128 protein-coding genes and 5 tRNA genes (1 of these 133 running past the window's edge) are annotated in these 108387 nt (G+C 70.1%); 85 read left to right on the top strand and 48 right to left on the bottom strand.

Translation table 11 applies throughout. The features are described from left to right. On the top strand, window positions 1-813 hold the 3' portion of the coding sequence (locus ACFWGP_RS05905; protein WP_376930361.1) for an alpha/beta fold hydrolase. 93 nt of this gene lie to the left of the window's left edge; only the last 813 of its 906 coding nucleotides appear in the window; the start codon falls outside the window, past its left edge; it ends in the stop codon at window positions 811-813. 3 nt (window positions 814-816) lie between these two features. Here ACFWGP_RS05905 and ACFWGP_RS05900 read toward each other — a convergent pair whose 3' ends face one another. After that, window positions 817-1242, bottom strand: a complete 426-nt coding sequence (locus ACFWGP_RS05900) for a VOC family protein (protein ID WP_231431845.1) — start codon at window positions 1240-1242, stop codon at window positions 817-819. A gap of 51 nt (window positions 1243-1293) precedes the next feature. Next, window positions 1294-1872: a CGNR zinc finger domain-containing protein gene (locus ACFWGP_RS05895; protein ID WP_376930360.1), complete on the bottom strand. Its 579-nt coding sequence runs from the start codon at window positions 1870-1872 to the stop codon at window positions 1294-1296. A gap of 66 nt (window positions 1873-1938) precedes the next feature. Here ACFWGP_RS05895 and ACFWGP_RS05890 point away from each other — a divergent pair, with 66 nt between their 5' ends. After that, window positions 1939-3219 carry an MFS transporter gene (locus tag ACFWGP_RS05890; RefSeq protein ID WP_376930359.1) on the top strand — a complete coding sequence of 427 codons (1281 nt, stop codon included), beginning with the start codon at window positions 1939-1941 and terminating at the stop codon, window positions 3217-3219. Between the two features lie 69 nt (window positions 3220-3288). Here ACFWGP_RS05890 and ACFWGP_RS05885 read toward each other — a convergent pair whose 3' ends face one another. Then, a complete protein-coding gene (locus ACFWGP_RS05885; protein WP_275506420.1) occupies window positions 3289-4074 on the bottom strand; it encodes an MBL fold metallo-hydrolase in 786 nt (261 codons plus the stop codon). Window positions 4075-4147: 73 nt separating this feature from the next. Between ACFWGP_RS05885 and ACFWGP_RS05880 the strand changes: the two genes are divergently transcribed. From ACFWGP_RS05880 to ACFWGP_RS05870, 3 genes are all read left to right on the top strand, one after another. Then, the gene (locus tag ACFWGP_RS05880; RefSeq protein WP_376930358.1) at window positions 4148-5158 is read left to right on the top strand and encodes a GlxA family transcriptional regulator; all 1011 of its coding nucleotides are present in this window, start codon (window positions 4148-4150) and stop codon (window positions 5156-5158) included. A 130-nt stretch (window positions 5159-5288) separates the two neighbouring features. Then, on the top strand, window positions 5289-5894 hold the full coding sequence (locus ACFWGP_RS05875; RefSeq protein WP_376930357.1) for a dihydrofolate reductase family protein: 606 nt from the start codon (window positions 5289-5291) through the stop codon (window positions 5892-5894). A 25-nt stretch (window positions 5895-5919) separates the two neighbouring features. Next, window positions 5920-6243 carry a TfoX/Sxy family protein gene (locus tag ACFWGP_RS05870; RefSeq protein ID WP_231431851.1) on the top strand — a complete coding sequence of 108 codons (324 nt, stop codon included), beginning with the start codon at window positions 5920-5922 and terminating at the stop codon, window positions 6241-6243. Window positions 6244-6249: 6 nt separating this feature from the next. On the opposite strand, the gene ACFWGP_RS05865 is transcribed toward ACFWGP_RS05870, so the two are convergent. Together ACFWGP_RS05865 and ACFWGP_RS05860 are read right to left on the bottom strand one after the other, a co-directional pair. After that, window positions 6250-8091: an SLC13 family permease gene (locus ACFWGP_RS05865; RefSeq protein WP_376930356.1), complete on the bottom strand. Its 1842-nt coding sequence runs from the start codon at window positions 8089-8091 to the stop codon at window positions 6250-6252. A 31-nt stretch (window positions 8092-8122) separates the two neighbouring features. Next, window positions 8123-9652 carry an ATP-dependent DNA ligase gene (locus ACFWGP_RS05860; protein WP_376930355.1) on the bottom strand — a complete coding sequence of 510 codons (1530 nt, stop codon included), beginning with the start codon at window positions 9650-9652 and terminating at the stop codon, window positions 8123-8125. Window positions 9653-9796: 144 nt separating this feature from the next. On the opposite strand from ACFWGP_RS05860, the gene ACFWGP_RS05855 reads away from it, so the two are divergent. After that, window positions 9797-10693, top strand: a complete 897-nt coding sequence (locus ACFWGP_RS05855) for a 3-methyladenine DNA glycosylase (RefSeq protein ID WP_231431854.1) — start codon at window positions 9797-9799, stop codon at window positions 10691-10693. A gap of 281 nt (window positions 10694-10974) precedes the next feature. Here the strand turns inward: ACFWGP_RS05855 and ACFWGP_RS05850 are convergent, their stop codons facing one another. Both ACFWGP_RS05850 and ACFWGP_RS05845 read right to left on the bottom strand, forming a co-directional pair. Then, entirely contained in the window at window positions 10975-11901 is a 927-nt protein-coding gene (locus ACFWGP_RS05850) for an aldo/keto reductase family oxidoreductase (RefSeq protein ID WP_376930354.1), read from the bottom strand. Between the two features lie 9 nt (window positions 11902-11910). After that, the gene (locus ACFWGP_RS05845; protein WP_376930353.1) at window positions 11911-12651 is read right to left on the bottom strand and encodes an SDR family oxidoreductase; all 741 of its coding nucleotides are present in this window, start codon (window positions 12649-12651) and stop codon (window positions 11911-11913) included. Between the two features lie 132 nt (window positions 12652-12783). On the opposite strand from ACFWGP_RS05845, the gene sigJ reads away from it, so the two are divergent. Together sigJ and ACFWGP_RS05835 are read left to right on the top strand one after the other, a co-directional pair. Further along, window positions 12784-13710, top strand: a complete 927-nt coding sequence (sigJ, locus tag ACFWGP_RS05840) for an RNA polymerase sigma factor SigJ (RefSeq protein ID WP_376930352.1) — start codon at window positions 12784-12786, stop codon at window positions 13708-13710. Window positions 13711-13734: 24 nt separating this feature from the next. Next, a complete protein-coding gene (locus ACFWGP_RS05835) occupies window positions 13735-14025 on the top strand; it encodes a DUF1905 domain-containing protein (protein ID WP_376930351.1) in 291 nt (96 codons plus the stop codon). A gap of 16 nt (window positions 14026-14041) precedes the next feature. On the opposite strand, the gene ACFWGP_RS05830 is transcribed toward ACFWGP_RS05835, so the two are convergent. Next, window positions 14042-14665, bottom strand: a complete 624-nt coding sequence (locus tag ACFWGP_RS05830) for a glyoxalase (RefSeq protein ID WP_376930350.1) — start codon at window positions 14663-14665, stop codon at window positions 14042-14044. 195 nt (window positions 14666-14860) lie between these two features. Between ACFWGP_RS05830 and ACFWGP_RS05825 the strand changes: the two genes are divergently transcribed. Continuing rightward, on the top strand, window positions 14861-16786 hold the full coding sequence (locus ACFWGP_RS05825; protein ID WP_376930349.1) for a glycoside hydrolase family 5 protein: 1926 nt from the start codon (window positions 14861-14863) through the stop codon (window positions 16784-16786). A 64-nt stretch (window positions 16787-16850) separates the two neighbouring features. Here the strand turns inward: ACFWGP_RS05825 and ACFWGP_RS05820 are convergent, their stop codons facing one another. Next, window positions 16851-17969: a metallophosphoesterase family protein gene (locus ACFWGP_RS05820; protein ID WP_376930348.1), complete on the bottom strand. Its 1119-nt coding sequence runs from the start codon at window positions 17967-17969 to the stop codon at window positions 16851-16853. Beyond that, window positions 17966-20056: a DUF5054 domain-containing protein gene (locus ACFWGP_RS05815; RefSeq protein WP_376930347.1), complete on the bottom strand. Its 2091-nt coding sequence runs from the start codon at window positions 20054-20056 to the stop codon at window positions 17966-17968. Before ACFWGP_RS05815 ends, ACFWGP_RS05820 begins: the two co-directional genes overlap by 4 nt. Window positions 20057-20211: 155 nt before the next feature. Between ACFWGP_RS05815 and ACFWGP_RS05810 the strand changes: the two genes are divergently transcribed. The 4 genes from ACFWGP_RS05810 (at window position 20212) to ACFWGP_RS05795 (ending at window position 25383) form a co-directional block, all read left to right on the top strand. Beyond that, a complete protein-coding gene (locus ACFWGP_RS05810) occupies window positions 20212-21186 on the top strand; it encodes a carbohydrate ABC transporter permease (protein ID WP_376930346.1) in 975 nt (324 codons plus the stop codon). Then, the gene (locus tag ACFWGP_RS05805) at window positions 21186-22127 is read left to right on the top strand and encodes a carbohydrate ABC transporter permease (protein WP_374201146.1); all 942 of its coding nucleotides are present in this window, start codon (window positions 21186-21188) and stop codon (window positions 22125-22127) included. The genes ACFWGP_RS05810 and ACFWGP_RS05805 overlap by 1 nt, the downstream gene beginning before the upstream one ends. 85 nt (window positions 22128-22212) lie before the next feature. Beyond that, window positions 22213-23532, top strand: coding sequence for an ABC transporter substrate-binding protein (locus ACFWGP_RS05800; RefSeq protein ID WP_376930345.1), 1320 nt, complete (start codon window positions 22213-22215; stop codon window positions 23530-23532). Window positions 23533-23637: 105 nt separating this feature from the next. After that, window positions 23638-25383: a beta-galactosidase family protein gene (locus ACFWGP_RS05795; RefSeq protein ID WP_376930344.1), complete on the top strand. Its 1746-nt coding sequence runs from the start codon at window positions 23638-23640 to the stop codon at window positions 25381-25383. A 41-nt stretch (window positions 25384-25424) separates the two neighbouring features. On the opposite strand, the gene ACFWGP_RS05790 is transcribed toward ACFWGP_RS05795, so the two are convergent. Then, entirely contained in the window at window positions 25425-26456 is a 1032-nt protein-coding gene (locus ACFWGP_RS05790; RefSeq protein WP_231431866.1) for a LacI family DNA-binding transcriptional regulator, read from the bottom strand. Between the two features lie 47 nt (window positions 26457-26503). Between ACFWGP_RS05790 and ACFWGP_RS05785 the strand changes: the two genes are divergently transcribed. Together ACFWGP_RS05785 and ACFWGP_RS05780 are read left to right on the top strand one after the other, a co-directional pair. After that, window positions 26504-28768 carry an alpha-galactosidase gene (locus tag ACFWGP_RS05785; protein ID WP_376930343.1) on the top strand — a complete coding sequence of 755 codons (2265 nt, stop codon included), beginning with the start codon at window positions 26504-26506 and terminating at the stop codon, window positions 28766-28768. Continuing rightward, the gene (locus ACFWGP_RS05780) at window positions 28765-29613 is read left to right on the top strand and encodes a DMT family transporter (protein ID WP_231431868.1); all 849 of its coding nucleotides are present in this window, start codon (window positions 28765-28767) and stop codon (window positions 29611-29613) included. Before ACFWGP_RS05785 ends, ACFWGP_RS05780 begins: the two co-directional genes overlap by 4 nt. Before the next feature lie 40 nt (window positions 29614-29653). On the opposite strand, the gene ACFWGP_RS05775 is transcribed toward ACFWGP_RS05780, so the two are convergent. From ACFWGP_RS05775 to speB, 4 genes are read right to left on the bottom strand one after another with little or no spacing between them, the layout of a single operon-like run. Further along, the gene (locus tag ACFWGP_RS05775) at window positions 29654-30292 is read right to left on the bottom strand and encodes a cyclase family protein (RefSeq protein WP_376930342.1); all 639 of its coding nucleotides are present in this window, start codon (window positions 30290-30292) and stop codon (window positions 29654-29656) included. Then, on the bottom strand, window positions 30285-31688 hold the full coding sequence (locus ACFWGP_RS05770) for a cytosine permease (protein ID WP_231431870.1): 1404 nt from the start codon (window positions 31686-31688) through the stop codon (window positions 30285-30287). Before ACFWGP_RS05770 ends, ACFWGP_RS05775 begins: the two co-directional genes overlap by 8 nt. Window positions 31689-31726: 38 nt before the next feature. Next, window positions 31727-32149: a YybH family protein gene (locus ACFWGP_RS05765; protein WP_376930341.1), complete on the bottom strand. Its 423-nt coding sequence runs from the start codon at window positions 32147-32149 to the stop codon at window positions 31727-31729. Between the two features lie 40 nt (window positions 32150-32189). Further along, entirely contained in the window at window positions 32190-33185 is a 996-nt protein-coding gene (speB, locus tag ACFWGP_RS05760; RefSeq protein WP_231431872.1) for an agmatinase, read from the bottom strand. 100 nt (window positions 33186-33285) lie between these two features. On the opposite strand from speB, the gene ACFWGP_RS05755 reads away from it, so the two are divergent. Continuing rightward, complete coding sequence (locus ACFWGP_RS05755) at window positions 33286-33870, top strand: helix-turn-helix domain-containing protein (RefSeq protein ID WP_376930340.1); 585 nt, start codon at window positions 33286-33288, stop codon at window positions 33868-33870. Here ACFWGP_RS05755 and ACFWGP_RS05750 read toward each other — a convergent pair whose 3' ends face one another. The 3 genes from ACFWGP_RS05750 to ACFWGP_RS05740 all read right to left on the bottom strand — a co-directional run bounded on the left by ACFWGP_RS05750 (window position 33871) and on the right by ACFWGP_RS05740 (window position 39049). Then, window positions 33871-36123 carry a hypothetical protein gene (locus ACFWGP_RS05750; RefSeq protein WP_376930339.1) on the bottom strand — a complete coding sequence of 751 codons (2253 nt, stop codon included), beginning with the start codon at window positions 36121-36123 and terminating at the stop codon, window positions 33871-33873. Window positions 36124-36308: 185 nt separating this feature from the next. Then, window positions 36309-37520 carry a serine hydrolase gene (locus tag ACFWGP_RS05745; RefSeq protein WP_275506407.1) on the bottom strand — a complete coding sequence of 404 codons (1212 nt, stop codon included), beginning with the start codon at window positions 37518-37520 and terminating at the stop codon, window positions 36309-36311. An 8-nt stretch (window positions 37521-37528) separates the two neighbouring features. Beyond that, on the bottom strand, window positions 37529-39049 hold the full coding sequence (locus ACFWGP_RS05740) for a purine-cytosine permease family protein (protein WP_376930338.1): 1521 nt from the start codon (window positions 39047-39049) through the stop codon (window positions 37529-37531). 115 nt (window positions 39050-39164) lie between these two features. On the opposite strand from ACFWGP_RS05740, the gene ACFWGP_RS05735 reads away from it, so the two are divergent. Further along, window positions 39165-39803, top strand: coding sequence for a TetR/AcrR family transcriptional regulator (locus tag ACFWGP_RS05735; protein WP_231431877.1), 639 nt, complete (start codon window positions 39165-39167; stop codon window positions 39801-39803). Between the two features lie 28 nt (window positions 39804-39831). Here the strand turns inward: ACFWGP_RS05735 and ACFWGP_RS05730 are convergent, their stop codons facing one another. Together ACFWGP_RS05730 and ACFWGP_RS05725 are read right to left on the bottom strand one after the other, a co-directional pair. Then, window positions 39832-40212, bottom strand: a complete 381-nt coding sequence (locus tag ACFWGP_RS05730; protein ID WP_275506404.1) for a PLDc N-terminal domain-containing protein — start codon at window positions 40210-40212, stop codon at window positions 39832-39834. A 67-nt stretch (window positions 40213-40279) separates the two neighbouring features. Then, window positions 40280-40870, bottom strand: coding sequence for a helix-turn-helix domain-containing protein (locus ACFWGP_RS05725; protein WP_275506403.1), 591 nt, complete (start codon window positions 40868-40870; stop codon window positions 40280-40282). Between the two features lie 65 nt (window positions 40871-40935). Between ACFWGP_RS05725 and ACFWGP_RS05720 the strand changes: the two genes are divergently transcribed. Continuing rightward, a complete protein-coding gene (locus ACFWGP_RS05720) occupies window positions 40936-41919 on the top strand; it encodes an NAD(P)/FAD-dependent oxidoreductase (RefSeq protein ID WP_376930337.1) in 984 nt (327 codons plus the stop codon). Window positions 41920-41995: 76 nt separating this feature from the next. Next, the gene (locus ACFWGP_RS05715; RefSeq protein WP_376930336.1) at window positions 41996-42700 is read left to right on the top strand and encodes an endonuclease/exonuclease/phosphatase family protein; all 705 of its coding nucleotides are present in this window, start codon (window positions 41996-41998) and stop codon (window positions 42698-42700) included. Window positions 42701-42751: 51 nt separating this feature from the next. Here ACFWGP_RS05715 and ACFWGP_RS05710 read toward each other — a convergent pair whose 3' ends face one another. Then, window positions 42752-43345, bottom strand: a complete 594-nt coding sequence (locus tag ACFWGP_RS05710) for a hypothetical protein (RefSeq protein ID WP_376930335.1) — start codon at window positions 43343-43345, stop codon at window positions 42752-42754. Window positions 43346-43510: 165 nt separating this feature from the next. Here ACFWGP_RS05710 and ACFWGP_RS05705 point away from each other — a divergent pair, with 165 nt between their 5' ends. Both ACFWGP_RS05705 and ACFWGP_RS05700 read left to right on the top strand, forming a co-directional pair. Next, complete coding sequence (locus ACFWGP_RS05705; RefSeq protein ID WP_376930334.1) at window positions 43511-43918, top strand: hypothetical protein; 408 nt, start codon at window positions 43511-43513, stop codon at window positions 43916-43918. Between the two features lie 56 nt (window positions 43919-43974). Then, window positions 43975-45171 carry an FAD-dependent oxidoreductase gene (locus tag ACFWGP_RS05700; protein ID WP_231431884.1) on the top strand — a complete coding sequence of 399 codons (1197 nt, stop codon included), beginning with the start codon at window positions 43975-43977 and terminating at the stop codon, window positions 45169-45171. A 29-nt stretch (window positions 45172-45200) separates the two neighbouring features. On the opposite strand, the gene ACFWGP_RS05695 is transcribed toward ACFWGP_RS05700, so the two are convergent. After that, a complete protein-coding gene (locus ACFWGP_RS05695; protein ID WP_275506398.1) occupies window positions 45201-46649 on the bottom strand; it encodes an APC family permease in 1449 nt (482 codons plus the stop codon). A gap of 85 nt (window positions 46650-46734) precedes the next feature. Further along, the gene (locus ACFWGP_RS05690; protein ID WP_376930333.1) at window positions 46735-48129 is read right to left on the bottom strand and encodes an amidase; all 1395 of its coding nucleotides are present in this window, start codon (window positions 48127-48129) and stop codon (window positions 46735-46737) included. 120 nt (window positions 48130-48249) lie between these two features. Here ACFWGP_RS05690 and ACFWGP_RS05685 point away from each other — a divergent pair, with 120 nt between their 5' ends. Both ACFWGP_RS05685 and ACFWGP_RS05680 read left to right on the top strand, forming a co-directional pair. After that, window positions 48250-48915: a TetR/AcrR family transcriptional regulator gene (locus tag ACFWGP_RS05685; RefSeq protein ID WP_376930332.1), complete on the top strand. Its 666-nt coding sequence runs from the start codon at window positions 48250-48252 to the stop codon at window positions 48913-48915. Window positions 48916-49177: 262 nt separating this feature from the next. Continuing rightward, the gene (locus ACFWGP_RS05680; RefSeq protein ID WP_231431887.1) at window positions 49178-50806 is read left to right on the top strand and encodes an ABC-F family ATP-binding cassette domain-containing protein; all 1629 of its coding nucleotides are present in this window, start codon (window positions 49178-49180) and stop codon (window positions 50804-50806) included. Here ACFWGP_RS05680 and ACFWGP_RS05675 read toward each other — a convergent pair. Continuing rightward, window positions 50718-51506 (bottom strand): sulfurtransferase, encoded by a 789-nt coding sequence (locus ACFWGP_RS05675; RefSeq protein ID WP_376930331.1) that lies wholly within the window; start codon window positions 51504-51506, stop codon window positions 50718-50720. The two genes, ACFWGP_RS05680 and ACFWGP_RS05675, sit on opposite strands and share 89 nt — an antisense overlap. Window positions 51507-51649: 143 nt before the next feature. Here ACFWGP_RS05675 and zapE point away from each other — a divergent pair, with 143 nt between their 5' ends. The 4 genes from zapE (at window position 51650) to ACFWGP_RS05655 (ending at window position 55210) form a co-directional block, all read left to right on the top strand. Further along, window positions 51650-52705, top strand: a complete 1056-nt coding sequence (gene zapE / locus ACFWGP_RS05670) for a cell division protein ZapE (RefSeq protein ID WP_231430859.1) — start codon at window positions 51650-51652, stop codon at window positions 52703-52705. Between the two features lie 178 nt (window positions 52706-52883). Further along, a complete protein-coding gene (locus ACFWGP_RS05665; RefSeq protein WP_231430860.1) occupies window positions 52884-54146 on the top strand; it encodes an ammonium transporter in 1263 nt (420 codons plus the stop codon). Between the two features lie 52 nt (window positions 54147-54198). Next, window positions 54199-54762 carry a type II toxin-antitoxin system PemK/MazF family toxin gene (locus tag ACFWGP_RS05660; RefSeq protein ID WP_376930330.1) on the top strand — a complete coding sequence of 188 codons (564 nt, stop codon included), beginning with the start codon at window positions 54199-54201 and terminating at the stop codon, window positions 54760-54762. A 124-nt stretch (window positions 54763-54886) separates the two neighbouring features. After that, window positions 54887-55210, top strand: a complete 324-nt coding sequence (locus ACFWGP_RS05655) for a hypothetical protein (protein ID WP_376930329.1) — start codon at window positions 54887-54889, stop codon at window positions 55208-55210. 257 nt (window positions 55211-55467) lie between these two features. Here the strand turns inward: ACFWGP_RS05655 and ACFWGP_RS05650 are convergent, their stop codons facing one another. Next, the gene (locus ACFWGP_RS05650) at window positions 55468-56664 is read right to left on the bottom strand and encodes a tyrosine-type recombinase/integrase (protein ID WP_376930328.1); all 1197 of its coding nucleotides are present in this window, start codon (window positions 56662-56664) and stop codon (window positions 55468-55470) included. Window positions 56665-56668: 4 nt separating this feature from the next. Beyond that, a complete protein-coding gene (locus tag ACFWGP_RS05645; RefSeq protein WP_376930327.1) occupies window positions 56669-57142 on the bottom strand; it encodes a hypothetical protein in 474 nt (157 codons plus the stop codon). A gap of 659 nt (window positions 57143-57801) precedes the next feature. Here ACFWGP_RS05645 and ACFWGP_RS05640 point away from each other — a divergent pair. The 28 genes from ACFWGP_RS05640 (at window position 57802) to ACFWGP_RS05505 (ending at window position 71054) form a co-directional block, all read left to right on the top strand. Continuing rightward, entirely contained in the window at window positions 57802-58038 is a 237-nt protein-coding gene (locus ACFWGP_RS05640; RefSeq protein ID WP_376930326.1) for a hypothetical protein, read from the top strand. Continuing rightward, the gene (locus tag ACFWGP_RS05635; protein WP_376930325.1) at window positions 58035-58247 is read left to right on the top strand and encodes a hypothetical protein; all 213 of its coding nucleotides are present in this window, start codon (window positions 58035-58037) and stop codon (window positions 58245-58247) included. The genes ACFWGP_RS05640 and ACFWGP_RS05635 overlap by 4 nt, the downstream gene beginning before the upstream one ends. Window positions 58248-58605: 358 nt before the next feature. Continuing rightward, entirely contained in the window at window positions 58606-59211 is a 606-nt protein-coding gene (locus tag ACFWGP_RS05630; protein ID WP_376930324.1) for a hypothetical protein, read from the top strand. After that, a complete protein-coding gene (locus tag ACFWGP_RS05625; protein WP_376930323.1) occupies window positions 59204-59542 on the top strand; it encodes a hypothetical protein in 339 nt (112 codons plus the stop codon). Before ACFWGP_RS05630 ends, ACFWGP_RS05625 begins: the two co-directional genes overlap by 8 nt. Further along, complete coding sequence (locus tag ACFWGP_RS05620; protein ID WP_376930322.1) at window positions 59539-59835, top strand: hypothetical protein; 297 nt, start codon at window positions 59539-59541, stop codon at window positions 59833-59835. The genes ACFWGP_RS05625 and ACFWGP_RS05620 overlap by 4 nt, the downstream gene beginning before the upstream one ends. A gap of 2 nt (window positions 59836-59837) precedes the next feature. Further along, window positions 59838-60815, top strand: coding sequence for a YqaJ viral recombinase family protein (locus ACFWGP_RS05615; RefSeq protein ID WP_376930321.1), 978 nt, complete (start codon window positions 59838-59840; stop codon window positions 60813-60815). After that, the gene (locus ACFWGP_RS05610) at window positions 60805-61590 is read left to right on the top strand and encodes a hypothetical protein (protein ID WP_376930320.1); all 786 of its coding nucleotides are present in this window, start codon (window positions 60805-60807) and stop codon (window positions 61588-61590) included. The genes ACFWGP_RS05615 and ACFWGP_RS05610 overlap by 11 nt, the downstream gene beginning before the upstream one ends. Next, the gene (locus tag ACFWGP_RS05605; protein WP_376930319.1) at window positions 61587-61835 is read left to right on the top strand and encodes a hypothetical protein; all 249 of its coding nucleotides are present in this window, start codon (window positions 61587-61589) and stop codon (window positions 61833-61835) included. Before ACFWGP_RS05610 ends, ACFWGP_RS05605 begins: the two co-directional genes overlap by 4 nt. Continuing rightward, complete coding sequence (locus tag ACFWGP_RS05600; protein ID WP_376930318.1) at window positions 61832-62188, top strand: HNH endonuclease; 357 nt, start codon at window positions 61832-61834, stop codon at window positions 62186-62188. Before ACFWGP_RS05605 ends, ACFWGP_RS05600 begins: the two co-directional genes overlap by 4 nt. Window positions 62189-62190: 2 nt before the next feature. Further along, entirely contained in the window at window positions 62191-62592 is a 402-nt protein-coding gene (locus ACFWGP_RS05595; protein ID WP_376930317.1) for a hypothetical protein, read from the top strand. Continuing rightward, on the top strand, window positions 62589-62921 hold the full coding sequence (locus ACFWGP_RS05590; RefSeq protein WP_376930316.1) for a hypothetical protein: 333 nt from the start codon (window positions 62589-62591) through the stop codon (window positions 62919-62921). Before ACFWGP_RS05595 ends, ACFWGP_RS05590 begins: the two co-directional genes overlap by 4 nt. Further along, complete coding sequence (locus tag ACFWGP_RS05585) at window positions 62914-63588, top strand: hypothetical protein (protein ID WP_376930315.1); 675 nt, start codon at window positions 62914-62916, stop codon at window positions 63586-63588. Before ACFWGP_RS05590 ends, ACFWGP_RS05585 begins: the two co-directional genes overlap by 8 nt. Continuing rightward, window positions 63581-63955: a hypothetical protein gene (locus ACFWGP_RS05580; protein ID WP_376930314.1), complete on the top strand. Its 375-nt coding sequence runs from the start codon at window positions 63581-63583 to the stop codon at window positions 63953-63955. Before ACFWGP_RS05585 ends, ACFWGP_RS05580 begins: the two co-directional genes overlap by 8 nt. Next, on the top strand, window positions 63952-64242 hold the full coding sequence (locus ACFWGP_RS05575) for a hypothetical protein (protein ID WP_376930313.1): 291 nt from the start codon (window positions 63952-63954) through the stop codon (window positions 64240-64242). Before ACFWGP_RS05580 ends, ACFWGP_RS05575 begins: the two co-directional genes overlap by 4 nt. A 156-nt stretch (window positions 64243-64398) precedes the next feature. Further along, a complete protein-coding gene (locus tag ACFWGP_RS05570; RefSeq protein WP_376930312.1) occupies window positions 64399-64749 on the top strand; it encodes a hypothetical protein in 351 nt (116 codons plus the stop codon). Window positions 64750-64801: 52 nt separating this feature from the next. Next, a complete protein-coding gene (locus tag ACFWGP_RS05565; RefSeq protein WP_376930311.1) occupies window positions 64802-65203 on the top strand; it encodes a hypothetical protein in 402 nt (133 codons plus the stop codon). After that, the gene (locus ACFWGP_RS05560) at window positions 65203-65670 is read left to right on the top strand and encodes a single-stranded DNA-binding protein (protein ID WP_376930310.1); all 468 of its coding nucleotides are present in this window, start codon (window positions 65203-65205) and stop codon (window positions 65668-65670) included. The genes ACFWGP_RS05565 and ACFWGP_RS05560 overlap by 1 nt, the downstream gene beginning before the upstream one ends. 11 nt (window positions 65671-65681) lie before the next feature. Further along, entirely contained in the window at window positions 65682-66224 is a 543-nt protein-coding gene (locus ACFWGP_RS05555; RefSeq protein WP_376930309.1) for a hypothetical protein, read from the top strand. Window positions 66225-66228: 4 nt separating this feature from the next. After that, window positions 66229-66519, top strand: coding sequence for a hypothetical protein (locus ACFWGP_RS05550; RefSeq protein ID WP_376930308.1), 291 nt, complete (start codon window positions 66229-66231; stop codon window positions 66517-66519). Beyond that, complete coding sequence (locus ACFWGP_RS05545; RefSeq protein WP_376930307.1) at window positions 66516-67055, top strand: hypothetical protein; 540 nt, start codon at window positions 66516-66518, stop codon at window positions 67053-67055. The genes ACFWGP_RS05550 and ACFWGP_RS05545 overlap by 4 nt, the downstream gene beginning before the upstream one ends. A gap of 107 nt (window positions 67056-67162) precedes the next feature. After that, complete coding sequence (locus ACFWGP_RS05540; protein WP_376930306.1) at window positions 67163-67420, top strand: hypothetical protein; 258 nt, start codon at window positions 67163-67165, stop codon at window positions 67418-67420. A 124-nt stretch (window positions 67421-67544) separates the two neighbouring features. Further along, window positions 67545-68444, top strand: a complete 900-nt coding sequence (locus tag ACFWGP_RS05535; protein WP_376930305.1) for a hypothetical protein — start codon at window positions 67545-67547, stop codon at window positions 68442-68444. 2 nt (window positions 68445-68446) lie between these two features. After that, window positions 68447-68908, top strand: coding sequence for a hypothetical protein (locus ACFWGP_RS05530; RefSeq protein ID WP_376930304.1), 462 nt, complete (start codon window positions 68447-68449; stop codon window positions 68906-68908). After that, window positions 68905-69219, top strand: a complete 315-nt coding sequence (locus ACFWGP_RS05525; RefSeq protein ID WP_376930303.1) for a hypothetical protein — start codon at window positions 68905-68907, stop codon at window positions 69217-69219. Before ACFWGP_RS05530 ends, ACFWGP_RS05525 begins: the two co-directional genes overlap by 4 nt. After that, complete coding sequence (locus ACFWGP_RS05520; protein WP_376930302.1) at window positions 69212-69439, top strand: hypothetical protein; 228 nt, start codon at window positions 69212-69214, stop codon at window positions 69437-69439. Before ACFWGP_RS05525 ends, ACFWGP_RS05520 begins: the two co-directional genes overlap by 8 nt. Then, a complete protein-coding gene (locus tag ACFWGP_RS05515) occupies window positions 69432-70133 on the top strand; it encodes a hypothetical protein (protein ID WP_376930301.1) in 702 nt (233 codons plus the stop codon). Before ACFWGP_RS05520 ends, ACFWGP_RS05515 begins: the two co-directional genes overlap by 8 nt. 471 nt (window positions 70134-70604) lie before the next feature. Continuing rightward, window positions 70605-70676: transfer RNA gene (locus ACFWGP_RS05510), tRNA-Gln, on the top strand. A 66-nt stretch (window positions 70677-70742) separates the two neighbouring features. Continuing rightward, window positions 70743-71054: an HNH endonuclease gene (locus ACFWGP_RS05505; protein WP_376930300.1), complete on the top strand. Its 312-nt coding sequence runs from the start codon at window positions 70743-70745 to the stop codon at window positions 71052-71054. Here ACFWGP_RS05505 and ACFWGP_RS05500 read toward each other — a convergent pair. From ACFWGP_RS05500 to ACFWGP_RS05425, 16 genes are all read right to left on the bottom strand, one after another. Continuing rightward, window positions 71041-71667, bottom strand: a complete 627-nt coding sequence (locus tag ACFWGP_RS05500; RefSeq protein WP_376930299.1) for a hypothetical protein — start codon at window positions 71665-71667, stop codon at window positions 71041-71043. The genes ACFWGP_RS05505 and ACFWGP_RS05500 overlap by 14 nt on opposite strands. Beyond that, the gene (locus ACFWGP_RS05495; RefSeq protein WP_376930298.1) at window positions 71664-71846 is read right to left on the bottom strand and encodes a hypothetical protein; all 183 of its coding nucleotides are present in this window, start codon (window positions 71844-71846) and stop codon (window positions 71664-71666) included. The genes ACFWGP_RS05500 and ACFWGP_RS05495 overlap by 4 nt, the downstream gene beginning before the upstream one ends. 99 nt (window positions 71847-71945) lie before the next feature. Continuing rightward, window positions 71946-72152, bottom strand: a complete 207-nt coding sequence (locus tag ACFWGP_RS05490; protein ID WP_376930297.1) for a hypothetical protein — start codon at window positions 72150-72152, stop codon at window positions 71946-71948. Continuing rightward, complete coding sequence (locus ACFWGP_RS05485) at window positions 72149-72412, bottom strand: hypothetical protein (RefSeq protein ID WP_376930296.1); 264 nt, start codon at window positions 72410-72412, stop codon at window positions 72149-72151. The genes ACFWGP_RS05490 and ACFWGP_RS05485 overlap by 4 nt, the downstream gene beginning before the upstream one ends. After that, entirely contained in the window at window positions 72409-72777 is a 369-nt protein-coding gene (locus ACFWGP_RS05480; RefSeq protein WP_376930295.1) for a hypothetical protein, read from the bottom strand. Before ACFWGP_RS05480 ends, ACFWGP_RS05485 begins: the two co-directional genes overlap by 4 nt. Next, window positions 72774-73160 (bottom strand): hypothetical protein, encoded by a 387-nt coding sequence (locus tag ACFWGP_RS05475; RefSeq protein ID WP_376930294.1) that lies wholly within the window; start codon window positions 73158-73160, stop codon window positions 72774-72776. Before ACFWGP_RS05475 ends, ACFWGP_RS05480 begins: the two co-directional genes overlap by 4 nt. 85 nt (window positions 73161-73245) lie before the next feature. Continuing rightward, complete coding sequence (locus ACFWGP_RS05470; protein ID WP_376930293.1) at window positions 73246-73536, bottom strand: hypothetical protein; 291 nt, start codon at window positions 73534-73536, stop codon at window positions 73246-73248. Between the two features lie 2 nt (window positions 73537-73538). Beyond that, window positions 73539-74105 (bottom strand): hypothetical protein, encoded by a 567-nt coding sequence (locus ACFWGP_RS05465; RefSeq protein WP_376930292.1) that lies wholly within the window; start codon window positions 74103-74105, stop codon window positions 73539-73541. 133 nt (window positions 74106-74238) lie between these two features. Beyond that, window positions 74239-74433: a hypothetical protein gene (locus ACFWGP_RS05460; RefSeq protein WP_376930291.1), complete on the bottom strand. Its 195-nt coding sequence runs from the start codon at window positions 74431-74433 to the stop codon at window positions 74239-74241. 3 nt (window positions 74434-74436) lie between these two features. Continuing rightward, window positions 74437-74778, bottom strand: coding sequence for a hypothetical protein (locus ACFWGP_RS05455; RefSeq protein WP_376930290.1), 342 nt, complete (start codon window positions 74776-74778; stop codon window positions 74437-74439). A 95-nt stretch (window positions 74779-74873) separates the two neighbouring features. Next, window positions 74874-75341, bottom strand: coding sequence for a hypothetical protein (locus ACFWGP_RS05450; protein WP_376930289.1), 468 nt, complete (start codon window positions 75339-75341; stop codon window positions 74874-74876). 16 nt (window positions 75342-75357) lie between these two features. Further along, complete coding sequence (locus tag ACFWGP_RS05445; protein ID WP_376930288.1) at window positions 75358-75564, bottom strand: hypothetical protein; 207 nt, start codon at window positions 75562-75564, stop codon at window positions 75358-75360. 94 nt (window positions 75565-75658) lie between these two features. Beyond that, entirely contained in the window at window positions 75659-76231 is a 573-nt protein-coding gene (locus tag ACFWGP_RS05440) for a hypothetical protein (protein ID WP_376930287.1), read from the bottom strand. Then, window positions 76228-76410 carry a hypothetical protein gene (locus ACFWGP_RS05435; RefSeq protein ID WP_376930286.1) on the bottom strand — a complete coding sequence of 61 codons (183 nt, stop codon included), beginning with the start codon at window positions 76408-76410 and terminating at the stop codon, window positions 76228-76230. Before ACFWGP_RS05435 ends, ACFWGP_RS05440 begins: the two co-directional genes overlap by 4 nt. Window positions 76411-76522: 112 nt before the next feature. After that, window positions 76523-76861 (bottom strand): hypothetical protein, encoded by a 339-nt coding sequence (locus ACFWGP_RS05430; RefSeq protein WP_376930285.1) that lies wholly within the window; start codon window positions 76859-76861, stop codon window positions 76523-76525. Beyond that, window positions 76858-77349 (bottom strand): hypothetical protein, encoded by a 492-nt coding sequence (locus ACFWGP_RS05425; protein WP_376930284.1) that lies wholly within the window; start codon window positions 77347-77349, stop codon window positions 76858-76860. Before ACFWGP_RS05425 ends, ACFWGP_RS05430 begins: the two co-directional genes overlap by 4 nt. Window positions 77350-78332: 983 nt before the next feature. Between ACFWGP_RS05425 and ACFWGP_RS05420 the strand changes: the two genes are divergently transcribed. The 24 genes from ACFWGP_RS05420 to ACFWGP_RS05305 all read left to right on the top strand — a co-directional run bounded on the left by ACFWGP_RS05420 (window position 78333) and on the right by ACFWGP_RS05305 (window position 98199). After that, window positions 78333-78689, top strand: coding sequence for a terminase (locus tag ACFWGP_RS05420; RefSeq protein ID WP_376930283.1), 357 nt, complete (start codon window positions 78333-78335; stop codon window positions 78687-78689). Between the two features lie 26 nt (window positions 78690-78715). After that, window positions 78716-78883 carry a hypothetical protein gene (locus ACFWGP_RS05415; protein WP_376930282.1) on the top strand — a complete coding sequence of 56 codons (168 nt, stop codon included), beginning with the start codon at window positions 78716-78718 and terminating at the stop codon, window positions 78881-78883. Window positions 78884-78892: 9 nt separating this feature from the next. After that, on the top strand, window positions 78893-80632 hold the full coding sequence (locus tag ACFWGP_RS05410; protein ID WP_376930281.1) for a hypothetical protein: 1740 nt from the start codon (window positions 78893-78895) through the stop codon (window positions 80630-80632). Further along, on the top strand, window positions 80629-81909 hold the full coding sequence (locus ACFWGP_RS05405) for a phage portal protein (protein WP_376930280.1): 1281 nt from the start codon (window positions 80629-80631) through the stop codon (window positions 81907-81909). The genes ACFWGP_RS05410 and ACFWGP_RS05405 overlap by 4 nt, the downstream gene beginning before the upstream one ends. Further along, entirely contained in the window at window positions 81906-82823 is a 918-nt protein-coding gene (locus ACFWGP_RS05400; protein ID WP_376930279.1) for a hypothetical protein, read from the top strand. The genes ACFWGP_RS05405 and ACFWGP_RS05400 overlap by 4 nt, the downstream gene beginning before the upstream one ends. Further along, window positions 82823-83068, top strand: a complete 246-nt coding sequence (locus ACFWGP_RS05395) for a hypothetical protein (RefSeq protein WP_376930278.1) — start codon at window positions 82823-82825, stop codon at window positions 83066-83068. The genes ACFWGP_RS05400 and ACFWGP_RS05395 overlap by 1 nt, the downstream gene beginning before the upstream one ends. A 163-nt stretch (window positions 83069-83231) precedes the next feature. After that, complete coding sequence (locus ACFWGP_RS05390) at window positions 83232-83687, top strand: hypothetical protein (protein ID WP_376930277.1); 456 nt, start codon at window positions 83232-83234, stop codon at window positions 83685-83687. 46 nt (window positions 83688-83733) lie between these two features. Then, entirely contained in the window at window positions 83734-84684 is a 951-nt protein-coding gene (locus tag ACFWGP_RS05385; protein WP_376930276.1) for a phage major capsid protein, read from the top strand. Window positions 84685-84686: 2 nt separating this feature from the next. After that, window positions 84687-85079 carry a hypothetical protein gene (locus ACFWGP_RS05380; protein ID WP_376930275.1) on the top strand — a complete coding sequence of 131 codons (393 nt, stop codon included), beginning with the start codon at window positions 84687-84689 and terminating at the stop codon, window positions 85077-85079. 9 nt (window positions 85080-85088) lie between these two features. Next, the gene (locus ACFWGP_RS05375) at window positions 85089-85550 is read left to right on the top strand and encodes a Gp19/Gp15/Gp42 family protein (RefSeq protein WP_376930274.1); all 462 of its coding nucleotides are present in this window, start codon (window positions 85089-85091) and stop codon (window positions 85548-85550) included. Continuing rightward, window positions 85547-85894: a hypothetical protein gene (locus tag ACFWGP_RS05370; protein ID WP_376930273.1), complete on the top strand. Its 348-nt coding sequence runs from the start codon at window positions 85547-85549 to the stop codon at window positions 85892-85894. Before ACFWGP_RS05375 ends, ACFWGP_RS05370 begins: the two co-directional genes overlap by 4 nt. Continuing rightward, window positions 85887-86243 (top strand): DUF5403 family protein, encoded by a 357-nt coding sequence (locus ACFWGP_RS05365; RefSeq protein ID WP_376930272.1) that lies wholly within the window; start codon window positions 85887-85889, stop codon window positions 86241-86243. The genes ACFWGP_RS05370 and ACFWGP_RS05365 overlap by 8 nt, the downstream gene beginning before the upstream one ends. Beyond that, window positions 86234-86674, top strand: coding sequence for a hypothetical protein (locus tag ACFWGP_RS05360; RefSeq protein WP_376930271.1), 441 nt, complete (start codon window positions 86234-86236; stop codon window positions 86672-86674). Before ACFWGP_RS05365 ends, ACFWGP_RS05360 begins: the two co-directional genes overlap by 10 nt. 10 nt (window positions 86675-86684) lie before the next feature. Next, a complete protein-coding gene (locus tag ACFWGP_RS05355) occupies window positions 86685-87287 on the top strand; it encodes a hypothetical protein (protein ID WP_376930270.1) in 603 nt (200 codons plus the stop codon). A gap of 91 nt (window positions 87288-87378) precedes the next feature. Continuing rightward, on the top strand, window positions 87379-87798 hold the full coding sequence (locus ACFWGP_RS05350) for a hypothetical protein (protein ID WP_376930269.1): 420 nt from the start codon (window positions 87379-87381) through the stop codon (window positions 87796-87798). Then, entirely contained in the window at window positions 87708-88181 is a 474-nt protein-coding gene (locus tag ACFWGP_RS05345) for a hypothetical protein (RefSeq protein WP_376930268.1), read from the top strand. The genes ACFWGP_RS05350 and ACFWGP_RS05345 overlap by 91 nt, the downstream gene beginning before the upstream one ends. A 12-nt stretch (window positions 88182-88193) precedes the next feature. Further along, entirely contained in the window at window positions 88194-90953 is a 2760-nt protein-coding gene (locus ACFWGP_RS05340) for a hypothetical protein (RefSeq protein WP_376930267.1), read from the top strand. Window positions 90954-91079: 126 nt separating this feature from the next. After that, window positions 91080-91754: a hypothetical protein gene (locus ACFWGP_RS05335; RefSeq protein WP_376930266.1), complete on the top strand. Its 675-nt coding sequence runs from the start codon at window positions 91080-91082 to the stop codon at window positions 91752-91754. A gap of 9 nt (window positions 91755-91763) precedes the next feature. Further along, a complete protein-coding gene (locus ACFWGP_RS05330) occupies window positions 91764-94301 on the top strand; it encodes a hypothetical protein (RefSeq protein WP_376930265.1) in 2538 nt (845 codons plus the stop codon). Window positions 94302-94321: 20 nt separating this feature from the next. Next, window positions 94322-96454 (top strand): DUF859 family phage minor structural protein, encoded by a 2133-nt coding sequence (locus ACFWGP_RS05325; RefSeq protein WP_376930264.1) that lies wholly within the window; start codon window positions 94322-94324, stop codon window positions 96452-96454. Between the two features lie 7 nt (window positions 96455-96461). Next, complete coding sequence (locus tag ACFWGP_RS05320) at window positions 96462-96656, top strand: hypothetical protein (RefSeq protein WP_376930263.1); 195 nt, start codon at window positions 96462-96464, stop codon at window positions 96654-96656. A 68-nt stretch (window positions 96657-96724) separates the two neighbouring features. Next, window positions 96725-97498 carry a hypothetical protein gene (locus ACFWGP_RS05315; RefSeq protein ID WP_376930262.1) on the top strand — a complete coding sequence of 258 codons (774 nt, stop codon included), beginning with the start codon at window positions 96725-96727 and terminating at the stop codon, window positions 97496-97498. Next, the gene (locus ACFWGP_RS05310) at window positions 97495-97920 is read left to right on the top strand and encodes a hypothetical protein (RefSeq protein WP_376930261.1); all 426 of its coding nucleotides are present in this window, start codon (window positions 97495-97497) and stop codon (window positions 97918-97920) included. Before ACFWGP_RS05315 ends, ACFWGP_RS05310 begins: the two co-directional genes overlap by 4 nt. 15 nt (window positions 97921-97935) lie before the next feature. Further along, window positions 97936-98199: a hypothetical protein gene (locus tag ACFWGP_RS05305; RefSeq protein ID WP_376930260.1), complete on the top strand. Its 264-nt coding sequence runs from the start codon at window positions 97936-97938 to the stop codon at window positions 98197-98199. 128 nt (window positions 98200-98327) lie between these two features. Here the strand turns inward: ACFWGP_RS05305 and ACFWGP_RS05300 are convergent, their stop codons facing one another. The 3 genes from ACFWGP_RS05300 to ACFWGP_RS05290 all read right to left on the bottom strand — a co-directional run bounded on the left by ACFWGP_RS05300 (window position 98328) and on the right by ACFWGP_RS05290 (window position 99192). Next, on the bottom strand, window positions 98328-98627 hold the full coding sequence (locus ACFWGP_RS05300; RefSeq protein WP_376930259.1) for a DUF2510 domain-containing protein: 300 nt from the start codon (window positions 98625-98627) through the stop codon (window positions 98328-98330). Window positions 98628-98663: 36 nt separating this feature from the next. Next, the gene (locus ACFWGP_RS05295) at window positions 98664-98939 is read right to left on the bottom strand and encodes a hypothetical protein (RefSeq protein WP_376930258.1); all 276 of its coding nucleotides are present in this window, start codon (window positions 98937-98939) and stop codon (window positions 98664-98666) included. Window positions 98940-99116: 177 nt separating this feature from the next. Further along, window positions 99117-99192, bottom strand: a tRNA-Val gene (locus ACFWGP_RS05290). Window positions 99193-99429: 237 nt separating this feature from the next. Between ACFWGP_RS05290 and ACFWGP_RS05285 the strand changes: the two genes are divergently transcribed. The 3 genes from ACFWGP_RS05285 to ACFWGP_RS05275 all read left to right on the top strand — a co-directional run bounded on the left by ACFWGP_RS05285 (window position 99430) and on the right by ACFWGP_RS05275 (window position 99732). Beyond that, window positions 99430-99502, top strand: a tRNA-Gly gene (locus ACFWGP_RS05285). A gap of 56 nt (window positions 99503-99558) precedes the next feature. Next, a tRNA-Cys gene (locus ACFWGP_RS05280) sits at window positions 99559-99632 on the top strand. A gap of 25 nt (window positions 99633-99657) precedes the next feature. Next, a tRNA-Val gene (locus ACFWGP_RS05275) sits at window positions 99658-99732 on the top strand. Between the two features lie 203 nt (window positions 99733-99935). Here ACFWGP_RS05275 and ACFWGP_RS05270 read toward each other — a convergent pair. Then, on the bottom strand, window positions 99936-102083 hold the full coding sequence (locus ACFWGP_RS05270; RefSeq protein WP_376930257.1) for a glycosyl hydrolase family 28-related protein: 2148 nt from the start codon (window positions 102081-102083) through the stop codon (window positions 99936-99938). Window positions 102084-102417: 334 nt separating this feature from the next. Here ACFWGP_RS05270 and thrS point away from each other — a divergent pair, with 334 nt between their 5' ends. Both thrS and ACFWGP_RS05260 read left to right on the top strand, forming a co-directional pair. Next, on the top strand, window positions 102418-104352 hold the full coding sequence (gene thrS / locus ACFWGP_RS05265) for a threonine--tRNA ligase (protein ID WP_275506966.1): 1935 nt from the start codon (window positions 102418-102420) through the stop codon (window positions 104350-104352). Next, window positions 104349-104921 carry an HIT domain-containing protein gene (locus ACFWGP_RS05260; RefSeq protein ID WP_231430864.1) on the top strand — a complete coding sequence of 191 codons (573 nt, stop codon included), beginning with the start codon at window positions 104349-104351 and terminating at the stop codon, window positions 104919-104921. Before thrS ends, ACFWGP_RS05260 begins: the two co-directional genes overlap by 4 nt. 95 nt (window positions 104922-105016) lie before the next feature. Here the strand turns inward: ACFWGP_RS05260 and pdxY are convergent, their stop codons facing one another. Both pdxY and ACFWGP_RS05250 read right to left on the bottom strand, forming a co-directional pair. After that, on the bottom strand, window positions 105017-105868 hold the full coding sequence (gene pdxY / locus ACFWGP_RS05255; RefSeq protein ID WP_231430865.1) for a pyridoxal kinase PdxY: 852 nt from the start codon (window positions 105866-105868) through the stop codon (window positions 105017-105019). A gap of 7 nt (window positions 105869-105875) precedes the next feature. Continuing rightward, window positions 105876-107237 (bottom strand): aminotransferase class I/II-fold pyridoxal phosphate-dependent enzyme, encoded by a 1362-nt coding sequence (locus tag ACFWGP_RS05250; protein WP_376930256.1) that lies wholly within the window; start codon window positions 107235-107237, stop codon window positions 105876-105878. Between the two features lie 111 nt (window positions 107238-107348). Between ACFWGP_RS05250 and pdxS the strand changes: the two genes are divergently transcribed. Then, window positions 107349-108239, top strand: coding sequence for a pyridoxal 5'-phosphate synthase lyase subunit PdxS (pdxS, locus tag ACFWGP_RS05245; RefSeq protein WP_275506905.1), 891 nt, complete (start codon window positions 107349-107351; stop codon window positions 108237-108239). Window positions 108240-108387 lie beyond the last annotated feature (148 nt).

Below are 108387 nucleotides of genomic sequence, written 5' to 3'. Positions count from 1 at the left end.
GAGACGCCCGGCCTGCGCAGCCATGTCGCCGCGATCGGCGAGGGCGAGCCGGTCGTGCTGCTGCACGGATTCCCGCAGCACTGGTGGCAGTGGCGCGAGATCGCACCGCGGCTCGCCGAGCACGGGTACCGGGCGATCTGCCCCGACCTCCGCGGCGCGGGTTGGACGGCGGCCGACGACCCGCGCATCCGGCGCGAGACGCGACTGCACGACCTCGTCGCCCTGCTCGACGTGCTCGAGCTCGACCGGGTGCGGCTCGTCTGCCACGACATGGGTGCGATCACGGGAGCGCAGTTCGCCTATGCCCACCCCGAGCGCGTCGCCTCGATGGTGATGCTCTCGGTGCCGCCGACGTTCATGTCGTTCAGCCCGAAGCTGATGAGCGGGCTCGATCACCTGCCGCCGCTCAGCCTGCACCGACGCGGCCGCTCGCTCGCCTGGCTCTTCACCGACGAGTACGCGGCGCAGGGCTTCGCGCCCGAGACGGTGGAGTCGTACCTCTCACCGACGCGCCGACCCGAGATCGACGGCGCGATCGGCAGGCTGTACCGCGGCATGATCCTGCCCGAGGCGGGCCGGATCTTCCGCGGGGCCTACAAGAAGCAGCGCCTGCATGCCCCGACGCTGATCGTGTTCGGCCGCCACGACGAGCCGTTCACCGAAGACCTCGTGCGGCGGATCTCGGGCGATCCGGCCCGGTTCGCCGACCGCCTCGAGTTCGCCTTCGTCGACGGCGCCGCGCACTTCATCACCGACGACGCCCCCGACGATGTCTCGGCGCTCGCACTCGACTGGTTCGAGCGCGCGGGGTGAGCACTACATGGCCGTCGTGCCGTCGCTCATCACCGGCGTGATGAGCCCGAACAGGTTGCCGTCGGGGTCGTGGAGGTAGGCGCCGCGGCCGACGCCCTCCATGTCCTCGGGCGGCAGCGCCTCGGTCCCGCCGAGTTCGATGCCTCGCGCGAAGAGGGCATCGACGTCATCGACGCCGACCACGATGTTGCAGCCGTTGACCGCGGCACCGGGTTCGGGCGCAGGACCCTGTCGCTGCGTGAGCCCGCCGTTGATGCCGTTGCCCGGCTTGCCCTCGACGTTGCCGATGGCGCCCTCACCGGTGTCGATCACCCAGTAGGGCGTGTCGCCGAACTGCGTGAAGCTCCACCCGAGCAGCTGGGAGTAGAAGTCGACGAGCCGCTGCGGCTCGCTCGCGTGGATCTCGAAGTGCACGACCAGGTTGGCCATCGTCCGTCCCTCCTCGAGCGGCCGGCGGTCGCGGCCGTCACGCGGCACAGGCTACGCCGGGCCCGCGACATCCTCCACCGGGTCGATCGCGGTGCGACGGCGATGGTAGTGCCGGTAGGCCTTGTCGCGATTGCCGCACATCTCCATCGAGCACCAGCGGCGCGCGTGGTTGCGGCTCGTGTCGACGAACAGCCAACCGCAGCTCGGGCACTCCTTCACGCGCGCGAGCCGGTCGCCCGTGAGCTCGTCGACCGCCGACTCGGCGAAGCGGGCGACGAGGGCCTCGACGCCCCAGCGCTTGGGCCAGTCGCGCGAGACGGATGCTCCGTCAACGACGAATCCGTGGGCCTCGAGGCCGCGGGCGTGGGCGGTCGCGATGACGCGCACCGCCGCGGGATCGCCGGTCTCGCCCGCGGCGATCGCGGCGAACACCTCCGTGATCGCGGTGCGGAGCCGGGCGAGCCGCCGATGGCCCTGCTCGTCGATCGTCGCCTCGAGCGGCAGCCCGAGCGAGTCGGCCCACGCTGCGGCGACCGCGGGGTCGGCGAGCCAGTCGGTCTTCTGGTCGCGGCCGGTCACCGAGTTCACGAGCTCGAGCGCGAGGGAGTTCGCGACGTGTTCGAATTCCACTGACCCATTCTCTCACCTGTTCGATGGGATTGACAGGTTACACACTCCAAGCGTAGCCTCACCGCTATGCAGCGTTTTACTGGTGAGGCGACCGACGAGGCGACGAAGCCCGGGCCGTTCGGCTGGCTGTGGGCCGGCGCGGGCGCCGCCAACCTCGGCGACGGGGTCATGCTCACCGCCCTGCCCCTCATCGCGCTCACCGCCGGCGCGTCGCCGGGTGAGATCGCGCTCGTCGCGACGATCGCGACGATCGCGTGGCCGCTCTTCGGGCTGCACGCGGGGTGGATCGTCGACCGGGTCCCGGCACCGCGCCTGCTTGCGACCGTCAACGCGATCCGCGTGATCGCCTTCGCGGGGCTCGCCGTCGTCGTCGTGCTCGACGGGCCCGTCGTCGCGGCCGTGCTCGGTGCCGCGTTCGTCTACGGTGTCGCCGAGACCCTCGTCGACACGTCGCTCGTCGCCGCCGTGCCGGCGACCGTGCCCGGCAGCGCCCTGACGAGCGCGAACGCCCGCCTCGAGGCGACCGTGAACGTCGCGAACCAGCTCGTCGGCCCACCGCTCGCGGGATGGCTCGTCGGCATCTCGTCGGCGCTGTCCGCCGCGACGGGCAGCGGCCTGTACGCGCTCGCGGGCCTCGCCGCCGTCGGGCTCGCCGCGGGATGGCGTCGGTCGCGGTCCGGTGTCGCGACGACGGCGGGAAGCGGCGCACCTTCCGCCCGGGCCGGCCGGGTGCGCGACGGCATCCTCTTCCTGTGGCGGCATCCGCTGCAGCGCTCGCTGACGCTGCTCACCGCGGCGATGAACCTCGTGTGGGGCATGTGGCTCGCGCTCTTCGTCGTGCACGCCGTCGCACCAGGGCCGCTCGGCCTCTCCCCCGCCGCGTACGGCTGGCTGCTCACGGCGATGGCCGCGGGCGGCATCGGCGCGTCGCTCGTGACGAGCGCGCTGCAACGCACGTTCGGCAGTGGCGTGCTGCTCTTCGTCGACTGCCTCGGCACGATCGCCCTCGTCGCCCCGTCGGCGTTCGGCGCGCCGTTGTGGGCCGTCGCCGCCGGCGTCGTCGTCGCAGGGGCGGGCTCGAGCATCTGGCGCATCGTCGTCTCGGTCATCCGGCAGCGGACGACGCCCGCCGGGCTCATCGGCCGGGTGTACGCCGCGTCGCGCGTCATCAGCTGGGGCGCGCTGCCCCTCGGCTCGGCGATCGCCGGCCTCGGCGCGGCCTCGTTCGGCGTCGAGTCGGTCTTCACGGCCGCGACCGTCGTCGCGGTCGTGGCCGCGGCCGGCTACGTCGTCGTCTGGCGACGTCGTCTGGCCGGGGCGCCCGGGCCGGTGGGCGAGCAGCACTGAGCGCCGGTCGTGCGCGGTGCGGGTGCCCGCCGTCGCGGCACGGCGGGCACCCGGTCGGGGGCGGGCCGATCAGCCGACGGAGACGCTCCCGCCCCGGACGGGCACGCGGAGGCGATCGGCGAGCCCCGCTCGTGCGAACGCACGCGCGAGCTCGTCGACGCCCTCGGTGAAGTGACCCCAGCCCTCGGCGTGCACGGGCACGATCAGCGCATCGCCGAGCGCGATCGCCGCCGCGATCGCCGTGCCCGAGTTGAGCGTGATGTCGACGTCGCCGAACGCGCCGACGTTCGCCCCGCCCGCGAACAGGATCGCGACCTCGATCGGCCCGACCCGCTCGGCGACCTCGCGCACCACGTCGACCGAGGCGTTGTCGCCCGAGACGTACACGACCGGCTCGCCCGGAGCCCGCAGCACGAACCCGGTCACGACGCCCGTCACGGCCTCGGCGCCCTCCGGGCCGTGCAGCGCCGGAACACCGGTCACCTCGACGTCGCCGACCTGCACGGTCTGCCAGTTCTCGAGCCCCGTCACGCCTGGGATGCGCTCGGCCGCGCCGGGCGTCGAGAACACCTTCGGCACCCGGGCGAGCAGGTCGCGCCCGGCGTGGTCGAGGTTGTCGGCGTGCTCGTCGTGCGAGAGCAGCACGACATCGATGCGGCCGAGCTCGTCGGGCGAGAGCGCCGGACCGGTGAGCTTGTGCAGGTCGACGCGGCCCGGGTACACGCCCGGCTCGTCGAAGGTGGGGTCGGTGAGGAAGGTCAGGCCCGCGTACTCGAACGCGAGCGTCGGGCCGCCGACCAGACGGACGGACAGGGCGGTGGCGGCGGTGGTCGTGGACGTGGAGGTTTCGGTCATGTTCCGATGCTCGCGGCTCGAACACTGTCGAGCCAGTGGCCCGCAGGCGATGCTGCGATAAGATCGGGCCAACATGGATGCCTCGCCCCTGCCCCGCGTGGTCGTGCTCGCGTTCGACGGAATGAGCCCGTTCCACCTCTCGGTGCCCACGCTCGTGCTCGGGGCGGCGGGCCTCGACGGCGCCGAAGCGCTCTACCGGGTGACGGTCTGCGCCGAGCGGCCCGGTTCGCTCACGACCGGAGCCGGCTTCTCGATCGCGGTCGACGCGGGGCTCGAGGCGTTCGACGACGCGGATACGATCGTGATCCCGAGCTGGTCCGTCGATCGCGAGCCGTCCGGGCGGCTGCTCGAGTGGATCCGCACGGCCCACGCTCGCGGCGTGCGCATCGTCGGACTCTGCCTCGGCGCGTTCGTCGTCGCCGCCTCCGGCATCGCCGACGGCCGTGAGGTCACGACGCACTGGGCGCTCGCCGACCGCCTCGCCGACGAGCATCCCGGCGTCGTCGTCCGCCGCGACATCCTCTGGTCGGACCTCGGCGACGTCGTCACCTCCGCGGGGGTCGCCGCCGCGCTCGACTGCTGCCTGCACCTCGTTCGCGCCGACCACGGCAGCGCCGCGGCCACCCGGTACGCCCGGTCGCTCGTGCTCGCACCGCATCGCAGCGGCTCACAGGCGCAGTACATCCCGGTGCCGATCGCCGATCCCGCGGGCGACGATCCCATCGAGGTGGCGATGGCGTGGGCCAGGGCGCGCGTGGCCGACCCGATCGACCTCGACTCGTGGGCCAGGGCGGTGCACCTCTCCCGGCGCACCTTCACCAGGCGGTTCCGCGATCGAACGGCGACGAGTCCGCAGCAGTGGCTGCTCGAGCAGCGCGTCGACCATGCGAGGTCGATGCTCGAGAGCGACGACGTCCCGGTCGAGCTCGTCGCCGCGAGATCGGGCTTCGGCAGCGCCGTCACGCTGCGTCACCACTTCCAGCGCCGGCTCGGCGTGAGCCCCGCGGCGCATCGCGCGCTCTTCCGAGGGCGGACGACAGCTTCTCGGCCGACGTCGGCGGCGGCATCCCCGGCGGAACTGTAGGAACTCCCGCCCGGGGGTTCCATCCCGGGCCGAAGGCGCGAATGATGGGGAGCGGTGCGGAGCACGCCCGCGAACCGCACCGACGACGAGCCGAGGCGCCCGTACCGCCCGGCATGCGAAGGAGCGAATCATGGGCATCATCGCCGCCGACCTGTTCGTCACGCTCGACGGGGTGTACCAGGCCCCGGGCGGCCCCGACGAAGACGAGGAGCACGGGTTTCCGTACGGCGGATGGCAGGCGCCGTACCTCGACGACGAGAACGGTGCCGACATCATGGCCGGCATCGACCGGCTCGACGCGCTGCTGCTCGGCCGCAAGACCTACGACATCTTCGCGGCGTACTGGCCGCACCAGACGGGTCCGATCGCCGAGAAGTTCGACTCGGTGCCGAAGTTCGTCGTCTCGCGCACGCTCCGCGACGCGGAGTGGGAGGGCACGACCGTGCTCGGCGACGCCGCACGCGACCTGCCCGCCGTGAAGGAGCGGTTCACGGAGATCCACACGATCGGCAGCGGCGACCTGCTGCAGACCCTCCTCGACGAGGACCTCGTCGACCGGTTGAACCTGTTCGTCTACCCGGTCGCGTTCGGCACCGGCAAGCGGGTCTTCCGCGACGGGGTGAAGCCGGCGGCGTTCACCCTCGCCGAGCCCGCGCGCACGTACCGCAGCGGCGCGATCAGCCTCGCGTACGACCGGGCCGGAGTCCCGATGACGGGGATCAGGGTCGACGGGTGAACGTCTGAGCGGGAGGACCGACGACGTGGCGACGCGCGACGAGGGCTTCGCACTCCTCGAAGAGCTCGCGCCGGCATTGCTCGCCGAGCCCGACGTGGGCTTCGGCCGCATGTTCGGCTCGGAGGGCCTGTCGGTGCGCGGCAAGTTCTTCGCGTTCGTGTCGTCGCAGGGCGACCTCGTCGTGAAGCTCGATGCCGACCGCATCGAGGAGTCCGGCCTCGACAACATGGTGATGCGCGGGCGACCGATGCGGGAGTGGGCGGTCGTGCCCGTCGGCGAGGGCGTCGATCGGTGGCGCGAGGTCGCGCGTGAGGCGTACGAGTTCGTCGACTCGATCACGCCGCGCTGAGACGGCTCAACCGTTCGGGTACAGCGGCAGCAGCCAGGGAACCATGGTGATCGCCACGATCATCACGACGAGGGCGAACGGCGAGCCGATCCGCATGAAGTCCGCGAACCGATAGCGGCCCGGTCCGAGCACGAGCGTGTTCACGGGCGACGACACGGGCGTCATGAACGCGGCCGAGGCTGCCAGCATGACGACCATCGCGAACGGGTACGGCGAGGCCCCGAGCTTCTCGGCGGTGGCGATCGCCACGGGCCCCATGAGCACCGCCGTGGCGGTGTTCGACACGAACAGCCCGATCACCGCGGTCGTGGCGAACAGGCCCGCGAGCAGCACGACGGGACTCCCCTCGCCGAGGAGGCCGGTCAGGGCGTCGACCGCGAGGTCGATGCCGCCCGTGCGTTCGAGGGCGAGCGCGAAGGGCAGCATGCCCACGATCAGCAACAGCGTCGGCCAGTGGATCGACCGGTAGGCGCTCGGCATGTCGATGCAGCCGAACGCGCCCATCATGAGGCACGCGATGAGCGCGGCGATCACGTTCGGCACGATGCCCGTGACCATGAGCACGACCATGACGACGACGCTGAGCAGCGCGTACGGCGCGCGGTTCGCCGCGGGCGACTGCTCGCGCACCTCGGCGGGAAGCTCGAGTGCGACGAAGTCCGTGCTGCGGGCGGTGAGCCGCTTGACGTCGTCCCAGGCCCCGACGACGAGCAGGGTGTCGCCCAGTCGTACGCGTTCGGCGGCGAGCGAGCCCGGCAACGCCTCGGTGCCGCGACGCAGGCCGATCACGTCGATCCGGTACAGCTCGCGGGTGCGCAGTTCGCCGACGGTCCGGCCCAGCGCGGCCGAATTCGGCGGCGGCATCACCTCGCCGAGGCCCACCTCGCGGGATCGCTCGGCGAGGAACCCCTCGTCGACCGGGAGGACGCGCAGGTGCAGGCGGCGCAGGTCCTCGGCGAGGTCGTCGCGAGGTGCGAAGACGTCGACGAGCAGCACGTCGCCCCTGACGACCGGTGACGACAGTCCGGTCGCCGTGACGCGGAGCGTGCGCTGCAGCCACCGACGGCGCTCCACGGCGATGACGCGCATGCCGTGCCGGTGCAGGTCGATCTCGGTGGGACTCCGCCCGATGAGCGGCGACCCGCGCCCGACCTGCACTCGCCGATCGCGGTCGGCGAGCCGGTAGTCGCGCATGAGGTGACCGTACGTGCGGTCGTCCGCTGCCGAGTCGTCGGCCGTGTCGGCGCCGAGGAACCGGCGGGCGATCAGCAGGTAGCCGATGCCGAGCGCGAGCACCACGAGCCCGAACGGGGTGACCGAGAAGAACCCGAACCCCGCTTCGCCCGCACGCACGAGCTCGGCGTCGATCACGAGGTTCGGCGCGGTGGCGATGAGGGTCAGCATGCCGCTGATGAGCGCGGCGAAGCTCAGCGGCATCATGAGCTGGCGCGGCGAGATGCGCAGTCGCGTGGCGATGCTCAGCACGACCGGGATGAAGATCGCCACGACCCCGGTCGAGCTCATGAAGGCGCCCAGCAGCGCGACGCTCAGCATGAGCAGCACGATGAGCCGGGTACTGCTCGTTCCGGCCCTCGCCGAGAGCCAGTCGCCCAGCCGGTAGGTGAGCCCGGTGCGCGAGAGCCCTTCGCCGATCACGAAGAGCGCGGCGATGAGCACGACGTTGGGGTCGGAGAACCCAGACAGCGTCTCAGGGACCGTCAGCACCCCGGTGAGCGGAAGGGCGACGAGGAGACCCACCGCGACGACGTCCATGCGCGGACGGTTGATCGCGAACATCACGATCGACGCGACGAGCAGGGTGAGCACAACCAGCAGTTGCCAGTTCACGCTGCCACAGTATCGGCCGGGCGACCGGCCGTCACCCGCGCAGCAGCCCCCGCAGGGTCTGGATCGTGTCGGCGTCGGCCGGCCGCTTGTCGTCGCGATAGCCCTTGACGCGCGCGAAGCGCAGGGCGATGCCGCCGGGGTAGCGGCTCGACCGCTGCACGCCGTCGATCGCGATCTCGACGACGGTGACCGGCTCGACCCAGACCGTGTGCGGGGTGCGCCGCACCTCGATCTCTTGGAAGCGCTCGGTCTGCCAACGCAGCAGCTCGTCGGTGAGGCCCTTGAACGTCTTGCCGACCATGACGTAGCCGCCGGGCTCGCCGAACTCGCCATCGGGATCGAGTGCGCCGAGGTGCAGGTTGGAGAGCCAGCCCGTGCGGCGCCCCGAACCCCACTCGCACGCGAGCACGACGAGGTCGTACGTGTGCACCGGCTTGACCTTGACCCAGCTCGACCCGCGCCGCCCGGCGGCATACGTCGAGCCGATCGCCTTGACGACGACCCCCTCCTGCCCCGCTGCGAGTGCCTCGGCCGAGACCCGCTCGGCCGTCTCGGCGTCGGCGGTCACCTCTCCGGGGATGCGGTGCGCGGGCGCGATGCGCTCGAGCTCGGCGAGCCGCGTCGCGAGCGGCTCGTCGAGCAGGTCGCGTCCGTCGACATGCAGCACGTCGAAGAACCAGGGATGCAGCACCGTCTCGCGGGCGCGCTCGGCGCCGAACCGCGACATCGTCTCTTGGAAGGGGCGCGGCGCCCCCTCTTCGTCGAGCGAGAGCGTCTCGCCGTCGAGGATCACGTCGCGCACGGGCAGCGAACGCACCACCTCGACGACCTCGGGCAGCCGGTGCGTGACGTCGGCGAGATTGCGCGTGAAGACCCGCACGTCGTCGCCCTCGCGATGCACCTGGATGCGCGCGCCGTCGAGCTTGTACTCGACGGATGCCTCACCCGTGAGCTCGATCGCGGCGGTCGGCGTCGATGCGGTCGCGGCGAGCATCGGCAGCACGGGCCGACCCACGACGAGCCCGACCGCCTCGAGCTGTTCGACCGTACCGGTGAGCGCGAGCCGCGCGGTCTCGCCGAGGTCGCCCGAGAGCATGGCCGCACGGCGCACGACGTCGCCCGGCCGGTCGGCCGCGCGTGCGATCGCATCGGTGAGCACGCCCTCGAGCGCCCCCGTGCGCATCTCGCCGAGCAGCACGCCGCCGAGGAAGTGCTGCTCGCGGTCGGTCGCGCGCCCGAGCAGGTCGGCCAGTTCGCGAGCACGGTCGCCCGACGAGCCGGCACCGCCCGCCGCGGCGAGCCGGTCGAGCGTCTCGTCGAGCTCGTCGACCGTGAGCGACGGCTCGACTGCCGCCTGCGTGGCATCGACCGCGGCGGCGAGCCCGCGCCAGCCGACGCCGACCCGACCCTGTCGCGGCTTGCCGACGAGGAAGCCCACGGCGGGCGCGATCTCGTCGGGTTCGAGTCGGCGCAGCAGTTCGGCGAGCGCGTCGACCTTCGCGAGGCGCGACCGGGTCGACGCGACGGCGTCGGCGGTGGTGACGAGCTCTTGGAGCAGCACGCGCCCAGTTTCGCACCCGCCGCCGACATGCGATCCGTGGTCGAGTGGGCGCGCAGGGGCGTATCGAGACCACGAGCCCTCGCCGACGGTGGCCTCGATACGCGCTTCGCGCTCCTCGACCGGCCGGGAACGTACCCTTGGAGCATGACCACCGTGCTCGCCGCCGACGACTGGCGTGCCCGCGCCGGGGCGCACGCCGAGCGGGCCGACGCCCTCACGGCCGGTCATCGCGCCCGCGCGGCGGCGCGCGAGAAGCACCCCATCGAGGACTTCCTCTTCACGTACTACTCGTACTCGCCGAGCCTGCTGCGCCGCTGGCATCCCGGCCCCGGCCTCGAGCTCGACGGCGCCGCCGGCACGCCTCGCGCCGAGTGGCGCTGGTACGGCGCCGGCCGCTCCCCCGGATCGCTCGTCGTCGACCGTGACGCGATGCAGGCGGAGAAGGGACCGATGCTCGCGACCGTCGAGCGCATGCTGCGGCTCACGGCGTCACGCCAGGGCGCGTTCGGATGCTTCGGGCTGCACGAGTGGGCGATGGTGTACCGCCAGCGCGAGCACCGCCACCCCGTGCCGCTGCGGCTCGGCCAGGCCGCGACCGACGAGGTCGTCGAAGCGCACGAGCTGCGCTGCACCCACATCGACGCCTACCGGTTCTTCACGGCCGACGCGGTGCCGCGCAACCGCTTCGAGCCGACCCGCGAGACGCAGCCGAGGCTCGAACAGCCCGGCTGCCTGCACGCCAACATGGACGTCTACAAGTGGGCCGTGAAGCTCGGTCCGCTCGTGCCCGGCGAGCTGCTGCTCGACGCGTTCGAGCTGGCCAGGGACATCCGCTATCTCGACATGCAGGCGTCGCCCTACGACATGGAGCCGTGGGGCGGCGAGCCCGTGCGCATCGAGACGCCCGACGGCAAGGCCGAGTACGTGCGTCGGCAGCGCGGGTTCGCCGAGCGGGCGAACGGGCTCCGGCGCAGCATCCTCGATGCCGCGTTCGCAAGGTCGACGCCGGCGACGGCCGGCACGTCGACGAGATCGCGCTGAATCGCGCTGAATCGGGCTGAATCTGGCTGGGCGGGAGATCCACTTCCGTGGAGGCGTCCACAAGTCCACATATCCACACCCGAGGCGTCCATGAATCCACAAATCCACACCCGAGGCGTCCACACATCCACGAATCCACACAGCCGCCGGCGCGATTCCCCGCCGGATCCGCTGAGCGCGGCGAGCGGTGCGCCGTCGCGACGATGCGCGCGAGCGCGACGGCCCACCAGATCGCGAGGCGTCGGTACGGACGGCCTCGGTGGCGACCGGCCTGAGGGCGCTCAGGGCACCTGGTAGCCGGCGGCGCGGAAGAGCTCGTACCACTCAGGGCGCGTGAGCGGCACGGCCGAGCCCGCCGCCGCGTCGGCGACGCGCGACGGGTTGGTCGTGCCGAGCACGACCTGCATGTTCGCGGGGTGCCGGGTGATCCACGCGGTCGCGATCGCGATCGGCGCCACGTCGTACTTCTCGGCGAGCCGGTCGATGGCCGAGTTGAGCTCGGGGTAGTCGGCCGACCCGAGGAACACGCCGCTGAAGAACCCCGCCTGCAGTGGAGACCACGCCTGGATCGTGATGCCGTTCATCCGGCAGTAGTCGACGATGCCGCCGTCGAGCATCGTCGACTGCCAGAACCCCTGCATGTTCGCCGAGATGCCCTGCGCGATGATCGGCGCGTGCGTGATCGACAGCTGCAGCTGGTTGGCGACGATCGGCTGCCGCACCGAGCGGCGCAGCAGTTCGAGCTGGCTCGGCGTGTGGTTCGAGACCCCGAAGGCGCGCACCTTCCCTGACGCCTCGAGCTCGTCGAACGCCCGGGCGACCTCGTGGGGCTCGACCAGGGCGTCGGGGCGGTGCAGCAGCAGGATGTCGAGGTAGTCGGTCTGCAGCGCCTCGAGCGACCCCTCGACCGACTCGATGATGTGCTCGTACGAGAAGTCGAAGTACGGGCCGTCCTTCACGATGCCGCACTTCGTCTGCAGGGTGACCTGCTCGCGCTCGGCGGGCGTCAGCTGCATCGCCTCGGCGAAGCGGCGCTCGCAGGCGTGCAGCGTCTCGCCGTAGATGTCGGCATGATCGAAGAAGTCGATGCCCGCGTCGCGGGCCGTGCCGATGAGGGTGCGCACCTCGTCGTCGCCGAGCTGCTCGATGCGCATGAGTCCGAGCACGACGTTGGGCGCCGCGATGCCGGCGAGATCGATGGTCTTCACCGGTGCAGGCTATCGGTCGGCCACCCACTCGTCGAACGTCCGGGTCGCACGCACGGCGCCCGGACCGGGCAACGTGACGCCGGATCGCATCGCGGCGAACTGCTTGCCGGGCAGTGACACTGCCAGCACCGGTCCCCTCAGGCCCTGGGCTCTGGCGAGCTTGCGGATCATCTCCTCGAGCCGCTCCTCGCGCGGGCCGGCGAGGTCGGCGACGTGCCCGGCGGGGCCGGCCTCAGCGAGCGCGACGAGTCGCTCGCCGACCTCGCGCGCCGCGACCGGCGCGGTGCGCACCTTCGGCGCGAGGTGGACGCCCGCGAACGACATGCCCTCGAGCATCTGCCCGGCGAACTCGTGGAACTGCATCGCGCGCTGGATGGTCCAGGGCACGTCGCCCTGCTCGACGACGCGCTCCTGGGCGAGCTTCGCCGCGTAGTACCCGTACGGCGCACGGTCGATGCCAACGATCGAGAGCAGCACGTGGTGGGGCACGCCGGCCGCGGCCTCTGCGGCGAGCAGGTTCCGCGACCCCGTCGTGAAGAACGCCTCGGCCTTCTTCGCGTCGAGCGTCGTCACGTTGCTCGTGTCGACGACCGCGTCGACGCCCTGCAGCGCCCGGGCGAGTCCCTCGCCCGAGATCACGTCGACCCCGGCCGAGCGGGTGAGCACCACGACCTCGTGCCCGCGTTCGCGGGCGACGTCGACGACGTGGCGTCCGACGGTTCCGGTTCCCCCGGCAACGGCGATCTTCATGATGGGCTCCTCTGCATTCGGGCCGCGGATGCGGCGGCGGGCGGGGCATCCGTTCGCCCCTTCACCATCTCGACGACGCAGCCCGCCGGAATGCAAGGTGCCGGGCGCGTCGCCGCGTGCGAGGCTGGGGGCATGCCCGATGCGCCCATCGCTCCCACCGACGCGCGCGACGAGGCGCTCGACGCCGAGCGGCCCGCCCTCGTCGGCCTCGCCTACCGCATGCTCGGCACGGTGGCCGACGCCGAGGACGCGGTGCAGGAGGGCTTCGCCCGCTGGTACCGGATGCCTCCCGCAGACCGCGACTCGGTCGACCGGCCCGGCGCGTGGCTGATGCGCACGGTGGGCCGCATCTGCCTCGACCAGCTCGGCTCGGCACGTCGGCGACACGAGCACTACGTCGGCGAGTGGCTCCCGGAGCCGTTGCCGACCGCCGACGCCGCACGGTTCGCGGTGCGGGCCGTCGACGACCCGCTCGATCGCGCGATGCTCGACGAGTCGGTCTCGACGGCGCTGCTCGTCGTGCTCGAGTCGCTCACCCCCGCCGAGCGGGTCGCGTTCGTGCTGCACGAGGTGTTCGCGATGCCGTTCGCCGAGATCGCGGAGGTCGTCGGACGAACGTCCGCGGCCTGCCGGCAGCTCGCCGCCTCCGCCCGCCGGCACGTGCGCGAGCGACGAGCGGGCGTCGTCAGCCGCGAGCGCCACGACGAGGTCGTGCGCGCGTTCGTCGCCGCAGCGGGGACGGGGCGGCTCGAGTCGCTGCTGTCGCTGCTCGACCCCGACGTCGTGCTCCACTCCGACGGGGGCGGATTCGTCTCGGCGACGCGACGCCCCGTGCTCGGCCCCGACCGCGTGGCCCGATTCATCGCCGGCACCCTCACCCAGCGCGGTCCGGCGCTCGAGTGGTCGCTGCACGAGACGGCCGACGGGCTCACGCTCGCCTTCGGCGAGGACGGGATCGTCGATACCGTCGCCGTCATCGAGGTGCGCGGCGACGCGATCACCAACGCCTGGGTCATGCGCAACCCCGAGAAGCTCGGGCGGTGGAACGCGCCGGCGTGAACACGCCACCCGTATCCTGAGCCGATGGAGCTCGACTTCAGCGGTGCGCTGTGGTTCTGGCGCGGTCCCGCCCCGTGGCACTTCGTGACGGTGCCCGACGCAGCGTGCGACGCCCTCGCGGCGATCGCGCCGTTCGTGAGCTACGGCTGGGGCATGGTGCCGGCGATCGTGCGCATCGGCGACAGCGAGTGGCCGACCGCGCTGTGGCCGAAGGACGGCGGCTACATCGTGCCCGTGAAGGCGTGGGTGCGCAGCGCCGAGTCGCTCGAGGTGGGCGACGTCGTCGACGTGCGACTCAGGGTCGGAACGCCCTGAGCCGCACCGCGACGACTCACACGTCGGCGGGGGCCGTGACCGGCGCCCAGGCGAAGCCGTCGGGGTCGGTGTACGCTCCGTCGCCGCTCGCGATCACGAGGCGGTGCGAGCCAGAGCCCTCCTCGGGCACGCCCGCGTCCTTCGCGAGCGCGCGGCGCTTGTAGAGGCCGAGGCCGATCGGGCTGCGGGGCGTGTCGAAGTCGACGTAGCTGCCGAAGCTCTTGCCGACGGCGAAGCCGTGCTCGGCGTAGAAGCGCTTGCTCGCCGGGACGTCGTCGACGCCGAGCAGCAGGACGAGCCGATCGAAGTCGCGGCCGACGGGAACCGTGTCCTTCTTCGCCGAGGTCGCGAACTTCCAGATCGCGCCGTCGGGCGCCTGCACCGATGCGCCGACGCCCCAGAGCGACTTGGCGACGGGCTTCAGCACCGTGGCGCCGGCGGCGACGGCGGCGTCGAAGAGGGCCTGCACGTTGCCGGGCTGCGCGACGACGAGCGACAGCGTGTAGCCGCGGAAGCCCGTCGACGGCTCAGTGGCGAGCCGTGTGCGCACCCGTCCGTCGAGGCCGAGGGCGTCGGTGTAGAAGCGGTCGGCGGCGGTGGGGTCGTCGACGTCGAGGGTGATGGATTCGATGGTTGACATGTCGATCACGCTACGAGCGAGGCCCGCCCCGACGCTTCTCGAATCCTGACCGATGTGCGCCGACGTGCTCTGGCAACGCAAACATGTTTACGTTGACATTGCGGCTGGCACCCCCATAGCATTGCGACCGCCAGGCGTCGCCGCGAGTGCAGCCCGACAGCGTGACGACGCGGAGAAACGAACAGGGAGGTTCGAATGCATCGTCGCATCGCGACACTCGCAGTGGCCGCGGTCACCGCGGCGCTCGCCGTCTCGGCCATCGTCCCCGCGCATGCGGCGACCGAGTCGACGCCGATCGCACAGGTCACCGGGCCGCAGCTCGCGGCGTCGTGGACGCCGCCGCTGAGCACGAGGGGCCGGTACATCGTCGACGCCGACGGCGACCGCTTCAAGCTCGAGTCCGCCAACTGGGACGGCGCACAGGGCCATTGGAACGGCAGCGGTGACAAGAACGACCCGGCCAACCACAACAGCGGCATGAGCTACGACATCCCCATGGGGCTCGACCGAGTGCCGATGGCGACGCTGATGAGCGACTTCCACGGACTCGGGCTCAACAGCATCCGGCTGTCGTACTCGAACGAGATGCTCGGAATGACCGCCCCCGTGCCCGACGTCGCCGTGGCGGCGAACCCCTCGCTGAAGGGCAAGACCCCGCTGCAGGTCTTCGACGCGGTGGTCGACGCCCTCACGGCCGACGGCTTCGCGGTGATCCTCAACAACCACACCACGACGTCGCGCTGGTGCTGCGGCGCCGACGACGGCAACTCGAAGTGGTACAGCAGCCAGACCACCGAGAAGTGGATCAGCGACTGGGTGATGCTGACCGAGCGCTACGAGGACAACCCGCGCGTCGTCGGCATGGACCTCCGCAACGAGGTCCGCCGCGACGTCTGGAACGACGCCAACTGGGGCATGGGCGACGGCAACGACCTCTACCAGGCGTTCCAGCGGGCGGGCGTCGCCATCCAGCAGGCGAACCCCGACGTGCTCGTCATCATGGAGGGCATCAACTGGCAGGGCGTCCCGCTCGACGGCCTGTTCCACGACCGCCCGCACCTGAAGCCCGTCGCGAACCTCTCGAACGCCCTCCCGTATCCCGACAAGCTCGTCTACGCCGCGCACATCTACGCCTACACCGGGCCGAAGCACACGGGTGCGACGGGACTCGGCGAGACCCACGACCCCCGCTACCGCGACCTCACCCGGAGCGAGCTCGTGGCGGAGGTGAACCGGGCCGCGGCCTACGTCACCACGGCGAACCAGCACTACACGGCCCCCGTGTGGTTCAGCGAGTTCGGCATCGGCCACGCCGCCGACACCGGCGCGCTCGACAAGGCCTGGTGGGCGAACTTCACCGACATCCTCGCCGCCAACGACAGCGACTTCGCCGCGTGGCCGCTCGTGACGCAGGCGAGCGCCGACGGCACGTTCGCCGACGGCTACGCGCTGCTCGCCTACAAGCCCGACGGCACGAAGCTCAGCATCGCCGACGACTGGCGCTACTCGCAGTGGGTGAAGCTCGTGAACGCGAACGGCAAGACCGGCCCCGTGGCCGACGCGCCGCGCTGGAACATGATCGGCAGCGGCAGCTTCGTCGACAGTCAGTCGTCGCTGCGCATGCTGCAGGCGGGCGACTGGTCGCCCGGCCAGTGGAAGGGCACCTGCCCCGACAGCCAGCGCCTGCAGGGCATCGCGCGGAGCACCAACCGGGGCCTCTGCACCGATGTCGGCGACATCGCCACCTCCAACCCGCGCGTGCAGAGCGGCGAGGGCAACATCACGAACGATTGGGCCTCGGGCTACAGCAAGCTGCAGTGCAACCCCGGCGAGGTCGCGGTCGGTTACAGCCTCGGCACCGGCACCGGCACCAAGGCGGCGATGTGGAAGCTCGCCTGCGCGACGAGCACCACGGCGCTGCCGGCCAGCCAGGGCCGCCTCATCTGGTTCGACCAGGGCGACAACCGCCCGGCGGGCGGCGGATCGACCGCGAGCGACTGGGCCCCGGGCTACTACAAGGGCCAGTGCAAGGACACCGAGTACCTCGCCGGCGTGGCGTACACCTACCAGTGGAACCACGGCGGAGTGCCCGACGCGCTGCTCTGCAAGCCGCTGAGCTAGCCATGCCCAGGTGAGACGGAGGGGCCGGGTCGCGACTGCGACCCGGCCCCTGCTCGTCCGGGCGTCAGGCGAGTGGCGCCAGCCGCACCTCGTGGTGCACGGTGCCGGCGAGGTCGCGCAGCGTGAGCACGAGCTCGTCGGCGTTCGCCTCGCCGGCGATCCAGGCGGCCGCTTCGTCGGAGCCCGGATCGGCATCAGGACCCCCGCTGATCAGCTGCGCGTACGGGAACTCCTCGGTCGGCGGCATCCAGGTGCGGTAGTGGGTATGCCCCGACACGATGACCTGGGCGCCCCACTCGACGAGCGCGTCGTGCCAGGCATCGCGGCTCATCCGGCTGAACCAGTCGTAGCCCTCGTCGTCGTAGTCGACGACCGCCTCGTCGATCCAGCGCAGCGGGATGTGGCAGAACACGACGCGGTACGGGGCGTCCCGGAACTCGGGGCGCGCGGTCACCTCGCGCAGCCACTCGGCCTGCTCGGCGCGCAGCGGCTCGAAGGCGACGCGCCCCTCGAACGTCGGGTGGGCGTCGGGCTTGTCCTCGCCGGTGTGGAGCACGACGCACGCGACCGGCCCGATGCGGAACGCGGTGAACGGCCGCCCCTCGGGCGTCGCCACGAAGTCCTCGAGCTGGTACGCCCAGGTGCCGCGCACGTCGTGGTTGCCCACCACGATCGCGAGGGGGCGCCCCGCACTGACGTCGAGGCCCGCCGGGTTCAGCACCGTCGAGGTGAACCACGACGGGTCCTTCCAGTCGTTGCAGAGGTCGCCGTTCCAGACGAGCACGTCGACTTCGGGGGTCGCCTCGTGCAGCGCCCGCAGGGTGTCGTCCTGCTGATGGGTGTCGTTCCACACGGCGAAGCGCGCGCGATCGGATGCCGCGTCGAGGGTGCGCACGGGCTTCCACCCGCTCTCGTGCCGCTCCGCCGGCGCCTCGACCGACTCGGTGACCGAGCGCACGCGCAGGGCGGTGCCGGCGGGCCACCCCGCGGTGCGGACACGCAGCACCCGGTCGCCCTGGGGCACCATGCCGAAGGCGTCGGCGGTCGCGGTGCCGCGCGTGCCGTCGGCCCCCTCCCACTCGAGCCATCCGCGGCTGAGCCGGCTCACACCCCAGACGACCTCGAACCCGTCGGCGCGCGGCGCCATCACGACGGGCGGGCTCGTCACGAGCTCGTCGCTCACCTGCCGAGCTCCAGTTCGAAGCGGTAGCTGAGGTCGTCGTCGAACCACATCCGGAAGTTCGTGCCCCAGACGTTGTTGTGCAGGTTGACGTGCAGGCCGTCCGCCGGCTCGGCCACGAGATCGTCGAACCGGAGCAGGCGCGGCTCGCCGACCGCGACGAGCGGGGCGTCGATCGTGCGGAGGCGGAAGTGCTGCGAACCTCGGCATTCGACCGCGGAAACCGCGTGCAGGCTGCGGTTGCCGCGCGAGACGACTCGTCGGGGGTCGACCGGCACGCCGAGCTTGTCGAGACGCCAGTCGCCGTCGACCCTCGGGCGGAAGCCGAACCAGCTCGCCTCGGGAAGCCGCGACGCCTCGCGGTCGAGCACGTCGAGCTCGATGCCGATCGGGGCGTCGGCGTGCGGGAATCGATAGCGCAACCGCAGACGGCGGGGCGCACCCCAGAGCGCGGCGGCCCGCTCGGGCATGACGAGTTCGAATTCGATGCGGTCGGCATCGGCCTCGGTGATGCGGCCCGCTGACTCGACCACCGGTGCGGACACCTGCGCCGGCTGGCGTTCGGCGATCGAGAGCCCCGGCTTCGACTGGTCGGGGATCGCCCAGAAGCCGGTCTCGTCGAGGTCGCGGCAGTACTCGTCCACCCAGCGCGCCTCGTCGCGCTCGTCGAAGGTCTGATGGCGGTACGCACCGAGTCGATGCTCGGGACCTGCCCACTGCCGGCCCGCTTCGTCGACGAGCGAGACGATCGAGCCGTCGTCGCCGAACCGCACCGTGAACCCGCCGAGCGCGAGATCGTCGCCGCGCTCGACGGGTGTGCGCCGGGCGTCGCTGCTCGATGTGCCCCGCGTCTCGCCCGCCGACGTCGGCGTGAGGCCGGCGATCGCCGCGCGCGCCGCCGCACCGCGTTCGGGTGCGAGGGCATCGACCGCACGGTCGAGGTAGCCGCGCTGCTCCGCCCACGAGGCTTCGAAGCCCGAGTAGCGCAGGCCCTGCGCCCCGGCGTGCTCCGCGGCCCACTCGAACCGCGCCGCCTCCGGGGGGTTCGCGGCGAGGTCGATCTCGTCGCGCGAACGGGCCGCGGCGAAGTCGTCCTTCGTGTAGTTCGCGTAGTCGGGCAGGAAGGTCTTCAGGTCCTCGCCCCAGGTGTGCTCGGCGATGAGCAGCAGCGCCTCGCTGAACCGGTCGCACTCGTCATCGCCCTCGACGAGGTCGCCGTTCGCGATCCACTCGGCTCGCAGCCCGAGCAGGCCGCGCAGGCCCGCGGTCAGCAGCGGGTCGGCCCCGACCCCGTGGATCCAGGTGTCGCCGATCTCGTCGTCGACGACGGGCAGCTCGTCGCGCACGGCGAGTACGGCTCGTGCGAAGTCGTCGAGGCCCGAGGCCACGATGCGCGCATCCGGGTGCGCCTCCGCGAGCTGCGCGAAGAGCACCTCGACCTCGTCGGCCGAGGGTGGGCCGAAGTTGTCGCCCGTGAACGCGAGGTGCAGGGCGTCGGTGCCGCCGGGCACGACGGCGAGCCCGAGGTCGGTCGCTCCGTAGCTGCCGGCGTAGTTCACGACGACCTCGCTGCCGTCGGGTGCGACCCAGCGGAAGAACTCGGGGACCTCGGGAACCGCCGAGGCGCCGTTCACCCCGAGGTGCAGGTAGTCGAGCCCGGCCGCTGCGAGCGCGGGGACGAGGCCGACGGTGTGGCCGGGCACGTCGGTCATCTTCGCGGCGAGCGTGCGGCGTTCGAACCGTTCGTCGAGGCGCTTCGCGATCGAGATGCCGTAGTCGACGAGGGCTCGGTCCATCACCTCGGTGTGCGTCGTCAGGGGGAGGCCGTGCCAGTGGATGCGGCGCTTCCGGATCGCCTCCTCGAGCCGCGCCCGCTCGGCCGGAGCGCTGGATCGGAGGGCCTCGTGGATGAGCCACGAGCCGGTCGTCCAGGTGAACCGCGCAGGGCCGCCGCGCCGCTCGAGCTCCTCGGAGAGGTCGATCGCCCTCGGCAGGTACGAGTGCAGGTACCGGTCGACGATGTCACTGGCGAGCGCCGTGAAGCCGATGTCGAGGTGCGTCTTGAAGACGACGTGAATGGTGCTGATCATGCGGTGCTGGCTCCTTCGCCGACAGTCTTGCATAACTGGTGTTTGCGCAAACATGATCCTGACGTATACTCCACTGGGAACGCAAACATTCACGAAGGAGTGCGACCGCGCATGACGAAGACGTCACCCGCCCGAGGTGCGAGAGCAGGCCGCAGATGACCACGGCGCACGTGCAGGCCGATCCCCCAGCCGGCGTCTCCGCCGCGACGTACGCGAGCCGGGTCGCACCCGATGCCGCGACGGGTCGAACCGGTCGCCGCAGGGTGCGCCGCGACTGGGCGGGCTGGTGGTTCGTCGGACCGTTCATGCTCGTCTTCGCGCTCGTGCTCATCGCGCCGCTCGCCTACGCGATCTTCCTCAGCCTCTTCCGCGAGACCCTGGTCGGCGGCACCCACTTCGTCGGGCTCGAGAACTACGCCCTCGCCCTGACCGACCCCAAGTTCTGGGACGCGACGATCCGGGTCACGGTCTTCCTCTGCGTCCAGGTGCCGATCATGCTCGGGCTCGCCCTCTTCGTGGCGCTCGCGCTCGACAGCGCGCGCCTGCGGTTCGTGCCGCTGTACCGACTCAGCATCTTCCTGCCGTACGCGGTGCCCGGCGTCGTCGCCGTCATGATCTGGGGCTACATGTACGGCTCCCAGTTCGGGCTCGTCGCCGACCTCAACCACTGGCTCGGCACGACCATCCCGGCCCCCCTCTCCGACAGCTACATCATGCCCGCGATCGCCAACATCGTGACCTGGGAGTTCGTCGGCTACAACATGCTGATCTTCTTCTCGGCCCTGAAGGCCGTGCCGCAGGAGCTCTACGAGGCGGCCGAGATCGACGGTGCGGGCGCGTTCCGCACGATCTTCGCCATCAAGCTCCCGTCGATCCGCGGAGCGATCCTCGTGGCGACGATCTTCTCGATCATCGGCAGCTTCCAGCTCTTCAACGAGCCGGCCGTCCTGCAGTCGATCGCCCCGAACGTCATCACGAGCTACTTCACCCCGAACCTGTACGCGTTCAACCTGTCGTTCGCCGGCTCGCAGTTCAACTACGCCGCGGCGATCGCGATCGTCTCGGGCCTCATCACGATGGTCGTCGCGTACTTCGCGCAGTCGACGGGCAACAAGCAGGAGAAGCGCTGATGGCCACCGAATCGATCACCACCGCCGGCCGTCGGCCGAGCCGTCTCGCGAGCGGGCGGGTGCCCTTCGCGAGCCGCCCTGCGCAGCGCCGCGGTCCGCGCAACCGCCGGGCCTCGATCACGCTGACGATCCTCATGATGCTCATGCTGCTGTACTGCGTCGTGCCGCTCGTGTGGCTCGTGATCAACGCGACCAAGAGCCGATCCGACCTCTACGACACCTTCGCGCTCTGGTTCGCACCCGACTTCGCCCTCTTCGACAACATCGTCGAGGTGTTCACGTACAACGACGGCGAGTTCACCCGCTGGTTCGCGAACACCCTGCTCTACGTCGTCGTCGGCGCGGGCGGCGCCACCCTGCTCGCCACCCTCGCGGGGTACGGGCTCGCGAAGTACCGCTTCCCCGGACGCCGCGCGGTGTTCGCCATCATCCTGGGCGCGCTCGCCATCCCCGGCTCCGTGCTCGCGGTCCCGCAGTTCCTCATGTTCAGCGGCATGGGCCTCACGAACACTCCCTGGTCGGTCATCATCCCGTCGCTCGTGAGCGCCTTCGGGCTCTACCTGGTGTGGGTGTACGCCGCCGAGGCGATCCCCGACGAACTCCTCGAGGCGGCGCGCCTCGACGGCGCGGGCGAACTGCGCATCTTCTTCTCGATCTCGCTGCGGCAGTTGGCTCCCGCCCTGATCACCGTGCTCATGTTCGCCGTCGTCGCGACGTGGAACAACTACTTCCTCCCGCTGATCATGCTGAGCGACCCCGAGTGGTACCCGCTCACGGTCGGCCTCAACCAATGGGCCTCGAAGTCGACCGCCGTCGGCACCCTGCCCATCCCGAACCTGGTGATCACCGGATCGTTGCTCACCGTGATTCCGATCTCCGCGGCCTTCCTCTACCTGCAGCGCTACTGGCAGTCGGGGCTCACCGCGGGGAGCGTGAAATAGCCGCCCCTGTCGGCCCGCACCACCCGCACCACCCGCAAGACACCTGCAAACACCTCAGATACAGCACCCGAGAAAGGGACCGCACGTGAAGAACACCACCAAGCGCCTGTGGAAGCGCGCCGGCGTCGTCGCCGGCACCGGCGCACTCCTCGTCGGCGCGCTCTCCGGCTGCGCCGCCGGCGCGTCGGGCGATGAGAGCACCGACATCGAGGCCGCCCTCGACACCGAGACCACCCTCACCTGGTGGACCTGGGGCGACACCACCCAGGCCTGGGCCGACGCGTTCATGAAGGAGCACCCGAAGATCACGATCGAGGTCGTCAAGGTCGACAACCCCGACGCCGCGGTGACCAAGCTGCAGAACGCCGTGAAGGCCGGCTCCGGGGCCCCCGACATCATCCCCGTCGAGTACCAGACGCTGCCCCAGCTGACGCTCGGCGACGCCCTCGCCGACCTGACGCCCTACGGCCTCGCCGACAACGAGGACGAGTTCACCGCATCGACGTGGAACGCCGTCAACGTGCAGGGCGAGCTCGTCGGCCTGCCGCTCGACTCGGGCCCCATGGTCATGATCTACAACACCGATCTCTACCAGAAGGCGGGCGTGGCCGAGGCCCCGAAGACGTGGGACGAGTTCGCGGCGGCGTCCGCGAAGATCCACGCCTACAACCCCGAGGCGTACATCGCCAACGCGGGCGACGCCGGCTTCTTCACGAGCATGATCTGGTCGTTCGGCGGCCAGCCGTTCAAGACCGACGGCGAGAACGTGACGATCGACCTCCAGGACGAGGGCTCGAAGCAGTTCGCCGACTTCTGGGGCGGCATGCTGGAGAAGGGCGAGCTGTCGCAGGTCCCGACCTGGTCGGACGAGTGGAACCGGGCGCTCGCGGCCGGCAAGCTCGGCACGCTCATGATGGGGGCCTGGGAGATCGGCGGCCCGACCGATGCCGGCGACACCTGGAAGGTCGCGCCGATGCCGTCGGCCGACGGTCAGCCCGCCTCGGCCGAGAACGGCGGCAGCGCGATCGCCGTCACCGAGCAGTCGAAGCACAAGGCGGCGGCCGCCGCCGTGCTGCAGTGGCTCGCCACCGGCGAGGGCCGCGACCTCGTCAACCAGGGCGGCTTCCCGTCGACGACCGCGACCATGAGCGACCCCGAGTGGCTCGGCCGCACCTGGCCGGAGGTCTACGGCGACCAGACCGCGAACGAGGTCGGCGCCGCCGCGGCCGAGTCCGTCATCCCCGGCTGGCAGTACCTGCCCTACCAGGGTTACGCGAACAGCGTGTTCGGCGACTCGGTCGGCAAGGCGCTCGCCTCGGAGAGCGACCTGAACGCCGCCCTGCTCGAGTGGCAGGACACCCTCGTCGAGTACGGCAACTCGCAGGGCTTCACCGTCAACGAGTAGCCGCACCGAACCGCGGGGGATCTGCTCGCGCAGATCCCCCGCGGCATGCCTCCCCACAACCGCTCCGAGCGTTTCGCCCGAGCCAGCACCTCCGAGAGAGCCCCGATGCCTTCCTTCACGATCGGCGAGACCGACTTCCTGCTCGACGGAGCACCGTTCCAGGTGATCTCCGGCGCGATGCACTACTTCCGCGTGCACCCCGACCAGTGGGCCGACCGGATTCGGAAGGCTCGGATGATGGGCCTCAACACCATCGAGACCTACGTGCCGTGGAACGAGCACTCCCCCGAGCGGGGCGCCTTCCGAACCTCCGGCGGCCTCGACCTCGCACGCTTCCTCGACCTCGTGCACGAGGCCGGCCTGCTCGCGATCGTGCGCCCCGGCCCGTACATCTGCGCCGAGTGGCACGACGGCGGCCTGCCGGGATGGCTCACCGCCGACCCGTCCGTGACGCTGCGATCGAGCGATCCCGCGTACCTCGACGCCGTCGGCGAGTACCTCGACGCGGTCTACGACGTCGTCCGCACCCGCCAGGTGCACGAGGGCGGCCCGGTCGTGCTCGTGCAGATCGAGAACGAGTACGGGGCCTACGGCGACGACGCCGACTACCTGCGGGCGCTCGTCGAGCGCACCCGCGATGCGGGCATCGGCGTTCCGCTCACGACCGTCGACCAGCCCCTCGACGGCATGCTCGCCCGTGGCGGCCTCGACGAGCTGCACCGCACGGGTTCGTTCGGCTCGCGCGCGTCAGAGCGCCTCGCGACGCTGCGACGCCATCAGCCCACCGGCCCGCTCATGTGCTCCGAGTTCTGGTGCGGCTGGTTCGACAGCTGGGGCGAGCCGCACCACACCACGCCCGCCGCCGACTCGGCCGCGGAGCTCGACACCATGCTCGCCGCGGGCGCCTCGGTCAACATCTACATGTTCCACGGCGGCACCAACTTCGGGTTCACCTCCGGGGCGAACGACAAGGGCATCTACCGACCCATCGCGACCTCCTACGACTACGACGCCCCGCTCGCCGAAGACGGCACCCCGACCGAGAAGTACTGGCGCTTCCGCGAGGTCATCGCGAAGTACGCGCCCGTTCCCGACGAGGCTCCCGCCGAGCGCACCGACGCGCCGGTCATCGACATCGCGCTCGACCGCCGGGCGGCGGTCGGCGACACGGACCTCGTCTGCGACGCGACCTACGAGGGCCTGCCGGATGCCTCCGCCTTCGGCGCTCCCCGCGGCTTCTCGCACTACGCCGTCGACGTCGATCACGGCGGTCTCCTCGCGTTCTCGGAGGTGCGCGACCGCGCCCACGTCTTCCTCGACGGCGCCCGGGTCGGAACGATCGACCGCGAGCACGGCGAGCGAGTCATCGCGGTGCCGCGCGCCGGGCGGCTCTCGCTGCTCGTCGAGCATCTCGGCGGGGTCAACTACGGCCCGCGCCTCGGCGAGGCGAAGGGGCTCATCGGGCCGGCGACGCTCGACGGGCGGCTGCTCGAGGGCTGGCGTGCCGGCGGACTGGATCTCGGCATCGATCGGGTGCGCTCGGCGATCGCCGCCGCCGACCACCGCTCGTCCGCCCCCGTCGTCGGTCCGGCGTTCGCGGCGGGCACCTTCCACCTCGACGCGCCGAGCGACCTGCACCTCGATACGCGGGCCTGGGGCGCCGGGGTGGCCTGGGTGAACGGCTTCAACCTCGGACGGCACTGGAGCCGCGGACCGCAGCGCACCCTCTACGTGCCCGCGCCGCTCGTGCGGGCGGGCGAGAACGAGCTCATCGTGCTCGAACTGTCGGGCCTCGTCTCGGCGACGGCGCGGTTCACCGACCGGCCCGACCTCGGACCGACCGAGGTCTGATGAACTCCAGCGGCCCACTGCCGGCACGAGGCATCCGCCCGCTATGCGGTGACGCGGGCGGGCCCGGTGCTGTCGCGCACGACGAGCCGGGTGGGGATCAGGATCTTCTGCCGCTCGACGGCCCCGCCGTCGATGAGCGCGAGCAGCGACTCGGTCGCCTTGCGGCCGACGTCGTCGAAGTTCTGGTGCACGGTCGTGAGCGCGGGCCAGAAGGCGAGCGCCTCGTCGCTGTCGTCGAACCCGACGACGCTCACGTCGTCGGGCACGCGCAGCCCCGCCTCGTGCAGGGCGTGCAGCACGCCGAGCGCCATCTGGTCGTTGCCTGCGAAGATCGCGGTCGGCACCTCGCCCGACTCGATGAGCGCGCGGCCGTGTGCGAGCCCGGAGGCGGCCGACCAGTCGCCGACGAGCACCTCGGGCACCGGCAGTGCGGCCTTCTCGAGCACACGACGATAGGCGTCGGCGCGGCGGGTCGCCGAGTACGAGTTCTGCGGGCCGGAGACGTGCACGATGCGGCGATGGCCGAGGCCGAGCAGATGGTCGAGGGCGAGCCTCGCGCCCTGCTCCTGGTCGGTGTCGACGATCGTGTACGGCAGTTCGGCGTCGGAGTCGACGATCACGACCGGGAGCCCGGCGGTGATCGTCCACTCGTCGAGCGGACCGACCTCCGCCGACATGACGAGGATGATGCCGTCGACCGCCTGCTCCTCGAGCCGGCCGAACGCGCCCGCGACGTCGAGCTGGGTGGGGTCGGCGATCGAGAGCAGGGTCGTCGTGTAACCGGCCGACTCGGAGGCGACCGTCACGGCGTCGAGCGTGCGCTCGTTGCCGAGCGTGGCCAGGTTGAAGGTCACGAAGCCGATGCTGCGGAAGCGGCCCGACTTGAGATTGCGAGCTGCGCTGTTCGGACGGTAGCCGAGCTCGCGCATCGAGGCCAGCACACGATCGCGCGTCGACGGCCGTACGTTGTTCTGCCCGTTCGCCACCCGCGAGACGGTCTGCGCGGACACGCCGGCGTGCGCCGCGACGTCGTTGATCGAGGCTCGGGCGGAAGAATTCGGACCTTGCTTCATGGCAACGTAAACACTATCCACAACCGCCCAGCGAGAGGAACCCTCCCATGACCGTCGTCTCAGATTTCGGCCTCCTCCTGCGCTCGGGCGGCGTCGCGCTCGCGCTGGACGTGCGCGGGGGCGGACTGCCCACGGTGGTGCATTGGGGGCCCGACCTCGGCGATCTCGACGCCGTCGGCTTCGGCGCCCTCGCCGACGCCGGAATCGCCTCGGTCGCGGCGAGCGAGGTCGACGAGCCGGTGCAGCTCTCGCTGCTTCCCGAGCACAGCCGCGGCTGGCTCGGGCAGCCCGGCATCAGCGGCTCGCGCGACGGCTCGGCCTGGTCGCCTCGCTTCACCACGACCGGTGCCCGGCTCGACGGGAAGCGGCTCGACGTGCTCGCGGACACCGGGATCGCGTCGCCCGCCGAGGCTCGTGCCTCGGGACGAACCCTCGTGAGCTGCGGCGCGGGTCGGGTCGTCTTCGAGGCTTCCGACCGGGTGGCCGGGCTCGGCCTCGAGCTCACCGTCGAACTCACCGAGTCGGGCGTCGTGCGATGCCGGGCCGTGCTCGAGAACCTCGAGCCGACGCCCTACCGGCTCGACGAGCTGCTGCTCTGCCTGCCCGTTCCGCCGTTCGCCGCAGAGACGCTCGACTTCGCGGGCCGCTGGGGCCGCGAGCGCGCAGCGCAGCGGCAGCAGGTCGGCGTCGGCCTGCACCGTCGCGAGGGACGCCACGGCCGAACCGGCCTCGATGCGGCGACCCTCCTCTTCGCCGGCGAGCCGGGGTTCGGCTTCGCGAGCGGCGAGGTCTGGGGCGTGCACACCGCGTGGTCGGGCAACCACGTGCACCAGCTCGAACGCGACCTCGGCGGCCGTCTACTGCTCGGCGGCGGCGAACTGCTGCTGCCGGGCGAGATCGTGCTCGAGCCCGGCGACCGCTATACGAGCCCGTGGGTGTACGGCGTGCACGGCAACGGGCTCGACGAAGCCGCGCGCCGCGTGCACCGGCTGCTGCGCGCCCGCCAGCAGCACCCGAGATCGCCGCGGCCGGTGACGCTCAACACCTGGGAGGCGGTCTACTTCGACCACGACTTCGACGTGCTCGCCGAGCTCGCCGAGCTCGCCGCCTCGGTCGGCGTCGAGCGGTTCGTGCTCGACGACGGCTGGTTCGGCGGCCGCCGCAACGACCGCGCGGGCCTCGGCGACTGGACCGTGTCGAGCGAGGTCTGGCCCGACGGGCTGCATCCGCTCGTCGACCGGGTGCGCGGACTCGGCATGCAGTTCGGCCTCTGGGTCGAGCCCGAGATGGTGAACCCCGATTCCGAGCTCGCGCGGAGCCATCCCGAGTGGATCATGTCGGCCCGCGACGGATGGCCCGTCGAGTCGCGCCACCAGCAGGTGCTCGACCTCGCACACCCCGGCTGCTACGCGCACATCCGCGATGCGCTCGTGGCGCTGCTCGACGAGTACGACATCTCGTACCTGAAGTGGGACCACAATCGAGACCTCGTCGACGCCGGCTCGGGACCCGGCCGCCGACCCGGCGTGCACCGGCAGACGGCCGCGTTCTACCGGCTCGTCGACGAGTTGAAGGCGCGGTACCCGCACCTCGAGATCGAGTCGTGCTCGTCGGGGGGCGGCCGGGTCGACCTCGGCGCACTCGAGCGCACCGACCGGGTCTGGGTCTCCGACAACAACGATCCGCTCGACCGCGGCGACATCAACCGCTGGACGACCCAGCTCGTGCCGCCCGAGCTCATGGGCACCCACATCGCCTCGGCCCGCTCGCACACGACCGGACGCACGCACTCGCTCTCGTACCGGGCGATCACGGCGCTGTTCGGCCACCTCGGCATCGAGACCGACCTGCGACGTGCCGACGATGCCGAGCTCGCCGAGCTCGCCGACTGGGTCGCGCTGCACCGCCGCCACCGGGAGCTGTTGCACGACGGCGACCTGGTGCGCCTCGACCACCCCGACACGTCGCTCTCGCTCGAGGGGGTCGTGGCCCACGACCGCTCGCGCGCGCTGTACGCCTACTCGTCCCGGGCGCGCTCGCCGCTGGCGGGCGCGGGCCGGATCCGGTTGCCCGGGCTCGCGCCGCACCGCGACTACCGTGTCGAGCCCGTGCGCCTCGGTGAGCAGCCCGATGCCGGCGACCGCCCAGCCTGGTGGGACTCCGGCCGGCTCGTGCTCACCGGCGCGGCCCTCGGTTCGGCCGGGGTCGCGATGCCGGCGCTGCACCCCGAACAGGCCGTCGTGCTCGAGGTGACCGCCGTCGACGCCGAGGTCTTCGCCGACCTCCCCGGGGGCGACCAGGGCACCTCGTGAGCCCGATCGTGCTCGCCGCGGTGCTCGGCGCCGCGGTGCTCCACGGCACATGGAACGCGATCGCCAAGGCCATCCCCGCGCGCCTGGTCGCCTCGGCGCTCATCGGTGCCGTCTACCTCGTCGCGGGGGCCGTCGGATGCCTCGTGCTGCCGCCGATCGCGGCGGCGAGCGTGCCGTACCTCATCGCGTCGGCGATCGCGCAGACGCTCTACCTGGTGCTGCTGACGGCCGCGTACGCGCGCAGCGAGTTCGGTCGCGCGTACCCGCTGACCCGCGGGCTGTCGGTACTCGGAATCACGCTCGCCTCGACGACGCTCCTGGGCGAGCGGCTCACCCCCGTGCAGCTGCTCGGCATCGCGGTCGTCGCGCTCTCGCTGCTCTCGCTGTCGTGGACGCGCGGGGGCGCACCGGGCGACCGGGTCGGCACGCTGCTCATGATCGCGGTCGGCGCGACCGTGACCGTCTACTCGGTGCTCGACGGCATCGGCGTCCGCGCCTCGGGGCAGCCGCTGGGCTACGCCGCGTGGCTCTTCCTGCTGCAGGGCGCGGCGATCCCGCTCGTGTGCCTCGCCCTCGCCCCCGATCGCCGGGCGTTCGTGCTGGGGTTGCGCACGCACGCGATGCTCGGGGTGATCGGCGGGGTGATCTCGCTCGCCGCGTACACGATCGTCGTCTGGGCCCAGTCGGTGGCCCCGCTGGCGGTCGTCTCGGCGCTGCGCGAGACGGGCGTGATCGCCGCGAGTGCGATCGGCTACGTCGTGTTCCGCGAACGGCTCCGGCCGTGGCGCCTCGTCGCGAGCCTGTGCGCCGTCGCCGGCATCGTGGCGATCCGCGCGGGCGGCTGACCGCCCGTCCCGACCGGCGGTCACCCGAACCCCGCCGCGGTCAGTCGAACGCGACCGCCCTGATCGGCGCCCCGTCGAGGTCGACGCGCAGCGGGAAGAACCCGATGCGCACCCGCTCGGCGAGCCCCTCGAGCCCGGTGAGGTTCTCGACGATGAGCCGATCGCTGCCGAGCACGGCCTCGTGCACCGGGAACGCGGTGCCGCCGTCGACCGTCGGGTCGGGGCTCAGGGTGTCGACCGCGAGCACGTGCATGCCCCGGCGAACGAGCTCGGCCGCGGCGGCCGGGTCCATCGCCGGATGCTCGAGCGCGGTGTCGGTGTCGAACAGCCGCGCCCAGCCGGTGTCGACGACGACGATCGGCGGCACCCGATCGGGCAGCGGGGCGCCGAGCGCCGCCTCGAGGTCGGCGAGGCCGTAGTGCGAGCGCGGCGCGAGGCCGCCGAGGTGCACGACGATCGCGTCGCCGACGAGCTCGTCGAGGCCGATCGCCCCGGTCGTGCGACCGCCCGCGACCGTGTGCGACGGTGCGTCGAGATGCGTTCCGGTGTGCGAGCCGAGGTGCAGCCGGGCGACGTCGACCCCGTCGGCGGCGAGCTCGAGCGCCGGTTCGATGCGCACGTCGGGGTCGCCGGGGTAGACCCGCATGCCCCCGACGACGGGCCGGCTGAGCTCACGCATGCGCCGAGGCATCCGCGTCGTCGTTCGCCTCGACCTCGGCGAGGTGCACGCTCGGTTCGCGCACGTTGCGCGCCCGCTCGGGCAGCATCGCGACGAGGTAGAGCACGAAGGTGATGACGAACGCGGGGATCGTCGCGCCGACCGGGCTCGGCCACACGTAGACCATGAGGTACGACGCGACGGCGCCGATCGCCCACGCCGCGACGGCGATCCAGTTGACGCCGGCGAGATACCAGTACCGGCCGCCGCGGTGCTCGAGCAGGTCGCGGCCGTACGACGACCGCTTGATCAGGTAGTAGTCGACGATCATGATCGCGAACACCGGCACGAAGAACGCGCCGATCACGGTCAGGAAGGTCGTGAACTGGTCGAGCAGCGCGAGCCACGTCGAGCCGACGATCGAGATCACGCCCACGACGAGCGCGGTCGGCAGGAAGCGCAGCCTCGCACGCCCGGCGCTCGCGTTCACTATCGAGGTGGTCATGCCGTAGACGACCATCGAGTTCGTCGCCATGACCGAGACGAAGATGACGATCGCGATCGGGGCGCCGAACGCCGCGACGAGCACGCCCGGGTCGAAGGGGGCCGCCTCGCCGCCCGAGAGGATCACGTAGCCGATCGCCGTCGCGCCGAGCGTCATCGCGATGACCGTCGACAGCGTGTAGCCGATGCCCGAGCCGAGGATGCCGGCGCGGCTCGACACCGCGAGCCGGTTGAAGTCGGCCGAGAGCACCGTCCACGACACGGCGGTCGCGATCACGATGTCGAGCACGATCGCGGGGGTGTACCCGATCGCCTCGTCGACGGGGATCGCCTGGTACGCGCTCGGCGCGAAGCCCGTGAACGCGACGACGAAGATCCACGCGATGATCGCGAGCATGAGCACGGCGAGCCACGGCTCGACGCGCGCGATGCCCTCGTGGCCGAAGATCGCGAGGATGACGACGATGGCCTGGCAGATCACCGAGAAGAGGATGGGGCTCGAGAACCCGGTGAGGCTCTCGACCAGGTAGTTCACGGTGACGCCCGCGAGCATCGCCTGCACCCAGCTCCAGCCCATGAGGATGATGACGTTGGCCGCCATCGGCAGGTAGCCGCCGCGGGTGCCGAACGCGCCTCGGGTGAGCGCCATCGTCGGCAGGCCCGTGCGGGTGCCGATGTTGCCGACGAGCGTCAGCACGACGGCGCCGCCGAGCGTGCCGAGCACGATCATCGTGATCGCGACGCCGTAGTCGACGGCGGGGATGAACAGGGTGCCGGTGAGCAGGGTGGTGACGACGAGGTTCGCCGCCAGCCAGATCATGCCGATGCGGGGCGTCGACAACGTGCCGCGGACCGGCCCGGAGTTGTCGGCCTGCTCGGCGAGGCGGCGGTCGAGACGGGTGTAGAGCGACATTGCTGCTTCTCCTCGGGGGTGGAGGTCGGGGTGGGTCGTCAGTCGGCGGATGCCTCGGCGCCGGCGCCGGGCAGGGGCGAGAGGTGCTCGTGCACGGCGAGGAGCGCGTCGCCTTCGACGCGGAAGACGATGGTCTCCCGTTCGCGGTACGCGTCCTCGCCGTCACCGGTGTCGACCCGCGTCGCGACGTCGTGCGAGAACACGGCGCCGCCGGGGTGGGTCTGCACGAGCCGGTTGGCCGACTCGCACGCGAGCACGTGCCAGCCGCCCGCCGTCCACTCGGCCCAGAGGGCCTCGTAGGCGGCGCGGTCGTCGAGTCGGGCGGGCTCGGTGTGGAACATGAAGCTCGCGTCGGGGGCGAAGCCCGCGAAGTAGCGGGGGCCGTCGGTTGCGGCGAACGCGTCGACGATCGCGTCGGCGGCGGCGAGCACCTCGTCGCGGCTCGGTTCACGGGTGGTCATGTCGATCTCCTTCGATCGTGGAGTGGGCGGCGAGGGAAGGTCAGGCGCGAGGCGCCATCGCGCTGATGAGCTCGTAGGCGACATGGGATGCCGCGACGGCGGTGAGCTGGGCGTGGTCGTAGGCCGGGGCGACCTCGACGACGTCGGCGCCGACGATGCGCTTGTCGGCGAGCGCGCGGATGATGCGGAGCAGTTCGCGGCTCGTGAGCCCGCCGGCCTCGGGGGTGCCGGTGCCGGGGGCGTGCGCGGGATCGAGCACGTCGATGTCGATCGAGATGTAGAGCGGCTTGTCGCCGATGCGGGTGCGGATGCGCTCGATCGCGGCCTCGACGCCCCGCTCCTCGATGTCCTCGCTCGTGACGATCGCGAAGCCGAGGCGGGCGTCGTCCGTGAGGTCCTCGACGCCGTAGAGCGGGCCGCGCGTGCCGACGTGCATGCTCGCGGTGAGGTCGATGAGCCCCTCCTCCGAGGCGCGGCGGAACGGCGTGCCGTGCGTGATCGGCGCGCCGAAGTACGTGTCCCACGTGTCGAGGTGGGCGTCGAAGTGCAGCACCGCGACCGGGCCGTGCTTCGCCGTGACGGCGCGCAGCAGCGGCAGGGCGATCGTGTGGTCGCCGCCGATGACGACGAGTCGGTCGGCCTGCCCGTCGAGCGCCTTCGCGCCGGCCTCGACGTCGGCGACGGCCTCGTCGATGTCGAACGGGTTCACGGCGATGTCGCCGGCGTCGGCGACCTGCTGCACGGCGAAGGGCAGCACCCCCTGGGCGGGGTTGAACGGGCGCAGCAGGCGCGAGGCCTCGCGCACGTGCGACGGGCCGAAGCGCGCGCCCGGACGGTAGCTCACGCCGCTGTCGAACGGCACGCCCACGACCGCGATGTCCGCGTGCGGCACCTCGTCGAGGCGCGGCAGGCGGGCGAACGTGGCGATGCCCGCGAAGCGGGGCACGCGGCTCGCGTCGACGGGTCCGACGGGGGTCGGCCGGACAGCGCCCGATGCGGCGGCGCCGGAGGTGTTCTCGGTGTCATCGAGTTGCATATCAGTAAACCTTTGATATCCTTGAGGAAACTTGCGGCCATGCTACGTCGCCCGTGCCGGGCTGTCAACGCCGCGGCCGTCGACTGCGAAGGGGGCACCGATGCCACGACCCGTCCCGCCCGGTCCGAGCGGCTCCCCGCTCGCCATCGGCGCGCGAATCCGCAACGCCCGCACCGCCCAGGGCATGACGCTCGCCCAGGTCGCCGAGGCGAGCGGACTCACGAAGGGGTTCCTCAGCCGGCTCGAGCGCGACGAGACCTCGCCGAGCGTCGCCACGCTCGTACAGCTCTGCCAGGTGCTCTCGCTCACGATCGGCTCGCTCTTCGCCGAGCCCGAGATCCAGCACATCGCGCTCGACGGCGCACCGCGCGTGAACTTCGGCGGCACCGGGATCGTCGAGCGGCTCGTCTCGCCGCGCGGCGAGTCGCGCGTGCAGGTGATCCGGTCGTCGATGGCTCCCGGCGCATCCGGCGGCGCAGAGCTCTACACCATCTCGAGCGACGTCGAGGTGCTGCACGTGATCTCGGGGTCGGTGACGGCGCGCTTCGTCGACCGCGTCGTCGAGCTCGCCGAGGGCGACGCCCTCACCTTCCCGGGTCGCGAGCCCCACTCGTGGGAGGCCGGCGACGGCGGCGCCGAGGTCGCCTGGATCATCGTGCCGGCGCCGTGGAGCGGCGCGGCCTGATCACGCCGCAGGCTCGTCCTCCGTGCGCAGCGACAGCCCGCGCGGGCCCTGCAGCTGCTCGATCATGCGGTCGACGTAGAGCGCGACGGCGGCCGCCTCGTCATCGTCCGGCCGCCAGAACATCGCCCGGGCGACGTCGTCGATGAGCGCTTCCGGCACCTCCGCGTACTCGGCCAGCAGCGTCGACACCGTGTGCCGACCGTCGTCGAGCAGCGCGCGTGCAGCGCGCCGGCGCGCCCATCGCTCGCGCTCCGCGTCGCGGCCGTCGAACCGGTCGGGAATCAGGTCGCACTCCGTCACGAGCGCGGCCCGGAGGATGCGCGCGGCGTCGGCGAGCGCCTCGACATCGTTCGCATCGAGGTCCGACCGCTGCACGACCCGCGTCTGCGTCGCGGGGACGACGAGGTCCTCGGGTGAACGCACCCCCGCCCGTTCGAGCTGGAGCCTGACCCTGCGGAACCGTTCGATCTGCCAGGCGTCCTCCATCTCGAGGAGCACCGCGTCGCGCATCCGGACACGGCGCGGCCGCTCCGACCGCCGAGGGTCGACGAGCGGGGCGAGCTCTGGATCGGCGAGCGCGAGGTCGCGGTACTCGTCGACCCAGCAGACGCCGCCGAGCCGCCGGACGAGGTCGTCGAACTCGGCCCCGTCGCCCGATTCCTCGTCGACGATGCAACGGCCCTGGTAGCACGCGACGGAGTACTTCACCTCGATCGAATCCGACTCCATCGCGGCTCGCTTCCACTCCGTCGCGAGGCGGATCCGCTCGCGCGAGACCTCGTCGTCCGCTGCCTCACCCAGGCGCCGGCACTCCTCGGAGAGGAGCAGCAGGCCGAGCGCAGCGCGCTGCTCCATGCGTTCGAGCGACGTGCGCTGGTCGGCGTACTGGGCCCTCCGCCGCCGCTTCTCCTCCTCCTGCTTCAGCTCGCCGAGGGCGGCCACGAGTTCGCCCGCGACGCTCGTCGCCCGACGGAGCCGGTCCCGACGCTCGGTCGCCTCGTTCAGCACGTCGTCGTCCGAGACGAGCCAATTGCGCATCGTCATGAGGTAGTAGCTCTGCAGCCGCAGCATGAGCATCGGCGGCTCGTCGAACTGCCGGCGGCGCCTCCGGGCCCCGGCAGCGGCCTCGGCGGCCTCGCGAGCCGGGCCTGCGTCGACGGGCGGTGTCGTGCCGTGCCAGGGCTTGCGCTGTGCGCCCGCGAGTCCGAGGTGCCGCCCCGTCTGCTCGGCGGCGACCTCGATCATGGGTTCGAGCCGGTCGATGAGTTCGCGCAGTCGTCGCGCGTCGGTCACCCCGGCGTACCGCTCGTAGACGTCCTCGAATTCGACCAGGATGCTTCGGGGATCGGCGTCCCTCGCCCGCGCGATGTACCGCTCTCGGAGTTCGGCATCGTCGGTGCGGCGCGCGACGCCGATGAGCCCGAGTCCGAGCCAGTTCTCGGTGTTGTAGAAGCCGACGATGTCGGGGTACTCGTGCGCGACCTTCACGGCGGCGAACGCCGCGGCGAGCGTGAGCAGCTCACCGGGATGCTCGCCGTCGGCCGGCGGGGCGGGCAACCGGAGGGAGGCGTCCTCGACGACTCGGCCGTTGCGGCGCAGCCGCGCGACGCCCGAGTCCGCGTTGAACACCGTCACCTCGAGTCGCCACGGGGTGAGGTTGAGCAGCATCGCCATCGCGCCGCCGACGAGCGCGACCGCCCAGTTGTCGGTGCGGTCGGCGATCGCGACGAGTTCGTTGAGGTCGGATCCGTCTGGCCGCTCGATGCGACCCTTCGGGTTGTCGGCGTTGAGCTCGCGCATGCGCACCGTCACCTCGGTGGCCCACGCGTCGTTCGTCGCGCCGCCCGTGCCGGTCACCGTGATCTTGAGCCAGGGTGTGGTCGCCATGCCGAAGGCGAGCACGACGACGCCGGCGGCGCCCAGGAGTCCGACCGTGACCCACGCGAGCGGGGTCAGCGGCGCGATGGCACTCGTCATCGCACCGACCGCGACGAATGCGGCGGCGGCGAGGGCGGTGATGAGGCCTCCGAGCACCTTCGCCGTCATGCTCCGGTGCCGCGTCGTCGGCCGCCTCGTCCAGAACCTCAGCGCCGAGAGCAGTCGCGCAGCCACGACCGCGACGAGCCAGACCGCGACCCAGACGACGCCGAAGTCGATGAGCGGCCCGATGAAGCCGGCCTGGAAGAGTCCCCAGTCCGACGCGTCGTCCGCCTCGGCGGCGACGGACGCGATCATTGCGAGGGTGCCGTCCACGTCTCCTCCCGATGGTGCGTGCCGCGATGCGGCTGGGCTGAACCATCGAAATGATAGAAGCTCGGGTTTCGCCGCGTCCTCCGGGCTGCCACCGAATCACGCGAGCCCGGGCATCCGCCCTCGTGGGCGTGACGAACGCGTGACGGATGCCTCGGCGCAGCGTGCGCGCCGAGGCATCCCGCCCGTCAGATCGTGTCGAGCGCCTCGCTCACGTCGACGAGCAACGTGCCCTGCAGGGCGTTCCACTCTGCGGTGTCGGGGTCGGGCCAGGTCGAGAACTTCACGATCACCGAGTCGGTCGCGGGGTCGAGCCAGAGGTTCTGCCCGTGGATGCCGATGCCGCTCACGTTGCCGCGATCGTTGCCCATGCACCACCACTGCGCCGTGTACGAGCCGCCGGGGAACGCACTCGTGAAGCCCTCGTACGTCATCGCCTCCCGATCGCCCCCGGCGAGGATGCCTCGGGCCCACGCCTCGGAGACGACCCGGCCGCCGGGCGCGACGCCGCCGTCGAGCACGGCGCGGCCCACCCGGGCGAGGTCGCGCGCCGTGCACGAGACGCCGCCGTTCGCGAAGCCGAAGCCCGACCGGTCGACGGTGATGGTCGCGTCTCGGTCGGCGCCGAGCTTCGACCAGACCAGCTCGGAGACGACGTCGTGGTAGCGGGCGCCGGTGACCCGCTCGACGATCCAGGCGAGCACGTCGGTGTTCGCCGAGCAGTACTGGAACTCCCCCACCGCTCCGCTGCCGCGGAGCGTCGTCAGGAACGCGTACGTGTCGACGGGGTCGCTCGGTCGGCGCACCCGCCAGCCCGCCGAGCGGTCGTGGGTCTGCACCTCTGCCGCCGGGTCGACGTAGTTCTCGTCGTAGTCGATCGCGACCTGCATGTCGAGCACGTGGCGCACGGTCGGCCCGTCGTAGACCGAGCCGGCCAACTCGGGCACGTAGTCGGTGACGCGGCGCGCCGGGTCGATGCGACCCGCGTCGACGAGCGCGCCGACGGTGAGGCCGCAGATCGACTTCGAGACGCTCATCAGCAGGTGCCGCTGGTCGGGCGCGAAGCCGGGCTTGTAGTACTCGGCGACCACCTCGTCGCCGCGCAGCACGAGGAACGCGTCGGTGAACGTGGCCTCGAGCCGGCGTTCGAGGTCGGGCAGCGCGTCGCCGAACGCCTCGAGCCGCACGGTCGCGGCGCCGGCGCGGTCGCTCGGCGGGGTGCGGGAGATCGTCGCCGTCGGCACGAGCTCGCCGAGGTCGCCGAACGCCCAGCGGTTGCCCGGCGCCTCCTGCCAGGTGTCGAGCGTCGGCACCCCGGCCGGCGCGCCCGGGTAGCGCGGCGGGTGCGGGCCGGTCGCGGCGGGGTCGTGCGGATCGATCGGAAGGGTCGCGTCGCTCATGTCCGCCATCATGCCGCGGGCTCGGTCGAGGGGTCGGCGGGGCTCGCGGCCCGCGCGGGCTGCGCGGCCTCCGCCACCTGTGCGGCCCGAGCGGTCGGCACCTCCTCGAACCGACCGAGGCCGGTCTTCGAGAGGCCGAGATAGACGAGCGCGGAGACGATCATGCCCACGGGCACCGACAGGTCGACCCAGCCCATCGCCTCCGAGACCGGCCCCGACCAGACGTCGGTCGAGAGGCAGGCCGCGGTCGCGATGCCGCCCACGACCGCCGACGTCATGCCGGGGATGCTCCAGCCGGCGGTGTACCAGTACCTGCCGCCGCGCTCCTCGTCGAAGAGGTCGGTCGCGTCGTAGCGGTTGCGGCGCAGCACGATGTCGGTCGCGAAGATCGCCATCGCCGGGCCCGAGACGATCACGAGGAACTGCAGCATGAGGTTGACGGCGTCGAGCAGGTTCGTCGACATGACGAGGTAGAGGGTGAGCGCGGTGCCGATGACGCCGATGACGATCGCCGACGGGATGCGGCGGATCGGCACCCCGACCGACTGCAGCGCCATGCTCGAGGTGTACGTCGTCATGCCGTTGAGGGCGATCGTGTTGACGATGACCGCGAGCACGAGCAGCGGGCCGAGCCAGGTCGGAAGCAGCCCGAGGATGGCCGATTCGATGCCCGCCTCGAGCTGGGGACCGGTGAGCCCGGTCACGATGAGCGCGCCGACGACGGTGAAGGAGATGCCGGGCAGTGCACCGCCGAGCGCGGTCGCCGCGATGATGTGCGAGGGTTTCGTCTCGCGCGGCAGGTAGCGGGCGATGTCGGGGCTGTTGATGTACGAGAGCGGCGTCGAGGCGAGGATCGTGAAGCCGATCGTGATGGCCGACCAGAGGGGCACTCCGGTGAGCGCCTCGGGCGCCTGGTAGCCCCAGTCGACGGTCGGCAGTGCGAACGCGGTCACCGCGAGGAAGATCACGAGCAGGCCGATCGAGATCGCGGTGTAGCTCTTGATGATGAGCCCGTGGCCGTAGACCGCGACGAGCACCGTGATCGCCGAGACGACGAGGGTGACGGCGACGGGGCCGAGCACGGGGTCGGCGAAGCCCCACTGCGCGAGCAGGTCGGCACCCATGAACGACGAGGCGAGCCAGTTCAGCGCGAGGAAGACGGCCGAGACGAGCCATCCGGTGAAGGCGATGATGACCTTGTTGCCGATGATGCCGTAGAGGGCGCGGCTGATGACCGAGCCCGACGTGCCCGCCGCGGGACCCGCGATCGCGATGAGGCCCGGGAAGACCCAGAGCAGGTTGGCCGCGACGATGACGGCGACGGCCTGCCAGATCTCGAGGCCGAGCAGGATCATGGTCGCGCCGATCGTGAAGTTCAGGATGCTCACGTTGGGGGCCGCCCAGACCCCGAAGAGGTCACGGGCACGACCGTGCCGCTCGGACGGGCTGACGACCTCGATGCCGCGGGTCTCGGGCTGGGTCGGCGCGTCGACGAAGTCCTGCGACGCTGCGGGAGTCTGGGATGACACGGGGGATCCTCTCGGCGGGGCCTGGGTCGCGTCGTCAGGGCCCTGCCGGTGGCGACGCTGCTATTGGTCGCTTGACCAATGGGCTATTGGTCGCTTATCCAATAACATGATCGACATGATGTCAAGCGCGCCGGCGACCCGCGCCCGCAAGCCGCCGGCGGAGCGTCGCGCGGAGATCGTCGCGACCGCCGCGGCGATCGCGCTCGACGACGGGCTCGAGGGCATCACGCTGCGTGCGGTCGCAGATCGGCTCGGCGTTCGGCCCGGGCTCATCAGCCACTACTTCCCCGTCGCGGAGGACCTCGTCATCGCCGCGTTCGTGCACGCCGTCTCCGACGAGCGCGAGACGCTCGTGCCCGAAGGCGGCGAGCCGCTCGAACGCATGGCCCGTCTCGTCGCCCGGGTCGAGAGCCCCGAGGCCCGCCCGATCTCGCGGCTGTGGCTGAACGCGCGCCATCTCAGCCGTTTCAGCCCCGCACTCGACGAGGCGCTCGAGGAGCAGGAGGCGCTCGACCGCGCCCGGCTCACCGAGCTCGTCGACGCCGGCATCGCCTCCGGGGTGTTCGCGCCCGACGACGCGTTCGCCGCGTGCGTGCGCATCTTCGTCGCGATCGACGGCTTCGGCGCCTACGCGAACAACACCGGCGCGTTCGACTCCGACGCCTACTGGCGCTTCGTCACCGACGCGACCGAATGGGCGCTCGGCCTCGAGCCCGGGCGCCTGCGCGCCGAGGTGGCCGCGCTCGGGAGCTGAGGCATCGGCCGTCGCGACTCGGCCGTCGCTACCCGCCCGGCGCGGCGCCGCCGTCGAGCTCGCGCCGACGGCGCTCGAGCTCGGCGCGCTGCTCGTAGAACTCGATCTCTCGGTCGAGGTCGGCGAGCTGCTCCTCGGTGCTGCGGGTGTCGCGCGGCACCGCCGGCGGTGCGACGTACGGCTCGGGGCTGCGCCCGGCCGGGGTGAAGCCCCCGAGGCCGGCACCGCGGGGCGCGTACTCGCGCCCGAGCACGAACCAGAGGATCGTGCCGATGAGCGGCAGCAGCACCACGAGCAGGATCCAGCCGAACTTCGGCAGGTGCTTCACCTGCGACTCGTCGCGCATGATGAGGTCGACGAGCGCGTAGACCATGCCCGCGACGACGACGACGGAGAAGATCAACGGCATGGCCGCCAGCCTAGGGCGACGAGGCCGGGCGGGTCGAGCACGGCGCGATCACGGCCGGGACCGCCGGTCACGGCGCCTCACGGAGGTGCACGCGCTCGCCCTGGGCGCTCAGCAGGTTGAGGATCTCGGCCGGTTCGAGCGACGCACTCGCGGTGCCGTGCGGCACGCGCGTGTCGAACTCGGCGGCCTCACCCGGCTCGAGCACGAGCTCTTCGTCGCCGAGCGCGAGCCGCACGCGACCACTCAGCACGTACACCCAGTCGTACCCCTCGTGCGCCCGCCGCTCGACGGGCGCCTCGGGCGGGTGCCCGGGCAGCACCATCTTGAACGCGTGCACGTCGGGGTTGCTGCGGGTGAGCGGGATGATCGCCTTGCCGTCGCGGTAGAACGGCTTGGGGTGCACCCTCGGGTCGGCGATCTGCGGTGCGCCGACGAGGTCGTCGAGGCTCGCCCGGTACACCGCGGCGAGGCGGATGAGCAGGTCGAGGGTCGGCCGGCGGCCACCCGACTCGAGCCGCGACAGGGTGCTCGCCGAGATGCCGGTCTCCTCAGCGAGCTCGGCGAGGGTGAACCCGCGGCGGGTGCGAAGCGCTCGCAGTCGTGGTGCGACGCCCTCGAGCATGCGGTCGAGGTGCAGGTGCTCGGCGTCGTCTGACATGGTGTCCCTTTGCTGTTTCGGCAAACTTGCTTGCCATTCCATCATGTGCGGCCGACGATCGGAAGATGCAGCAGACCTCGTGGGACGTCATCATCGTCGGCGGCGGCAGCGCCGGACTCAGCGCCGCGCTCATGCTGGGCCGCTCCCGCCGCCGGGTGCTCGTGCTCGACGAAGGCAGCCCGCGCAACCGCTTCGCCGGTCACATGCACGGCGTGCTGGGTCGCGACCACACCTCGCCGCTCGACCTGCTCGCCGACGGACGCGCCGAACTCGAACGATACGAGGGCGTGACCGTGCGCGGCGGGATCGCCGTCGACGCGCGCGCCCTCGACGACGCAGCGGAGCCCGGCAGTACTGCGGAGCCGAACGGCCGCGGGCCGCGCGTCGCGCTCGAGCTCGCCGACGGCGAGCGCCTGCACGCCCGGCGACTGCTCGTCGCGAGCGGCCTGCGCGACGCGCTGCCGCCCGTGCCCGGTCTCGCCGAGCAGTGGGGCCGCGGCGCGTTCATCTGCCCGTACTGCGACGGGTGGGAGGTGCGCGACCGGCGCATCGCCGTGCTCGCCGCGAGCGCCGCGCAGGTGCACCAGGCCCAGCTCATGCGGCAGCTCTCGGTCGATGTGACGTTCTTCGCGCACGGTGCCGAGCTGACCGCCGAGGCGCGCGCCGGCCTCATCGCACGCGGCATCTCGGTGGAGGATCGCGCGGTCGCGGCCGTCGTCGCCGACGACGGAGGCCGCCTCCGAGGCATCCGGCTCGATGACGGCACGGAACTCGCGACCGACGCGATCTTCGCCGGGCCCGTGCCCGAGCCGAACGACCCCGTGCTCCGGCGCCTCGGCGCCGATCGTGCGCCGCACCCGATGGGCGGCGAGTTCGTCGTGGTCGACGCGATGGGCCGCACGAGCGTGCCGGGCGTCTGGGCCGCGGGCAACGTGACCGATCCCCGTTCCTCGGTGCCGTTCGCGATGGCGGCCGGCAGCATGGCGGGAGCGGCGATCAACGCCGACCTCGTCGAGGAGGAGGTGCGCGCGGCCCTGGCGGCGAGCTGACCGCTCGCGTCCGGCGAGGATGACGCGACGAGACATCCACGGCCGGCGTTCACCTTCGAACGCCTAGGCTGAGGGGATGCTGGTCATCAGCTACAACCTGCGCAAGCACCGCGCCATCTCCGAGCTGGCGGCGCTCGATGGGCGGTACTCCCCCGACGTGCTCTGCCTGCAGGAATGCGACACCACCGACCTCGCCGAGGCCGTCGGCCGGCTCCGGCTCGCGCACTCCACGACGGGCAACCGGCTCGGCCTTGCGATGTACTACCGCGCCGATCGTTTCGAGCCCCGCGACATCCGCGCCTTCGCCCTCAAGAAGTCGTTGCACGACCGCATCCTCCGCCCGGCCCACGAGCGCCTGCTCGGCGCACGCCTCACCGACCGCGAGCACGGGCGCGACATCGTCGTCGCATCGTTCCACGCGGCACCCCTCACCGCGCTCAACTCGCTACGGCGGCACCAGATCAATGCGGCGCTCGGCTCGCTGCAGCTCATGGGCCCGCACCTGCCGACGCTGATGGTGGGCGACTACAACTACCCGGTCTTCAAGGACAACCTGGCCGAGAAGGTGCGCGACGCGGGTTACGAGCTCACGCTGAGCGACAGCCGCACGTACACGCGGTACAAGTACTTCCGCGGGCACTTCGACTTCGCGACGTCGGCCGATTTCGAGATCCGCCGGGTCGAGACGCTGCCGCGCGGGTCGAGCGACCACCTGCCGATCCTCGTCGACGCGCAGTACGTGGGCCTGCTCGCCGACGACGCGGTCGACGTCGTCATCTGATCGTCCGCGGCTCCGCACCCCTGCGAGCGGGCGCCGCGACCGGACGGCCGATCACGCGGCGAGCGCGACCCCCACGCAGGTGAGGCCGAGGAACAGGTCGAGCCCCATGCACCAGAGCGCGAGCGAGCGACCGACGACGACGTTGCGGCGGTAGTGCACGGCGTCCCAGCCGGCGTGGGCGGCGAGCGCGAGGCCGGCGATCGCGAGCCCGGCCCGCGGGTCGAGCGCGAGGGCGACGACCGCGACGCCGAAGTAGGCGAGCATCGCCACCGCCTGCGGAGCGGTCACCCGCGGACGGCGGATGACACCGACGACCGCCAGCACCAGGCCCGCCGCCGCGATCACGAGCCACCTCGGCACGTCGAGCAGCTCGGCGCCGAACACGAGCACGGTGCCGAGCACGACGACGAGCCAGGCGACCCAGCGCACGCCGGTGACGGCCGCAGCGAGGTAGCAGAGCGTCGCGATGCCGAGGGCGGTCATCGGCACGGTCGTGCCGAGCGCCTCTGGATAGCCGCTGAAGAGCAGGCCGACGCCGCTCGCGACGCCGATGACGAGCACGACGACGATGAGCCAGACGGGCTGTCTCGTCGTCGCCTGCTGTGTGCGATCGGCCGTGGCCGCCGTTGATTCGAGCCGGTTCATCGGGATGCCTCCTCGCTGATGCGCATCATCGGATATCTATACCCCCTGTGGGTATATCACATCCGTGTGCGGGCCGCCACCCCTCGAGGGACGCCCGGATCGCAGCCCCCGCACCCCCTCGATGTGGGGCCGCGCTCGACGTTCGCGCTCCCTACACTGGCGCGCATGACCGACTCGACGAGGCCCGAGCTCCCTGCCGAGGCCGCACTGCGCACGGCCTGGCTCGTCGTCGCGATCCTGGTCGGCCCGACCCTCATCGTGGCGGTCCTCGCCGACGGCCTCGGCAGCTTCGGCTCCGAGAACTCGAATCCGTGGGCAGGTCCGCTCACGGTGGCCTGCTGCATCGTGAGCATCGTGTGCGGGCTCGCGGCATTCGCGTTCGAAGCCCCCTGGTGGTCGGCGCTGCTCATCGCGAGCCCGGGCTTCACGTGGCTCGCGACGAGCTTGACGCAGGACATCGTCTGGTCGATCGCCATGGTGCTCAGCCCGCTCGCCGCGCTCGGCGGCGCCGTCAGCGGGTTCATCATCTCAGTGGCGAGGGCGGCCGGCGACGAGGGCTCCGCCGACGAGTGACCGGCCGAGTCGACGGGAGGCTCGAGGCACCCCGCTCACCGGCGAAGATGGAGGGCATGCAGATCATCGTCATCGGCGCGGGCGCCTGGGGGCTTCCGGCCGCGGCCGAGCTCGCCGGGCGCGGCCACCACGTCACCCTCGTCGACCGCTACGGGCCGGGCAACGCCCTCTCCTCTTCGCACGGACCGACCCGCATCTGGCGGCTCGCCGACCCCGACCCGGCGAAGATCGCGATGACCCGGCAGAGCCTCGAGGCGATGGAGCGGCTCTCGTCGATCGCCGGAGAGCCGGTGTTCCTGCGGCGCGGGCTCGTGTGGCGCGACGAGGCGGCCGCCCTCGACGGCTTCGAGTGGGCGCTCGCGATGGAGGGGATCCCGCACCTGCGCCTCGGCGCCGACCGTGTCGGCTCCCGCTTCCCGGGGCTCGTGCCCGACGGGCGCGGCGCGATCTACACCTCCGAGGCGGGCCCCGTGCTCGCCGAGGTCTCGCTGCGCGCGCAACTGCGGCGCTTCGAGCAGGCGGGCGGCGAGCTGCGCATCGCCCACGTCGTCGACGTCGAGGCGGATGCCTCGGGTGACGGCCCCCGCCGCGTGCACCTGGCCGGCGGTGAGGTGCTCGAGGCCGACGCCCTCGTGATCGCGGCCGGCCCCGGGGCATCCGCCCTGCTCGACCGCCTGGGGCTCGCGGTGCCGCTGCGTCCGCACCTCGAGCAGGTCGTGCACGTCGCAGACCCGGCGCAGGCGTTCGACGACCTGCCCGACCTCATCGACATCGCTGCGGGCGAGCGGCCGACGCTCTACGCGATGGCGACGCCGGGGGTCGGCTACAAGCTCGGCCTCGACGCACCGCTGCGCGAGGCCCGGTGGGGCGTCGACGACGACCGCACGCCCGACGATGCCCGCACCGCGACGCTGCTCGACTACGCGCGCACGGCGCTCGGCATGACGGGGGCCGCCGTCGTCGACGCGAAGGTGTGCAGCTGGACCGACTCCCCCGACGGCCGCTTCGTGATCGGCACTCCGCTGCCCGGCGTGACCGTCGCCTGCGGCGACTCGGGCGAGGGCTTCAAGTTCTCGGCACTCATGGGGCTCGTGCTCGCCGACCTCGCCGAGGGTGAGACGCCGCCGGTCGACCTCGCGCCGTTCCGGTTCGACCGCTTCGCCGGCGCCGACCCCGCCGCCGCTGCGGCGGCCGCGGGCGCGCTCGACTCGCCCACCGCCCTCGGCGGCGCGCCCGAGGCATCCGCCGGCTGACCCGGCCGCACCCGCCGCCGCGCGACGGGCTACGCGGACCCGGCGCCCTCGGTCGTCGGCTCGGTCTCGACCGATGTCGGCGCTCGCCCCGGCCGGAGCGCACCGATCGCGGCCGCGACGACGAGGGTCGCCATGAGCACCCAGTTGATCCAGTCGGTGCGGCCCGTGAGGAGGTCGAGGTTCGTGAGCATCAGGTACAGGCCGGCCGCGAGGCCGACCACGCCGAGCACGGGCGCGACGACGACCCGGAACACGCCGTGCCCACGGCGGTCGCGGCTGAAGAACCGCACGACGCTGACCATGCAGAGCAGCTGCAGCGCGACGATGCCGATGATGCCGACGCCGTTCGTCCAGAGCAGCAGGTGCAGGTACGGGTCGCCGCGCAACCCGAGCGTGATCGCGATGAGCACGACCGACGCGATCGTCGTCACGAGGCTCGCGAGCACCGGCGAGTGGAATCGGGCGTGGGTGCGCGCGAGCTTCGCGGGCAGCACGCCGTCGCGGCCGAGCGCGAAGAGGTAGCGGGAGGTCGCGTTGTGGAACGCGATCGTCGCCGCGAGGATGCTCGTGACGATGAGGAGCCCCATCACCGTCGACGCCCACGCGCCGAGGTACGACTCGGCGAGCATGAAGTAGAGGCCCTGGAACGCATCGGACAGCGAGAACTCGGTGAGGCCGTCGATGCCGAGCGCGGCGACGGCGACCCACGCGATGAAGCCGTAGAACAGGGCGAGGAACCCGACCGCGATGTACGTCGCCCTGGGCACCGTGCGCTCGGGGTCGCGCGCCTCCTCGGCATAGATCGCGGTGCCCTCGAAGCCGATGAACGCGCCGAGCGCGAGCACGAACATGCCGCCCGAGGCGAGGTTGAACACGTTGCCCGGCGCGAACGGCTCGACGGTGAAGTTCGCCGTGCCCTCGGTGGCGAGCACGGCGATCGCGAGCACGACGAGGATGAGCACCTCGAGGGTCATGAGCACGGCGAGCACGCGGGCGCCGACGTCGATCTGCCGGTAGCCGAGGAAGGCCACGATCGCGACACCCGCGAGCGCGTAGACCGACCAGTGCACGTCGACGCCGAGCATGCCGTTGAACGTCTCGGCGGCGTAGAAGCCGAGGAACCCGTAGAAGCCCCCGCAGATGAGTGCGTACGACAGCAGCGCGACGAGCGCCGCGGCGCCGCCCGCGCGCCGACCGAGGCCGCGCCCGATGAAGGCGTAGAACGCGCCGGCGTTGCGCACGTGGCGGGCGAAGGCCGTGAACCCGGCGGCGCACAGGATGTACACGATGCCGCTGAACACGTAGGCGCCCGGGGCGCCGATGCCGCCGAGCCGGAACGCGAGCGGGGCCGCGCCGGCCATGACGGCGAGCGGGGCGGCCGCGGCGACCACGAAGAAGAAGATGTCGAAGGTGCCGAGCTTGCCGCGGGCGAGCGTGCCGCCGGCGGCGGTCGTGGGGGTGGTGGACGTGGAGGTCATGGTTGCTCCTGGTCAGCGACGGTGGTGACGGAGGGATTGGGGGAGGTTCGGGCCGGGGCGGCTGCGGCCGCCCCGGCCCGGTGGGTCAGAGCTCCGGCCACCAGGCCGGATCGGTCCAGAGGGCGAGCTCCTGCTCGAGGGCGGCGCCGACGCGGAAGACGGTCGCGTCGTCGTACGTGCGGCCGACGATCTGCACGCCCGTCGGCACGCCGTTCGGCGCGATGCCCGACGGCACGGCGAGCACCGGTACGCGGCCGATCACGTTGAACGGCAGCGTCATGAGCTTCGAGAAGATCGCGGCGCTGTCGGTCGACGGCTCGTCGGCGGCGAACCCGGTCGTGGCGATCGTCGGGCAGACGAGCACGTCGTAGTCCGTCATGAGCTCGGCGAAGGGGCGGTAGAACGCCGTCTCGGCGACGAGTCCGTCGACGTAGGCGCCGCCCTCGGCGGCGGCCGCGGCGAACGCCCGCGTGTACGGCATGAGCTGCTCGGCCCGGGCGGGGTCGCCCTCGAGGATCGACTCGATGAACGGCCCCATGACGGCGCCGAAGTGCGGCCACGCGGTCGCGAGCGTGCGCTCGGGGCCCCACGGCAGCTCGACGACGTCGACGGTCGCGCCCGCAGCCGCGAGCGCGAGCGCGACGGTGCGCGTGTTGAGCTCGACGGCCGGGTCGACGTCGTAGCCGCCGAGGTCGAGGCAGAGGGCGATGCGCACGCCCTCGAGCGAGCCCACGGTCCCCGAGACGGTCGCGATGTCGCGCAGGGATGCCGCGTCGCCGACCCACGGGCCGGAGATGACGTTCTGCAGCATCGCGACGTCGGCGACGCTCCGCCCCATCGGCCCGTCGGCGCAGTACGTGTCGGAGTTGAACGGCGCCATGCCCGGCACCCGAGCGAACGGGGGCTTGAATCCCACGACTCCGCAGAACGACGCCGGGATGCGGATCGACCCGCCGATGTCGGAGCCGGTCGCGAGCAGGGTCGAGCCCGCGGCGAGCACGGCGCCCGACCCGCCCGACGAGCCGCCGGGCGTGAGGTCGGTGTTCCACGGGTTGCGGGTCACGCCCCAGAGCTTCGAGTGGGTGACGGGCGCGCAGCAGTACTCGGGCGTCGTCGTGCGGGCGTGGATGACGGCGCCTGCCGCCTGGATCCGCTCGACGATCGGGTGGGTCTCGGAGGCGACGTGCCCCTGCTCCAGGAGGCATCCGTCTTCGAGGAGCCGGCCCGCGACGGGCTGCTCGTCCTTGAGCATGAGCGGGATGCCCTCGAGCGGGCGCAGGTCGTCGCCCGCGGCGAAGCGCGACTCCGACGTGCGTGCGGCGTCGCGCGCCTCGTCGATCCACTGCTCGGTGACCGCGTTGATCGAGGGTTCGGTCGCCTCGGTGCGGGCGATGACCGACTCGAGCAGGTCGACGGGCGACAGCTCGCGCCGGCGCATCAGCTCGGATGCCTCGGTGGCGGTGAGCCGGAAGAGTTCCATGTGGTGCCTTTCGGGGTGGGGCGGGGGTCGGTCGCGAGCGCGTCGGGCGTGCCGAACGTGTCGAGATCGACCCGTACGTCGTACGCTTCCGTACACTGTACGGACGATACTCTTGCACGCATGGCCTCACGTCAAGCGGCAGTTCCGGCGAAGCCGGGGTCGCGCGCTCGCACGGCACGCCAGACCCTCACCCGCCGCGAGGTCACCGACGCGGCGATCGCCCTCGTCGAACGCGACGGCCTCGACGGCCTGACCATGCGCCGCCTCGCGACCGAGCTCGGCTGCGCGCCGATGAGCCTCTACACGCACGTCAGCAGTCGCGACGACCTCGTCGACGCGATCGTCGAGCAGCTGATCGAGCGCCTCGAGCTGCACGAGCAGCCCGGCGAGACGTGGCAGCAGGCGGTGCGCCGCACGCTCGCGTCGTACCGCGACCTCGCCGTGCAGGTGCCGCACGCGTTCGAGCTGCTCGCGCTCGCCCCGTACGACACCTCCCCCGTCGCACCGCACCTCGCCGGCGTGCTCGCCGGCCTCGAGCATGCGGGCCTGACGGCCGACCAGGCCCGGCAGGTGCTCGGCATCGTCGACGCCTACGCCTCGGGGTTCCTCGTGGTGTGGGCGCGCAGCCATGCGGCCGAGCGCCCGTCCGGAGCAGGGGTCGCCGCCGCCTCGACGGCCGACGTCGCCGGCATGCGCGAACTCGCAACGTTCGACCAGGGCCTCGAAGCACTCATCGCCGGGCTCGACGCGACGCTCGTGTCGGGCGCGAGGGCCACCGACCCTTGACACCGGCCGAAGCGCCCACTAACGTCGCTCGGCGATGGGTACGCTGATCTACTCCTGAGTGGTGAGCCGTGTCGAGCAATGCTCCACGGCTTCCGCATCGATGCCGGCGCTGAGCGCCGCTGATCGACGCGCAATCGACCGCCACTGATCATTCGGCTCGCAGCCGTCGACGCTCGCGCGCACCCCCTTCGGGCGGTGTCCGCCGCCGAACCTCGACCGGCGCTCGCGACCTCGCGAGACGGGCCGGGAAGGAGCTTCCTCCATGTACCCCACCAGCCAACTCTCCCTCCACGCCGTGACCAAGCGCTTCGGCGAGCGCGTCGTGCTCGACCGGGTCGAACTCTCCCTCCGCCCCGGCGAGCGCGTCGGCATCATCGGCGACAACGGCTCGGGCAAGTCGACCCTGCTGCGCCTCATCGGCGGCGCGCTGAGCCCCGACGCCGGCGAGCTCGTCGCGCGCTTCGCCGGAGGCGTCGGCGCGCTCGACCAGGTGCTCGAGCTGGCGTCGGACGCGACCGTGCACGACGCGATCGACGCGTGCTCGACCGAGCTGCGCGGGCTCGAACGCGAGATGCACGCGGCCGAGCAGGGGCTCGCCGACCTCGAGGGTGCCGCGCTCGACGACGCCCTCGCCGAGTACGCGGCCATCACCGAGCGCTTCGAGGCGCGCGACGGCTACGGCGCTCCCGCCCGGCTCGATGCATCGCTCGATGCGCTCGGCGTCGGCGGCCTCGACCGCGACCGCGCGTGGGAGACGCTCTCGGGCGGCGAGCGCTCGCGCGTCGCGCTCGCGGCGACGGTGGCTGCGAACCCCGAGCTGCTGCTGCTCGACGAACCGAGCAACGATCTCGACGACGACGCGTGGCAGTGGCTCGTCGATCGCCTGCGGGTGCACGACGGCACCGTGGTCGTGGTGACGCACGACCGCGCGTTCCTGCAGGCGCTCACGCAGGTGATCTGGGAGGTCGACGCCGCCTCGGTCGCGCGCTACGGCGACGGCTACCCCGGCTACCTCATCGCGAAGGCGAACGAACGCGAACGGCACCGGCTCGCCTACGAGACGTGGAAGGCCGAGCTCGCCCGCAACCGCGAGCTCGTCGCGGCGAACGCGGGGCGGCTCGCCGCGATCCCGCGCAAGCTCGACAAGGCCGGCATGGGCACGGGCGCGTTCCGGCCCCGTGGCCGCGACCACGGGGCGATGGGCCGCATCCGCAACGCGAAGGCGAGGATGTCGCGGCTGCTCGCCGCGCCCGTGATCCCGCCGGCCAAGCCGCTCTCGTTCGCGCCGACGGCCTTCACCGGTTCGGTCGACGCCCAGGTCGAGGGCGCCCCCTTGCTCGTGCTCTCCGGGGTACGGGTGGCCGAGGCATCCGTCGACGACCTCGTGCTCGCGCCCGGGGGCCGGCTGCTGATCACCGGACGCAACGGAGTCGGCAAGACGAGCCTGCTGCGCGTCATCACCGGGGAGCTCCGCGCCGATGCCGGCACGGTGACGGCCACGCCGCGCATCGGGCACCTGCGCCAGCAGAGCGCGATCCGGCCGAGTCGTCGCACCCTGCTCGAGGCGTACGCGGCGGGGATCCGCGAGGACCGCGAGACGGCCGAGGCCCGGCTGATGTCGCTCGGGCTGTTCCATCCGCGGGACCTCGTGGTGCCGGTCGGCGCGCTCTCGTACGGGCAGCGGCGGCGGCTCGAGCTCGCGCTGCTCGTGAGCGAGCCCCACGAGCTGCTGCTGCTCGACGAGCCGACGAACCACCTGTCGCCCGACCTGGTCGAAGACCTCGAAGGCGCGCTCGAACGGTTCACCGGCGCGGTCGTGCTCGTCTCGCACGACCGGCTGCTGCGCGAGCGGTTCGGAGGTCAGCGGCTGCGGCTGGACGGGCCCGAGTAGGCCGCACCGCGACATCGGGGATCGCCACGGTCTCGGTCCGACCGGCGCGGATCCTTCCGATCCTGCGGCGATCTCCGATCGCGCGGAGGCCGCCCGGCGACGCGGGCCACCCCCCCGCCCCGGGTGGGGGGGGGGGGGGCGGGCGCCCCCCGGGCCCCCCCGGGGGCGCCCCCACGTCGATGAGCGGGTTGCCGAGGTGGGCGAGCACGTCGTCCTTGAACGCCCGCACGGCGCGGTCGTCGCGCTCGACGACGGGGTACTCGACGGGGGTCACGTCGGATGCGTCGGTGGTGAGCTCGCGCCCCTCGGCGATCCACAGGTCGCGACCGCCGTCGAGCAGGCGCACGTCCTCGTGGCCGAAGAGCGTGAACACCCAGAGCGCGTACGCCGCCCACCAGTTGTTCTTGTCGCCGTAGACGACGACGGTCGTGTCGCGGGCGATGCCCTTCGAGCCGAGGAGCGCGGCGAACTGCTCGGCATCGACGTAGTCGCGGACGACCGGGTCGTTGAGGTCGGTGTGCCAGTCGATCTTCACCGCACCGGGGATGTGGCCGGTCTCGTAGAGCAGCACGTCCTCGTCGGACTCGACGACGACGAGGCCGGGTTCGCCCAGGTGTTCGGCGAGCCAGGCGGTGGAGACGAGACGCTCGGGATGGGCGTACTCGGCGAACTTCGCGGCGGAGTCGAACTCGGCGGACATGGGGGCCTCCTGTGGTCGCCCGGTCGGGCGGGGTGATCGGGGGAGCGGACTAGGCTGATGACCTGTCCACCCTCCGAATCTACGCGGCCCGCGGGGCGCAGTCACAGCACCCGTCATCCGGTGCAACACGGGAGCTCTCCAGCATGACCACGGCCTCCAGCCAGGCGCCCATCCACCTCGTCGACCGCAATCCGTCGATCTCGGGGACAGAGATCGCGGCCGAGCTCGTGCCACCGCCGCAGTTCGAGCACGCCTCGTTCGAGTCCTACCGGCCCGACCCCGACTTCCCCTCGCAGCAGGCGGCGCTCGACCGGCTGAACCAGTTCGCCGGCGCGTGGCGAGCCGCCCAGCGTCCCGGCGGGTTCTTCTCGCGCAAGCGGCCCGCGCGCATCGAGCTGCCCGGCGTCTACCTCGACGGCGGCTTCGGCGTCGGCAAGACCCACCTGCTGGCCTCGCTCTGGCACGTGGCGCACGGTCCGAAGTACTTCGGCACCTTCATCGAGTACACGGCCCTCGTCGGGGCACTCGGCTACGCGCAGGCGGTCGAACTGCTGCGCGGAGCCAAGCTCATCTGCATCGACGAGTTCGAACTCGACGATCCCGGCGACACGATGCTGATGACGCGGTTCCTCGGTGAGCTCATGGCCGGCGGCACGCGAGTCGCCGCGACGAGCAACACCCCGCCGAATGCGCTCGGCGAAGGGCGCTTCGCGGCGGCCGACTTCCTCCGCGAGATCCACGCGCTCTCGTCGAACTTCGAGACGCTCCGCATCGACGGACTCGACTATCGCCGGCGCGACACCGAAGGGCATGCGGTCGTCGCGGGCGACGACGCCGCCGTGCGGCGCACGGCCGGCGCGCTGGCCGAGCGCGGCCATCGTGTCTCGCTCGACGGGTTCGACGAGCTCATCGCCCACCTCGCGACCGTGCACCCGTCGAAGTACGTGCGACTCGTCGAGGGGCTCGACACGATCGCGCTCACCGGCGCCCACGAACTCCACGACCAGAACGCGGCGCTGCGCCTCGTCGCCTTCATCGATCGCGTCTACGACGCCGAGGTGCCGGTCGTCGCGAGCGGCGTCGCCCTCGACGAGGTGTTCGACGCCGAGATGATGGCCGGCGGCTACCGCAAGAAGTACCTCCGGTCGATGAGCCGCATGATCGCGCTGACGTCGGGCGAGCTGCCGCCGCACGACTGATCGGGGCACTCCCGCAGCCGATTCACCGTGCCGTCGAGGCATCCCGAAATCTGCTGTTCACACGAGACGCCCGACCGTAACGACCCCGAAACACAACGACGAATCGATCGAAACGCCCACTCGTGACACTTGCGGCACAGGTTCCCCCCACGACCTGCATCCGAGAGAGGTTCGAGAGATGGATCAAGGCAACACCGCGTTCCTGTTGATCTCGGCGGCACTCGTGCTGCTGATGACCCCTGGGCTCGCGTTCTTCTACGGCGGCCTCGTCAAGGCGAAGAGCGTCATCAGCATGATGATGATGAGCTTCGGCGCGATGGGCCTCATCGGCGTCCTCTGGGTGCTCTACGGCTACGCGATCGCCTTCCCCGGCTCGGAGGGCCTCGTGCCGCCGTGGTCGATCGACTGGTCGGCGATCGGGCTCGAGAGCCTCCTCGAGACGCCCGAGGGCGCGGCGTACCCCCCGCTCGCGTTCGTGGCGTTCCAGGCGACTTTCGCGATCCTCACCGTCGCGCTCATCTCCGGCGCCATCGCCGACCGTGCCAAGTTCGGCGGCTGGATGGTGTTCGCCGGGATCTGGGCGACGATCGTCTACTTCCCGGTCGCGAGCTGGGTGTTCAACTTCGGCCTCGCCGAGGACGGCAGCTTCGCCTACGGCGGCTGGATCACGTACGGCCTGCAGGAGGCGTTCGGCGTCGGCGCGATCGACTTCGCGGGCGGCACGGCGGTGCACATCAACGCCGGCGCTGCGGCGCTCGCCCTCGCGCTCGTGCTCGGCAAGCGGGTCGGGTTCTCGAAGGGCGCGCACGTCCCGCACAACCCGCCGTTCGTGCTCCTCGGCGCTGGCCTGCTCTGGTTCGGATGGTTCGGCTTCAACGCCGGCTCGGAGCTCGCAGCCGACGGCACCGCGGCGCTCGCGTTCGTGAACACGATCGCCGCGCCCGCCGCGGCGCTCCTCGCCTGGCTGCTCGTCGAGAAGATCAAGGACGGCAAGCCGACGTCCGTCGGCGCCGCCTCGGGCGCCGTCGCCGGTCTCGTGGCGATCACGCCCGCCTGCGCCTCGCTGACGCCGATCTGGGCGATCGTGCTCGGCCTGATCGCCGGTGCCGTCTGCGCCCTCGCGATCGACCTCAAGTTCAAGTTCGGCTTCGACGACTCGCTCGACGTGGTGGGCATCCACCTCGTCGGCGGCCTGATCGGCACGCTGTACCTCGGCATCTTCGCGAACGGGACCGGTCTCATCTACAGCGGCAACTTCACGCAGCTCGCCGTGCAGGCCATCGCGGCCGTCTCGGTGCTCGTGTACTCCTTCGCACTGACCTTCGGCATCGGCACGCTCATCCAGAAGACGATGGGCTTCCGGGTGAAGAACGAGGACGAGATCGCCGGCATCGACACCGTCGTGCACGGCGAGGACGCCTACAAGCTCGAGACCGTCTGACGCGAGTCATCGAGCCTCGGCCGGCCGACGGCGGTGGGGTAGTGTGCCCGGTGTGACTGACACCGGCCGCCTCCTCACCGCCGTCGGCCGTTTCCTGCGGGCGCTCGGTTCGGGCGGTTCGAAGACATCGGCCGCGCCACGGACGACGACCGGGCGGGATGCCTCGCCGGCGCGGCTCGCCGATGGCGAGCCCTCCCCGGGGCAGACGGGATCCGATGCGACCGTCGAGGTCGATCCGCGGCGCCTCCGGGGAGTCCGGCTCGGTTACGCGCCGAGTCGCGACGGCGATCCCGATCCCGGTGAGGTCGTCTGGACGTGGGTGCCCTACGAGGAGCGCGACGGCCGGGGCAAGGACCGTCCGGTCGTGATCGTGGCGGCGTCGGGGGCGGGGGACTTCCTCGCCGTGCAACTCACGAGCAAGCCGCACGACGGCGACCGCGACTACGTCTCGCTCGGCGAGGGCGCCTGGGACGCCGAGGGGCGGCCGAGTTGGGCGAAGACCGATCGCGTCTTCAGGGTGCGCACCGGCGGCATGCGGCGCGAGGCCGCCTCGCTCGACGCCGAGCGCTACACGCGGGTGGCCGATGCGCTCAATCGCCGCTACGGCTGGAGCTGATCGCCGACCTCGAAACGATGAACGTCCGTATCCCACCCGGTTTGGTCGAATCTCCGCAGCGGCAGCACGACGGGCCGCATGGCGGCTGGGGACCTGTTTCGAACGGATGCAACGAGGAGCCGGAATGTCGCAGGCTTTTGAGAAGACGGTTGGTGTGATCGGCGGGCTGGCGCTCGTCGGCCTGAACATCGCCGTCGTCGCGTTCTACGTTCTCTGGCAGATCGCGGACACTGCTGCGATCAATCACATGGAGTCCGCGTCCGGCTGGGACGCGTCGCGAATGCTGCCGAACGCCAACCTGCTCTGGCTGGCAGCCAACGCCTCGGTGTTCATGGTGTCGGTCGTGGACGCATTGGCGATCTTCATCGTGGCGATCCTCGTGAAGGCGAATCGCAGGGCTCAGGCCATGGCGGCAGATCATGCGGGCCGAACGCATTCGGTGCGTTGACTTCCGGCAGACACGTGCAGCCACGTGCCATCGGCGCGGAACGCGGTGTCTCGCTGTCGGCGTGCGGCGTGCTCGAGGGGTTCCGAATCGGATGCGGCCGTGAAATGCGGAAACCCCCGGGCTACCGGGGGCTTCTCGTTGTGGGCGATGCCGGGCTCGAACCGACGACCTCTTCCGTGTGAACGAAGATCAGCTATGCAGCGCCGTGTAGCGCGATGTAGCGTCGTGTAGTGAAATAGCTGGTCAACATGGGATTCTTACCTCGCCTCCCGCAGAACTCTGCGGGACGCGAAATCGACAACCTGCCCCCCAAATGCCCCCCGCTCGGCCGTGCGCGAGCGCTCGGGGAGTACGAGGATGTCGTCGACGTCGGAGCGGACAGCCTGTGCGAGGTGCGCGTAGATCTCGGTCACCTTCGTCGACGAGTGCCCGAGCAGTTCGCCGACGCGCGACAAGCTCGCCCCGCCCTGCAGGAGCCACGACGCGTACGTGTGGCGGAAGTCGTGCAGGGTGAAGCCGAGGGTGTCGAGCTTCGACCTCCGCAGCGCTGGCTCGAGCGTGCGGCGGTAGAAGTTGCGATCGTCGAGCGGGCCGCCGTCGCGGTTCTGGAAGAGCAGCACCGAACGGCAGGTGCCGCCGACCCGGTGAGGCTTCCCGCATGACCTCTGCGGCAGCGCGTCGATGTCAGCGTGCCGGAACGTCCAGTCCATCGTTGGGACGTGCCGCCCCTTGCCGTTCTTCGTGAACGGCTTGATTTCGACGCCGTTCCAGACATCGATGAAGTGCGCGAGGTTCGACTCACCGTTGAAGCGATTGAGGTGGAGGCCGGCCATCTCGCCGAACCTCGGCCCGGTGCTGACGAGGAAGTCGAGGATCGCCTGCTCCTCCTCAGTCGGCACCTTGTCGACGAGCTCGGCGTACTGGTCGCGGTCGAGGTAGACATGGTCAGGCGGCGGGATCGATGGCAGCTTGATCCGCACGGCAGGGTTCACGTCGATCTTCTCGGCATCCATCGCGGCCGTCATCGAAGAGACGAAGACGTTCAGCACTCGTCGCACACTCGAGGTGGCGAGGTACTTCGGCTTCGACGCCGTCCCGATGTTCTTCCGCGTGAGCCCGGTTGCCCACGCCTGGACGTCGAACCGCGTGATTTCGATGAGCGGCTTGTCGCGCCAGTACTCGATGACGTGGTTCTTGACCATGCTCGCCTCGTTCGAGGTCGTCGTGCGCTCGATCGAGCGAGCCTCCGACCACTCGGCATACCAGTCGCCCCACGGCATCATGCCGCGGCGGGGGTCGCGCCACCCCGGCTTGCGCGTGTCGGCCTCGAGCGCAGCAGCTTCACGCTTGGCTTTCGCCTCGGTGGAGAACACGCCTGCCGAGCGGCGGCTGCCGTCCGGTAGGCGATAGAGCCCCGCCCACATGCCGTTCGCCTTCTGCTGCGCCCAGGCCATCGCGCTACCTCACAATCTGGATCGGTTGAGTGTGTGCCTCCGAGGCGGCCGTGATGATCGCCTCGGGGGTGATGCGTCGGGTGGGGGAGATGTGGTTCATGTAGATGTCGAGGATCGACTTGGTGACACCGAGGAGGGCGGCGTGCATCCGCCATCCGCCCCGGTCGGCGGGTGGGATGTGGTCGACGCGGTCGACGAGGTGTGCGTAGCGGTCGGCGTCGATGAGGCGGCCCGCCGCGACGCGCCGGCACTCGATGAAGAGTGCGGCGCGCCCGTCGATCGAATCGAGCACGTCACGCTCGAGCATGACGATCGCGACTGCGAGGGTGCAGCGCTCGCGGATGGAGCCCATTCCGGCGAGCACTGTGAGCACGCGGGTTTCAGGGTTCCACTCGAACCCTTCCATCTCGTCGACGTCGTGCGACCAGTGGAGCGTGAGCCCGAGCTCGAATGCGTGGGTGTAGGGGTTGTAGGACACGGAGGTTCAACTTTCGGTGCTGCGGATAGGAGACGCGGGTAATCACTCGCTCTGCCGGTGGGGTTCGGGTTCGGCAGGTGCGACATGGGGGGAGCGTCTTCCGCAGGGCCGGGGTGCTTAGGAGCTGCTGTGCCTCCTCTGCTCGGCGTCCGCGATGATCGCTCGGCGGTGCAGCTCTTCCACGAGCTGCAGGTCTGTAGCGTCCCGAAGACTGGACGTCATGTGGCTCGCATCGAGCTCACTCTCGTTGAGGTAGCCGGTGGCGACGAGTCCCAGAATTGGGTCACTTCCGTACGCTCTCGCGATCGCGATGACTCCATCTGCAGGCGGCCCCTCTGTCATCCAACGGCTCACAGTCGAGTTCGCTCCCGGGCGGCCGATCGCCGCAGCGATGGCCCGGCCAGAAGCACCGTTGGTCGTGTTTCGTAGCCACTCTTCGTACGAATTCATGGCCCCATCATATGTCCCAGTCTCGGAACATGTTGGGAGAAACTCTACCCAACTTTCAGGGGTAGCCCTGATCTATTGAGTCCCAGATTCCGAACACGGATTGGACACAACGGCCCGAATGTGGGACAGTCTCTCTCGTCCCGATCATCCGAACCGCGGAAGATCGCCGATCGAGAGGCCCGAAATTGGCACAGAGCGCCCCAGCCTACGTGCTCCACACCCCCCGTTTTAGGGGTCTGCTCTCGACCTCCAGCGAGTACGCCAACGACAGCGACTTCATCCGCAAGACCGGCATCCCGCGCACGACCTACTACGACGTGCTCGGCCACAAGCGCGAGGCGAACACTCGCGTGATCCACTACTTCCTCTCCGCGCTCCGCGTGAAGTTCGAGTACCTGTTCGTCGAGCCGTCCGTGCTCGAGGCCGAGCTCGAGTCAGCGGCATGAGCGCCTACCTCAACGTCGTCGGCGTCGGCGAGCTCGTCGACCGGCACCCGGTGACGGTTCGTCGGGCGCTCGAGTCGGGCGACATGCACGGCTTCCAGCGCAAGCCGCGCTCGCCCTGGCGAATCGACCCGGCGTGCGCTCGCGCATGGGTCGAGGGGCGCGTCTGCGAGCACATGCAGAACGTCACGCCCATCCGCCGCTCCGCGTAGCGGCAGCACATCAGGTCACGCCAACAGGCCACCTTGCGGGTTCGAGTCCCGCCGTGACCACCGCGCACCCCCGCGCTTATCGGGGCGTGCATGAGGGACGGGTAGCGGCCAGTCCGGGGCTTCGGCCCATTGAGAACTCCACAGCGCGTCTCCGCCACTCACCGGCACCCGGCCAGAAACCGGGCGTGCCGAACGATCCGATCGTGTGAGGGGGCGGGGAACAACTCAATACAGGGAGCCTCCGCGGCGTCATGAGCCTGCCCACCCGGGCGGCCATCGGCAGAAGCGTCATCACCCAGCCCGTCCGAGCCGGGCCGGAGGCACGAACCACGTCCATCTCGCGCAGGAGGGAGAGCGCATGGAACACGCGATCAACGATCGGCTACTCAAGAAGAACCCGTCACGGTGGCTCGAGCACGAGCTGCGAGACATCGGCTTCCACCCGGTCAACCACACGGACAAGCTCGGTCGGGATCACGACAAGGCCAAGCGCTACCGGCACGACAACGGCAGCACGATCGGCATTCCGCAGAAGGTGTCCGCCGGCCTCGCCGTCTCGCTCGCGGGCGAGTGGCGACGCAAGCTCGGCATTCCGCGGGAGAGTGCGGCGACGCCGCCGACGCTCGAGCGCGGCAAGGTCAAGGTTTCGCAGCACGCGCGCGAACGCCTCGAGCTCATGCGGCAGCAGGCCGCGGTCGGCGGCCCCGAAATCGAGGCCACCCTCTTCTACGCGACGAACGTCGAGTGGGACAGGGCTTCGTGCGCGTGGCGCTTCGAGGTCGGCCGTATCGCCGCGATGGTCGCTGTCACCCCGGACGGCACAGCCGTCGTGAAGACGTTCCTGTGGACGCGCGAGGAGCTGTTCGAGCAGCACCCGCGCCCCGAGAAGGAAGCGCCGCACCACCGCGGGCCGCGCGGATTCTCGCAGGTGCACGCCGTCATGGATGAGGTGGCACATGTCTGACGTGATGACACTCCCGGCCCGCTCGAGGTCGACCGACCCCGAGACATCCGTCGCCGCCGAGCCTGACGCCGCGGTGAGCTCGCTCTTGCACTACGCCGTGCTCGAGCTGTTCGCCGAACACGGGCCGATGACCGACCACGAGCTGAACCAGCTCTACGTCGTGCGCCAGGGCGTCGAGCCGTGGCTGCCGCGCGTGCGCTTCGACACCCCACGGAAGCGTCGGTCTGAGCTGACCGCTCGCCGAATGCTCGTCGACTCCGGCGAGACGAGGAAGAACCCGTGGGGCAAGCGCGAGGTGGTCTGGCGGCTGCCCGAGAAGGAGGAGAAGTGACCGCAGCACCGGCCGATGCGCCGATGAAGTTCGTTCTGAAAGCCGAGCCGTACCGGAAGCGTCGGAAGTTCGTCGACGGCGAGGCCGAGTGGGTGCGCCACAAGGGGCTCAAGCTCGGAGAGCCTGCCCCGGAGACTGGGCGGACGGGGCTCTACGCCGAGGTATCGGCGCTCGCGGTCGCGCTCAACGAGTCGCAGAAGGCGCTCGGCCGGTGGGCGTGGCTCTACTGGCCCGACGTCGCCGACGCGCCGCCAGTGAAGCTCGAGTCGATCGCGAAGGAGCTGAGCGTTTGACGGTGCGTGAGCAGCGCGCGATCGCCGCGCTCAAGCGTCGTCTCGAGCGCTACGGCATCCCGCTCGAGACGGATCACTACTACCTCGTGCCGGTGGTGCCCGACACCCCGACGTGGCTCGGCGAGCGTCGCAGTTCGATCGGGGCATCCGAGGTTGCCCCGGTGCTCGGCGAGTCCCACTTCCCCGACTCGACGCCGTTCACAGTGTGGCTCGGGAAGCAGGGCTCGCCGAAGCCGTTCGACCCGGTGCACTCGTACACCTCGCACAAGGCCGAGCCGTTGGTCGCGGGGTGGGTCGCCGAGTTCCAGCCCGGGATCGGGCGGGTGCTGCCCGGGTTCATGGCCCGCTCGAAGCTGTACCCGTGGCTGCACGCGACGTTCGACCGTCTCGTGCGCTCGCCTGACGGGCGGCTCCGGCCGCTGCAGCTCAAGACGAGCTCGCCGTTCGATCGCGAGTCGTTCGCCGATGGGCCGCCGTCCGACTACCTCGCGCAGGAGGACGTCGAGTGCCTGATCCTCGACGACGCCGACTTCGCGCACCTCGCGGTCTGGAACTACGGGCCGACCGACTACAAGCTCTACAACCTGCCCGCCCGGAAGGAGCGGCAGGAAGAAATCGTCGAGCGCACCCGCGTCTTCTACGAAGAGCACATGCTCGGCGGTCGGCCGCCGCGCCCCCAGTTCGGCGACGACCTCACGAAGCTCTACCCCGGGAACCGGGGCGAGGTGAAGACCGCGACCGACGACCTGCTCGACACATGGGGCAAGTACGTGCTCGCCCGCTCCGACCTCAAGCAGACGACCGCCGACATGGAGCGCGAAATCGAAGAGGGCAAGTTCGCGATCGCCGAGTTCCTGGGCGACGCGACCGAGCTCGTGCATCCGCACACCGGCCACGTGATCCAGACGTGGCGTCCACGAAAAGACGGGGTGCGAGTGCACCTCACAACCCAGAAGGGATACGAAGCTCTTGGCGCTTAAGACTCGCCGCCCGAGCGGCAAGCCGACGTGGCACATCACGCTGCTCACGGGCAAGGAGAAGGTCGGGAAATCGCACTGGATCGCCGAGGCGTCCGCGTGCCGCCTGATCCACCGCACGTTCTGGCTCCCGGTCGGCGAGCTCGACCCCGACGAGTACGGCATCATCCCCGGTGCCGACTTCGAAATCATCGAGCACGACGGCACGCTCGAGGACATCATCTACCAGCTCACCGAAGCCGTCATGGAAGACCCCGGCCCGAACGGTGAGCCGAACCTCATCGCCGTCGACTCAGCCGGCCTCATCTGGACGATGCTCGTCGAGCGCGCTCAGGCGATCGCCGACGCCCGCGTGGCAGCCCGGCACGGCGGCGAGATTCCCGAGGGGATGCCCGTCGAGATTCCGTCCGACGTCTGGACGCGCACCCGGAAGCAGTGGGGCGAGTTCATGCGCGTGCTGCGGATGCACCACGGCCCCGTGCTGCTCACCGCCCGCACCGACACGATCACCCTCAACGGCGTCGACGGCGAGCGTTCGGCCGACAAGGTGAAGGCCGAGAAGAACCTCGTCTACGACGTCGACTCGGTGATCGAGATGCCGACCCGTGGCGAGCTCATCCTCTCGGGGGTGCGATCCGGTCGCCTCAAGCTCGACGGCCCGCAGCGCAGCAACGGCCTCAAGCCCGAGGGGTTCTGGACGCTGCTCGGCCTCGACCAGATCAAGGCAGAGCCGCGCCGCTTCACCGAGCTGCGCCCGGCCGCTGGGATCGAGCCGTGACCAAGCCGAAGGGCGGGCCGAAGCCGCTCACCCGGCTCGAGGTCGCCGATGAGGTCGAGCACCTGCTCGGTGTCGGCGAGTCTCCGCGGCAGGTAGCGGCCATGCTCGGCCGCAGCTTCGACGGTGTGCTCGAAGCGCTTCGCCTCGTCGAGCGCCCCGACCTCATCAAGCGGATGCGCCCGCCCGCTCCACCCATGCCGCTCACCCGTGAGGAACGCGACCGCATCATGCGCGCCGCGGCGTGACCGGCGTCTCGAGGAAGACCCGAGCCGAGGTTCGCGAGCGCGACCGCGACACGTGCCAGATGCCCGACTGCGGGCGGCCGATCCGCGACGACGACTACTCGTTGCAGCATCGGCGCGCCCGCGGCATGGGCGGCTCGAGGCGGCCCGACACGAACGCGCCGTCGAACCTCGTCACCGTGTGCGGGTCGGCCACGACCGGCTGCCACGGCTACATCGAATCCCATCCCGGCATCGCCGCCAAGTTGGGGTTCCGCGTCGCGCAGGGGGTGACTCCGGCCGACGTCCCGATCTACACGTTCACCCACGGCCGCGTCTACCTGAACGATGACGGCACCCACACCAAGGAGAGATGACCATGCCCAAGATCAAGAGCGCGCTGCCTGCCTCGAGCGCGATTCTGGACATTGCGCTGTACGGCAGCAACCCGCGGCTGACGATCGCGGGGAACAGCGTCACCGTGAGACCCGACGACATCGCCGCAGCGTTCAACGGGCTCGTCCCCGGGCTCCGCGCGGACTACCGGAGGCCGGTCGATGTGCCGCGGAAGCTCGGTGCGGTAGTCGTCGACGCTCGAGACTCCACCGTGTTCGTCCGGCTCAGCCCGTCCCCGCTCTCCGAGTATCCGTGGGCGTGGCACTCGTACGACCCGTCCGGCGCGATCCGAGACGGTGGGATGCACGGGACCGATGCTGCCGTTGAGCAGGTGCTCCGAGCGCTTGGCCCGGAGGCGGTGCGGTTCGAGGGGGTCGACCTGTGAACCGCCGCCAGAAGTCGCTCGTCTACGCGGTCTACTGGCAGTCGGCGCGCGTGTTCAAGGTCGGCACCGCGACGAGCATGGCCCGAGTTCGTGAGCACGCGCGCCGCGGCGCTCGGGTGATGGTGCTCGTACGGGACCGGAACCTGCACGACGAGACGCGCGCGCTCAACGCGCTCAAGAAGGAGTTCCGCCGGGCGTTCCCGACGTGGCAGCACGCGACCGCCGTGCTCGGCGATCAGGGCTCCGGCTTCACCGAGTGCTTCGCCGTCCCGATGTCCCGTGTGCCCGAGGCGACCGACCTCGTGCTGCGAGCTCTGGCACGTGGGTAGGCGCATCCGTGCGATCAAGCCTGAGTTCTGGGAGAACGAGGACGTCCAGTCCCTCGACCGCGAGGCCCGCTTCACTCTCATCGGCCTCTGGATGTACGTCGACGACTACGGTCGCGGGTCGGGCAACCCTGCCCTGATCCGCTCGGCCGTCTACCCGCTCGACGACATCTCGAACGACGTCATCGAGAGGCACCTCACCGAGCTCGACGACGCCGGCCTCATCAAGATCTACGACGTCGGTCGCCGTACCTACGTGTGGATCACCGACTGGTTCTACTGGCAGCGAGTCGACAAGCCCACCGATTCTCGCCTGCCAGGGCACCCGGAGGACGTCTACACGGGGCTCACGGTCGACGGCGTGCGCGAGGAGGTCAACTCCTCGCGAGCCGTTCGCGAGCCGCTCGTAGGGGAGGGGAGAGGGGGAGAGAGTGCGAGAGGGAGGGAGCGAGAGCCGAGAGAGCGGGAGGGTGAGAGCGAGAGCTGGGGTGAGCGAGAGAGCGAGCGAGGGGGAACCTCGCGACCCGCACTCGAAGGCGACCTGACTCCACCGTCACCGTTCTGCTCGAAGCACCCCGCTGGGACTGAGAAGCCCTGCCGCCCCTGCGGCACCGCCCGGAACGCGTTCGAGTACTGGCAAGCACAACGTCAGGCGGAACTCGATGAGTGAGTCCGACGACCAGCTCGCGATCTTCCTCGCCACTGTGAACCCGGCGAAGGTCGCCGCCGAACAGTTCCCCGCGATCGACGCCGTGCTGCCCGAGTCGTTCGCGGCACCCCACCACAGGGCGATGCTCACTGTCCACGAAGCCGAGCGCCGGAAGTGGCTCGCCGAGATGGCCTCCCGGAACCGCGCCCCGGGCTACGGGAGGTGGAACGACCTGCAGGTGCAGGCAGCGCTCGAACGAAAGCACGCCGAACGGGATCGCCGTCGTGATGAGCACGCGCCGCGACGAGTGCATCCCCCGATACCCGAACAGCAAGCACTCGCGATAGCCATGCGAGCCATCGAAAAGAAGGAGACGAACGGAACATGACCGATACCCCCACGCCGAGCGTGAAGCCGCTGCCGCTGCCGCCGCTGCCGCTGCCGCCCGAGCCCGAGACGGTCGTCCAGTACGGGGTGCTCTACCCGAACGGGAAGGTCGAGTGGGAGCGCGAGTTCTCGAATCGCGTCGGGCTCGCCGACGCGGACTACAGGGCGTCGGCGCGCGAGCGCTGGATACGAGACGCGGTGGAGCTCGGCGTCGCCATGCCGGGCGAGCTGCGGTTCATCTCGCGTGAGCGGATCACCCGTTGGACGTCGTGCGAGTTCGTGCAGTGACCGAGCCGTCCGTCAGGAAGCGCCGCTTGCGGGGTGCGATCTGGCTCACCGTCTGCGTCGCCGTCCCATGTCTCTTCGTCATCTTCCTGCACGGCTGATCCGCCGCGCAGCGGCTCGTCTCATCCCATCTCAACCCATCTCAAGGAGGAACCACCCATGAATCCCATCGACATCCTCACCTACTGCGGAGTCGCGATCGTCGTCGCCGTCGCGGTCGTCGTCGTCGTGCTCGCGATCGCTGCGCTCATCGCCATCATCAGCGGCGTCGCCAAACAGTTCGGCCGTCTCAGGGTCGAAGATCGCGGCGCGGCCGACGTGCGGTACACCGGCCCCGGCGTGCTCGGCATCCTCGGCGTCGCATTCATCGTGCTCAAGCTCTGCGGCGTCATCACGTGGTCGTGGCTGTGGGTACTCGCCCCGTTCTGGATTCCGCTCTCGATCGGCGTCGTCGTGCTCATCGTCATCGGCGTCACGGCCTTCCTGCTTTCGCGCGCCGATCACCGGTAGCGCTCGGCGAGCCGCTCGTCCCCTTCATCTCACCGACACCACAAGGAGCCCCATGAAACACATGAAGAAGATCGCCGCCGCCGCCCTCGTCGCCGCCGCGGCGCTGACCCTGGCCGCCTGCACCAGCGACGCCGAGAACGCGTCGTACAACCTCTCGAAGGAGGCCGACCAGTTCAACATCGAGCGTCGGGTCGTGTTCTACAACGGCATCACGAACGAATTCATGCTCGAGATGCAGGGCTACTGCTCGATCACCGATGAGGGCAACCAACTCGAGGTCACCTGCAAGGAGGGGCCGAACGAGTACACGAAGGACTTCCTCGGTCTGAGCGACAACGTGACCTACTTCGTCGAACAGCTCGAGACGGCCGACGTGAGCCTCTACCACCGCAAGGTCATCATCAAGCCCGAGAACGTCCTGCCCGAGTTCGACCTCGAGGCCGGCGAGCAGTAGTGGCGGGCGAGACGAGCCTCACCGTCGTCGGGAACCTCACCGCTGACCCCGAGCTGCGCTACCTGCCGAACGGGACGCCGGTCGTGAACTTCACGATCGCGTCGACAGAGCGTGTGTTCGACAGGCAGTCGAACGAGTGGAAGGACGGCAGCGTCCTCTTCATGCGGTGCTCGTGCTGGCGCGAGTTCGCCGAGCAGGTCGCCGGTTCGCTGCAGAAGGGCATGCGGGTTGTCGCGACCGGCCGTCTCAGGCAGCGGCAGTGGGAGGACAACGAGGGCAAGAAGGGGAGCTCGACCGAGCTCGACGTCGAGGACGTCGGCCCGTCGCTCCGCTACGCCACCGCGACCGTGACCCGCGCACAGCGCCGCAACGCCGGCCCCGGCGAGCAGCGCTTCGCCCCCGCGTCGAATGACGCGTGGGGTGCCACGCCGCCCCCACCGGGCGGCTACGACGAGACACCGTTCTGAACAGGAGAAGCATGACCACCCCAACCACCATCGAGACGGCCGACCCCCGTCTCCTCTCGTCCGCGTTCAGCGGGCTCCGCGCCGTGCAGCAGCTCGCCTGGGCTGGCTCCGAGGCGAAGGGGTTCCACGAGGCGGGCGACAGGCTGCGTCTCGCTCTCGCCGCCGCCGAGACGGCCGAAGAGTTGCGTCTCGCCGAGCGCGCGCTGCAGGATCACTGGGCGAACCGACTCATGCTCATCGTCGGCGAGGCCGTCGAGGCGCACGAGGAACTGCGCAGCGGGCGGGCCGTCGACGAGACGTACTACCCGACGCAGACAAAGGTGTACGTCGCGCCGGTCGGCACGCCGCCCGAGCAGATGACGGGAGGTTCCCCGATCGGGAGTCTCGTCGACGACAGGCGGCACAAGCCGGAGGGTGTGCCCTCCGAGCTCGCCGACATCGTGATCCGTGCGTTCGACGCGGCGGGCGAGGCGGGCATCGACCTCGCGTCGATCATCGAGGAGAAGCTGCGCTACAACGCCGGTCGCCCCGTCTTGCACGGCCGGCAGTTCTGACCGCGTGAGTCTGATCTTCGCCCGCGCCGCCGAGCAGCACCGGGCGCTTCGCCTGCAGTACCAGGACGTGCTCGAGGCCGCCTACCGCGTCGCCGAGAAGGAGACGCGCGGCGAGCTGCTGAACGAGCGCGGTCTGCGGGCGGGGATCGACTCGTGGTCGCTGTTCACCCACAACCAGACCTTCGCCGCGGCGTACGCGTCGGAGGAGCTGATCGATCACTGGGCGCGCAGGCCGCGCCCGACCTTTGCAGAGTTCGAGCGGCAGATGCTCGAGCCGGATTGGAGAGACGAATGACCCCTTCCTACATCCTCGGCGTGAACCCGACCCTGAGGAGCGACGAGTCGCCGACCGCCGCCTACTTCCGGGCCGCGAGGCCGCCGTCGCCGGACGCGATCAAGCAGGCCGTGAAGAGCGTGATGCCGGGCGCGCGCGCCGATGTCGAGCTCAACAACCGCACTGACGGCTACCGACTCCGTGTCGACGCACGGCTCTACTCGATGATCGAGATGGACGCGCGCCTGCTGCACCACGGCGGCGCGCAGTTCGCCGTCGAGCAGGCGACCGCGGAGTTCCAGCGCAAGCTCATCGACGACTTCGGCATCGACAGCTTCGCGGCCCGACGTGTCGTCGAGCTCGAGCATCAGCTCACGAAGGAGACGGGCGCTCGCAAGGCGCTGGAACGGCAGCTCGAGAACGAGCGCGAGGCATCCGCCGAGCGGGCCGCTCTCGCCGACGCGCGCGCCGCGTCGATCATCCGGCAGGCGCAGCGTGAGCACGCGAGGGTCGACACGATCCGAGACGCGCTCGGCGTCAAGAAGGGCGGTCGCTGATGTGCCGGTTCTGCCCGCCTGTCCCGCCGATCGCGTTTCGACCGATCACTGACCAGCCGTTCATCGGGCTCCCGGCCGTCCCCAAGAAGACCGCGTACGTGGTCAGGATGACCGCCGAGCAGGCGAACGACAACCCGTTCGCGGACATCATCGCCGCACTCGGGAAGCGGCTCGACGAGGAGCTTCTGTACGGCTCCATCCCCAAGGGGCCGCTGCGCGAGTACGTCGCCGGGCTGCGCGCTGAGGTCAGGGAGCTCAAGGCCGGCCTCGCGCGTGAGCGGCGGAAGAGCGAGTCCGTCATCAAGCAGGCCCGCAAGGAGCACGCGAAGGTCGACGCGATCCGCGCTGCGCTCGGCATCGGTTGAGCTGGCCGCCCGAGCCTCCCGGGGTGTATCCGCCCCGGGAGGCTCCCGAACCCGACCCCGACTACGCGTACGAGTCGGCCCGGGATGACTGGGCCGCGTACGACTACGAGCACGAAGGAGAGACATGAGGCGGTTCTACCAGGAGTGGAACCCGGGGGAGTTCGCTCTCTCGGTCGTCCGGATCACCAACGAAATCTGCGCCGAGATGAAGGCGCAGGGGTACGACCTCACGCTGCGGCAGCTCTACTACCAGTTCGTCGCGCGCGGCTACCTGCCGAACAAGCAGCGCGAGTACAAGCGGCTCGGCGATATCGTGAACCGAGGCCGACTCTCGGGCCGCATCGACTGGGCGTTCATCGAGGATCGCACCCGCAACCTCGCGAGCTGGGCGGCGTACAACTCGCCCGGCGACCTCATCCGCCGCAACCAGTACCAGTACGGCGTCGACCACTGGATCGACCAGGACGTCCGCATCGAGGTGTGGGTCGAGAAGGAAGCGCTCGTCGGCGTCGTCGGCCGCACGGCCGGCCGGTGGCGGGTGCCGTACTTCGCATGCCGCGGGTACGTCTCGCAGTCCGAGCTTCACTCGGCAGCGCAGCGCCACATCCGCCATGAGAACGGCGGGCAGGACGTCGTCGTGCTGCACCTCGGCGACCACGACCCGTCCGGCATCGACATGACCCGCGACATCGAGGAACGCCTCGAGCTGTTCGGCGCGAGCACGACGGTCAAGCGGCTCGCCCTGAACATGGATCAGGTCGAGCAGTACAACCCGCCGCCGAACCCCGCGAAGACCACCGACTCCCGGGCCGGTGGGTACATCCGCGAGTACGGCCGCCAGTCGTGGGAGCTCGACGCGCTGAGCCCGGCCACCATCGACGCGATCATCGACACCGCGATCGCCGAGCGCGTCGACCTCGCCGAGTTCGAAGCTCGAGCCGAGGTCGAGCGATTGGGTCAAGACCAGCTCGGTAAGACCGCCGACAACTGGGCCGCCGTCGAAGAATTCGTGGAGGCGCTGTGAGCGTGAGAAGCGCACCGTTCTACTGGCTCGTCTGCGACTACCCAGGATGCAACCGGAGCTCGACAGAGGACGGCGACTACGCAGCGTTCGACTCCATCGACTTCGCCAAGCGGGACGCGCGGGAGAACGAGTGGGTCATCACCACGCTCCTCGACCACTTCTGCGTCGAGCACACGATCGAGGACGAGGAGACGGGTGAGCGGTCGCCCATGCCTGACACGTTCGAAGCGAGGGTCGACGCGATCATCCGCAACGCCGACGAACGCCTCGAAGGGATCGTCGAGATGGCGGGTATCCGCGCAGGCGTGCGAATCCGTGAAGCGCAGCGCCGGCTCGACGAAGCGGGCGGCCCCGACCGGCACGCGATCCGCGCGGGCGAAATCAGGGCTGCCAATCTGCGAGCCCTACGCGAAGCCATGACCCACCAAGGGTTCAAGTTCGTCGACTTCGCGATCGCCGCATGAGGATCGGCTACCACTACGGCGCGGCCGGCACCGCCGCGTCGATGATCGACGGCGTCGAGCTCTACGCCGAGCCCGGCTACGAACCGCCCGAGTCGTTCACGCTCACGCGCGACGGCCGCGAGGTCGAGTTCGTCCGCCTGTCCGATCGCACGCTCGAGTGCAACAAGGCCGAGGGTGGGTGCGGTAGCTACGACTGCCACCGCCTCACCCTCGGCAAGTGCCGGTGCAGCGGGCACAAGAACCCGCGCCCGCAGAGAGCGGCACCCGCGAAGGTCGCGGTGCCGGGAGAGGAGAACGTCTGGCATGGCTGAGAAACTGCAACCCATCGGCCCGATGGAGGTCAGCTTCGACCCCGGGGTAACCCGCGAAGTCGTCGCGGCGCTCGCCGACGCGATCGCGGCGCTCGCCGAGCAGGCCAGTGCGACCGCTGCGGCGATCGAAGTGCTCGCCGCACTCGCCGAGTCGGCGCGACCGCATTACCCGGGCAGAATCGTCGTCGGCGAGGAGCCGCGAAGGAGGGCGCGTGGCTGAGCTCACGTTCAGCGAGTACGTCACCCGCCTCACTGAGATGTGGCCGACGATGATCGAGACGGCGGCCGGCCACGAGGTCACGTGGGAGGGGTCGATGATCGACCGTCTCCGAGGTGCAATCCGAGACGACTTCGGCACCGGCCAGGATGGCGGCGGCGGAGGGTTCGGAGCGAAGTCGAGCATGCCGATCAACGAGGCGGCGCTCGACCTCATGAACCTCATCTCGGCGCAGATCGAGCACGTGGCATCCGTCGTCGGGCTCACCGTGTTCACGAACGCCGAGCACATGCTGCAGGAGTGGGCGAAGCTCACGAACGAGACGACCGAGTACGTCGTCGGCCAGCCGCAGACGAGCTGGACGGGCACCGTGTTCATGGAGCTGCGCGAGACGACCGCGCTCGAGCTCGTGCGTGCGTGGCACGACCGCATCGAGCGGTTCTTCGACCCGCCGAAGACGCAGCCGGTGCAACTCCCGTGCCCGCAGTGCGGGGAGCGGTACGTGCATCAGATCGTCGACGGGCAGGTGATCCGCAAGGACGCCCTGCACATCACGAAGAACCGCGACACGGGTGCCGTGCTCGGCGCGGAGTGCCACCGCTGCGAGTTCCACTGGGAACGCTCCGAGTTGGTCTTGCTCGCCGATCAGTTGGGCACATTCCCAGTCCCGCAGGCAGAAGATCACGCGCGCGCGTAGGCCCGTGTGTTAATCTGATGGCAGGTCGGGAGAAGTGTCTCCACTGGCCTGTGAACTCGAAAAGCCCCGCCTCCTTCTCAGGCGGGGCTTTTCGTCTTTAAGCCACGTCGCGCCCCCGACACACACGCCGTGATCCGGGGGCCGCGCTGCTGCCGTCGCGAGAACTCTCGTGGAAAGCGACGCGAGCAGAGCGCAATGCTCACCGCCTGCAATCAGGTCGGCGAGGCGCGACGTCGGGGTTCACATACGCGTGCGCCGGGGCGTCAACCGCAGAGCGTTGCCATTCCGCCACGGATGCCTGGGGAGCGGAGCTCTGATCTCTCCCTCTGCTGTGATCCGGCAGCGTCCCGCCGTCTGCACGCGGCAAAACACAGTGCCCTTACCTCGTGGGCCGCACCATCGGGGGAGTCGCGCCGGGGTGGCCCGGCCGGTCGCAATCGCGGTCGGCCGCGGAGCCCCGGCGCGCAACAATGCGAGCTGGTGTAACAGGCAGCACGCCCGATTCTGGATCGGGTAGTCGTGGTTCGAATCCACGGCCCGCAGCGCAACGCAAAAAGCCCCCGTGCCTTTCGGCCGGGGGCTTTTCGCATTTCCGGGGAGGGGGTAGCAATGCCGGGATGGCAGGGGTCGAACCGCAAGTCGCGGCTCCCGAAGGACTGGCCGCAGACGCGCAAGCGCATCCTCGCTCGTGACGGCTACCGCTGCACGTGGCGCGCCGATGGGGTGCGCTGCTCGGAGAAGGCGAGCGACGTCGACCACATCGAGAGAGGCGACAACCACGACGACAGCAACCTCCGGTCGCTGTGCGGCCCGCACCACCGACGCAAGTCGTCGAGCGAGGGCGGGTCGGCGTACCGCCGGCCGTCACGCTACAACGTGAAGCGGCCGGCGGCGCAGCACCCCGGGCTCATCCGGCGGTAGGCGCGAGCCACCTCCCCACGGTCGCCTTCGGCACGTCGACCTCGGCTGCAATCGCGGCGATCGACAGCTTCGGGTCACCGCTGCGCAACTCCTCGGCGCGTCGGCGCGCGGCCTGCCTCTCGGCGGACTCGGCGCGGGGGCGGCGCTGCTGAGGCGGGCGCGGCTCGAGCTCGAGCTCGGCATCCGGCACAGAGTGTTCGGGCACGGATGCCTCGGCGGGCTCGCGCCGCGCCCCGTAGACCGTGACGGCCGCGAGGTGCGTGACCATCAGCAATGCCACGGCGGGCACCGCGTTCACCAAGATCGCGACGACCTCACCCATCCGCAGCTCGGCCGAGTCGACGGCCACGACGTGGGCAGCGTTGCCCGCAATCGTGACCGCGCCGAACACGCCGAGCGTCACCCACGCGAGGCGGTGCGCCCCGGGCACGAGCAACGCGATGAGCATCGCGACGATCGTGACGAGGTCGACGATCGCGGGGAACACGATCGCTCGGTCGGGCTCCATGCCGCCGAGCAAGATCGCGCTGTCGTAGAGCGCGCCCCACGACATGTAGACCGCTGCCAGGGCGAGGGCGGCGAGCGCCCACCCGAGCACCCGCCGCAGGATCACGGGCTGACGCTCGCCCCGGTCGCCCGCAGGCTCCGGTTCGTCGGCTCGGGCACGCGATCGACGGCGTGCCGACCGCTCCGGCGCGACTCCGGGTCGAGCCTGCCGCGGGATGCGGCCCACTCGGCGGTGATCGTCGCGAGCGTGCGGCGCTTCGCGAGGTGTCGGGGGGTCGTCTTCATCGGTGTCTCCTTCGATCTGCAATTCGGGTTGGTGGACGAGGAAGTCCTCGCCCGTGTTGAGGTCGGTGACCTCGAAGTCGTAGAGCTTCGGCGTCGCGTTCACTTCGCGACCAGCCCTTCGATGTAGTGCACGAGCCGCGTCTCGGCGTCGAACGCCGCGAGGTCGGCCTCGATCGTGCGCGCCGCGAGGTCGCCGAACTCGGACGTCGCAACGATGTGAGCGGCGCGGGCGCGCACCGCGCGGGCGACGAGCTCGCGCAACTCGGCGCGCTGCCCTTCGTCGAGCCCCGCAACTTCTGTGTTCACGGTTCCTCCTTCTGCACGGTGAGCCCGTAGAGGCTCGCGTAGACGTTGTTCGTGGTGCCGGTGTCCGGGTGTCGGACGATGATGCGCGGCGCGAGCCCGCAGGTCTCGGCGCGGACGACGCGCACGAACTCGGCGGGTTCGCCCCAGTGGTCGGTGATCGTGGCGCGAGGCGCAATGGTGCTGCCGTCGCGGCCGGTCACCCGGTAGCGGGTGCGAGGTGCGCGCGTCGTCGGGGTCGGTGCGAGTGCAATCGTGCTCACGCGTACGCCTCCATCCATGCGAGTCGTTCGAGAACCTTCTCGGCGTGCAAGACCGCGTCGCGCGGGTGCTGCCACAGCTCGGCGTCGGCGTCCATGCTGTCGAGGTTTACGAGCCACGACGACGGGTCGGCGTACAGGTCGCCATCTGCAACTGCCTCGCGGAATGCAGTGAGCACCGGGTTCGCCGGGTTCGTAAGCGGGCGGTCGGACTCGGGGCGCGGGTGCCAGCAGTCGAGTGCGCCATACAGGGGTGCGCGCTGCTTGCTGGAGCGGTCCGCCATGACGTTCCCGTAGATGTCTTCGCGCGCCCACGGGTACTCGTCGGCGGTGAGCTTTGCGTGCTTGCCGCTGCTGTAGATCGTCATCGGTCGCTCGCCTCCATGAGTGCAAGATCGCGATGGCAGTCGATGCAAATCTCGGTGCGCGTGTAGCGGTTGTGCTGGTCGCCGTCGAGGTACGTGACGACGTACGTCTCGGCCTCGCCGTTGCCGCACTCGGCGCAACTCAGGTCGGGCATGACGTCGTCGCCGTCGTCGCGCTCGTCGTGGGGCTCGATGTCTTCGAGGTCGGTCTCGTACCACTGGCCGGACTCGTCGCCGTGCTGCTGCGTCTCGTAGACGAGATAGCTGAGACGCGACTCTCGTGCGCGATCCTGCAACCAGTCGGCGGCTGCAAACGCGGCGTCGATGTGTGAGGGGTTGTCGACCTCGACATCGAACTCGAGGCGCACCCGGTAGGTGTAGGTCATCTGTCGTTCCCTTCTCGAACGTGGCGCGCAATTCGCGCGTCGTGCCCCGGCCGGGAGTCGAACCCGGCCGCGCAACCGTGCGGGGCTACTTGACGAGGACGCCCGCGCGGATGACGCCGGACGCCCAGAATGCGTAGTGCAGGGCAGGGGTGGCGACGGGGTGATCCTTCACCCCGCGCTCTTCTGCAACTGCGCGGGCGACGCTGATTCCTACGCGGAGGCTCAGCGCGCTTTGCCGGGTCGATCGCTCGTGCGTCCGCCCCTCGGCAACTCGCTCCCAGAGTTCGCCTTTCCCCTTCCCTCTGTGGGGCGCGTCGCCGCTCACGGCAACCGCGTTGAGCGGGCCGATGAGCCAGTGCTCGACCTTCGCGGCCATGCTCAGCCGTTCCAGCCGGAGCGGCGGGCGTTGTGGTAGCAGGAATCGCACGCGATCCAATCGCCCTCGGGGACGTCGAGCTCACTGGCCTCGACATGCTCGCCGCAATTCGGGCAGGCCGGGTGCGTGGCGTCGTACTCCTCGCAGCCGTCGCACCACTCGCGAGTACTGAGCGTCCCAACGTGCTCGCCGCACTCGCGGCATTCGCGTGAGTTGTCCTCGGTGCTACCCTCCTCGGGCGCAATCTCATCGGCTGCCGGCGTGTTCAGTACGTCGCGGGTGATGATGAAGTACTCGTCGCCGAGCACCGTGTCGCGCATGAGCCACGAGTCGGCTCCCTCCCAGTCGGCGAAGTCCAGTTGCATCGCAACATCGTCGATCTGGTCGAAGCCCTCGAACTCGGTCGGGTCGAGGTCGTTGCTGTCCGCATCGCGGAACGCATGCACGGCCATGCGGGGCGTCTCGTTCAGTTCGAGAATCGCGGCGACACATCCCTCGGGGATGAGTCGCGCAAGCTCGCGGATGCTCGTCTCGCGGTGTCGGTCTTGTGCGTCCCAGTACGCGCGCATCGTCGCTCGGTACTCGTCGGTCGTGATGATCTGCTCGGACATGGTGTGTTCCCTTCTCGAACGTGGCGCGCAATTCGCGCGTCGTGCCCCGGCGTGGAATCGAACCGCGCTGCAACCATTCGGGGCTGTGTATCTACTCGGCCTCGTCGACCTCCCAGCTCGTGACGTCGTATTCGGACTCGCCGTCAGCGCCGAGCCCGTAGAGCCCGCCGGGGTCGGAGCCCTCGAGCTCTTCGCGGATGGCGTCGGCCATCTCGTCGCGCGCTGCAAACTTGCCTGTCGTGCGCTCGACCTCGACAGTGACCGTGAACGTGAAGCGGTGCGCCATCGGTCAGCCCTCCACCCACTCGTCGGCGTTCGGGCGGGGCTCGAAGTAGAAACGTTCGTCGCCGCAATTCGCGAGGTAGTCGCTCACGTTCGCCTGGAAGTCTTCGTCGCTGACTCGCGACCCGTGCGCGTTCGCCCACGGGTACGGGTCGCGGTCGCTCTCGGCCTCGTCCGACCACACGTTGTAAAGCAGGTCGTCCCCGTCGCCCGGGTAGCCGAGCGCGTGCATCATGTCGCGCAATACGCGGCCCTCGTGCACGGTGAACTTGCCCGGCATCTCCTCGTCGTTCGCCCACGCGTTGACCATGTCCGCGAATGACGCGGCGGCCTCCTTGACTGCACCCATCGGTTCGATCCCTTCTCGATCGCGGCGCGCAATCTGCGGCCGTCGTGCCCTGCCCCGGCAATGAACCGGCGCGATCCTCTCGGCAGGGCTGCGGCTCATTCGGCCGCGTAGTAGTCCGTCCCGTTGAAGTTCACGAAGCTCTGGCCGATGCCGTTGCCCATCCGGGCGGCATCCCAGTAGCAATCCGTCGAGTCCTCCGACTCACACGCGGTCGCGAGCGCTCTTGCAAACGTCGAGACGGCCCAGTCGTCGCCCTCGATCCGCCCGTCTTCGTAGCCGCTCACGTACGCGGTCTGCTCGGCGGCCGGGTCTGCAATCTCGACGACCCGCTCGACCTCGACGGGCACCTCGACCGGCACCTCGACGACCTTCTCGACGACCCGCTCGACGGGCACCTCGACCGTGTGCACGACGTGCACGGGCACCTCTCGGACGATCCCGTACGGGGCCGGCTCGGCGGGCGCGGCATCCGCCGTCGTCGGCCGCAATGCGGCGAGCCCGTAGCCGAGCAATCCGGCGGCGACCGCGGCGGCCGTCGCGAGCGCAATGGTGCGCTTGTTCATGGTCTGCGTTCCCTTCTCAGCCGTGGTTCTCGTTGAGTTCGTCGGCCGTGTCGTACCAGTAGCAACCGGCGCTGTCGGGTGCCCACGCGTAGGACTCGCGGCCGGTCGGGCTGACGACGAGATACGCCGTCTCGGGCTGCAACTCGCCCGCCTCGCGGATGGCGTCGAACTCGTCTTCGGTGACCTCCGTCACGGGGAGCGGCGTGCTCGTGCTCGTGCTCATGGTTGGTTCCCTTCTCGAACCCGGCCGCAATCTGCGGCCGTCGTGCCCCGCCCCGGTAACGAACCGGCGCGATCCTCTCGGCGGGGCTGCGCTCTCAGAACGCGTATTCGGTGACTCCCTCCGGGCTCACGACTGCAACCCATTCGGCGGGCACGACATCGGGGATGTCGGCGCGGGTGTGCTTCGCAACTACGGCCGCGAGCGCTGCCCGGCTCATCCCGGTTGCCACTCGGAGCTGCGCGAACGACTTGCCCGCGGTGCGTGCCTGGACGATCAGACGGTCGCGCTGCTCGTCGAGCTCGCGCCAGAACGTGAGCGAGTCGAGAGCGGCGTCGCCGGTCTCCTCGAACTCTTCGCGTGCAATCCGCTCGCGCTCGCGATCGTGGCGGCGGGTCGCCTGCCATTCGGTGAACGTGAGGCGTTCGGCGAAGTACTCGTCGACCCACACTCGGAACTCTTCTGTGACGTACGGGCGAACCGTGTGCCACGGCCCGACGAATGCGTCTGACTCGTCGCGCGGCGGGGCGGCAACCATCTGCCCCTGCGCAATCGTGTACGTCGGTTGCCACACGCCCGCCGACCATCCCGCATGTTCGCGGTAGTCGGCGAGTCGGCGGGCAACGTATCCCGCGTACTCGTCCCGGTCGCGCTGCTCTTGGCGCGTCATGCGAGACGGCTCGTCATCGTGACGCGCTGCCCGATGCTGTGCGCGAACTCGACGACCGCGAGCGCTGCCGCCCGGGTGTCGTGCTGCTCGTGCTCTCCGGCAATGCCGACGATGAACACCCGGCGGCGTGCCGGATGATCGGCGCGCGCTGCTCGGCGCGCTCCCTTGGTTTGTTGCATGATTCCCGTCCCTTCTCGACGGTCACCCGGGCCGCAATGCCCCCGGGGCGCGCAACCCTTGCGCGCTCGTGCCCCGGCCGGGAATCGAACCCGACCGCGCAACCATGCGGGGCTAGCCGAAGACGATTCGGCCGTAGATCAGGGTTTGAAAGATGACGTCGGCGTCTTCCGCGCAACCCATCCCTAGGTGCTCCTCCGTCATGTCGGCGAGACAGCACAGGAGAGACGGGCGCGTCTTCGCGATCCGGTCGAACGTCTCGACGACCTCGCGCGGCTTGACCTCGCGCTCGCTCGTCGTGTCGTCATCCGGGCCGCTCGGATCATCCGCAACGATGCGGATGCGTCGCGGGGTCTCGAGCACTTCCACCTCTCGCCACCAAGGGGTGTAACGCCCGTCGAGCACTTCCGCGAGGTCGCAAGCCTCGCGCGATCGGTTCCGACGCTCGCTCATTCGTCGTCGTCAATCTCGTCGGCGTACTCGTCGAAGAGTTCCGCGAGGTGTGCAACGACCTCCCGTGCGAGGTCGTAGAGCACGTACCCCGCGAGGGTGACGATGTCCTCATTGCCCGTTGCAAGGTCGGACGTGTCGAGGTAGGCCCGTGTCTCGACGAGCTGCATCATGCGGGTGTGGTTGTAGATGTCGGGCGCGCCATCGGCGATCTCGTGCTCGGCGTCGTCGTCGGGCTTGCCCTCGGCGTAGATGATCGCCTCGGCGTAGCTGTCGCCGATGCCCTCGAAGAATGCCCGCGCTTCGCCGCCCTCACAGGCGGACTCGACCGTGTTCGCGAGTGCATACGCGGTCAGTTCGCCGATGCGCTCGGCGACCTTCTCGAACTTCTTCACTATCGGTTCCCTTCTCGAACCGGTGCCGGTGTGGCACCTAGTGGGGATACGGGCGAGTTCTCTGCCGGTCGGTCGAGCTACCTCGGCGGGCGACACTGTCGCACTGGCCTACCGGTAGCGGCTCACACTCAGGGAGTGGCTTGCCCGTATCCCCGCTAGGTGACCCGGGCGTCTCTCACTCGACCGGGTGACCGTGGCTCGCTGTCGTCATGTCTGTGCGTGACCGGAGGGGACGCAAGCGGCGCGAATGCGCATTCCGTCCCGATGGGCTGCTACGTCGTTCGGACGTGCGAGCGGGGTTCCTCTGTGGAGTTCTCAAGTGCCTGTCGCTTCACCCGGAGGCCCGGCCCGGTGTCCCGGTGTCGGCCCGCCGTGTGGCGATAACGACACACTACGGCCCAGAAACGAAACACCGCAACCCATCGTGAATCCCGGGCGTGTCGCGCTGAATGCCGGGCCTCGCGCGCGTAGGCGCGTGTCTCGCGCGCAAGCGCACGCGGCCCGAGAATCCAACACCTCGCCCAGTTCGTCGCCCGCTCTCACGCCTCGGAGGTTCGCCCGTGTCTCGCCGCTCTCGCTCTCGCGCCCGTCGTCGCCCGTCTCGTCTCCTCCCGCTGCCGGGTAGTGCTCACACACGGGGGGAGAGAGACACACAACGGGGGAGGGCGACAGCGCTTGTGCTGGCATGCGCGGTAGCTGTGACGCTCGCCTGTGCGCCGTCCGGTCGGATGCTCGCCGCCGACGATCGCGCCCGCCTCGCGCCCGCTCACGGCCCGGCCGTCGTCGCTCGCCGCCGGACGTGACGCCGATGTCTCGCGCCCGGACGTCGCGCCCGTGTCTCGCCGCCGCCGCCCGACGCCGCCGCGCGCCCGCCGTCGCTGGCCGCGCCGCCGACGCCGCGCCGACGTCTCGCGCCCGGACACCGCGCCCGAGTCTCGCGCCCGGACATCCGGCCCGACCGGGGAGGCCCGAGACCCCTCCCCGCCCCATTCCGGCCCCGCTTCGCGTATAGGCGCTGACATTCGCTGTGACCTGAAAACGTCCCAGAGGAACCCCCTTTCGAGAGGAGGTGCTGCACGATGGCTTCCCCCCGCGCGCCCAAGGAACTCAAGGAAGCGGGTCGGAAAGTGTGGAAGGCGCTGACCGACGCGAACGACCTCGAAGAGTGGGAGAAAGTGACGCTTTTGGAGGCGTGCCGCGTCGCTGATCGCCTCGAACTGCTGTCAAACGAGCTCGAAGGCGCGGACTTGACGGTGAAGAACTCGAAGGGCGACCTGACCGCGAACCCTCTCCTGGTCGAGGCGCGGCAGCAGGGCATCGTGTACGCGCGGCTGATCGCCGCGCTCCGCATCCCGGACGAGACGGGGAAGGTTCCGCAGTCGCGGCCGGCGCGTGGCGCGTACGGTGTGCGCGCCTCACTGTCGGCGGTGAATTAGTGCGCCGCCGGCATCCCGTCGTCGAGATGGTCGACACGTCCGTTCTGAGCGACGTTCGCGAGGACTTGCACCGTCGTGCGATCGCGATGCCCGGCTCGGACCAGCCGATGGTAGAGCTCGAGAAGTGGCTGCTGGTGTTCGCGTCTCTCGTCGAGGAGTGCGCAGGGCAGGGGGTCAGCATCGTCGACGTGTAGGGGGGTGCCATGCAGCTTCCTGACCAGTCGGAGCTCCCACCTCGTGAGCGCATCGTCACGGTGCCGCAGTGGCTCCCGAAGTACACGCTCGGGTGGGCGGCCATCGAGTGGATCGCTGACAACCTCAAGCACCCGAACGGGCCGCGGAAGGGCATGCCGTTCCTGCTGACCTGGGCGCAGACGTTGTTCCTGCTGTGGTTCTACGCCGTCGACGAAGACGGGTACTGGCTCCACAACCGCGCGGTGCGCCGGCTCGCGAAGGGCTCGGGCAAGTCGCCGTTCGCGGCGGTGCTCGCGCTGCTCGAGCTGCTCGGGCCGGTGCGTGTCGACTACTTCGACCCGCTCGTGCCGGGCGGCGTCGTCGGTAAGCCTGTCGACCTGCCGCTCGTGCAGATCGCTGCGACCTCCGAGAAGCAGACGATGAACACGATGCGCATGGTGCGCGCGATGTCCAACAAGCGCACGGCGCTCGCCCGGAAGTACGGACTCGACGTCGGCAAGACGTACATCGAGACCCCTGAGGGCGGCCGGCTCGAGCAGATCACCTCGAGCGCGACCGCGGCCGAGGGTGCTGAGACGAGCTTCACGATCGCCGACGAGACGGAGCACTGGACGCCATCGAACGGCGGCCCCGACCTCGCTGAGACGCTGGTGCAGAATGCGGCCAAGACAGGCGCGCGTCTCATGGAGACGTGTAACGCGTGGATTCCCGGTATCGGGTCGGTCGCCGAGACGGTGTTCGACGCATGGTGCGCCGAGCAGGAAGCGCAGATGCCGGGCTCAACCGTGCGTCTCGCTGGCAAGCAGACGATTCTCTACGACGCGCGGATCGCGCCGCCGAACACGGTCATGCGCGACTACCTCACCGAGGAGGAGGAAGCCGAAGGCTTCACCACGCTCGAGGAGGCCGGCCACGTCGGCATCAGTGCAGCGCTCGACTTCGTCTATGACGACTGCTTCTGGGTCAACAAGGTCGCGATCCTCTCCACGATCATGTCGCTCGCCTACCCCGAGTCGCGTGCGCGCCGGTTCTACCTGAACCAGCCGAACGCAGCCGAGGACGCGTGGGTCACGGTCGACGAGTGGGGAGCGCTCGGCCCCGCCGGCTGGCACGGTGACGAGCCGTTCCCGCAGGTCGCAGATGGCGACGAGGTCGCTCTGTTCTTCGACGGCTCGAAGTCGAACGACGCCACGGCGCTCGTCGGCTGCCGAATCGAGGATGGGCACGTCTTCACTCTCGGCGTCTGGCAGCCCAAGCCGGGCGAGGTCGTCGATACCGGGGCCGTCGACAGTGCGGTCATCCGTGCGTTCAAGCAGTACAAGGTCGTCGCCTTCTTCGGTGACGTCCGCGAGTGGGAGTCGTTCGTCAAGGTCGCCTGGGCCGACCTCGCGAAGGAGAACGACGTCGTGATCTGGGCCGTCAAGCACGGCAAGGAGCCCCAGCCCGTCGCATGGGACATGCGCTCCCACAGCTACGAGTTCGCCGCGGCGGCCGAGATGTGCCTCACAGAGATTGAGCGGCGCGAGTTCACCCACGACGGGAACTGGGAGACGTCGAAGCACATCGGCCATGCGCGCCGCACCGAGTACAAGGGCCGACTGACGATCCGCAAGGAGTCGCCGAAGTCGCCCAAGAAGATCGACGCCGCTGTGTGCGTCATCGGCGCGCGCATGGTGCGCCGTCTCGTTCTGGCATCCCCCGAGTGGGAGCGCCGCAAGACACGTGGAAAGTGGGTGGTTCTCTCGTGAGCCTCGAATCCCTGAGACAGAAGTCAGCGCCGTGGGACTACTACGAACTCGAGGCGTACTTCAACGGGACGAAGCGTCTCGCCGCCATCGGCGTCTCAATCCCACCTGAGATGCGGGCGCTTGAGATGGTCGCGGCGTGGCCTCGTCTCGTCGTCGAAGCGCTCGTCGAACGTCTCACGCCGGAGGGGTTCTACCTCGCGAGCGATCAGAGCATCGCCGACGAAGCCGAGACGTGGTGGCACGCCAACGAGTTCGACATCGAGTCGATCCTTCTCCACACCGAATCGCTCGCCCAGAAGACGGCGTACACCCTCATCGGCCCCGGTGAGGACAACATGCCGCGGTACACCGTGCACACCCGCCGCGAGCTGCGAGTCGAGCTCGACAGCTTCGGCCGTGTGAAGGAGGCGCTGCGCCCGTTCGATGCCGAGGACGGAACCTACTGGGAGGCGCACTACGAGCCCGGCAAGGTGTCCTACTACGGGCGCGTCAACGGGTTCATGCGTCTCGCGCACACCGAGGACACCGGCCTGTCTCGCGTCCCGGTCGTCGCCTTCGCGAACCGAGCTCGCATCGGCGGCCGTTCCGGCGAGTCCGAGATGCGAGACGTCATGGGGCTCTCGGACGCCTGCTCGCGATCGCTCACCAACCTGCAGGTCGCGCAGGAACTCGTCTCGATGCCGCAGCGCTACATGATCGGGGCGAACCCAGATGAGCTCGTCGACCAGAATGGCGTCCCCAAGACGGCGTTCGAGGTCTACATCGGCCGCATGCTCATGGGGCCGGCCGGGGCGGAGGTCGGGCAGCTCCCCGGCGCGCAGCTCGACCAGATCATCAACACGATCAAGCTCTACGCGCAGAAGGTCGCATCCGTTACCGGGCTCCCGAATAGCTACCTCGGGATCAACACCGACAACCCTGCATCCGGGCAGGCGATCAACGCGGCAGCGAACCGGCACATCAAGAAGGCCGAGCAGAAGCAGATGGTGTTCGGCAGGAAGCACGCCGAAGTCGCGGCGATCGGACACGAGCTCGTGCACGGAACCCCGCCGCGATCACTCATCCGCCTCGAGATGCAGTGGCGCAACGCCGCCACCATCACCCTGGACGAAGTCGCGCAGGGCGCGATCGCGCTCACGGGTGGCGAGCCGGTCATCCCGCCCGTCGTCGCTCGCGACCTCATCGGCCTCACGCCCGAGCAGAAGCGCATCGCCAACGAGCATGAGCAGAAGAACGCCGCGGCCCGGTTCGCGACGATCGGCGGGCTGTCCGAGTGACCCCCGGGCAGTACCGGCTCGCGCTCGACCCGATCGCCCAAGCGCTCATGCGAGCTGCGCTCGCCATCCTCCGTCCCGCGTTCCGGCCCGGGGCGGGGGAGGGTGCGAAGCGGGCTGCGGCGGCCGAGCTGACGTTCGAGATACGACGGTCGCGCGCCGACGTTGCGCGGGTCACGGTCGAGTTCATGCGCGGGCAGGCGCGGGTGCAGGGCGGGCGTGATCCGCGCATCCCCGCGCCGCGCGGATACCCGGTCGAGGCGGCGCGGGCGGTGATCGATGACGCGCTCGAGCGAGGTGTCGGGCGGGCGTGGCACAGGGCGCTCGAGGAGGCAGCGTTCGCCGCCGTGCGGCACGCCGAGCAAGCGGGCCGGGACATGATCTTCGACGCAGCCGAGCTCTACGACGACGACGCCGCGGCCGACCTCAACATCGATCTGGACGCCGAGCTCGACGACGAAGACGACGAGGACGACTACGGGCTCGACGACGCCGACGACGTCCACGAAGCAGACCGCGAGGTGCCCACTGTCGACGACGTCGACCCCGGCGGGCGCGTCACTCAACTACGCCCGGTCGCGTGGGCGCGCGTGCTCACCGGGGCAGACAACTGCGCCTTCTGTGTGATGCTCGCGAGCCGCGGCGCGGTCTACAAGGCGCGGTCGACGGCGCTCTACGGCGGCGGCCAGTCCAAGTATCACGACCGCTGCGACTGCATCGCGATGCCGGTCTACTCCGCAGCGCGCTGGGCCGCGAGCGACGCCGGTCGTCTCGCCGACGACCTCTACCGGAAGCTCTGGCTTCCGGCGACCAAGGGTTACAGCGGGATGGATGCGCTCAACGCGCTCGCCCGCGAGCTGTACCGCATGAAGAAGGCGGGGCGCGAGGTCGCCCCCGACATCAGGAAGGCCGCGTAATGGCACACACCCGCAACGCTCGCGACGAGGACGCCGAGATTCTGTCCCGGTTCGACACCCTCATGCCGGACATCGAAACCCGAGACGTGATCGTCGAAGTCCGTCAGCAGTTCCAGGACTTCGCCCACGAGGTGATCGTCGGCACCGCGCCGGGCAGTCGCGAGCGATCGCTCGCGCTCACGGCGCTCGAAGAGTCCATGCACTGGACGAACAAGGCGATCGCTCGCCACGGCGTCCGACAGTAGCCACCACCAACCCAAGCCCCCTCCGACGAGGGGGCATTTTTCATGCCCGGAAAGGAAGCGCATGACCGACCCCGCACCTCCCGCACAGACCCCTCCCGCAGCGCCGCCCGCTCCGCCTGTTCCGCCTGCTCCGCCGGCTGCGCCGCCCGCCGCGGCTCCCGCTGTGACGGCTGCCGACGCCGGCTTCCAGGCTCCCGCGACGCAGGCCGAGCTCGACGCGATGCTCGCCGCTGCGACCGCTGCCGCGGTGCCGAGCGACTACGACGCCCTCAAGGCGCAGGCGAAGGCCGCGGCTGACGCGGGCAAGTCCGAGCTCGAGCTCGCGAACGAGCGCGTCGCCGAGCTCACCGCGCAGGCCGACGCGCTTCGCCGTGACGCCGAGCGCGCCGCGGTCGCTGCCGACCCCCGGTTCGGCGGCGTCCCGGCCGCCCTGCTCGTCGGCAGCACCAAGGCCGAGCTCGAGGCGTCGGCCGCTGCGCTCATCGCGTGGCGCGGCGAGAAGTCCGCCGAGACGCCCGGCCCGTGGCGAACGCAGGGCGACCCCGCGCAGAGCGGCACCTCCCACACGCCGGACGGCGAGGGCAAGGAGTCCTGGGCGCGCTCGTTCTTCGGCGTCTAGCCACCACCAACCACCACCAACCCACTCGAGAAACGGATAGCCACACATGGCAAACGACAACCTGACCACGTTCGGCGGGCTGCAGGGCGGCGCGACGCCCAACCTCGTCCCCAAGCCGATCGCGACCGAAATCCTCAAGCGCGCTGAGGAGGAGTCGGTCGTCAAGAAGCTCTCGGGCCAGACCGCGATGCCGCTGACCGGCAGCGCGATCGCCGTGCAGACCGGCCACATCCAGGCCGGCGTCGTCGGCGAGGGCGAGGCGAAGCCGGTCGGCAAGACCAGCTACGCCACGAAGAGCATCAAGCCGATCAAGGTGGCCGCGATCGCGGTCGTCTCGACCGAGCTCGTGCGCACCAACCCGGCGGGCATCTGGGACAACATCCAGGGCGACGTCTCGAGCGCGATCGCCCGAGCCTTCGACCTCGCGGTGCTCTACGGCAAGTCGGCCAAGACCGGCGCGGCCATCGCGGGCGTCGAGTACGTCAACCAGACGACCAAGCGCGTCGAGCTCGGCACCGCGACCAAGGCGAACGGCGGCCTGTCGAGCGACCTCATCGCCGGCTACAACCTCGTCGTCGAGGGCTCGCAGGTGCACAACGGGTTCACCGGCTTCGCCGCCGACCCGCAGTTCCGCGGCCAGCTCCTCAGCGCCGTCGACCTGCAGGGCCGCCCGATCTACCAGCAGACGGTCGACCTCAAGGCCGGCCTCGACAACGTGCTCGGCCTGCCGACCGCGTACGGCCGCGCGGTGAGCAGCCGCGTCGGCTCGATCGCGGACAGCAAGGTGCGCGCGTTCGGTGGCGACTGGGGCGCGCTCAAGTACGGCTTCGCGCAGGACATCACGGTGTCGCTGTCGAACCAGGCGACCGTCGTCGACGGTGCGGACACGTACCACCTCTGGCAGCAGAACATGGTCGCGGTGCTCGCCGAGGCCACGTTCGGCTGGATCATCAGCGACAAGGACTCCTTCGTCGCCTACGACGACGCGGTGGCCTAAGCATGGGCCGCCTCAAGAGCCGGCACTCCGGCACCGTCGTGAACGTCCCCGACGACCACCCGTACCACGAGTCCGGCGCATGGGCCGCGGTCGAGGTCGTCGACGCCGAGAACAGCGAACGCGCGGCGCAGGCCGCGGAAGCGAAGGCCGAGGCGGAACGTGCCGCGGCCGACGCCGCCGCTGAGGCCGAGCGCGTGGCGGCCGAGGCCGCCGCCGCTGAGGCCGAGCGCGTGGCGGCCGAGGCCGCCGCCGCTGAGGCCGAGCGTGTGGCGGCTGAGGCCGCCGCCGAGAAGGCCGCCGCCGAGAAGGCCGCCGCCGAGGCTGCGAGCGAGAGCTCCGACCCGGAGGTCGAGGCCGCCGACAAGAAGCCGAGCACCCGCTCGCGCAAGCAGTAGGAGGTCGCCATGCCGGAAGAGCTGACACCGCCTCTCGCCGGCACGGCCGACATCGAGGGGGCGCTCCTGCGCCCCCTCACGTCGGCCGAGGCTCCGTACGCCGCCGGCCTGCTTGCTCGCGCCGAGGCGATCCTCATGGTGCGCATCCCTGTACTCCGTGTTCGGGCCGACGAGTTCCCCGGCTTCGAGGTACTCGTGAAGGGTGTCGAGGGCGAGATGGTCGCCCGAGTCTTCCGCAACCCCGAGGGGTTGTTCCGTGAAGAGCAGGGCAATTACTCGTACCAACTCGACCGCGCCGTAGCGAGCGGTCGCCTCGCGGTTCTCGACGACGAGCTGCAGGTGCTCGGCGTCCCCACGAAGGGGCTGATCGGCTCTGCCGCTGGGGCGATGGACGGCTACGCCGTCGCGCGCTACGGCCAAGCCCGACCCGACCTGCAGTTTCAGTACGGCTGGCCCGGGGCTCCCACGTGAGCGTGTGGAACCGTCCGGCTCACGTCGTGAAGGTGCAGCTCATGCGGGTCGAACAGGACGGGCGGGGCGCGTTCCGCGACGTCCCGGACGGAGGTCTCATCGACGTCCCCTGCACTGTGCAGTCGGCGCGAGAGTGGTCGACTGCCGAGGAGAACCTGCTCAACGGCCTGCAGGTGCTCGACCTCTGCCGCATCTTCGCGAAGGTATGGCCGGGCGACGTCCGCTCGCTCGTCTACCACGACGGGGCCGAGTGGGAGACGGTCGGATCGCCGCAGCACTTCGACGTCTCGCCTCGCACAGATCACTGGGTCGTCACGCTGCGCAAGCGGGGTGACGTTGGCTGAGGTCTACGCCATCGCACACATCGAGGCGGCGCGGATTGTGGGCGGCACGTCCGACCTCACCGCGCTCGCTCGAGATGTCCGCGGCCGGGTGCGTCGGCAGATCATGGCCCGCGCGTTCGATACCGGCGAGTTCCACTCCACGGTCAAGATCGCGAACCGCGTCGGCCCCTACGGGGTGCGCGACCGGGTCATCTACTCCGACGATCCGGCCGCGCTCGCGATCGAGTACGGCCACCTCGTCATCACACGGGTGAAGGGCGCGCGCCGCGTCCGCAGCACGGGCGCGTTCGTGCCCGGCAAGTACCCGTTCACCGCCGCATTCCAGTCGATGAAGGGGGAGTGGACTTGATCGACGACGACCCGCTGATCGATGACGAAGCGCTGATCTACCGGCTCTTCACTCGAGACATCCCGCCCGACCACTACATCGCCTCCGAGGTCGACGTGACCACGTGGGAGCTCATGCCCTACGGGCGGTTCTCGTGCATCACGGACGGCGGGGGGAACGGGCCGGGCATCTGGCACACGATCCTCTCCGTCAACGTCTTCGGCAACGGCACCGACGAGGCGTTCGCCTACGCCCGCGAGCTCGACCGGATCATCCGCAACTGGGGCGACCCCGGCGTGGCTGTGCTGCCCGGCCTCGGGTCGGTCGAGTCCGCCGAGCGAGAGCAGAAGTTCACCCGCGTCGGAAGCGTCGAGGTCAACGGGAAGAACGTCACCCAGTACCTCGGCACCTACGAGCTCACCCTCCGCTACCAACCACCAACCTCACCGTAAAGGAGGCAGTATGACTGCCGATGCCAGTACCCTCGTCATCCCCGGCAAGGGCACCGTCTTCACCGCCGCGGCCGGCGTGAAGCCGCCCGCCGACCCGTTCGGCACGGGCGGGTTCACCCTCACGGGCACCCCGCCCACGGGCTGGAAGAACCTCGGCCACACGTCGAAGGCGAACACCATCGCGTTCTCGAAGGAGGGTGGCGAGAAGGAATCGATCGACACCTTCCTCGCCGACGCCGTACGCGTGGTCTACTCGGCCGCCGCATGGTCGGTCACCATCCCCGCACTGCAGTTCGACCAGGACGTGCTCGACCTCGCCTTCAACGGCGACTGGGACGACACCACGGGCGGCTACATCATCCCGGGCTCGTCCGCTCCCACCGAGGCCGCGCTCTTCCTGTACTTCAAGGACAACACGGGAGCGCTCGGGTTCTGGATTCCGAACACGAGCGTCACCCTCGGCGAGCCGCCGAGCGTCGACACGGCCGCCTTCATGGAGCTCCCGCTGGCCGCCGCCATCCAGTCGGCCGCCGAGTCGATCATCCCGGCGGTCGATGGCCGCCCGGGCATCATGGAGCTCTTCAAGACCGGCCTCGTCAAGCCCACCCCGTAGGCGCGAGTAGCCGATGACCGACCCCGGGTGCCGAGCGGGCGCACCCGGGGTCGTCCTGTACCTGCCCGCCCCATACTTTCGAGGAAACCAGATGTCGAACACGACCAAGCCCACCGCCAAGCCGGGCCGCCAGCCCGCCGACCGCAAGACCACCGCCGCCGAGCTGCACGAAGCCGAGCTCGCGAACGAGGAACTGCTCGTCGACATGCCGACGCTCAAGCCGCCGCACCAGCTCCGCATCCGCGAGAAGAACCGCGTCTACAAGCTCCTGTTCAGCTCGGGCTTCATCTCCGACACCGGAGACATCACCATCACCGACGACAAGAGCGTCCTCGAGCAGCTTCCCTCCATGCTCGACATGGCCGCCGACGTCGATGACTTCGCCGAGTCGATCGCCGTCGACAAGCAGGCGTACGCCGCGTGGTCGGAGGGCAAGGACTTCGACGTGTTCTTCGCCATCCTCAACCGCTACGCGAGCGCAGTGGGGGAATCGACCAGCTCTGCGAGCTGATCGACGAGCACGGCGAATCGCTGACGGCCGACCTCGACCAGTTCCACGGCATCCGAGTCGATGACGTGTGGGCTGGCCGGGTGTCGGCCCGCCACGTGCTCACGCTCGCGGGGCAACTCCTCCGCAACCCGCAGTCACGGTTCCGCGCCGACCGCCTCGGCGACGATCGCTGGATTGGCTGGACGCTCGAGTCGTCCGCCCTCGCCGGCATCCACGACGTTCTCCTCGGCATCGGCTACGCACTCGCCCAGAAGCAGATGCCCGCCGATGCGTTCTTCAAGCGGCCGACAACGCCGTTTGTCGAACAGGCCGAGCCCAACCTCTTCGCGCCCACGATCGCCGAATTCAACATCGGCTCGTTCATGCGCCAAATCCACTCGTAGACGGGAGCCCACATGGCAGGCGGTTCACCCGGGGCGAAGGTCGTCGGCAAGGTCGCCATCCGAGCGATCCCCGACACCTCGAAGTTCCGCTCAGACCTCCGCAAGAAGCTGCAGGCGATCGAGAAGACGGCATCCTTCCGCATCACGGTCGACCGCGCCCGCGTTATGCGAGCGAAGATCCGCAAGGACATCCAGGATCAGCTCGGCAACATGCAGAACCTCATCGTCCAGGTCGAGGCGCACATCCGAAACAAGGAGCGCTTCGGCCGCGAGGTCGAGCAGATGATCCGCGACGCCGAACGAAACAAGGTCGGCCTCACCGTCGACGCCAGAGCGGCCGTCGCGAAGGCGCAGCTCGCGCTCATCTCAAGGGATCGCCTCGTCGAGCTCTTCGTGCACGTCAACAAGGCGTCGCTCGCCAAGGCTGCGACCGCGATCGCCGCGCTCTCGGGCCTCCGGCTCGCCGGCACGTGGCTCGACGACCTCACCGAGTCCATGCTGAACCTCGACAAGAACCTCCCGAAGATCGCGCTCGCGACGACCAGCATCACGAGCCTCGTCGCGGCGATCCTCGGCGCGACGTCGGGCCTCGTCGGCATCCTCGCTGGGCTCTCGGCGATCCTGCCTGCATTCATGGTCGTGCCCGGCGCGCTCATGAACGCAACCGCCGGCATCACCGTGTTCATCGTCGCGCTGCAGCAGGCGCAGGAACAGCTCGCCCCGCTCGCGGGCAACATGCACGAGCTCGCCGACATCATCCGTGGCGCGTTCTGGTCGAAGGCTCGCCAGCCGATCATCGACCTCATCACCAACCTCATGCCGCAGTTGCGCGAGTCCTTCCGCGGCGCGGCCGAGGGGATGGGCGAGTTCTACGGCTCGCTCGCTACCTCATTCGAGAAGGCGCTCGAGGGCGGCCGACTCGACGCGCTCTTCGCCGGGCTCGGCGAGAGCATGCGGATTCTCTCGACGGGAACCGACGCGTTCGCGGGGGCGATCGTCTCGCTCGGAGAAATCGGCGCACAGTACATGCCTCGCCTGTCGCAGTGGTTCGTGGACCTCGCCAACAGGTTCGACACGTGGCTCAAGCTCACCGCCGAAGACGGGCGCATGACGCAGTGGATCGATGGCGCGATCGAGGGGCTGCACCAGCTCTGGGACATCGCCGTCGCCACCGTCGACATCTTCGAGGGGCTGTGGAACGCAGCCGAGGCGGCCGGCGGCGGCGGGCTCGGCGGCTTCCGCGACATCCTGCAGTCCATCGCGGACACCGTCAACAGCGAGCCGTTCCAGACCACGCTCACCGCGTTCTTCCGCGGCGCAGCAACGGCGATGGACGGGCTCAAGCCGGCGCTCTCCGCGATCGGCGGCCTGTTCCACGACCTCCGCGAGCCGATCGAGTACTTCATCGGCACCGCCGGGCAGACGTTCGGGCTGATCCTCAGCTCGATCGCCGACGCACTGAACACCCCGGCGATGGGCGACGCGCTCGTGACCTTCATCGACGGAATCCGCAGCGGGGTCGAGAAGCTGGCACCATACCTGCCGACGATCGTCGACGGGCTCGCGACTCTCATCGGGTTCGCGGGTGACCTCGCCGCAGCCATCGCCCCTGTGGCGGGCGCGGCGCTCGCCCTGTTCGCTGAGGCGGTCGCTCAGATCGCCGAAGCGATCGGCCCCGAGCTACCTGCCCTCACAGGGGCAGTCGCCGACGCGATCGCCGAACTCTCGCCCAAGCTGCTCGAGCTCGTCGACAAGCTGCTCCCGGTGCTGCCTCCGCTCATCGACGCCGTCGTGAAGCTCCTGCCTCAACTCGTCGACCTGTTCCTCATGCTGTACCCGGCAATCTCGGGCACAGCAGACGTACTCGTCGGGTTCCTGCAGTGGGCGCTCACGCCGACGAAGGATGCGCTCGAGGACTTCGCAGACTTCCTGTCGGGGCTCGGCCCGGTCGGCGAGCTTTTCGCGGGCGTGTTCTCCGGGCTCGGCGACATCGTCGACGGCGGACTGCCAGGAATCATCGAAGCGATCGGGGCCACGGTCGGCACCGTGTTCGAGACGATCACCGCACCCTTCCGTCAGGCTGGCGACTTCCTCGCCGGGCTCTGGGGGCGCATCGGCTCGATCGCATCGGGAGCGTGGCAGAACATCGGCCTGATCCTCGGCGGGATCATCATGAACATCCGCGACCTCTTCACGGGGAACTTCGGCGCGATCCAACAGCGGATCGGCTCGTTCGTGGAGTCGGCCCGCTCGATGTTCGCCTCGTTCGGGGCGAAGGTCGCCGAGGTCGTCCAGGCGGCGATCAGCTGGTTCGTGCAGCTCCCGGGCCGCATCCAGTCCGCGCTCTCTGGGGCGGGCTCGTGGCTCGTCAGTGCCGGTCGCGACATGATCAACGGTCTCGTGTCGGGCATCCAGTCGATGGCGTCGAGCATCACGCAGTCGCTCATCGACACCGCGAGCAACGCGATCAGCGGGATGAAGGGCTGGCTCGGTATCCACTCGCCGTCGACGCGTATGCGCGACGAGGTCGGCCGCTGGATGCCGGCGGGCATCGAGGCCGGCATCGAGAAGGGCATGCCCTCGCTCGAGCAGACCGTGTGCCACATGGTCGAGGTGCCGAAGCTGCCCGCTACCGGCAAGGCCGGCACGGGCGGAACCCAGACCCCGCTCGTCGGCGGCGCTGGACACACCATCAACCTGATCAACCCCGTCGTGCGTGACCTGCTTGAGGAACTGCGCGAGGCGGGCGATCTGCTCGGCGCACTCGGATAGGGGGCTGGATGTACAGCATGAACGGCGTCGCCTTGCACGACCGCTCGCGAGGGTGGTTCGTGCGGCCGAAGTCGGAAACGGTTCGGCAAGGGGACGACTGACCGCGCGTCGGTCGGCCTCGACGGGATGGACGGGGTGGTCGGCGGTCTGCCGGCCACCGCCGCCCCCACCCCGCTCTCGTTCGTCGTCAACGTGCCGGCCGCCGATGTCGGCACCGTGCTCGCGCTTGTCGGCAAGGTGGGAGCGCGCATCTCTCCGGACGACACCCCGGACATCGAGGCCGACTTCGAGAAGCTGTCCCACACAGCGGTAGCGACGGGCTCGCCTGCCGAGTTCTACGACCTCACTGTGGTGGGTCGGCTGCCGCGCTCCTACTGGCGCGACAAGGTCGAGACGACATCAGCCGCCGCTTCGCTCGCGTCGGCATCCGTCGTCACGAACGTGTTCGCCGGCATCAGCGCACCCGTGCAGGACGCCATCGTCCGCGTGAAGGGGTCGGCGACCGGGCTGCGTGTCACGGACGGCGGGGGCTCGTGGTTCGAGTACCCGCCGAACATCCCCGCGGCCAACTACCTCCGCTTCCACCTCAGCACGATGCGCGCCTACGTCACCACGACCGACACGTGGACGGGCGGCACCGAAGTGACCGGCGACGTGGACTTCAACGGGCCGCGCGGCCAGTTCGAGCTCACGTCCTATTTCAGCAACCCGACCAGCCGAGTAGCGCGACTCACCGTGACCACGACCGCGCGCTCCGGCGCGACGATCGAGGTACGCGGCAAGGCCGCCTACCTCGCGTAGAGGAGGCACATGGTCTTCGACATCCGACTCCGCCTGTACACGCCGGCAGGGGACAAGCAGCGCGTGCTCAAGACGACGTCGATCGGGTTCAACGACCCGGACGGAGGCTCGAGCAGCATCAGGTTCACGACGAGCGAGCGCGTCGCTGGCTACCTGCCGGCACCGTTCGTCGTCGCGCTCGAGTACTCGACCGGCGGCGGCTGGGCTGAGGCTCGAAACGGCCGCTTCATCGTGACCGAGGACGCGGGCGACGCCGACGAGGAATCGAAGGCGGTCACGTTCACGGGCGTCAACTTGATCGGCTGGCTCCTCGGCCGGAACCTGCTTCACTGGACGGTCTCTGCGAAGAACGGTCAGCGCCGCTGGGACGACCGATCGGCCGGCTACATCATGAACACGTTCCTGGTGGAGGCGAAGAACCGAGGCTGGGGGCCGTACGTCTCGTACGACTTCACGGGCTCAGTCGACAGCAACGGCGCGGCGTGGCCGGCGGCCGACAAGATCGACGTCGAGCACCGACTCCTCACGTCGGCCTCGAAAGCGCTCGATGCTCTCGTGGGGGCAGGGCTGTGCGAGTGGTGGACGCAAGGGCTCGAGTTCTGCATGGGTGTCCCAGGCACGGGGGTTGACCGCACGTCCGGAGCAGGCGTCGTCCGCCTCGGGCCGCGCACGAAGAGCTCGAAGGTGCGGACGAGTTTCGACGAGGTGTTCACCCACCTGACCGTCGTTCCCGAGAAGGCGCGCTACTGGCTCTACCTGACGAACGCGGGCGCGGACACGTCGTTCGGGCGGCTCGAGGCATCGCAGTCGCAGGACGGCGTCGAGAAGCACTCTGTCGCGACGCGGCTTGCGCAGCCTGCTCTCAAGGCGGGGCGCGTCAAGCAGCGAGAGGCATCCATCACCTATGACGCCGAGGGCGCGACCTACCTGCCGTGGGTGCACTACCGTGCCGGGGACATCATCAAGGCGCGGCTCAAGGGCGGGTGGGAGAACGTTCGCGTCGTCGACCTCACCCTCGCGAAGAACGGCGACGGCGAGATTACGGTCTCTGTCGCCCTCGAGAACCGGTTCAAGAAGCTCGAGGCGAAGCTCGCGAAGCGCACGTCGAACGCCTCTGTGGCGCGGGCAGTGGGTGGCGCGAGTGCGTCTCCCATCTCGTCGACCGGCGGGCCGGCAATGCCCCGGCCCGCCGCGCCCGGCGGGCTCACCACGGTGGAGAACGTCGGCTGGGTTGGCGAAGACGGGCTGCCGCGGGCGCGCGCCGTCGTCGAGTGGCTGCCGGTCACGACGGCCGAGGACGGCTCGAGCGTCGACATCGATCAGTACGAGGTGTGGCTCAGCGGCACGAACCCAAAGCGGCTCACCGCCACCGAGGGTGTGCGCGCCGAGCTCGAGCTCACGGCGGGAATCCTCGCTTCCGTCACCGTGCGAGCTCACAGCTCGTCTGGGTGGTCGGAGCAGTCCGCGCCGCTCATCATCACCCCGGAGATGCCCTACCCGCCGGAGCCGAAGCCACCTACTGGCCTCGCGATCGCCGAGAACGTCGGCTACTTCGAGGCACGCGGCAGGTCGCGGTCGAGGGTGCGCATCGTCTGGGACGCCGTCACCGAGGGCGTCGATGACCAGCCCATCACCCTCGGCGGATACGACGTCTGGGTTGCCGTCAACGGCGGCGTACCGTTTCAGGCGCTCGCGACGAAGGGGCTCGAGGCGACCTTCGACCTTGACCCCCTCGTGCCTGTCGAGTTCACGGTGCGGGCGCAGGCGGCCGTAGGGCTGCTCGCGATCGGGCTATGGTCGCAGCCGTCGGCAGCGCTTCCCGTCGTTCCGGCGCAGGTAGTCTCCGCCCCGGAAGCGCCCTCCGACCCGGTCATCACGACAGCGCTCGGCATCGCTGTCGCCGTGTGGGACGGGCTCGTCGGCGGACACGCCCCGGTGCCGGGCTTCGCGTACGTCCAGGCTGAGTTCGCTCGTGAGGGCACCGAGGACTGGGCGCAGTTCGGCCCGCAGCTCTCGCAGGCCGGCTCGGTCACGCTGACCGGCGAGCAGGTCGGGTCGACCGTCCGCATTCGGTTCCGCTCGGTCGACACGCTCGGTGCGCTCTCAGACCCGTCGCTCGAGGCATCCGTCGTCATCGGCGGCGTCACCGGGCCGGACATCGAGGCCGGCACCATCACCGGCAATCACATCGAGGTGGGCACGATCGGCGTCACCCACCTCGAGCCATCGGTCGGGGCGAGCATCGACCTCACGGTCAATGACTCGTTCGTCATCATCGCCGGGGCCGTGGACGAGACAGCATCCGCGCTCGACGACATGCAGTCGGTCTACCGCTTCACCGCGACCGAGGCCGTCATCTCGGCGAAGGACTCGACGTTCGAGCTCGCGATGGACAACGACTCGATCGAGATTCGCGAAGGCGGCGTGCCCGTCTCGTGGTGGAACTCGGGGCAGATGTTCGTCGACTCGCTCGTGGGGAACACCGTCGTGCTCGGCAATCACCAGCTCGAGAAGTACGGCACCGGCACCGTCATGAGGGCGCTGTGAGCGCCAGAGAGGAGGCGTAGGTGGCGAGTTGGGATGCCGCCATGTGGGACGGGTACGTTCTCCGTCTCACCGTCACACAGTCTTCGCAGAGCGTTGCGAACAACACGTCTGTCGTCGCGTACTCGCTGCAGATCATCCGCCCCTCGGGGCAGGCTGACTGGTCGTCCGACCCGTCGTCGTGGGCGACGAACATCGGGGGCTCAGCCAACAGCGGGTCGAAGAGCTACGACTTCGGGTCGTACTCGGTTCTCACCCTCACGTCGGGCACCAAGACGATCACCCACAACGCGGACGGCACCAAGTCCATCAGCGTCTCGGGGTCGTTCTCGGATGCCGGAGGCCAGATCGGCTCGGCGTCCATCCCGGCGAAGACGTTCACGCTCACGACCATCCCGCGGGCGTCGAACCCCACTATGTCGGCGTCCGCGGTCGACGCGGGCGACCCGATCACGGTCGAGACGCACCGCGCGTCGTCGAGCTTCACGCACACGATCACCTACAAGATCGGGTCACTCACCGGCACGATCGCGACGAAGACCACCGCGGCCGACGTCGCGTGGACGCCGCCGCTCTCGCTCTGCGCGGCGATCCCCGCCGCCACGAGCGGGACGTGCACGATCACGGTCGAGACGTTCTCGGGGTCGACCTCGCTCGGCAAGGACACCACGAGCTTCACGCTCAGGGTGCCCTCGAGCGTGGTGCCGGACTTCTCGACCATCTCCCACTCCGAGGCGGTCGCCTCGGTGGCTGCGCAGGTCGGCGCGTACGTGAAGGGGCTCACGAAGCTCACCCTCACGATCGGGGGAGAGGCCGGTGCGTACGGTTCGACGATCACGGCCAGGAAGATCACGGTCGCCGGGCAGACGATCAACGCCGACTCGGGCACAACCCCCTCGCCGATCAACCAGTCGGGCACGGTCACGGTTACCGGAACCGTCACAGACTCGCGGGGTCGCACCCGCACGAAGACGATCAGCGTTACCGTGCTCAACTGGGCAGCGCCGACGGTCAGTCAGGCGACGATGAGGCGAGCGGCCGTCGGCGGAACGCCGCAGAACGACGGCACCACGATTCGCGTCGACCTCGGGTGCGCCGTGACCTCGCTGAACAACGGAGGCGAGAAGAACTCGCTCACGTACCGGCTGTATGTGCGGGAGCGCGGCACCACCACGTGGACACTCGCTGCAGGCCCGACGACACCAGCCGGAGTCTCGTACTCCGGGATGCTGCTCGCCTCGTCGTACGCGATCGAGGACTCGTGGGAGGTGCGGGTCGACGTCAGCGACAAGTTCGCGACGACGACGGTCCAGGGCACTGTCGCGACGGCCGCGATCGACGTGCACTTCGATGCCGGCGTCGGTGTCGGCATCGGGAAGTTCCGCGAAGAGGGAATGCTCGACGTCGCCGGCTCAGTGCGCATCGGGGCGACCGGCGACGCGTCGCTCTCATCGACGGCGCATGGGCTGCAGGTCGGCCCGACCTCGGGCCTCAACCTGATCGTCGATCAGAACGAAATCATGGCCCGCAACAACGGTGCCGCTGCGGGACTCAACCTCCAGCTCGACGGCGGACAGGTGGTCATCGGCAGCGAGACTGCGCAGGGCACCTTGCGCATCCCCGGCACCGGCGACGTCTCGCTTACGTCTACGGCGCACGGGCTGCAGCTCGGGCCGAACAGCGGCGTCAACGTCGCGATCGACAACAACGAGCTGCAGGGGCGAAACAACGGGGCCGCGAGCGCGTTCGGCATCAACGGCAGCGGCGGTGACATCAACCTCGGCAGCTCGTCGAGCGAGGTGAACATCCCGGGGCACGTCGACGCACCCGGCCAGCAGTACAACTCGGCGGCGGGAAGCGTGGCCGTCCCATCAGGGGGATCGAACATCGCCCCGTTCTACTACTCGACAGCCATCGCCGTCACCTTCCCCACCTCGCGGTTCAGCACGCCGCCGCTCGTCAACGTGTCGTACGTCGGCGTCGGCGTCGGGTTCGCGAACGCGGTCGGCGATGTCTCGTCGGGTGCGCTCGGAACCCAGACCACGGGCATGACCGTGGTCGCCGCGCGACTCAACGCAGCGTTCGGGACCGGGGGGAACGGCGTCCGAGTCCACTGGGTCGCATGGCAGCACACCGCCAGCAACGCACACGGATAGGAGTCCAATGCCCGACGAACCGATGACGCAGGAGGAATACGAAGCCTCGCTCGTGTGGCGCGACCTCATCCTCACCTGCCGCACGCCCGGCTGCGACGGCGAGGGCATCCCGGTGCCCCTCCGCACCTGCGCCGAGGTTGCGGTCTGCAACGAGTGCGGCCAGTGGATCACGGACATCGTGGTCGCCGAGCCCGCGGCATAGCCCCGCGTGTACCCCACCCACGCCTCGCCGATCGGCGGGGCGTTTCGCATACCACCGAAAGGACCAACATGGCCACCCTCGAAGCGCTCGCTCGCGCGTACGCCAACCGCTACAAGACGCCCGGCTCGGGCGAGGCGAGCTGGGATCAGATGTGCGGCTCGCTCATGTTCCGCATGTGCGACCTCTACGGCAAGGAGCCGACCGGCGACGTGCGCTCCGCGTACATCGTCTACGAGCGGTCGAGCATCGTCTCGACCGACCCCTCGAAGGCGCAGCCCGGCGACTTCCACTTCTGGGCGATCGGCGGCCGGTACAACGGACACGTCGGCCTCGACGTCCGCGGCGGCGGCAGCACCGTGTTCATGGCGACCCGCGCCGTGCGCGAGAGCCTGGGCTCCGCGATCGGCTTCCAGTCGGTGCAGGGCTACTCGAACGCCAAGGGCGCGACCTACCTCGGGTTCTCCCGCGGCTACGCGAACGGCGACGTCCTCAACTTCGAGGTCGCGAAGCCGGCGGCACCCGCCGGCAGCGGCAGCGGCCCCGCGTGGTCGTGGATGGTGCCGAGCGCCGCCGTGCAGAAGCGCGTCCAGGCGGCGGCCAAGAAGCGGAACCGCTACTTCGGCCTCGTCGACGGCAAGTGGGGCAAGGAGTCCATCAAGGCCATCCAGCGCACGATCGCGCGCGTCGGCTACGCCGGCCTCATCGACGGCATCCCCGGCCCCATGACCTGCTACTACGTGCAGGTCTACGCCAAGCGCTTCGGCAGCTACACCGGCCCCATCGACAAGAAGCTCGGCCCGAACTCGTGGGCGGGCTTCGCCCTCGGGCTCGAGCGCCCGTGACCGACGCCCGCGAGGGCGGGAAGGAGGCGATCATCCCGCCCGACCGGATCGCGACGCTCACCGAGAACGTCCACGCGATGCAGCTACAACTCGCCCTCCTCAACGAGCGGCTGCCCGCTCACATCGAGTCGACGGCAACGAAGCTCGAGGAGCACGACACGCGCCTCGGAAACCACGGCTCGCGGCTCTACGACCGTGAGAAGGAGGCGATCGAGCTCCGGGCCAAGATCGCCGAAGCGCTTCGGCTCATCGCCGAAGAGCGGGCCGCGCGCGAGGCTGCCTCGGCCGCGGCCGAGCGAAGGCGCACGCCGTGGACGGGAATCATCGCCGCCGTCGCCTCGATTATCGGCGCACTCGGAACCGTCGTCACCCTGCTCATCGTCTATGCCGCGGTCGCGCCCGCGCTCGCGGCCCTCAAGTAGAAGGGAGGGCGTTCTTTGGACGCACTCATCATCCAGATCATCCGCACTGCCGTGCCCTACCTCGTGGGCCTCGCCGTCACGTGGCTCGCGAGCATCGGCCTGAACCTCGATCCCGACATCACCGCAGCCGCCGCCGCGCAGCTCACAGTGCTCGTCGGCTCGCTCTACTACCTCGCCGTCGCGTGGCTCGAGCGCAAGTGGCGATGGTTCGGCTGGCTGCTCGGCGTCGCCCGGAAGCCGGTCTACGAGCCGCGGCGCGCGAAGCACTCGGCCGAATGAGCGGGGACTGCCCGCTGAGGCCCACGTGCCCAGCACCGTGCGGCGGATGCCCCATCCGGCCGTGAACGACCAAGCGCCCCGCCCCACCTTCACAGGTGGGGCGGGGCGCTTCTTCGTCGTGCCAGGGGTCAGGCGTGCCAGTAGTGGTTCGGGCTCGCCGAGATGTAGATGACGTTGATCCAGAGGCAGAACGCGCCGAGGATCAGGTGCAGGATCAGGCTGTGGCCCGTCTGCTGACGCGTGTAGACGGCCTGCCGCTGCACGTTGATGCTGCTCGAGGTCATTGGCCCCATCGAGTGCGTCTGCTGCGGCGGTGCCGGCGGCGGGGCGAAGTGCTCCGTCCACTGCGCGCCATTCCACCAGCGGAGACGGCCGCTGCCGTCGTCATACCAACCGGCGGGGGCGGCCGTCGTCGTCGGGGTACTCATGCTGAGAGTCTGCCAGACGCCTCCGTCTCGCGGGCGTCATCCTCGCCGAGGAGGCGGGGGAGGCGTCGCGCCGTCGCGCTCGAGCTCCTTCTGATACTCGAGCCACGTCACCTCGGCTGCCATGCGCAGATGCGGGAAGTAGCCGACGAGCCACCGATCCTCAGAACGGGGTGCCCACGTCACCGAGCGGATCATCCGCTCCTTCTGGGTGCCGAGCTCGACTACGCGGAGCACGGCGATCTTCCGGTTCCCGTCGAACAGGTACCACTCGCCATCGCGGACGGATCGGAGGTCGGGTCGCCAGTAGCGCAAGGTCGGGGTGCTCCTCTCGTTGGAGCGCGCCGGCCCGCGCGATTCGATCGTAACTCGGGGCACTGATTGCCCCCTCCGTTGGGGGCTGCCCCCCAACTTGCCCCCCAGCTCGAGCGCGCCCATCGGGTCGCGGAGCCCGGGAAACGAAGAAACCCCCGGAAGACCGGGGGTTTCTCTTGGTGGGCGATGCCGGGCTCGAACCGACGACCTCTTCCGTGTGAAGGAAGCGCGCTACCAGCTGCGCCAATCGCCCAAGTGGGTTTCGGTCTCCGTTGCGGTGACCGGACTCGATACTAGCCGACGGAGCAGGGCGAATGCACATCGAGCTGCCGCCGGGCGCGGCGCGGGGGTGCCGCTTCGATCGACACGCCCGGGAATCATGGGACGAATGGCACTGTGACCGGGGAGAACATCGCGCGAGGCCCGCTCGGTTTGTGAATCGCTCGAAGTGTGTATAAAGTCTTCTCTGCACGCAGAAATGCGGAGCAACGCGGATGTGGCGCAGTTGGTAGCGCATCACCTTGCCAAGGTGAGGGTCGCGAGTTCGAGTCTCGTCATCCGCTCTGATCAGGGTCGGGCGAAAGCCCGGCTCCTGTTCTTTGGTGGTGAACCCATGAACGGTGGATTGGCCGAGAGGCGAGGCAGCGGCCTGCAAAGCCGTATACACGGGTTCGAATCCCGTATCCACCTCCAAGCCGAGATCCTCCCATCTCGACTCGGGCGATTGGCGCAGCGGTAGCGCGCTTCCCTGACACGGAAGAGGTCACTGGTTCGATCCCAGTATCGCCCACCACAATGAAGGCCCCGGCTCAGCCGGGGCTTTTCTCGTCGCTGCGGCGACCGCAGTGCGAGGTTCGGCGCTGGCGCGAGACATCCCCGTCGCGGCGAGCCGGAGCGGTGGGTCGGAGCGGTGGGCCGGACCCCGGTGACCGGCTTTCGCTTTCACCGGGATCCGGTGGGCCGACATGGTCGGTCCACGGGGAATTGTCCCCCGAATCACCTACTTCGGGGTACACCCCCGTTCGGGGCAATCGGTTGCGGGGCGGTGCGACCCGGGTCCAACCGGTCTGCACCGCCCGCGGCGTCAGGGCTGCGCCCAGGCGCCCGGTGCAGGCGGCGCGACGACCGGCGGCCGGTCGTCGCACGTGATCGTGTTCGGGAGCTCCCACGGTGCGAGCCACGGTCCCGTCGTGCCGCCGCCGTCGTTGCCGCCGAGATCGGCGACCGAGAACTCCGAGCCCGATGGCGGGAAGTTGAACGCGCCGCAGTTGTGATGCCGACCGCGCCGACGTTGCGCGCGTCGACGTTCTCGAACGAGGCGCTGCCGGCCGTCCGGGCGCTGAGCACGGAGGTGCCCGTGCCGTCGATGCGGAGGTCGCGGAATGCGACGTGCTCGATCCGGTGGCGGTTCTTCACAGGCCAGTCGGTCACGAGCATGATCGCGTTGTAGGTGCTGTCGAGGTAGTGGTCGCCCGACACCGTGATGTCTGCCCCCTCGATCGACCGGTCGAGTGCGAAGAACCAGATCGCGCCGAGCCCGATGTTCCAGTTCAGCTCGTACGTGCCGGCGCGCACCGTCGTGTTGTCGGTGATCGCGAGCGTGCCGGCGAACGCCTCGGCACCGAAGCGGGCTCCGATGTGGATGCCGCTGCCTTCGCGGATCGGGTCGGCGACGAGGTTGCCGGAGACGGTGTTGTCGGTGCCGCCGTAGATCGCGATGCCGTTCGCGAGGGTCGGCGTCTGCACCGTGTTGCGTGCGAAGGCGTTGCGGGCGTTCGCGGTGCCCTCCGACCACATCGCGAGCGCGTCGTCGCCGGTGTTGCGGACGAAGTTGTGCTCGACGAGCGAGTCGGTGACGCCGCGGTGCAGGTTCAGTCCGTCGGCGACCTGGTCGACGATGATGTTGTCGCGCACCACGAGGCCGCTCATCGGGCCGTCGAACCACATTCCGACCTTGGTGTGCTCGATGTACAGCCCCTCGATCGTCGAGTCGCTCATCGCGCCCCCGACGCCGTTCACCTGGTCGGTGTCGATCCGCTCGGCGACGTCGCCGCGAACGGTGAAGCCCGACAGGTGCACGTTCGTGCTGCCGCCGTCCGACGCGTCCTTGCCGTAGAAGCCGACGCCCGTGTGCACCGAGCCGTCGGGTGAGGGCTCGTCGAGTGCGACCTCGGAACCGCGGACGACGGTGTACCAGCTGCCGGCCCCCTCGATCGTGACGTCGTCGACGATGATGTGGCGATCGACGCGGAAGGTTCCGGGCGGAAGGTACACCGGCACGTCCTTGCGCTTGGCGAACGCGATCGCGCGGTCGATCGCATCGGCGGCGTCGCGCCGCCCGGTGGGGTCGGCGCCGAACGCGAGCACGTTGGCGGCCTCGACGCGGACGTGCGGCGCCCCGACGAACTCGGTGTCGACGAGGTCGATCGTCGTGAGCGCGGCGCTCGAGCCCGCGGGGGCGGTGAGCCGGAGGATGTCGCCCGCCCGGTAGGTCTTCTTGAGCAGCAGGCGCTGCTCGTCGTAGAAGTGCATCGGGCGGAACGGCTTCTGCACCTCGAACCCGTCGCCCGGCACGCAGCCGCACTCGGTAATCCACCAGTCGGGGTGGAGGAGCCCGGCGTTCGGATCGTTCGTGAACGGGTACTGGTTGTAGAGCCACGAGTACTCGCTGGTGAGGGTCATCGAGCGCTGCTGCTTGCCGTTGACCGTGACCTCGAGCGGAGCCTCGATGCCGCCGCCGCCCGGCGCGTCGGGGATGGAGTAGCGCACCGTGATGGCGTTCGTGCGCTCCGGCAGCGCGAACTCGACGTATTCGCCAGGGGCGAGCTGCACGGCCGACCGACCGGAGGCCTCGGCCGCGAGGGTGTAGGCGTCCCGGGCCGGTTCGAGGACCGTGCCGTTCGTCGTCGCGTGCTCGGCCTCCTGCTCGAGGAAGGCCACGTCGGCGCCGCGGCCGGCGACGAGCGCCGGGTCGAGCCCGGCGCGGGTGACGTGCACGGCGGCTGCCGGGGGCGTCGAGGCCGGTGCGGCGATCGCCGCGGCGGGGGCGGTGAGGAGCGCCGTCGCGGCGACGGCGATCACGATGGTCGCGGCGGCGGCGGCGCCGCTCGATCGTATCGATGAGGTGGGGGAGCGGCGGGTCATGTCGGCACGGGTCCTCTCGAGTCGTGTGCGCCATCGGACAGCTCGCGGGCACTGCACGGCCCGGATGCGGCCGACTGTAGGAGCGCGGCCCGATGTCGCACAAGGCACTGATGTGAAATGTCGACGAAGTGTCGAGTTCTTGCGCGATCGGACGCAAGCGGGCGCAAGCCCTCGTGCGCCGAGGCATCCGATCGCACGCAACTCGGCGCAAGCCGTGCGCCGGAGCGAGGGTCGGCGGCCGACTACAGTTGAAGGGTTCGTTTCAAGAGAATCCAAGGAGTGGATCCAGGTGGCTGACGGCTTCGAGCTCTTCACCGACCGATCCGTTGTCGCGATGCGCGTCAACGGCGAGCTCAAGGACCTCGCCACGACGGTGACGGACGCCGACGTCGTCGAACCGGTCACCATCGACTCGCCCGACGGCCTGAACATCCTGCGCCACTCGACTGCGCACGTCCTGGCGCAGGCCGTGCAGAACGTCAACCCCGAGGCGAAGCTCGGCATCGGTCCGCCCGTCACCGACGGCTTCTACTACGACTTCGACGTCGAAGAGGCGTTCTCGACCGACGATCTGAAGGCCCTCGACAAGGAGATGGCGCGCATCATCCGTGCCGGCCAGCGCTTCGTGCGCCGGGTCGTCACCGACGACGAGGCGCGCGCCGAGCTCGCGAACGAGCCGTACAAGCTCGAGCTCATCGGGCTCAAGGGGGCGGCTTCGACCGGCGGTGACAACGAGAACGTCGAGGTCGGCGCGGGCGAGCTGACGATCTACGACAACGTCGACCCCAAGACCGGCGAGGTCGCCTGGAAGGACCTGTGCCGCGGACCCCACCTGCCGAACACCCGCATGATCGGCAACGGATGGGCGCTGCAGCGCGTCGCCGGCGCCTACTGGCGCGGCAGCGAGAAGAACCCGCAGCTCCAGCGCATCTACGGCACCGCATGGCCGACGAAGGACGAGCTGCGTGCGTACCAGCACCGCCTGGAGGAGGCGGCCAAGCGCGACCACCGCAAGCTCGGCAAGGAGCTCGACCTGTTCAGCTTCCCCGACGAGATCGGCTCGGGCCTGTCGGTGTGGCACCCCAAGGGCGGCATCGTGCGCGGTGAGATGGAGCAGCACGCCCGTCGCCGCCACGTCGAGGGCGGCTACACCTACGTGTACACGCCCCACATCTCGAAGGAGGACCTCTTCCTCCAGTCGAACCACCTGGTCACCTATCGCGAGGGGATGTTCCCGCCCATCGTCATGGACGAGGAGCGCGACGCCGAGGGCAACGTCACGAAGCAGGGCCAGGACTACTACCTGAAGCCGATGAACTGCCCGATGCACATCCTCATCTACAAGGAGCGCGCGCGCAGCTACCGCGACCTGCCGATGCGGCTCGCGGAGAACGGCACCGTGTACCGCAACGAGCTCTCGGGCGCCCTGCACGGCCTCACTCGCGTGCGCGGGTTCACCCAGGACGACTCCCACCTGTTCGTCACCCCCGAGCAGCTCGAGGAGGAGACGACCCGCGTGCTCGAGTTCGTCATCTCGATGCTGCGCGACTTCGGCCTCGAGGACTTCGAGCTCGAGCTCTCGATGCGCGACGACGAGAAGTCGAAGTGGATCGGTACCGACGAGTTCTGGGAGTACTCGACGAACGCGCTGCGCAACGTCGCCCTCGCGAGCGGGCTGAAGCTGACCGAGGTGCCCGGCGAGGCGGCGTTCTACGGCCCGAAGATCGACCTCAAGACCCGCGACGCGATCGGTCGCACCTGGCAGCTGTCGACCGTGCAGGTCGACCCCAACCTGCCCGAGCGGTTCGAGCTCGAGTACATGGGCCCCGACGGCGAGAAGCACCGGCCGATCATGATCCACCGAGCGCTGTTCGGCTCGATCGAGCGCTTCTTCGCGATCCTGCTCGAGCACTATGCCGGGGTCTTCCCGGTGTGGCTCGCGCCGGTGCAGGTCGTCGGCATTCCCGTCGCCGACGAGTACGCGCCGTATCTCGGGGCGATCATCGAGCAGCTGAAGGGCTTCGGCGTGCGCGCCGAGCTCGACGTGAGCGACGATCGCATGCAGAAGAAGATCCGCACCCACACCACCCAGAAGGTGCCGTTCCAGCTCATCGCGGGAGACAACGACCGCTCGGGCGAGACGGTCAGCTTCCGGTTCCGCGACGGCAGCCAGGAGAACGGGGTGCCGATCGCCCGGGCGATCGACCTCGTGCGAGCGGCGATCGCCGACCACCGCCAGGTCACCACCCGCGACGACCTCTTCGCATGACCAGCTACGGGGCCGACGAGTTCGACGGGGTGCCCACGGATGCCTCGGCCGACCTGGCCGGCGTGCCCGACGCGTTCCAGCGACTCTGGACCCCGCATCGGCTCGTCTACATCCAGCAGGGCCAGCAGCCCGACGAGCACGCCTGCCCGTTCTGCCGAGCGCCCGAGATGAGCGACGAGCAGTCGCTCATCGTCGCGCGCGGGGAGCACGCCTACGTCCTGCTCAACCTGTTCCCCTACAACTCGGGCCACCTGCTGGTCTGCCCGTACCGCCACATCGCGACCTACGACGAGGCGAACGCCGACGAGGTCGCCGAGATCGGCGAGCTCACGCAGACCGCCATGCGCGTCGTCAAGCAGGTCTCGAAGTGCGACGGGTTCAACATCGGCATGAACCAGGGGCGCATCGCGGGTGCCGGCATCGCCGAGCACCTGCACCAGCACATCGTGCCGCGCTGGGCGCTCGACTCGAACTTCTTCCCGATCATCGCGGGCACGAAGGCGCTGCCGCGGCTGCTCGGCGAGGTGCGGCAGGAGATCGCGGACGGCTGGCCCGCCCCGGCCGGATAGGCCTCCGGTCGGTCGAGTGGCGACGGAGCGGCGTCTCGAGACCATCGCGGGATGGTCTCGAGTCGGCGCCTCGCGCCTGCTCGACCGACCTCGGGTCAGCGAACCTGCCGCACCTCGAACTGCATGCGCGGATTCGCGTAGAACTCCTGCGACTCGACGAGCTGCAGCTCGCGTTCGCCCGACTCGTGCGTGGTCGCCAGCAGGTCGTAGACGCTCGAGATCGTGCGGGCGAGGGCATCGGCGGCGTCGCCCGTGCGGCGATAGTGCGCGGTGAAGAGCGCCGCCGTGACATCCCCTGAGCCGTTCGCCTTGAGCGGCAGGTGCGGGGTCTGCGCGAGCCATGCGCCGCGCTCGTCGACCGCGAGCATCTCGATCGTGCCGGGCGTGCGGTCGGGCCGCTCGACGCTCGTGACGAGCACCGTCGACGGCCCCGACGCGCGCGCCAGGTCGACCGACGCGAGGGTGGACTCGAGCGTGTCGGGTTCGGTGCCGGTCAGGTAGCCGAGTTCGAACTGGTTCGGGGTGATGAGGTCGGCCGCCGGCACGACGCGCTCGCGGAGCAGCACCGGGATCGCGGGGGCGACGAAGCATCCCGACTTCGCGTTGCCCATCACGGGGTCGCAGGCGTAGATCGCCGACGGGTTCGCCGCCTTCACCCGCGACACGGCGTCGAGGATGACGTCGGCGATGCCGTCGCTGCCCTGGTAGCCGCTCAGCACGACGTCGATGCCGCCGAGCACGCCGCGCTCCTCGATGCCCGTGATGACCTCGCGGACGTCGTCGGGGGAGATGAGAGGCCCGCGCCAGGCGCCGTAGCCGGTGTGGTTCGAGAAGTTCACCGTGTAGACGGGGAGCACCTCGACGCCGATGCGCTGCAGGGGGAACACGGCCGCGGAGTTGCCGACGTGGCCGTAGGCGACCGCCGACTGGATCGAGAGGATCTTCACCGTTCGATCATCGCATCTCCGACGAGCGCGCCCGCGCGACGGGTGCCCCCGGGCTCGACACCGCTCGGATCGAGGCCGCGACGTCGGCCGCGAGCTTCGCCAGGTCGGCATCGTCGAGATCGTGCACCGTGAGCCGCAGCCGATCCGACGGCGCCCGGTCGCCGAGGGCGAACTCGTCGCCGGGTCGGGCCAGCCAGCCCCGGCGCATGAGCTGCTCGGCGACGTCCCTGGCCGGAGCGTCGAGCCCCACCCAGACGTTGAGCCCGTCGCCCGGGGCCGTCGGCACGCCGGCCGCCGTCAGCAGTGCTGCGAACTCGGCGTTCCGGGCGGCGTAGTGCTCGCCTGCGGTGCGGATGCCATGGGCGACGGCCGGGTCGGTCGCCAGCGCGTGCACGAGGCGCTGCAGCAGATGGCTCACCCACGTCGTGCCCGGAGTCAGCCGCATCGCGAGGCGGTCGGCGGTCTCGGGGTCGGAGGCGGACACCGCCAGGCACATGTCGGGGCCGAGGAATTTCGAGACGGACCGCACGAGCGCCCAGCGGCGGTGCTCGGGGCCGATCAGCGAATGGAACGGCTGACACGAGAGGAGCGAGTAGTGGTCGTCCTCGATGACGAGCACGTACGGGTGGTCGCGCAGCACGGCGCGCAGTTCGGCAGCGCGTGCGGCCGTGAGGCTCGCACCGGTCGGGTTCTGGGCGCGCGGCGTGCAGATGACGGCGCGCACCCCCTGCTCGAGCGCGGCGCGCAGCCCGTCGACCGTCATGCCCTCCTCGTCGACGGCCACCGGCACGGGGCGGTAGCCGGCGACCCGCACCGTGTGGATGCTCGTGAGGAAGCACGGATCTTCGAGGGCGACGGCGTCGTCGCGCGTGAGCGCCTGCGCGAGCAGCCGCTCGACCGCGTCGGCGGCACCGCTCGTGACGGTCAGGCGCATCGGGGTGCCGGGTGGGAGGTCGCCGCGCATCCAGTCGTCGGCCCAGCGTTCGAGTCCGGGGTCGATGACCGGTTCGCCGTAGAGCACCGGGCGTCGGGCGATGCTCGCGAGCACCGGCGAGGGATCGGGGATGCGCGAGGCATCCGGATTGCCCGTGCCGATGTCGCGCAGCGCGGTGTCGGCGGCGAAGCCCTCCTGGGCGACGGGTGCCGAGCCCGCGACGCGGGTGCCGCCACGGCCGAGCGTCACGACGATGCCCGCGCTGGTGAGTTGCCGGTATGCGGCCACGGCGGTGTTGCGATTGACGCCGAGTTGCTCGGCGAGGCTGCGCACCGGTGGGAGCACGTCGCCCGGGCGCAGTGCCCCGCGCTCGACCAGGGCGCGCAGGCTCTCCGCGATCTCAGCCGCCGATCGTCCCTCGATGTCGATGATCACGTCACCGCCCTTTCGTCGTTCTCCGACCATGCTATCTTTTGGCCTAGGTCAATCATTCCGTTGGTCTGTTCTGAAGCGCGAGTCGCTGCGCGCTCATCGAAAGGATTCCCCGTGACCGTACCCGAGACGGGCTCGAGCCGCGTGAAGCGCGGCCTCGCCGAGATGCTGAAGGGCGGCGTCATCATGGACGTCGTCACCCCCGAGCAGGCCCGCATCGCCGAGGACGCCGGCGCGGTCGCCGTGATGGCGCTCGAGCGCGTGCCCGCCGACATCCGCGCCCAGGGCGGCGTCGCCCGCATGAGCGACCCCGACCTCATCGAGGCGATCATCGCCGAGGTCTCGATCCCCGTCATGGCGAAGGCCCGCATCGGTCACTTCGTCGAGGCGCAGGTGCTGCAGGCCCTCGACGTGGACTACATCGACGAGTCAGAGGTGCTCTCGCCCGCCGACTACGTCAACCACATCGACAAGTGGAACTTCACGGTGCCGTTCGTCTGCGGTGCGACCAACCTCGGCGAGGCGCTCCGCCGCATCAACGAGGGTGCGGCGATGATCCGCTCGAAGGGCGAGGCCGGCACCGGCGACGTCTCCGAGGCGACGAAGCACATCCGCAAGATCACCTCCGAGATCAACGCGCTCTCGTCGATGACGAAGGACGAGCTGTACGTCGCCGCGAAGGAGCTGCAGGCGCCGTACGAGCTCGTCGCCGAGGTCGCCGAGACCGGCAAGCTGCCGGTCGTGCTGTTCACCGCGGGCGGCGTCGCGACGCCGGCCGACGCGGCCATGATGATGCAGCTGGGGGCCGACGGCGTCTTCGTCGGCTCGGGCATCTTCAAGTCGGGCAACCCCGAGGCCCGCGCCGCCGCGGTCGTCAAGGCCACGACGTTCTACGACGACCCCTCGGTCATCGCCGACGTGTCGCGCGGCCTCGGCGAGGCGATGGTCGGCATCAACGTCGGCGACCTGCCCGCGCCGCACCGACTCGCCGAGCGCGGCTGGTGACGACGACCCTGCGAGCCGGCTCCGTCGACGCGGGGCCGGCCACGGCCGGACCCCCCGGCGGCGGGGGGGGCCCGCCGGGGGCCGTGCGCGCGGCCCCGCCCGGGGGCGCCGCCGGGGGGGGGGGCGGGCACCGCGGGGGACCGGCCCC

The sequence above is a fragment of the Agromyces sp. NPDC127015 genome (assembly GCF_042725165.1).
GTDB classification, from domain to species: domain Bacteria; phylum Actinomycetota; class Actinomycetes; order Actinomycetales; family Microbacteriaceae; genus Agromyces; species Agromyces chromiiresistens.
This window is presented reverse-complemented; position numbering and strand designations above follow the sequence as displayed.

Coding starts and splice junctions, on each gene's coding strand:
- ACFWGP_RS05900 (WP_231431845.1), bottom strand. CDS start 1,242: ATGGCCAACCTGGTCGTGCACTTCGAGATCCACGCGAGCGAGCCGCAG.
- ACFWGP_RS05890 (WP_376930359.1), top strand. CDS start 1,939: ATGCAGCGTTTTACTGGTGAGGCGACCGACGAGGCGACGAAGCCCGGG.
- ACFWGP_RS05885 (WP_275506420.1), bottom strand. CDS start 4,074: ATGACCGAAACCTCCACGTCCACGACCACCGCCGCCACCGCCCTGTCC.
- ACFWGP_RS05880 (WP_376930358.1), top strand. CDS start 4,148: ATGGATGCCTCGCCCCTGCCCCGCGTGGTCGTGCTCGCGTTCGACGGA.
- ACFWGP_RS05875 (WP_376930357.1), top strand. CDS start 5,289: ATGGGCATCATCGCCGCCGACCTGTTCGTCACGCTCGACGGGGTGTAC.
- ACFWGP_RS05855 (WP_231431854.1), top strand. CDS start 9,797: ATGACCACCGTGCTCGCCGCCGACGACTGGCGTGCCCGCGCCGGGGCG.
- ACFWGP_RS05845 (WP_376930353.1), bottom strand. CDS start 12,651: ATGAAGATCGCCGTTGCCGGGGGAACCGGAACCGTCGGACGCCACGTC.
- sigJ (WP_376930352.1), top strand. CDS start 12,784: ATGCCCGATGCGCCCATCGCTCCCACCGACGCGCGCGACGAGGCGCTC.
- ACFWGP_RS05835 (WP_376930351.1), top strand. CDS start 13,735: ATGGAGCTCGACTTCAGCGGTGCGCTGTGGTTCTGGCGCGGTCCCGCC.
- ACFWGP_RS05830 (WP_376930350.1), bottom strand. CDS start 14,665: ATGTCAACCATCGAATCCATCACCCTCGACGTCGACGACCCCACCGCC.
- ACFWGP_RS05825 (WP_376930349.1), top strand. CDS start 14,861: ATGCATCGTCGCATCGCGACACTCGCAGTGGCCGCGGTCACCGCGGCG.
- ACFWGP_RS05815 (WP_376930347.1), bottom strand. CDS start 20,056: ATGATCAGCACCATTCACGTCGTCTTCAAGACGCACCTCGACATCGGC.
- ACFWGP_RS05810 (WP_376930346.1), top strand. CDS start 20,212: ATGACCACGGCGCACGTGCAGGCCGATCCCCCAGCCGGCGTCTCCGCC.
- ACFWGP_RS05805 (WP_374201146.1), top strand. CDS start 21,186: ATGGCCACCGAATCGATCACCACCGCCGGCCGTCGGCCGAGCCGTCTC.
- ACFWGP_RS05795 (WP_376930344.1), top strand. CDS start 23,638: ATGCCTTCCTTCACGATCGGCGAGACCGACTTCCTGCTCGACGGAGCA.
- ACFWGP_RS05790 (WP_231431866.1), bottom strand. CDS start 26,456: ATGAAGCAAGGTCCGAATTCTTCCGCCCGAGCCTCGATCAACGACGTC.
- ACFWGP_RS05785 (WP_376930343.1), top strand. CDS start 26,504: ATGACCGTCGTCTCAGATTTCGGCCTCCTCCTGCGCTCGGGCGGCGTC.
- ACFWGP_RS05775 (WP_376930342.1), bottom strand. CDS start 30,292: ATGCGTGAGCTCAGCCGGCCCGTCGTCGGGGGCATGCGGGTCTACCCC.
- ACFWGP_RS05770 (WP_231431870.1), bottom strand. CDS start 31,688: ATGTCGCTCTACACCCGTCTCGACCGCCGCCTCGCCGAGCAGGCCGAC.
- ACFWGP_RS05765 (WP_376930341.1), bottom strand. CDS start 32,149: ATGACCACCCGTGAACCGAGCCGCGACGAGGTGCTCGCCGCCGCCGAC.
- speB (WP_231431872.1), bottom strand. CDS start 33,185: ATGCAACTCGATGACACCGAGAACACCTCCGGCGCCGCCGCATCGGGC.
- ACFWGP_RS05755 (WP_376930340.1), top strand. CDS start 33,286: ATGCCACGACCCGTCCCGCCCGGTCCGAGCGGCTCCCCGCTCGCCATC.
- ACFWGP_RS05745 (WP_275506407.1), bottom strand. CDS start 37,520: ATGAGCGACGCGACCCTTCCGATCGATCCGCACGACCCCGCCGCGACC.
- ACFWGP_RS05735 (WP_231431877.1), top strand. CDS start 39,165: ATGATGTCAAGCGCGCCGGCGACCCGCGCCCGCAAGCCGCCGGCGGAG.
- ACFWGP_RS05730 (WP_275506404.1), bottom strand. CDS start 40,212: ATGCCGTTGATCTTCTCCGTCGTCGTCGTCGCGGGCATGGTCTACGCG.
- ACFWGP_RS05725 (WP_275506403.1), bottom strand. CDS start 40,870: ATGTCAGACGACGCCGAGCACCTGCACCTCGACCGCATGCTCGAGGGC.
- ACFWGP_RS05720 (WP_376930337.1), top strand. CDS start 40,936: ATGCAGCAGACCTCGTGGGACGTCATCATCGTCGGCGGCGGCAGCGCC.
- ACFWGP_RS05715 (WP_376930336.1), top strand. CDS start 41,996: ATGCTGGTCATCAGCTACAACCTGCGCAAGCACCGCGCCATCTCCGAG.
- ACFWGP_RS05710 (WP_376930335.1), bottom strand. CDS start 43,345: ATGAACCGGCTCGAATCAACGGCGGCCACGGCCGATCGCACACAGCAG.
- ACFWGP_RS05705 (WP_376930334.1), top strand. CDS start 43,511: ATGACCGACTCGACGAGGCCCGAGCTCCCTGCCGAGGCCGCACTGCGC.
- ACFWGP_RS05700 (WP_231431884.1), top strand. CDS start 43,975: ATGCAGATCATCGTCATCGGCGCGGGCGCCTGGGGGCTTCCGGCCGCG.
- ACFWGP_RS05695 (WP_275506398.1), bottom strand. CDS start 46,649: ATGACCTCCACGTCCACCACCCCCACGACCGCCGCCGGCGGCACGCTC.
- ACFWGP_RS05690 (WP_376930333.1), bottom strand. CDS start 48,129: ATGGAACTCTTCCGGCTCACCGCCACCGAGGCATCCGAGCTGATGCGC.
- ACFWGP_RS05685 (WP_376930332.1), top strand. CDS start 48,250: ATGGCCTCACGTCAAGCGGCAGTTCCGGCGAAGCCGGGGTCGCGCGCT.
- ACFWGP_RS05680 (WP_231431887.1), top strand. CDS start 49,178: ATGTACCCCACCAGCCAACTCTCCCTCCACGCCGTGACCAAGCGCTTC.
- ACFWGP_RS05675 (WP_376930331.1), bottom strand. CDS start 51,506: ATGTCCGCCGAGTTCGACTCCGCCGCGAAGTTCGCCGAGTACGCCCAT.
- zapE (WP_231430859.1), top strand. CDS start 51,650: ATGACCACGGCCTCCAGCCAGGCGCCCATCCACCTCGTCGACCGCAAT.
- ACFWGP_RS05665 (WP_231430860.1), top strand. CDS start 52,884: ATGGATCAAGGCAACACCGCGTTCCTGTTGATCTCGGCGGCACTCGTG.
- ACFWGP_RS05655 (WP_376930329.1), top strand. CDS start 54,887: ATGTCGCAGGCTTTTGAGAAGACGGTTGGTGTGATCGGCGGGCTGGCG.
- ACFWGP_RS05650 (WP_376930328.1), bottom strand. CDS start 56,664: ATGGCCTGGGCGCAGCAGAAGGCGAACGGCATGTGGGCGGGGCTCTAT.
- ACFWGP_RS05635 (WP_376930325.1), top strand. CDS start 58,035: ATGAGCGCCTACCTCAACGTCGTCGGCGTCGGCGAGCTCGTCGACCGG.
- ACFWGP_RS05630 (WP_376930324.1), top strand. CDS start 58,606: ATGGAACACGCGATCAACGATCGGCTACTCAAGAAGAACCCGTCACGG.
- ACFWGP_RS05625 (WP_376930323.1), top strand. CDS start 59,204: ATGTCTGACGTGATGACACTCCCGGCCCGCTCGAGGTCGACCGACCCC.
- ACFWGP_RS05595 (WP_376930317.1), top strand. CDS start 62,191: ATGCCCAAGATCAAGAGCGCGCTGCCTGCCTCGAGCGCGATTCTGGAC.
- ACFWGP_RS05580 (WP_376930314.1), top strand. CDS start 63,581: ATGAGTGAGTCCGACGACCAGCTCGCGATCTTCCTCGCCACTGTGAAC.
- ACFWGP_RS05575 (WP_376930313.1), top strand. CDS start 63,952: ATGACCGATACCCCCACGCCGAGCGTGAAGCCGCTGCCGCTGCCGCCG.
- ACFWGP_RS05570 (WP_376930312.1), top strand. CDS start 64,399: ATGAATCCCATCGACATCCTCACCTACTGCGGAGTCGCGATCGTCGTC.
- ACFWGP_RS05565 (WP_376930311.1), top strand. CDS start 64,802: ATGAAACACATGAAGAAGATCGCCGCCGCCGCCCTCGTCGCCGCCGCG.
- ACFWGP_RS05555 (WP_376930309.1), top strand. CDS start 65,682: ATGACCACCCCAACCACCATCGAGACGGCCGACCCCCGTCTCCTCTCG.
- ACFWGP_RS05545 (WP_376930307.1), top strand. CDS start 66,516: ATGACCCCTTCCTACATCCTCGGCGTGAACCCGACCCTGAGGAGCGAC.
- ACFWGP_RS05540 (WP_376930306.1), top strand. CDS start 67,163: ATGACCGCCGAGCAGGCGAACGACAACCCGTTCGCGGACATCATCGCC.
- ACFWGP_RS05535 (WP_376930305.1), top strand. CDS start 67,545: ATGAGGCGGTTCTACCAGGAGTGGAACCCGGGGGAGTTCGCTCTCTCG.
- ACFWGP_RS05525 (WP_376930303.1), top strand. CDS start 68,905: ATGAGGATCGGCTACCACTACGGCGCGGCCGGCACCGCCGCGTCGATG.
- ACFWGP_RS05520 (WP_376930302.1), top strand. CDS start 69,212: ATGGCTGAGAAACTGCAACCCATCGGCCCGATGGAGGTCAGCTTCGAC.
- ACFWGP_RS05505 (WP_376930300.1), top strand. CDS start 70,743: ATGCCGGGATGGCAGGGGTCGAACCGCAAGTCGCGGCTCCCGAAGGAC.
- ACFWGP_RS05495 (WP_376930298.1), bottom strand. CDS start 71,846: ATGAAGACGACCCCCCGACACCTCGCGAAGCGCCGCACGCTCGCGACG.
- ACFWGP_RS05480 (WP_376930295.1), bottom strand. CDS start 72,777: ATGACGATCTACAGCAGCGGCAAGCACGCAAAGCTCACCGCCGACGAG.
- ACFWGP_RS05475 (WP_376930294.1), bottom strand. CDS start 73,160: ATGACCTACACCTACCGGGTGCGCCTCGAGTTCGATGTCGAGGTCGAC.
- ACFWGP_RS05470 (WP_376930293.1), bottom strand. CDS start 73,536: ATGGCCGCGAAGGTCGAGCACTGGCTCATCGGCCCGCTCAACGCGGTT.
- ACFWGP_RS05465 (WP_376930292.1), bottom strand. CDS start 74,105: ATGCGCGCGTACTGGGACGCACAAGACCGACACCGCGAGACGAGCATC.
- ACFWGP_RS05460 (WP_376930291.1), bottom strand. CDS start 74,433: ATGGCGCACCGCTTCACGTTCACGGTCACTGTCGAGGTCGAGCGCACG.
- ACFWGP_RS05455 (WP_376930290.1), bottom strand. CDS start 74,778: ATGGGTGCAGTCAAGGAGGCCGCCGCGTCATTCGCGGACATGGTCAAC.
- ACFWGP_RS05450 (WP_376930289.1), bottom strand. CDS start 75,341: ATGAACAAGCGCACCATTGCGCTCGCGACGGCCGCCGCGGTCGCCGCC.
- ACFWGP_RS05445 (WP_376930288.1), bottom strand. CDS start 75,564: ATGAGCACGAGCACGAGCACGCCGCTCCCCGTGACGGAGGTCACCGAA.
- ACFWGP_RS05440 (WP_376930287.1), bottom strand. CDS start 76,231: ATGACGCGCCAAGAGCAGCGCGACCGGGACGAGTACGCGGGATACGTT.
- ACFWGP_RS05435 (WP_376930286.1), bottom strand. CDS start 76,410: ATGCAACAAACCAAGGGAGCGCGCCGAGCAGCGCGCGCCGATCATCCG.
- ACFWGP_RS05430 (WP_376930285.1), bottom strand. CDS start 76,861: ATGAGCGAGCGTCGGAACCGATCGCGCGAGGCTTGCGACCTCGCGGAA.
- ACFWGP_RS05420 (WP_376930283.1), top strand. CDS start 78,333: ATGGCTTCCCCCCGCGCGCCCAAGGAACTCAAGGAAGCGGGTCGGAAA.
- ACFWGP_RS05415 (WP_376930282.1), top strand. CDS start 78,716: ATGGTCGACACGTCCGTTCTGAGCGACGTTCGCGAGGACTTGCACCGT.
- ACFWGP_RS05410 (WP_376930281.1), top strand. CDS start 78,893: ATGCAGCTTCCTGACCAGTCGGAGCTCCCACCTCGTGAGCGCATCGTC.
- ACFWGP_RS05395 (WP_376930278.1), top strand. CDS start 82,823: ATGGCACACACCCGCAACGCTCGCGACGAGGACGCCGAGATTCTGTCC.
- ACFWGP_RS05385 (WP_376930276.1), top strand. CDS start 83,734: ATGGCAAACGACAACCTGACCACGTTCGGCGGGCTGCAGGGCGGCGCG.
- ACFWGP_RS05380 (WP_376930275.1), top strand. CDS start 84,687: ATGGGCCGCCTCAAGAGCCGGCACTCCGGCACCGTCGTGAACGTCCCC.
- ACFWGP_RS05375 (WP_376930274.1), top strand. CDS start 85,089: ATGCCGGAAGAGCTGACACCGCCTCTCGCCGGCACGGCCGACATCGAG.
- ACFWGP_RS05355 (WP_376930270.1), top strand. CDS start 86,685: ATGACTGCCGATGCCAGTACCCTCGTCATCCCCGGCAAGGGCACCGTC.
- ACFWGP_RS05350 (WP_376930269.1), top strand. CDS start 87,379: ATGTCGAACACGACCAAGCCCACCGCCAAGCCGGGCCGCCAGCCCGCC.
- ACFWGP_RS05340 (WP_376930267.1), top strand. CDS start 88,194: ATGGCAGGCGGTTCACCCGGGGCGAAGGTCGTCGGCAAGGTCGCCATC.
- ACFWGP_RS05335 (WP_376930266.1), top strand. CDS start 91,080: ATGGACGGGGTGGTCGGCGGTCTGCCGGCCACCGCCGCCCCCACCCCG.
- ACFWGP_RS05330 (WP_376930265.1), top strand. CDS start 91,764: ATGGTCTTCGACATCCGACTCCGCCTGTACACGCCGGCAGGGGACAAG.
- ACFWGP_RS05320 (WP_376930263.1), top strand. CDS start 96,462: ATGCCCGACGAACCGATGACGCAGGAGGAATACGAAGCCTCGCTCGTG.
- ACFWGP_RS05315 (WP_376930262.1), top strand. CDS start 96,725: ATGGCCACCCTCGAAGCGCTCGCTCGCGCGTACGCCAACCGCTACAAG.
- ACFWGP_RS05300 (WP_376930259.1), bottom strand. CDS start 98,627: ATGAGTACCCCGACGACGACGGCCGCCCCCGCCGGTTGGTATGACGAC.
- ACFWGP_RS05270 (WP_376930257.1), bottom strand. CDS start 102,083: ATGACCCGCCGCTCCCCCACCTCATCGATACGATCGAGCGGCGCCGCC.
- thrS (WP_275506966.1), top strand. CDS start 102,418: ATGCGCGTCAACGGCGAGCTCAAGGACCTCGCCACGACGGTGACGGAC.
- ACFWGP_RS05260 (WP_231430864.1), top strand. CDS start 104,349: ATGACCAGCTACGGGGCCGACGAGTTCGACGGGGTGCCCACGGATGCC.